Genomic DNA, 114,953 nt, shown 5'->3' with positions numbered 1-114,953 from the left:
CTCCGGGAGCAAGATCGCCGCGCCGTCCGAGTTCTCGACCGAGCTCTGGTTCAAGACCAACACCAACAGCGGCGGCAAGCTGATGGGCTACGGGGCCGCGGCGTCGGGTGACTCGACCAGCTACGACCGTCATCTCTATATGACGAACAACGGGCGTCTCGTCTTCGGCACGTACAACGGCAGCACGCAGACCGTCCAGAACGACGCGGCGCTCAACGACAACGAGTGGCACCACGCCGTCGCGTCGCAGAGCGCTGAGGGGATGAAGCTCTACGTCGACGGCAAGCTCGTGTCGTCGCTCGCGGGGGCCACCACGGCGGAGAACTACACGGGATATTGGCGTATCGGCGGAGACAACCTCGCCGGATGGCCGTCCGAGCCGAGCTCCAAGTACTTCAAGGGATCCCTGGATGAGGTCGCGGTCTACCCGTTTGCCCTCACGGCGACCCAGGTGAAGACGCACTACGGAATCGGCAAGGGCTTCCAGGCCCCGACAGCCGCGTTCACCGCGACGCCGACCGACCTCGCCGTCGCGTTCGACGCGGAGGGTTCGGCGCCCGCGGGCTCGGCGACGATCGCCGGCTATCGGTGGGACTTCGGCGATGACTCGGCGACGGCCACCGGCAAGACGACGAACCACACCTACGAGAAGTCCGGCACTTACACGGTGTCGCTGACCGTCACGGACAGCAACGGACTCGCCACCACGGCGGAGAAGCAGGTCGTGGTGCAGGCACCGAACGTCCTCCCGACGGCGGCCTTCGAGACGACCGCGAACGGCCTGACGGTCTCGGCCGACGCGTCCGCCTCGGCGGACTCGGACGGCTCCCTCGCCTCCTACGCCTGGAACTGGGGGGACGGCACGACGTCGACCGGGCAGGTCGCCACGCACGTGTACGCCACGGCCGGCACCCGCACGGTGACTCTGACGGTGACCGACGACCGTGGCGGGAGCGCGTCGACCACCCGACAGGTGACGACCACGCATGCCGACCCGGTGGCGGCCTTCACGGCGACGGCCTCGGGGCTGAACGTCGACGTCTCCGCCGCGGGTTCGAGCGCGTCCGACGGCGCGACTCTGACCTACTCGTGGAACTGGGGCGACGGATCCCCCGCGGGCTCCGGAGCCTCCGCCGGCCACACCTACGCGAGCGCCGGGGCGCGCGAGATCACCCTGACGGTGACCGACAGCCTCGGGTCGTCGGCGACGGCCACCAAGACGGTGACGCTGACCGCCCAGGTCTTCGCCGCGTCCGACTCGTTCGGTCGCGTCGTGTCCAGCGGCTGGGGCGCCGCCGACAAGGGCGGCACCTGGGCGCCGATGAGCGGCTCCGCCGCTGCGCTCTCCGTCGGCGACGGCGTGGGCAAGGTCAACCTGGCACCCGGTGACACCAGGGAGATGCTGCTGCAGGGCACGTCCCTTCTCGACTCGTCCGCGCGGATCAGCTACACGCTCGCCTCCGGGCCCTCCTCGGGGGCGGCGTACGAGGGTCTCGGTGCACGGCGTTCCGGGTCCTCGGGCTACCGGGCTCTCGCCTGGCACCGCCCTGACGGCACCACGTGGCTCGTCATCCACCGCAACGGCACGGCGATCGCCAGCACCGCCGTCTCCGGTCTCTCCTGGAGCGCGGGCAGCTCGTTCTCGCTCCTGATGGAGACGACCGGGTCGTCCACGACGACCATCCGCGCCAAGCTGTGGGCTGCGGGGTCGGCGGAGCCCGCCAACTGGCAGCTCACCACGACCGACGCGACGCCGGCTCTGCAGGTCGCCGGCGCCCCGACCGTGTTCTCCTACCGGTCGGGCAGTGGCACCGGCACCAACCTCGCCAGCTTCGACGACTTCACGCTGAAGAACCTCGGCACGCCGGCGCCGGAGCCCGAGCCGCAGCCCGAACCGGAGCCCGCGAACGTCGCTCCCACCGCCGCGTTCACCGCGACCGCGACCAACCTCACGGTCGCCGTGGACGGCAGCGCCTCGACCGACTCCGACGGCACGATCGCCTCGTACGCGTGGAACTTCGGCGACGGGACGACCGGGACCGGCGCGACGAGCAGCCGCACCTACACCGCGGCGGGCACTTACACCGTCACCCTCACGGTGAAGGACGACAAGGGGGCCACGCACACCACCAGCAAGCCGGTGACGGTCACTGCGCCTCCCGTCGACCCGGAGCCCGAGCCGGAGCCCGAGCCGCAGCCGGCTCCGGTGGCGGACGACGGCTTCGACCGCACCGCGGGACCCGGCTGGGGCACCGCCACGGTCGGCGGGGCGTGGACGATCGCCGGCGGTTCGCAGGCGGCGGCGACGGTTGCCGACGGTCAGGCGAAGCTGAACCTCATCGCCGGGGACACCCGTCACGCGACGCTCAACACCACGTCGGTCGCCGACACGGTGCTCGAGACGCAGTTCCGAGTCGACCAGGCGCCCGCGGCGGGCGGCGCCTACATCGGCGTGATTGCGCGGCAGTCGGCGGCCGGGAAGTACTTCGTCCGCGCCTGGCTGCGTCCTGACGGCACGGTCTGGCTCGTCGTGCACCGTGAAGGGACCGTCCTGCGCACGCAGGCCGTACCCGGGCTGGTCTGGGCGGCGAACACCTCCTACAGCCTCGAGGTGTCCGTGACCGGGACGACGTCGGCGACGCTGTCCGCCAAGTTCTGGCCGACGGGCACCACGAAGCCGGCTGCCTGGCAGATCACCATGACCGACGCGGCGCCCCTGGGCGCCGGCGCGGTGGGTCTGAGCGGCAATCGCTCCGGCAGTGCGACCGCGCCGCTGGGCGTGTCGTTCGATTCGTTCCGCGTCACCGCACCGCAGTAAGATCCTGACGCATGGCCACTGCTGTCCCGATCGCGCTCCTCGCCTTCGGCGGAATCGCGGCAGTGGCCATCGTCGTGTTCGCCCTCCGGCTGCTTCCGCGCGCCGCCTTCGCGGTGTGGGCTGTCGTGCTGTTCTTCGTACCGCTCTGGGTGGGTGTCAACCTCGGGTTCTACTGGGCGGGGATCACCCTGCTCACCGTCCTGCTGATCATCGTGAACTGGTCGGTCGTGCCGCTGCGCGCCGCCGATGCCTGGGTCGCGGCGTTCGTCCTCGTCGTGGTCGGCCTGTACGGGTTCGGCACTGTCGACCTCGCCTCCCTCGTCGCATCGCTCCTGGAGTGGGTGATCCCGTACATCTGGGGGCGCGTGGTGCTCGCGCGCGTGACGACCGACTGGATCACGTCCACGATCGCGGTCGTGGCCATCGTGGCTGCGGCGCTCGCTGTGGTGGAGTTCCTCACGTCCTTCAACCCCTTCGTCCTCATCCCCGGGTCGGGCGTGGTGTACGAGACGTGGAGTCCGCTGCAGGAGCGCGGTGGGGTGCTGCGTGCGGAAGGCGCCTGGGGGCACTCGATCGCGCTCGGCGCCGCGCTCGCGATGTCCTCCGCGTTCGTCGTGGCGACGCGGTGGCGGCTGTTCCCGAAGATCACCGGCATCGTGCTCATCGCCACCGCCACGGTCTTCACCTTCAGTCGTGCCGGCCTGCTCACGCTGGTGCTCACCCTGGTCCTGTCCACCTTCCTCATCGTCGGCGTCTCGACGCGTTTCCGGGTGACGGTGGCGGTCGCCGGAGTGATCGGCGCCGCGATCGTCATCCCCGTCATCGATTCCGTGTTCGGTGCGGCGGGGGATGAGGCCGGAGGCAGCGCCGACTACCGCACCGACCTCCTGGTCCTCCTGGAGCAGGTGCAGCTGTTCGGCAACCCCGGCGACTGGCATTCCCTCGTCTCCGGCGACTACTACCTGGGGTACTTCGCGCGCTCGGTGGATAACGCCCTCGTGCTCACGCTCCTCCGGTACGGCTACGTGCCGACGCTGCTCATCATGGCGGCCGTCGTCTGCGCGGCGCTTCTGGCCGTGCGGCGGTCGACGCGGAGTCCTGCCGCCCTCGCTGTCGTCGGGCAGCTTCCGAGCCTGGTCGTCGTCGCCCTCATCACGCAGTACAGCATGTTCCTGTGGTTCTGCGTGGGGCTCGCGGTGACCTGGGCGCGGGACGCGGGGACACGATCCACCGCGGCCGATACGGCATTCCTGCGCGATCTGGACACGTCGGCACCGCCGCCGACCCGAACCGCTCCACAGGTGCGGCAGACGTGAGGGAGACGTGCAGATGGCTCCTCTAGAATCGAGACCTCAGGGGGAATGGGGAGTCATGGCCGAGAGCCGGGTCAGCCTGCGTGTCATCGCGGGCTCACTGCGTAAGTTCTGGTGGTTGATCGTGCTGTGCGGCGTCGTGGGCGCCGCAGGGTCATTTGGATACGCGTCGCTGCAGACGCCGTTGTTCCAGGCGACCACCTCGCTCTACTTCGCGCTCAACCAGGGGACGAGTGCCTCGGACCTCAACCAGGGGTCCGTGTACACCCAGAGCCAGATGCTCTCCTTCGCTCAGCTGGCGACGAGCTCGCGGGTGCTCGACCCGGTGATCGAGGAGCTCGGTCTCGACACGACACCTCGCGCGCTCGCCAGAGACATCGAGGTCACCATCCCGCAGAGCACGGTTACCCTGCGTGTCACCGGCATCACCGACGACCCTGAGTCCGCCGCCGAGCTCGCGAACGCAGTCGCCGAGCAGCTCATCACGGTCGTGAAAGACGTCGCCCCGAAGGACCCGCAGGGCGAGTCCACGATCACGGCCGAGGTCATCGACGACGCCGTGGTCCCGGAGTTCCAGTTCACCCCGAGCAAACCGAGGGATGCAGCGCTCGGCGGGTTCCTCGGTGGCGTGCTGGGCCTCGCGGCCGCTGTGCTCATCGGAGTGCTGGACACGCGGGTCCGCAACGAGGAGGCGCTGACGCAGGCCGGGGGAGATCCCGTGCTCGGCGTCGTCTCCAAGTCGCCGTTGCTGGAGGCGCGGGGAATCGCCGTCGCCCAGGAGCCCCTCGGCCACACGTCCGAGGAGTTCCGGCGCATCCGGTCGGCGCTCGCGTATGCGAATGTCTCGTCCCGGGTGAAGGTACTGCTGGTGACCTCCGGCATGCCAGCCGAGGGCAAGTCGACCGTGTCGGTGAACCTCGCGATGACCCTCGCGGCGCTCCGCAACTCCGTACTGCTGATCGACGCGGACATGCGGCGCCCGCGCGCCCATGAGCACGCCGGGATCGACGGTTCGGTCGGACTCACCAGCGTGCTGCTCGACGAGGTCGAGTTCGAGGTGGCGAAGCATCGTGTCGCGGACACCACGCTCGACATCCTCCCTGCCGGCACCATCCCGCCGAACCCTGCCGAGCTGCTCACGTCGGCCCGCATGGCGCAGCTTCTCGACTTCGCGGCCGCGGACTACGACTACGTCGTGATCGACTCGCCCCCGACGCTCAGCGTCGCGGACGCCAATCTCCTGGCCACGCAGACGGACGGCGTGATCCTCGTCGTCGACGCCACGAAGACGAGGCGCGCAGCGTTGGAGAAGAGCATCAAATCGCTGGAATCGGGCGGCGCACGCATCCTCGGCACGGTCCTCAACCGCGCACGTCCCGATCGTCACCGCAGCGAGTACTACAGCGAGTGAGCGACCCGCGGTCCGCTGTGCGCGGTCACGCAGCATATCGGCGGAGGCGTTCGAAACGTTTGCCATCGCCTGGAGAGGCGGTTATTCTTCATGGGTTGCGAGGGGGGCTCGCTCTTTGTCGCCGGTGTTGAAACTGCGGCGAAGCGTGGGTTGATCGTGCAGTCTGCCCCAGAAACGGTGACATCGTGTCCTTTCCGTTCCCTGTTCGTCTCTCGTCTTCCGCAGCGCCCGCCGCGCCGCGGCGTCGCCATCGCATGCTCGCTGGCGTCCTCGGCATCGCCGTCGCGCTCTCCGGAGCGCTGGTCGCCGCACCGGCGTCCGCGGCGGTCGCCGCCTCACCGTCCGTCCGGCCGGCAGCCACGTCTGCGGCGCCTCTGCTGTCGGACGATATGAACCGCACCGTCGCCTCCGGCTGGGGCGCGGCTCCCGTCGGCGCCTGGCGCGTGGTCGAGGGCACGTCGAGCGTCGCGAACGGGCGTGGGATGCTCGCCAGCCGGAAGCCCGGGATCACGGCGCGGGCGACCGTGGCCGGGGTGACCGCGGCGGACGTGTCCAGCCGCTACACGGTGACCGTCCCCGCCCTCCCCGTCGGTGGCCCCCTGTACCTCGCCCAAGCCGTCCGCATCGTGGGCAAGGACTCGTACGGCGTGCGGCTGCGGGTGCACCCCGACGGCTCCGCCTACGTCTCCGTCGTCCGGATGACCGATCTCACGACGGTGCAGAATCTGAGTGAGCGGCGACTCCCGTTCGCAGTGACGAAGGGCATGTCGCTGCGCGTTGCCCTCGATGTGACCGGAACCAGCCCGGTGACGCTGGCGGCCAAGGCCTGGGTGGCAGGGGCAGCCGAGCCCTCCGCGTGGCAGGTGACGCACGCCGATTCCTCGGCGGCCCGGATCACAGCGGCGGGGGGTTACGGCTTCGCGCTGTACACCTCGTCCGGGGCGAAGGCGGCCGCTCCGCTGGCGCTCGACGACCTCCTGGTCACCGCGCCGACTCCCACTCCTGCGCCGACGCCGACTCCTGCGCCGACGCCGACCCCTGCGCCCGCACCGAACCCGGCTCCGCCGGCGAACCCGACGAACCCGGTCACGCCCGCTCCGCCGGCGACTCCGGCCGGCGTCCGCGGAAAGCCAGGTGCTGCTGCCCCCGGCACGCTGTCGTACCCGGCTCCCGCGACCGCGATCTACGCAGCGCCGGGCGGATCCGACGCCGCTGCCGGCACGCAGAAGGCGCCGGTGCGCACGATCGCGGCGGCGCTGCGGCTCGTGCCGAACGGAGGGACCATCGTCCTCCGGGGCGGGACCTACCACGAAGAGGTCATCGTGCCCCCGCAGAAGCGGGTCACGATCCAGCCTGCTCCGAACGAGGCGGTCTGGATGGACGGGGCGAAGGCCGTCACCGGCTGGAAGGCCGCAGGGAACACCTGGACGGTGGACGGCTGGGGGACCGCGCTCGACTCGAGCCCCACGTACACGAAGGGTGCGCCCGACAACGCCCAGGCGGAGTGGCGCTTCGTCGATCCCGCGTATCCCATGGCGGCGCATCCGGATCAGGTGTGGGTCGCGGGCGTGCAGCTGCGGGAGGTCGGTTCCGCCGCACAGGTGGTCGCCGGGACCTTCTTCGTCGACGACAGGGCGAAGCGGCTCGTGATTGGCACGAATCCCACGGGCAAGTCCGTGGAGGCGAGCGTTCTCACTCAGGCACTCTCGATCCGCTCCGCTGGATCCGAGGTGCGTGGCATCGGCGTGCGGCGATACGCCACCAGCGTGCCCCAGATGGGGACGGTCATCGCCGCGGCGAGCGACATCACGCTGGCTGACGTGACCATCCGCGACAACTCGACGACCGGCTTCTACTCCTGGGCGCCCCGGACGACGCTAACGCGGGTCTCGTTGATCGGCAACGGGCTTCTCGGCGGTGGAGCCAGCCAGGCCGACGGCTTGAAGGTGAAGCAGATGCTCTCCGTCGGCAACAACGCCGAGCGCTTCAACCACTCCCCGGTATCCGGGGCGTTCAAGGTCACCCGGACGCGGGGTGTGACCGTTTCCGACAGCGCCTTCACCGGAAACGCCGGGCGTGGTCCCTGGTTCGACGAGTCGGTGATCGACATCGTCTTCACGGGCAACGACGTGATCGGCAACACCGGCCACGGCGTCATGGTCGAACTCTCCGAGCGGGCGGTCGTCGCGGACAACATCATCGCGCGCAATGGCGATTTCGGACTGTTCGTCCTGAACTCCGGAAACGTGAAGATCTGGAACAACACGTTCGTGGGCAACGCGAACCGCAACATCAGCATCGGCCAGGACGATCGCCGGGCCTCCGACCCGAACGCGGCCGGCCACGATCCGCGCACCCGCTACGCGCCCCTGGCGCCGTGGATCGTGCGCAACACCGTCATGTCGAACAACGTCATGGCGGAGAGCGCCGGCAACTGCCTCGTCTGCGTGCAGGACTTCTCGACCACCTTCACCGGTTCGCAGATGATGTCGAGCGTGAACGGCAATCTCTATCACCGCACCGCCGCGGGCACGCCGCGGTGGTTCTCCGCGTGGTCGAAGGGATCGGTCTCGCGGGATCCGGCGGTCGCCGACACCCTGGCCGCGTTCACCGCGGCGACGGGCCAGGACCGCCGCTCGCAGTTCGTGCAGGGAGCGTCCGTCGTGTCCGCGACGTACGCGCTGACTCCCGCGCAGGCTCAGCGGCAGGCCGCGATCGCGGTCCCCGTCCCGGCGGATATCGCGTCGGTATCGCGACTCCCCGGCAACAGCGCGACCCTGGGGGCCCTGCCGCGGTGACGATCTAGGTATGGGTTCTCTTCTCGCTGTCGGCGCCCGCGCGCTGACGATGGTCATCGCGCTGGTCTGCGGCGTTCTCACGACACGGATGATCATCGGGGACGCGGGCGTCGGCAGCTTCGCCCTCTACACGCTGCTCACGACGATCCCGTCGCTGCTGACGTTCACCGACCTGGGCAGCGGCGCCGTGCTCGTGAACGCCGTGGCCACGAGCGACGACGTCCGGACGGACGAGAAGCTGCGCTATCAGTTGACCTCCGTCGGGCGGGTGCTGCTGCTGTTCGCCGCCTCCGCGATGGCGATCAACACCGTGCTCCTCGCCACCGGAGCGTGGGAGCTCATCTTCGGCGACGCCGGGCAGCAGCCGGGGGCGTCGCTGGCGGCGTTCTTCTGCGTCACGATCTTCTGCCTGGGGATCCCGCTCGGCATCTGGGCGCGGATCATGCTCGGGCAGCGCAAGAACCACATCGTGATCCTGCTGCAGGGCCTCATCTCGCCGCTCACCCTCGCCGGCGTCTGGCTGCTCCTCACGTTCGGCGGCGGCGACCTCCACTCCTACGCGGCCATGGCATCCTTCGCCGCGTCGCTCATCGTCTCGATCCTGGGCGTGCTCATCACGGCGCGCACCACCTCGCCGCTGATCCCGGAGGCCGCCCGCATGGTGCTGCGGCCGCGACGCTTCCCCGGCGTCCGGGTCATGGACGTCGGCTGGCCGATGCTGGCGCAGATGGTGACCTATCCCATCGCGGTCGGGTCGCAGCGCTACGTGATCGCGCAGCTCGGCGGCCCGACCGATGTCGCGGAGTACGGGGTGGCCGGCCAGGTGTTCTTCGCGCTCAACGGCCTCGTGATGGCCGGTGGTCTCGCCCTCTGGCCGCACTTCGCCCGCATGCGGCACCAGGGCGACCTGCGCCGCGGACCGTTCCTGCTGTCCGCGCTGTTCGCCACGGCGGTCGCCCTCGCGACGGTCATGGTGTGGCTCGTCGGCCCCTGGCTGTTCGGATTCATCACGCAGGGGGAGCTGGAGGTGCGGCCGACCACGATCTTCGCGTTCGGACTCATGATCATGCTCACGGCGGCCGTGTACCCGCTGGGCATGTTCATCATGGACAAGCCGGGCATCCGCTTCCAGGTGATCCCGACTTTGAGCATGGCCGCCGTCGGGATCATCCTCGCGTTCGTGCTCACGCCGATCCTCGGCATCGTCGGGCCGCTGGTCGGCGTCGCGTTCGCGCTGCTGGTCTGCCAGCTGATCCCGTTCTCGATCTACATCGTGCGCAACCGGGCACGGCTGACCGCCGACGCCCCCGCATCGGTGTGACCCGCGGGCGCTCCTCGCGGGTCAGTCCAGGACGCCGGCGGTGACGCCGGCGCGGTAGACCGCGGGAGCGTGCCGACGCAGGGCCTCGTCCCGGCTCGCGGCGACGCCGGCGACATGGTCGTCCCAGCGTGCGCGGACCTCCGCGAGCGCGGTCGCGATCGCGTCGGCATCGTCCGGAGCGACCAGCTGCGCGGTGGCGTAGCCGCCCGCGGCTTCCCGCAGGCCGCTGCTGTCGCTCGCGATGACGGGACGGAGCCCGAGTACGCCCTCGACGGCCGTGTTCCCGAACGGCTCGTCCACTCGGGACGGTACGACCAGGACGTCGGCCTCGGCGAGGAAGGGCCAGATGTCGGGATGGAACCCGGCGAAGGTGACCGGGACCCCGGTCTCGTCGGCCCGCGCGCGCAGATCGCGCTCGAACCACTCGTAGCCCTCGAAGACCGCGCCGAGCAGCGTGACCTCGATCGGGCTGCCCGCGGCCTGAAGCGCGGCGGCGGCGTCGATGACCAGATCGGGACCCTTCCGCGGCGAGAGCCGGCCCACATAGAGCACGCGGAGGGGGCCGTCGAGGCGGGAGCGCGGCGGAGCAGGGTGCTCCGGTGACGCGACGCCGTTGGCGACCACGCGGGTCCGGTCGGCGAGGGCCGGGAGCGCGCGCCGGATCGTGTCCAGGCTGAACCGGCTGTTCACCAGGGTCCGGGCGGAGGCGAGGTGCGGCGCGTAGAGAAGCCGATTCACCAGCGTGCTGCCGGAGGCCTCGGCCTCATGCACGTGGCTGACCGCGCGCGTGCCCCGGAGCCGGGCGACGAGAGGCCACTGCGGGATGATGATCGTCGACACGTAGACGGCGTCGGGACGGACGCGTCCGATCAGCCGCCACGCCGCGCCGAGGCCGCGGAACATGTCGCGGAAGAGGCGGGGCAGCCCCCGCGGGGTGAGCAGGACCTTGCGCAGCACGAGCATCGGCAGGATGACGACCTCCGCGCCGGCCTCTCGCAGCGGGGCGACGAGGAGACCGGTGCTCGGCAGGGCGACCACGACGCGGGCCCCCGCCTCGACGAGGCCGGTCGCGCTCTCGAGGAGCATGCGGTCGGACCCGAACATCTCCGCGCCGGGATGCACGAGGAGGACGGTCTTGCGGTTCTCTCCCGCGGTCATCGGGCGGCGTCCGCGGGGGCGGGGGCCCAGTCCGTGCTCCGTCGGCGTGCGCGCCGGGCGGAGGAATGGATGCTCGAGCCCTCGGCGAGGCGGCGAGCGAGGTCTTCGTACTCGTCGGCCACGTCGTCCCACCGGAATCGGGTCCGGGCGATCTCCTGCACCGCCGCGGCGCGCGCGTCGCGTGCGGCCGCACCGCCCTCGGCGGCGGTCACATGCGCGGCGACGTCGTCCGCATCGGCGAAGAACCACCCGTTGCCGTCGAGCACCTCGCGGTTGAAGGGCACCTCGTAGCCGATCACGGCCGTGCCCGCTCCCATGGCGCGGAGGAGCGACGGATTGGTGCCGCCGACGGAGTGTCCGTGCAGGTAGGTGGCGGCGTGCGCGTAGAGCGCGTCGAGGAGCTCCTGGTCGTAGACGCCGCCGACGAGGCGGATCCGCTCGTCGCCCTCGGCGGCGTTCCGGATCTCCTGGATGTATCCGGCCGCGTACGGTGCAGACCCGACGACCACGAGCGGCAGGCGCGCGGCGCTGGCCCGGTAGCCGCGGACGATCTCGAGGACGTGGTTCTCCGGCTCGAAGCGCGCGACGACGAGGTGGTAGCCGCCGGGAGTGAGCTCCATCTCGGCCAGACGATGCGTCGGGGGCTCGTCGAGGATCGGTGCACCGTAGCGGATCAGCTCCGTCGGCACGTCGAACTGGTGGCGGTAGTAGTCGGAGATGCCGGGGGCGTCGGCGATGAGCGCGTCGGCGGTGCGGACGCCGAACTGCTCGGCCCAGCGATAGTAGGCCTTGCCGCGCGGACCCCACTTCGAACGGCGCCACTCCAGACCGTCCATGTGCAGGGCGACCGGCGCGCGACGCAGCCGGAGCAGGGGGAGGAACGGCGAGTTCGCGGCGTTGAAGACGAAGGTCGCGTCGGGCCGGCGGTGGACGAGCAGGTGCAGGGCCGAGAGGCCGGTGTGGCTGAGCGTCTCGACCTGCTTCACGGGAACGGCGGGCAGATGCACCACGCGCATGCCGAGGTACCGCTTCTCCCGCTGCTCGGAGCCGCGGGTGTACACGACGACGTCGTGCCCGCGGTCGGCCAGCCGGCGTCCGACCTCCTCGATGGCCGTCTCGAACCCGCCGTACGCGGCAGGCACGCCGCGGGTCCCCACCATCGCGATCGTGAGGGGTGTCGTAGTGCTCATCCGCTCAGTATGCCCCGCTCGGCTGCGCCATGACCTTCGCCGTGCGCCACATGATCTGCAGATCGTTCATGACCGACCAGTTCTCCACGTACCGCAGGTCCAGCCGCACGCTCTCGTCCCACGAGAGGTCGCTGCGTCCGGAGACCTGCCACAGACCCGTGATGCCCGGCTTGATGTAGAGGCGGCGGAACACGGTGCCGTCATAGGCCGTGACCTCGCTGGGCAGCGGCGGACGAGGGCCGACGACGCTCATGTCGCCGACGAGCACGTTCCAGAACTGCGGGAGCTCGTCCAGCGACAGCTTGCGCAGCACCTTCCCGACGCGGGTCACGCGCGGGTCGTCCTTCATCTTGAAGAGCAGGCCGGCGCCCTCGTTCTGCTCCTTGAGCGCCGCGAGCTGCTTCTCGGCGTCGGTGCGCATAGAGCGGAACTTCACCATCTTGAACCGGCGGCCGTCCCGTCCCACGCGCTCCTGGAAGAAGAACACCGGGCCAGGCGAGTCGAGCTTGATGAGCGCGCTGAGCACGGGGGTGAGCAGCGCGATCGGGATGAGCGCGACGGTGGCCACGACGATGTCGAGCGCGCGCTTGAGAAGGTGGACCCCGCCCTCGTAGGTCGGGATCTTCACCTGGATCAGCGGCAGGCCGTCGACCTGGCGCAGCGAGATGCGCGGCCCCGCGACGTCCGTCAGACGGCTGGAGAGCACGAGCTCGGCGGCGGTGCCCTCGAGCTGCCAGCTGAGCTGCTTGACGAAGTCGGGGGACCCCTCGGGGCGGCTCGCCACGATGATGGTGTCCGCCCCGAGCTGTGCCGCCGCCGCGGCGACGGTGTCCAGATCGCCCACGACCGGGTAGATGCTCTCCCCGATCCTGAGCGCGCCAGCATTGCGATCCAGCAGCGTCGTCCCCACGACGTGATAGCCGTTCTCCCCGCCCTTCTGCAGGGAGTCGATCACATACTCGACGTCCTCGGTGGCGCCGACCACCAGTGTCCTCGACGCGAACCGACCGGACAGACGCTGCCGCTGCAGCCAGCGGCGCCAGGTCCAGCGGGCGAAGAGGAGACCGAGCATGCCGACCGGGAGGGCGATGAAGAACAGCGGCTGCAGTCCTTCCCACTCCAGGAGCACGCCCGCGATGGCGGTGATGCCGAAGGCGAGTCCCGCCGCGTGCGCGACGCGACGGTACTCCGTGGCCCCGGACCCGAAGATGGCGGCGGCTCGGCTGTTGAGCGCCGACAGCATCAGGTACCAGGCGAGACCCAGCAATGCGGCGTTGCGCACGGCCTCGATCACCGCGACGCCGGAGACCAGCTGGACCATCGCCGTCAGTGCGACCGCGATCAGGATGACAGCCGCATCCGTGATCCGCAGCCGCATCCGATAGCGACGCTCCCACTGGCGGCGTCGTTCGAGCGTCGCCGACACGCGCGGCGTGCTCGCCGCAGGCGTCACCGACGCGGTCGCTCGCGGTGCCGTGATCGGCGTGAAACCCGTACGAGCGATGCTCAGAGCATCCTCGACGGAAGTCATGCCGAGGCCCCTTGAGCCGTGAATGTACGCAGATAACCCCAGTGCGCCATCGTTTCCCCAGTTTTCCCCAGACCGTGAACCCCACGTTCACGGACACGTCTGCGTCCCGACCCCTCGGGTCCTGCTGATGCTTCGCGATCCCACATCGTGAAGGTCCTCGTCGTCCCAACCGACGAGGCGTGCAGCAGGCACTGCAGACGTCCAACACTGTAGCGGATCCGCTCGTCGGAGGGAAGCCGTTCCGCCGACTCGGTGAAATCCGTTCCGGAATACCGCACAGCGCCGGGCGTGCGGGGCTACTCTTTCGCGGTGACCACGCACCAGACACCGAGCACGCGCTTCCACCTGCGTCCCATGGCACCGCGGGACCCGGGGCAGCCCCACCGCACGGCGAGCCCGTTGGAGCTCTTCTTCGACCTCGTCTTCGTCGTGGCCGTGAGCATCGCCTCGGCCCAGCTGCACCACGCGCTGAGCCACGGGGACTTCCTCCACGGCATCACCTCCTACGCCATGCTCTTCTTCGCGATCTGGTGGGCATGGATGAACTTCACGTGGTTCGCGACGTCGTTCGACACCGACGACTGGCCGTACCGGATCGCCACGTTCGTCCAGATGGCGGGCGTCCTCATCCTCGCCGCCGGAGTCCCGCAGGCGTTCGACGAGGGGAACTTCACGCTCCCCGTCGTCGGCTACGTGGTGATGCGCGTCGCGATGGTGGCCCAATGGCTGCGCGCCTCGCGGACCGAGGAACCGCTCCGGGGCGTCGCGCTCCGCTACGCGCTCGGGATCGCGGTCGTGCAGGTGCTGTGGATCCTGTTCCTGCTCATCCCGTCCGGTCCGGTCCAGCTCGTCGCGTTCGTCGTGTTCGCGCTCATCGAGGTCAGCGTCCCGGTGTTCGCGGAGCGCCGAGGACAGACGCCGTGGCACCCGCACCACATCACCGAGCGCTACGGTCTCTTCACCCTCATCGTGCTGGGCGAGAGCCTCCTCGCCTCCGCGAATGCGATCATCGACGCGCTCGACGAGGTGGAGGCGCTCGGTCCGCTCCTCGCCATCTCGGCGCTGGCCTTCATCGTCACGGCCGCGCTGTGGTGGATCTACTTCTGGCCGCCCCACCACCGGGCCATCACGACCCTGGGGCGTTCCCTGCGCTACGGCTACACGCACTACTTCGTGTTCGCCGCGGCGGCGGCGTTCTCGGCCGGTGTCGAGGTCGAGCTGGATGTGATGACGGGGGAGAGCCACCTCGCCCCGGTGATCGCCACGTTCACCGTCTCGGTGCCGATCGCCGTCTTCCTCCTGGGGATCTGGTGGATCGCGATCCGCGACAACGCCGACCGCGTCGTCAACGCGGTCATCCCCGTCGGCGCGCTGCTCGTCCTGCTCGATCCGTTCGTGCCGGTGCCCGTGGCGCTGACGGCGACGGTCATGGTGGCGATCGTGATCGTGCTGGTGATCCGGCCGCCCGTTGCTCGGGGAACCGTCGTCACGGACGAGTGATCCGCGGCGTCACACGCTGGCGGCGAAGAGGTCCCGGCATTCGCGGCGCAGGCGCGCGATCGCCTCGCCGTCGCCGCGCAGGTGGCGGATGAGGGCGTGCTGGAGCATGCCGTCCGTGAGCGCGTACGCGAAGAGCGGCGTGAAGCGGCACGGGCGTCCGCAGAGCTCGGAGTAGCGCTCGACCACGCGCCAGATGGCATCCTGCAGGTCGGCCTCGACTTCGGCGATCGTGTCGCCGAAGCCCGATTCGAACAGGGACTGGTTGCGGAGGTCGTACCAGAGCCGGTGCAGGCGGGCGTCGTCGTGCACGCTCCTGGCGAGCTCCTCGGCGGCCCCGGCCGCCAGCTCCTCCGCGGTCTCGGCCCTCTCCAGCACGGCGAGGTAGCGGTCGCCGAGCCCGCCCTTGGATATCCGCACGGCCTCCGCGATGAGGTCGTTCTTGTCGGTGAAGTAGTAGTGCAGCGACCCGTGGGAGAGCTCCGAGTGCTGCGCGATCTCGCGGAGTCCCGTCCGCGCGAACCCCCGCTCGGCGATCGCCTCCAAGGCCGCTTCGGCCAGCGCCCGCCGGCGCAGCGCGAACTTGTCCACCCCTGCGCGTTCCGCGCGCTTGTCCGCTGTCGTCATGCTGTCCCCCGGTCTCGTCCCCTTCGGGATCGGTGCGGGCAATGCTATGGCATCTCGCCCGATCTGGACAGGTGTCCGGGAAAAACTTGACAGGTGCCAAGTGGCATGTTCCACTGGATGCGCCACGGCCGCGCATGTCCCCTGCATGACGGCCGTCTTCGTGGCCGCGCGCGCGATTCCCCCATCGCCCCGGCCCTGCGTTGTCCGCCGAGTTCTTCGAGCGCCAGCGCTGCAGAGCGGAGCGATGTCCCCGCATCCTCCGCTCTGCTCCTGACTCCACAGGAGCCCCAGGGATCACGCATAGCTTCTTGATTGTTCACCCGTCGAGCATGGGGGCAACGCCGCCGACGCTCGAGAGGAGCACATCATGAGCCGCATCCCCGAACCGACCCCCACGCCGCAGGGCCCCATGTACGAAGGACGACTGCTGGACCGCGCGGACGAAGAGGTCGTCGACCAGGGCGTCGCCTTCGACCTCCGGACGCTGATGAGCCGTCGCGGGCTGCTGATCGGCGGCGGGCTCGGCCTCGGTGCCGTCGTCCTCGCCGCCTGCGCTCCCGGCGCCACCGGATCGTCGTCGACGACCGCCACCCCCACGCCCAGCGCCACCGGCACGGCGTCGGACACGGTCACGGAGATCCCCGACGAGACCGCCGGCCCCTATCCGGGCGACGGCTCGAACGGTCCGGACGTCCTCGACGAGGCCGGGATCATCCGCCAGGACATCCGCTCGTCCATCGACGGCGGGGCCACGGCCGACGGCGTCCCGCTCTCCTTCGAGCTCCAGATCCTCGACCTCGCGAACGGCGGGGTGCCCTTCGCCGGCGTCGCGGTCTACGCGTGGCACTGCAACGCGCAGGGGGAGTACTCGCTGTACTCGTCCGGGCTCGAGGACGTCTCCTATCTGCGCGGGGTGCAGGTCGCCGACGACGACGGCAAGGTATCCTTCACCTCCGTCTTCCCCGGGTGCTACTCCGGGCGCTGGCCGCACATCCACTTCGAGGTCTATCCGGATGCGACCGCGATCACCGACGCGTCGAACGCGATCGCCACGTCCCAGCTCGCGCTGCCCGAGGATGCTTGCAGTGCGGTCTATGCGGAGACGGCGTACTCCGGATCGGCGGACAATCTCGCCCGGATCTCCCTGACCTCCGACAACGTCTTCGGCGACGACGGCGGGGTGTCGCAGCTCGCCACGACGACGGGGAGCGTCACCGGCGGATACACCGCGACCCTAGTGGTCGGCGTCGACACGACGACCACGCCGAGCGCCGGCGTCGCGCCCACCGGTGGCGGTGGTCGTCCCCCCGGAAGCTGAGGCTCTCGGCGCGTGGTTCGTGGATCTGCTAAGCTGATCGTGCAACGTGTGCGTTTCGCCCCCTCTCGGCCGCCTCGTCGCCACTGATCAGGGCCATCCACGGACCACGCACATCGACGCGCGCGGAATCCGCCCTCGGTCTCTTCACGCGCGGAGCGCCACAGCGCGCCCGCCCCACAGCAATGAGCATGAGCATGAGTACCACCACCGTCCCTTCCTCCATCCCTCTCACCTGGAAACAGGCCGACGTCGACGTGCACGTCGCCACCCGCAACGGTGAGTTCGCCGGGTTCGTCGAGTTCGACGGATCCGCGCACCGGCTGCGCGACGAGCGCGGCACCGACCTCGGGTCGTTCCCGTCGCTCGACGACGCCTTCCGTGCGCTCGCCGCCGCGCAGCAGCCCGCGCGACCGGCGGCATCGCCGGCCCTCCCTCGGACGCGCGGTCGGCGGCCGCGTCGAGCACGGGCCTGAGTCGTATGCCGCCTCGCGTATGCGAGCGCGGTTAGTGTGGCCACAGCGATCGGCAACCGCCCTTGGCTTCTTCAGCTCAAGGGCTCCCGATCGACAGGAGAGCATCATCTCCCGCACATCCTCCCCGTCCGTCACCGCCACCCTCGGCCCGGTGCGTCAGACCTACGCCGGGAACGCCGAGTTCCCGCCTCTCACCCGGGCGTACCGGGACGTGCAGCAGGTCGTGAAGGAGACCGGGCTCCTGCAGCGCACCCCGGTGTTCTACACGCTGGTCGGCGCGGCGCTGGTCGTCGCCTTCGCCGGCTGCGTCGCGGGCTTCCTCCTCCTCGGTGACAGCTGGTTCCAGCTCCTCATCGCCGCCGCCCTCGGGGTCGTCTTCACGCAGGTCGCCTTCCTCGCCCATGAGGCGGCGCACCGGCAGATCCTCTCCACGGGGCCGGCGAACTTCCGCCTGGCCCGCGTGCTCGCCGGCATCATCGGCATGAGCTACCACTGGTGGGACTCCAAGCACACCCGGCACCACGGCAACCCGAACCAGGTCGGCAAGGACCCCGACATCCAGGTCGACACCATCTCCTTCCTGGAGGAGGATGCGGCGCAGTCGCGTGGCATCGTCCGACTCATCACGCGCACGCAGGGGTGGCTCTTCTTCCCCCTCCTGACGCTCGAGGGGCTCAACCTGCACTACCTCGGCCTGAAGCACCTGATGACGCGGAAGAACGTGAAGGGACGCTGGACCGAACTCGGTCTCATCGTCCTCCGGTTCGCCGTCCTCCTCGTGCCGCTGTTCCTCCTGCTCCCCGTCGGCATGGCCTTCGCGTTCCTGGGCGTGCAGCTCGCGGTCTTCGGCGTCTACATGGGCGCGTCCTTCGCCCCCAACCACAAGGGCATGCCGGTCATCGCCCCCGACGCCAAGCTCGACTTCTTCTCGAAGCAGGTGCGCACGTCGCGCAACATCCGCGGCGGATGGTGGGTGACGGGGCTGATGGGCGGCCTCAACCACCAGGTCGAGCACCACCTGTTCCCGAACATGTCGCGGCTGCACCTGTCGAAGGCACGCGGCATCGTGCGCGACTACTGCGCCGCCAACGGCATCCCGTACACGGAGACGAGCCTCGGGCAGTCGTACGCGATCGTCATCGCCTACCTCAACCGCGTGGGCCTGGCGGCGCGCGACCCGTTCGACTGCCCGGCGGCGGCACAGCTCCGCCGCGCCTGAGCACACGGATACGACGAAGGGACGAGCAGACACCTGCTCGCCCCTTCGTCGTCTCTGCGCGGGATCAGCGCTTCGAGTCGTCCGTCTCGATCACGTCGATCGTGATCTTCTCCAGGGGGCGGTCGTCGTCGAACTCGTCGTCGAGGACCTCGTCGCCGCGGAAGGTCTCGACCGATGCCTCGACGACGTCGTCCTCGATGTCGTCGTCGTCCTCGTCGATCGTGGCCTCGGTCACCGCGATCTCGGTGGGAAGGCTGTCGTCGCTGAAGATGCCGTCCGGGCGGATGAGCTCGCGCACCTCGGCCATGAAGCTCGTGAGCTGCTGCTGCTGCCACCGCAGCTGACGGGCGCGGTCCTCGGCGTCGCGGAGGACGGTGGAGGTGTGTCCGGTGACCGCGTCGACGATCTTCTGCGACTTCACGCGGGCACGCTCGAGGATCTCCCTGGCGCGCACCTGGGCGTCGGCCTCGATCGCCTGCGCCTGCGAGCGCATGAGCTTCTCGTAGCCGTCCGCCTTCGCGGAGATGCGCTGCGCGTGCTCCAGCGAGGCCGTGACCTGCTCGTTCGCATCGGTCGTGATGCGCTCGGCGTGGGCGACGGCCTGGTTGTGCAGCACGAGGAACTCCTGCTGCGCGTCGTCCTGACGACGGGTGAGGGTCTCCTCGAACTCCAGCACGCGGGCGTTCATCTCACGGACCTCGCGCTCGGCGTCCGCACGCAGCTGCGTGGTCTCGCGCGTGACCAGCGAGCGGAGCGCGGCGGCGCCCTTCTCTGCCTCGGTGCGGATGGCGGTGGCCTCCTGGGAGGCCTGGCTGACCTTCTCCGCGGCGTGCGCCGCCTCGCGCTCGATGCGCGCCTCGTGGGCCGTGTACTCGGTCTCCATCTTCAGCCGCACCTGGTCGGCGTCGCGCTGCGCCTGCGAGATGATGCGCTCGGCGTCGGCCTCCGCTTCGGCACGCTGCGCGGCCACTTCCTCGCGGGCAGAGGTCATCAGGCGGTCGGCCTGCACGGCGGCGTTCTGGATGAGCACGTTCGCCTGCTCCTCGGCCACGCGCAGGATCGCCTCGAACTGCTGACGCGACGGTGCCTCCTCGCCATCGGCCTGCGGCATGTCGACGAGCTCGGAGGTCAGGGTCGCCACCTGCTGCTCGGCGTCGGAGGCCTTGGCGTTCGCGGCCGCGAGCTCCGCCTCCAGGGCTTCGCGGGCTTCGCGCTCTTCGGCCTTGATGGCCTCGACGGACTCGGCCTCGCGCGCCTTCGCCTCGGCCAGCTCGTCGGCCGCCTGCTGGAGCTGCGTGCGCATCGACGCCAGCGCGGCGTCGACCTCGTTCTTGTCGTAGCCCCGGAAGCCGATCGTGAACGCCGAGGTGGACGAGGAGGACGACTCGCGCGGAGTGGTCTCGATCAGCTGATCGAAGAAGTCCGGCGACCGGTCGTCGTCGCGGGGGGTGCCCGAGGAATCGCTCATGGGTTCAAGCCTTTCTGGCGTGTCCGCGACACGAAGCGGACTTCGTTTCGTGGACGGGATCGCAAGCTCGGGGGAGGAGGCCCCCGGCATGCGCCACGACCGGGTCGTCATCCGTCCCTGCGGGGCGCGGCGCGCGTCTAGCCTAATTGCGTCACCTGGGAATCGTGACCCCTAATTCCAGGCTCTGCGAGCGACGATCAGACCCGGCGGAACCAGCGCGCGTTGCGGTCGTCGAGCTCCGGCCCGCGCTCGAACAGGGAGACGGGTCCGTCGGCCACCTCGATCCCGCGGGTCGCGGCCTCGGCGGACACCAGGGCGCGCAGCTCCCGCCAGAGGGGTGCGGTCTGCGGGAAGCCGAGGTACTCGCGGAAGGTGTCGACGCGCACGAGAGTCCCCGCGCTGCCGGGAACCAATCGCGCGACGGTGTCGTCCGGTTCGACGAAGCGGACGCCCAGCGCGCCGTCCGGGAGTAGCGAGAAGCTCCTGCCTCGCTCCTCGACGATCACGCGCAGCAGCTCCGCCGTGGCCGTCGGGGAGGCGTGGACGAGGAGAGTGGCTCCGAGGTCGGCGAAGATCTCCTCCATCCGCGCGGCGGTGTACCGGGCTCCCGCGCGCTCGCCGGCCGACGATGCGCTGCGCCGCACCCAGCCGCGCAGGAAGGCGGCTCCCACGATGAGACTGAGGATGACCAGGAAGAGGACGAGGATCAGAGCGGTGTCCAGGGCAGCGGCCTTCCGTGCTGAACGTCGGTGCGCGTCAGCGCGGGCCGGTGAGATGGTCCAGCTGAAGGTCGCCGGTGGCGTTGAGTGCCTGCATGATCTCCTGGATGCGTTGCGGGTCCACGGCCGGCGGCTCCGCCTCGTCGAAGCCGAACTGCAGGGGGATCGCGGGATGGATCCAGACGCTCGCTCGCCGGTCGATGCCGCCCTCGGGAGGCTGCCAGGTCATCATGAAGCTCTCCTGACGACGCAGCTTGGTGGCGATGACGATCTTCAGATGCGCGAGCGTCGCGTCCTCGATGAGGATCGGATCTGAGTGCCCGTCGTACCGGAGTCTTCCCATGGTGCTGACGGTACACCCCCGTGGGGTCTCACGATCACCGGCGGGAGACCGGCGGAACGAGGCGAAGGGGGTGGCGTTCGCGGGGCGGAGCGCCTGGCCTTGGTACGGTGACCGCGGAGGACACCACGTCCCCTGGGGCCGCCGAGCAAGAGAGAACTTCGAGATGAAGCGCACGTCCCGCTTGCGTCTTGGTCGCATCGGGATCGTCGCCGTGCTCGCGATCGTGCTGGGATCGCTGACGCCGGCCCTCACCACGACCGGTTCGGCGAGCGCGGCGTCCGACGGCTACATGGTCTACCCGGCTTCGGGCAACATCCAGTCCAAGGTCGGCGACGGATGCCTCGGCAACTATCGTGCGCACGACGGCATCGACATCTCGCGGAACGGCGGGACGCCGATCCTGGCGGCGTATGACGGCGTGATCAAGAGCCGCACGTCGAACGGCGGCTACGGCAACTACGTCGACGTGCAGCACCCGGGCGGCTACGTCACCCGATACGCCCACATGGCGGCGCCCGGCTGGTACGCGCCGGGGACCAAGGTCCTGCGTGGGCAGCAGATCGGCGTCGTCGGGAACACCGGCAACTCCGCCGCCTACCATCTGCACTTCGAGGTGTGGCTGAACGGCAAGGTTTACTCGCAGATCAACGGGGGCTTCACCTGCCTGTCGAACGTCACGCGGGGCGGGACGATCCCACTGTTCTTCCCCGGGCTGGGTACAGGAGACCCCGCGGGACTCGATGCCGCCGACTTCACCGGAGACGGAAACACCGATCTGCTCCTCGTCGCCGGTAACGGCGATCTGCGCCTGCGAGCGGGTGACGGCCGCGGCGGCTTCGGCGCCCCCACCACGCTCTTCGGAGCTGACTGGGGGAACTCGAGGCGCCACATCACCCACACGGACTTCAACGGTGACGGCAACGCGGACATCCTCGTGGCGCGCTCCGACGGGGTTCTGGAGTTCTACGCCGGGAACGGCGTCGGCGGCTTCCGGGCCGCGAACACGCCGGGGTCGGGCTGGTACTCCATGCGACACGTCGCATCCGGCGCGGACTTCACCGGGGACGGTCGGCAGGACCTCATCGGCGTCTCCGAGGGCGGTGTGCTGACGGTGTATCGAGGGAACGGCGCGGGAGGCTTCAGCACGCCCCACATCACCTATGGCGGCGGCTGGGACGCCTTCCACTACCTCATCGCCGGCGACTTCGACGGGGACGGGCGTGGGGACATCCTGGCCGTCACCGGCACCGGAGCACTCCAGCTCTACACCGGGTCGTCCGGGCTGCGAACCTCCCGGCAGGTGGGCTCCGGATGGCAGGAGTTCACCGAGGTCACCGGTGGGGTGGACTACAACGGCGACGGGCGCGCGGACATCATCGGGCGCACGGCCGCCGGACAGCTCTACTTGTACCCCGGGAACGGCAGCGGAGGCTTCGGGGCCAGGATGCTGGTCGCCTCGGACGCGGCGGACTACCTCGCTATCGAGTAGTCCCGTCCTCCGGGCCCACGCCAGACGGCGACGCGTATCGTGGGCGCATGGCCGCTCCGACGCTCGATGACATCGCGGCGGCGCTATACGCCGGACCGCCCGAGGAGTTCACGACCGCCCGGAACGCACGGGCGAAGGACCTCGACGACCGAGCGCTCGCCGCGGAGGTGAAGGCGCTGCGCAAGCCCGCGGTCGCCGCCTGGGTCGTCAACGTCTTCGCGCAGGAGCGTGCCGCCCAGCTCGGGGAGGCCTTGGCGCTCGCGACGGAGCTGCGCGAGGCGCAGGAGGACCTGGATGCCGCTGCACTGGCGAAGCTCGGCCGGGAAAGGCGCGCGCTGACCAGGCGCCTCGCCGAGACCGCTGCCGACCTTGCCGGCTCCCGCGGGGAGCGAGTGACGGCGGCGACGCGGGATGCGGTCGAGCAGACGATCTCCGCGGCATTCTTCGACCCGGATGCGGCTGCCGCTGTCGCCTCGGGGCGTCTCGTGCGGGCATTGGAGCCTTCGGGTAACGCGGACGACATCCGGGAGGCGGTCGCCGGGACTCTGCCGACGCTGCAGCCCCAACCCCCGCGCCCCCCGGACGAACTGCAGGAGCGTCGGAAGCGCCGGGATGCGGAGCGTCAGGTGGCGGCTGCGGAGAAGGATCTCGCGGCGGCGGAGCGGGCCCTCGCGAAGGAGGACGAGGTGGTGCAGGCGCTGAGCGATCGCGCCGAGGAGCTCGCGGACGGCATCGCCGAGTTGGAGGCGCAGCTGGAGAAGCTGCATCGGGAAGCCGACCGCGTCGAGCGAGACCGTCCCGCCGCGGAGGAGCGGCGCACCGCGGCCGTGGAGAAGAAGGACGCCGCCGCTGAGGCCGTGCAGGCGGCGCGCGCAGCTCTCGCCGACCTCTGAGCGGGCCTCAGCTCCGGGCGGAGGCCTTCTCCTCATCGGAGTTCGGTGTCCATCCGAACCAGCCGTCGTCGGACGGGATGACGCTCCAGTCTCCACAGACGAAGACGGTCTTCGCCTCGTAGGCCGACGGGCCGTCATCCAGGGTCCAGGTCGGGGCGGAGGTCCGCTCCGTCTCCACGCACTCGTCCGGCAGCGCCGTCGTGCTCGTCAGCAGGAGCACGGCGTCGTCGGCATCCTCGATGGTCGACGTCCGGAGCGTGAGAGCGGTCACGTCGTCCGGGACCCAGTCCGCGTCGACCGGCGTGTCCGCGCGGAAGGCGTCGGCGTCGTCGAAGGTCGTGGTCGACTGCTTGTGCACGAGACCCTCCACGGCGGCGCATCCGCCGAGCAGTAGGGTGCCGCCGAGGAGCAGGGCGGCAGCGGGGAGGAGGTGTCGTCGTGTCATACCTCCACTCTGTTGGCGCGGCTCGCGGGCGGCGTCCGCCGGGGGAGGTATCCCTCGTCACCCGGAGGAGTGATCTCTGCCGGAGGCGTCTCCGATAGCCTCGGGGGGTGCGGGAGGAAGTCCTCGGTGATCGACATGAGTGACGACGTCGGCCGCGCAGTGATCGCGGATCTGTGCCGGATCCCGAACCCGGAGTCGATCGACAGGACGGCGTACGTCGACCTCGGCGGTGTCTCCCAGTTCGTCTCGATCCGCGGTCGCAGCACACGGAACCCCGTGCTCGTCGTCTGCCACGGCGGTCCTGCCCTCCCGTCGCTGCCCTCGTCGTGGGTCTGGCAACGCGGCGTGGAGGACTACTTCACGGTCGTCAACTACGACCAGCGCGCGAGCGGCAAGTCCGCGGGGTCCGTGACCGAGGACGTGGACCTCAGCGTCGACCGGTACGTCGACGATCTCGTGGAGCTGATCGCGTGGCTCCAGGGGAAGCTCGGCGTGCAGAAGGTCGGGGTGCTCGGGCACAGCTGGGGGACGGTCCTCGGGCTCACCCTCGCCCGACGGCGTCCCGACCTGCTGTGGGCGCACGTCGGCGTCGGCCAGGTCATCTCCGGTCCCGAGAACGAGGAGGAGAGCTTCCGCCACGCGATGCGGAGTGCCGTCGCGGACCGGAACGAGCAGGCGATCTCCGAGCTGCGGGCACTCGGGGAGTACCCCGGTGACGAGCCGCTGACCGTCGAACGCATCGTGACCTGCCGGAGATGGGCGCAGTACTACGGCGGGCTCTCGGCGTATCGCTCCGACTTCGCGTACTTCACCGAGTCGCAGGAGCTGTCCCCGTATTACACGGACGCCGACCTGGGCCTCATCGGTGTCGGACAGCGGGCGACCATGCCCGCGGTGCTGCCCGCCCTGCTCGGCTTCGACGCCCGCGATCAGACGGCGTTCGAGGTGCCGATGCTCCAGTTCCTCGGACGGCACGACTGGACGACCCCCACCGGGCCGGTCGTCCGCTGGCTGGAGACCGTGACGGCACCGTCGACGCATGTCGTGTGGTTCGAGAACTCCGCGCACCTCTGCATGTTCGAGGAACCGGGGAAGTTCCTGGTGAGCCTCGTGACCCACGCGCTGCCGCATGCGGTCGCCGCAGGGCAAAGCAAAACCCCCGCCATGTAGAAGCTAGGCGAGGGTTTCTGGGCTGATTGTAATGATCAGCCTTGTGGCTCCGACCGGCATCGATCCGGTGACCTTTCGATTTTCAGTCGAACGCTCTACCAACTGAGCTACAGAGCCGCGCGGCGATGATGCTGCCGCGTCCTAGACGAAGAGCCCTCTCCGAAGAAAGAGCTCGTCGCACGGAGCGACCCTGACGGGACTTGAACCCGCGACCTCCGCCGTGACAGGGCGGCACGCTAACCAACTGCGCTACAGGGCCATACTGGTGTTTTCAATTGTATCGGATGGAGTGACCCCAACGGGATTCGAACCCGTGCTACCGCCGTGAAAGGGCGGCGTCCTAGGCCGCTAAACGATGGGGCCGAGTCAGTCCCGGGGGACTTCCTTGCCGACGCTCAAGCATAAGGGATCATCCGGGCAAATCGCGAATCGAGCCCGGAACCCGCTTCCCCCGGGCGTGTTCGAGCGGGACCATGGAGGGGTCGGGGATGCCGTTCGCGCCGCTCCAGGAGTCTGGTGCTGGTGTGAAAGTTGTTGTTACTGTGGCATCTGTGAAACCGGCGGAAGGGGCCGTGTGAACGACAAGACCACGCAGGATGCGGCACTCGCGGCATCCGCGGACTGCGGGTGTGCGCCCACCCCGACGGAGCGACGTACCCTCTTCGGTGACGGCATCAGCCGCCGCGGCGCTCTCGGACTCGGCGCGCTCAGCGTCGTCGCCCTGAGCGCGTTCGGCATCACGTCCGGAGTCACGGCCGCCCACGCCGCGTCGTACCCGAGCTGGGACGACGTGCAGAAGGCCAAGCAGAACGAAGCCTCCAAGGCCGCAGAGGTGAAGCGCATCGAGGGGCTGATCGAGTCGCTCACGCAGAAGGTCTCCGAGACGCAGGCCGCCGCCGAGGTCGCCTCGACCGAGTTCTACAACGCGCAGCAGGCCTACTTCGCCGCGATCGCGGAGGCCGACTCGCTGCAGGAGAAGGCGGACGCGCAGGCCGCCGTCGCCGACGAGTCTGCCCGCAAGGCCGGTCAGGTCGCCGCGCAGCTCTACCGCAACGGCGGTGACGACACCTCGCTGGAGTTGTTCTTCGCGGGCTCCGCGGCCAACGCCGACGAGCTCCTCGCCCGCCTCGGCTCGATGGACAAGCTCCTCGAGTACAACCAGACCGTCTACAACGACGCGGTCGCCGCGCGGAACTCCGCGCAGTCCCTCAGCGACCAGGCGGTCGTCGCCCGGGACGAGCGCGACCGGCTCCAGAAGATCGCCGAGGAGAAGATGGTCGCGGCGCAGCAGGCCGCCGACGCCGCCCAGGCCGCTCTCGACGAGCAGTCGGCGAACCTCGCCACGATGCAGGCGCAGCTTGCCGCGCTGAAGGACAACACCGCGACCACCGTCGCCGGCTACCAGAAGGGCGTCGAGGAGCGCGAGAAGGAGCGCAAGCGCCGCGAGGCCGCCGAGGCCGCCGCGAACGCCGGGGGGAACAGTGGCGGAGGCGGCACCCCGGGAAGCGGCGGCTGGGTGCGTCCGCACGGCGGCTACCGCAGCTCCGGCTACGGCCCCCGCTCGCAGCAGTGCAACGCCAACGGCTGCTCGTCGAGCTGGCACTACGGCGTCGACCTCGCGAACGGTTGCGGCGCGGCGATCTACGCGGCGCACTCGGGCACCGTCGACGCGGCCTTCTACAACGGCGGCTACGGCAACTACGTCCGGATCCAGCACGGCGGCGGCATCGCGACCGGCTACGCGCACATCAAGCCCGGCGGCTTCGCGGTCCGGAACGGCCAGTGGGTGCGCGCCGGCCAGGTCATCGCGTATGCGGGCAACACCGGCGGCTCGTTCGGCTGCCACCTGCACTTCGAGGTCTACATCAACGGCCGCTACACGAACCCCATCGACTTCATGGCGAGCAAGGGCATCTCCGTCTGACGGATGGCTGGACAGCAGAAGACCCCCGGACGTCTGGCGTCCGGGGGTCTTCGCTTCGACAGGCTCAGCGACCCAGAGAGGTCTGCGACCCAGAGAGGTCTGCGACCCAGAGAGGTCTGCGACCCAGAGAGGTCTGCGACCCAGAGAGGTCAGCGACCCAGAGAGGTCAGCGACCCAGAGAGGTCAGCGACCCAGAGAGGGTCGGGTCAGTGGCCCTGCTCGCCGAAGCGGACGATGGCCTCGTCGAGGATGCGCTGCGCCTCGGCGGCGTTGCCCCACTCGTCGACCTTGACCCACTTGTTGGGCTCGAGGTCCTTGTAGTGCTCGAAGAAGTGCGCGATCTCCTTCTTCGTGTACTCCGGCACGTCGTCGATGTCCTGGATGTGCGCCCAGCGCGGGTCCTTGGAGAGCACGGCGACGAGCTTGTCGTCTCCGCCGGCCTCGTCGCTCATCTTCAGCACGGCGACGGGGCGGACCTCGACGACGACGCCGGGGTAGATCTGGTGGTCGAGGAGCACCAGCACGTCGAGCGGGTCGCCGTCCTCGCCGAGCGTGTTGTCGAAGTAGCCGTAGTCGGCCGGGTAGCCGAAGGTCGTGTAGAGCACGCGGTCGAGGTGCACTCGCCCGGTCTCGTGGTCGACCTCGTACTTCACGCGGCTGCCGCGCGGGATCTCGATGACGGCGTCGTGTGCGCCCATGCGTGTGCTCCTCAGGAAGATCGGTTGGATGCCGCGGACCAGCCTACTCGGGGGTCGCGGATCCGACCGTGACGGACGACACGGTGCCCTAGCGTGGAGGGATGCCTTCCCTCGACCCCGCCGTCGCCGAGATCCGCCTCACCGTGCGCACCGCGCTCGCCGACCTGCCCGAGGGCTCGACGGTCGTCGTCGCGGTGTCCGGCGGTGCCGACTCGCTCGCACTGGCGGCGGCCACCGCGTTCGAGGCCGCGAAACGCGGGGTGCGTGCGACCGCGGTGACGGTCGACCACGGTCTGCAGGACGGGTCCGCCGACGTCGCGGCGGAGACGGCGCGCATCGCCGGACGGCTCGGGCTCGAGGCGCTCGTCGTCCGCGTCGAGGTTGACGGCGACGGTGGTCCGGAGGCGGCCGCGCGGGACGCGCGCTACCGCGTGCTCCGGGACGCGGCGGGTGACATCGGCGCGCGAGCGGTCCTGCTCGGTCACACGCTCGACGACCAGGCCGAGACGGTCCTGCTCGGGCTCGCGCGCGGCTCCGGGGCGACGAGCCTGCAGGGCATGGCGCCGGATCGGGAGGACGAGGACGGCCTCCGGTGGCTGCGCCCGCTGCTCGGCGTGCGCCGCGAGACCACCCGTGCGTTCTGCGCCGCGGCGGAGCTGCAGCCGTGGGACGACCCCCACAACACCGACGACCGCTACACGCGGGTGCGGGTGCGCCGCCACGTGCTCCCGGTGCTGGAGACACAGCTCGGTCCGGGTATTGCCGAGGCGCTGGCGCGCACCGCCGAGCAGCTCCGGGAGGACGCGGAGGCGTTCGACGAGATGATCCACGAGACGATCGAGGACATCGTCGAGCACGCGGAGGCCGGGATCTCCGTGAGCGTCGCCGCGCTCGCCGCCAACCCGGCCGCGCTGCGCAACCGCATCATCCGTCTCGTGGTCGACAGCGAGTTCGGGGCGAGCCTGAGCCGCGCGCAGACGATCGAGGTCGCCCGCCTCGTGACCGACTGGTCGGGTCAGGGCCCGATCGACCTGCCGGGGTGCGCTGCCGTGCGCCAGGGCGGCCGGATCGTGTTCACCGCCGCGACCCGCTGAATCGCGGGCCGCGGCGGCGTCACGTCCTACTTCTTGCCGCCGAAGAGGCCGCCGAGGATGCCGCCGAGGTCGATACCGCCGCCGGAGCCGCTCTTGCCGCCGCCGAGGAGGCCACCCAGCACGTCACCCAACCCGCCGCCGGAGCCCGAGTCGCCGCCGCCGAGGATGCCGCCGATGACGTCGCCGATCCCGCCGGAGCCCTCCGTGCCCGTATCCGCCTTCGCCGTCTTGTCCTTGGTCGCGTTGGCGATGAGACCCATTACGATCGGCGCGAGGATGGGGAGGAGCTTCCCGAAGTCGATGCCCGGGGTCGCCTTCGACTCCGTCAGCTCCTTCGTGACCTCCTTCTCCTTCCCGCCGAGGATGTGGGAGACGATCTTCTCGCCGTCCTCCTGATCGATGTCGTCGACCGTCGCCGGGCTCGACGCGCCGCGGTGCTTGCCGAGGGCCTTCTCGATGGCCGCCGATCCCTCGGTGCTCTCTGCGTTCTTGGCCAGCCCGCCGAGGAGCACGGCGCCGCCCTGCTCGACCGCGACCTTGGCCTCGTCGCGCGACACTCCGAGCTTCTGCGCGATGTCGTCGAGGGGGACCTGGCTGAGGATGTCGTGAGTCGCCATGGGGATCTCCTTCCGTCGGGGCGTGCGCCCGCGTCACCGTCAGAGTAGTGCGGTGTCGACCTGCGGGGGGAGGGTACGCGCCCGCGACCGGAGCACACTGCCGCGTCGCCTAAAATCGATCCATGCGCGCCGCGGAGATCCAGGACGACCTTGCACAGATCCTCGTCACCGAGGAGGAGATCCACGCCAAGCTCGACGAGCTCGCGGCGCAGGTCGCGAAGGACTACGAGGGCAAGGACCTCATCCTCGTCGGCGTGCTGAAGGGCGCGGTCATGGTCATGGCGGACTTCGCGCGGGCGCTGCCGTTCCACGCGCCGATGGACTGGATGGCGGTGTCCAGCTACGGCGCCAGCACGAAGTCGAGCGGTGTCGTGCAGATCCGGAAGGACCTCGACACCGACCTGCACGGCAAGCACGTGCTCATCGTCGAGGACATCATCGACTCCGGCCTCACCCTGAGCTGGCTCCTGGAGAACTTCGAGTCCCGCGGTGCGGAGTCGATCGAGGTCCTCGCGCTGCTGCGCAAGCCGGAGGCCGCGAAGGTCGAGATCGACTGCAAGTACGTCGGCTTCGACATCCCCGTGGAATTCGTCGTCGGCTACGGGCTCGACTACGCGGAGCGCTACCGCAACCTCCGCGACGTCGCCGTGCTGGCACCGCACGTCTACAGCTGACGCTTCGACAGGCTCAGCGACCCAGGCGGGCTCAGCGACCCAGGCGGGCTCAGCGACCCAGGCGGGCTCAGCGACCCAGGCGGGCTCAGAAGCCGGGCGGGTTCAGCGACCCAGGCGGGTTCAGCGACCCAGGTGGGCTCAGCGACCCAGCGTAGGGGCGTTGCGCCGTGGGTGAACGCACAGCGGCCCCCTAGCACGGAGGCGATACGCTGATCCGACCATGGATGTGAAGAAGCTCACCCGCAATCCGCTGATCTACGTCGCTCTGATCGGCGTGCTGCTCTTCGGCGGATTCCTGCTGATCTCGAACCTCGGTGCGCCGAAGCAGATCACGACGCAGGAGGGGCTCGAGCTGCTCTCCGGCAAGACCGTGACCGAGGTCATCACCACCGACGGCGATCAGCGCGTGGACATGACGCTGTCGAAGCCGTTCGAGGGCTCCGAGAACGTCCAGTTCTACTACGTCGAGGCCCGCGCCGACGAGGTGGTCTCCGCGATCGATGCGGCCGCTCCGAAGGACGGCTTCAACGACGCCGTGCCGCGCGCGACCTGGTTCGACGGCTTCCTCTCCCTGCTGCTTCCCCTCGTGCTGCTCGGCCTGCTGTTCTGGTGGCTCCTGTCGTCCATGCAGGGCGGCGGTGGCAAGGTCATGCAGTTCGGCAAGTCCAAGGCCAAGCTCGTCAACAAGGAGACCCCGACGGTCACCTTCGCCGACGTCGCCGGTGCCGACGAGGCCATCGAGGAGCTCCACGAGATCAAGGAGTTCCTGCAGGACCCGGCGAAGTTCCAGGCCATCGGCGCCCGCATCCCGAAGGGCGTGCTCCTGTACGGCCCTCCCGGAACCGGGAAGACCCTCCTCGCCCGCGCCGTCGCCGGCGAGGCCGGAGCCCCGTTCTACTCGATCTCCGGTTCCGACTTCGTCGAGATGTTCGTCGGCGTCGGCGCCTCCCGCGTGCGCGACCTGTTCAGCCAGGCCAAGGAGAACGCCCCGGCCATCATCTTCATCGACGAGATCGACGCCGTCGGCCGTCACCGCGGCGCCGGCATGGGCGGCGGCAACGACGAGCGCGAGCAGACGCTGAACCAGATGCTCGTCGAGATGGACGGCTTCGACCCGAACGCGAACGTCATCGTGATCGCGGCCACCAACCGTCCCGACATCCTCGACCCCGCACTGCTGCGCCCCGGCCGCTTCGACCGTCAGATCGGTGTCGACGCCCCCGACCTCAAGGGCCGCCAGAAGATCCTCGAGGTGCACAGCAAGGGCAAGCCGCTGTCGAAGAACGTCGACCTCGAGGTCGTCGCTCGCAAGACCCCCGGCTTCACCGGTGCCGACCTGGCGAACGTGCTGAACGAGGCCGCGCTGCTCACGGCCCGCTCGAACGCGCAGCTCATCGACAACCGCGCCCTCGACGAGGCCATCGACCGCGTGATCGCCGGTCCGCAGCGTCGCACTCGCGTGATGAAAGACAAGGAGAAGCTCATCACGGCGTATCACGAGGGCGGACACGCGCTCGCGGCGGCGGCGATGAACTACACCGACCCCGTGACGAAGATCACGATCCTGCCCCGCGGCAAGGCGCTAGGCTACACGATGGTGCTGCCGCTGGACGACAAGTACTCGGTGACCCGCAACGAGCTGCAGGACCAGCTCACCTACGCCATGGGCGGTCGCGTCGCCGAGGAGCTCGTCTTCCACGACCCCACCACCGGCGCCTCCAACGACATCGAGAAGGCGACCTCGATCGCCCGCAAGATGGTCATCGAGTACGGCATGACGACGCAGGTCGGTCCGGTCAAGCTCGGCACCGAGGGCGGCGACATGTTCGTCGCGCGCGACATGGGCCGTGGTCGCGAGTACTCCGAGAAGGTCGCGGAGCGCGTCGACGCCGAGGTGCGGGCGCTCATCGAGCAGGCGCACAACGAGGCGTATGCGGTGCTCAGCGAGAACCGGGACATCCTCGACCGTCTCGCCCTCGCGCTCCTCGAGGAGGAGACCCTCGACCACAACCGCATCGCGGAGATCTTCACCGAGGTGAAGAAGCTCCCCGAGCGTCCGCTGTGGCTGTCGAGCGAGGACCGTCCGGTCTCGGAGCGGCCGCCGATCGAGGTCCCGAAGAAGGACGTCTCGCTCGCCGCCTCCGTCGAGGCGCCGACGGCCCCGCCGCGTCCGCAGCAGGGCTCCGCCGGAGCGGGCAACCCTCGTCCCGCGACGGCGTGACGTGACCGTCGACAAGGGACGCGTCGAGCGGCTCACCAGGGAACTCCTGGAGGCGATCGGCGAGGACCCCGATCGTCCGGGGATCAAGCAGACGCCCTCGCGGATGGCCGAGCTCTACGCGGAGTTCTTCGCCGGTGTGGGCGAGGATCCCGCCGAGCCGCTCGCCCACACGATCAGCGTGACCCGCGGGCCGGCGCCGGACACCCTGCCGTCCGGCGCGGTGCTGCTGCGCGACATCCGCTTCCGCTCGGTGTGCGAGCACCACCTCCTGCCCTTCGCGGGGCATGCGCACATCGCCTACCTTCCGGGCGAGCAGGTCGTCGGCCTCGGTGCGCTCGTGCGCGTCGTGGAGATCCTCGCCGCGCGGCCGCAGGTGCAGGAGCGGCTGGGGGAGCAGATCGCCGACACGATCGCCGAGAACCTCGACGCGCGCGGCGTGCTCGTCGTGCTCGATGCCAGCCACGGCTGCGTGACGATGCGGGGCGGGCGGCAGACCGAGGCCTCGACGCTGACCATCGCGGCGCGCGGGGTCTACACGGATCCCGTGGCACGCGCGGAGCTGGTGACCCTGATCGGCATGACCGTGCCGGGGGCCGGGACGTCGCGCGCATGACCGGCATCTGGGGCATCGTCAACGTCACCCCCGACTCGTTCAGCGACGGCGGGCGGTATCTCGACGCAGACCGCGCGGTCGCCCACGGCCTTCGCCTGCGCGCGGAAGGGGCGTCCGTCCTCGACGTCGGGGGCGAGTCGACCCGGCCGGGCGCGGAACGCGTCGGGGTGGACGAGGAGCAGCGCCGGGTCCTTCCGGTCGTCGAACAGCTCACGGCGGCCGGCGCCGTCGTCAGCATCGACACCCTCAACGCGTCGACCGCCGCGGCCGCCGTGCGCGCGGGAGCGCGCATCGTCAACGACGTCTCCGGCGGACTGGCCGACCCCGACATGCGCGCCGCGGTGGCGGAGTCGGGTGCCGACTTCGCGATCGGGCACTGGCGGGGCTTCTCCGCCGACATGTACGCGAACGCCGATTACCGCCGCGTCGCCCGAGAGGTGGCCGGCGAACTGCGCGAGCGCATCGGGGAGGCGGCCGCCGCCGGGATCGCGCCCTCCCGCCTGATCGTCGACCCCGGTATCGGGTTCGCCAAGGCCGGTGCCCAGAATTGGGACGTGCTGCGGGGCCTCGACGAGATCGTGGGTCTCGGCTTCCGCGTGCTGGTCGGGACGTCGCGCAAGCGCTTCCTCGCCGACGTGCTGCAGGAGGCGGCCCCGGGCGGTGACGGCGTGTCCGAGGAGCGCCGGGACCTGGCCACCGCGGTGACGAGTGCGCTCGCGATGCGCGCCGGCGCCTGGGCGGTGCGCGTGCACGACGTCGCGGCCACCCGCGACGCCCTCGCGATCACCCGCGCCTGGGAAGGCTGAGTGCGAGGTCGGAGCGTCGCCGTACCCTAGAGGCATGGACTTCCTCGACGAGATCGTGCTGACAGGGCTGACCGTGTTCGGCCACCACGGCGTCTACCCGCACGAGCGGGAGAACGGACAGGAGTTCACGGTCGACCTCCGGCTGCGGCTCTCCCTCGAACAGGCCGCCGCGTCCGACGATGTGGCCGACACCGTGCATTACGGCGAGCTCGCGGAGCGGGTGGCCGCCGTCGTCGCGGGGGAGCCGGTGAACCTCATCGAGACCCTGGCCGAGCGGATCGCGGACGTCGCCCTCGGTGACCGCCGCGTGCAGCAGGTGACCGTCACGGTGCACAAGCCGCAGGCGCCGATCGCCCTGACCTTCGGCGACGTGGCTGTGACGGTGCATCGGACGCGGGCTCCGGAGTCGCTGGAGGACATCACCACATGAGCCGCAACCTCACCCGCCCGCCGGAGGTGCCGGGCCCCCGAGCTCCGCGCCCCGAGACGGTGGCGGTCGTCGCGCTCGGCGCCAATCTCGGAGACCGCGAGGAGACGATCCGCGCCGCGGCCGCGCGCATCGCTCGGCTGCCGCTCGTCTCGGACGTGCGCCTGTCGCGCCTGTTCGAGACGGTGGCGCTGCGCGTGGACGGCCCCGATCCGGACGCCCCCGGGTACGTGAACGCGGTGGCCCTGGTGACCACCCGGCTCGCTCCCGAGATCCTCCTCGGCATGCTGCACGCCATCGAGGACGAGAACGGCCGCGTGCGCGGCGAGCGGTGGGGCGACCGCACCCTCGACCTCGACCTCATCGCCTATGGCGACGTCGTCTCGGACGACCCCCGCATCCAGCTGCCGCATCCGCGGGCGGCGGAGCGGCTGTTCGTCCTGGAGCCGTGGCTCGACGTCGACCCCGACGCCGAGCTCGTGGGGCGCGGCCGGGTCGCCGATCTGGCGGCGGACCTTCGCGCGCGAGGCGAGGGATGAAGCGCACCTCCGCCGGACTTCTCGCCGTCCTCGCGCTCGTCGGCGCCGGGGCCGGCTTCATCCTCGACCAGATGCTCACGGCGACGGGGCGGGCCACGTTCACGCCGTCCCTCTTCCTCCCGGTGCTGCTCGTCCTCATCGCGGGCGCATCGCTCGGGGTGGCCTGGCCGGTGCGGCGCAGCGTCCGCTCCGGGGTGCGCATCGACCCGTTCCGTGCCCTCCGGGCCGCGACCCTCGCGCGGGCGTCGAGTCTGCTGGGGGCGATCCTGGCGGGCTTCGGGGCGGGCCTGCTGGCCTTCCTCCTCACGCGCCCCATCGATCCCCCGATAGGGTCGACTGTGGCCATGGTGGCGCTGATCGCGAGTGCGGTCGTGCTCGTCATCGCCGCTCTCGTCGCCGAACAGTTCTGTACCCTGCCGAAGGATCCTGATGACTCAGAACCCAGAGACCGCGCCCCTGAACCCGGCGGAGGGCACTGACCTCGGCGCCCTCGACCAGGGCACCTACACGGGCCTGCGCGCGGCGCGCAACGAGGCCCGCCTCGAGCTCGACGGCACCTGGCACCAGATCTCGCCGCGCTACGTGGTGTCGCAGATCGTGCAGAACGTCATCTTCCTGGCGATCGTCGTGGCGGCGGCCGTCGTGCTGAACATCGTGCTCGAACAGGATTGGGTGTGGATCCCGGCCGGGGTCATCATCCTCATCACCCTCGTGACGCTGGTGATCCTCCCGCGTCAGGCGCGGGCGATCGGCTACATGCTGCGGGCGGACGACATCGTGTTCCGCAAGGGCATCCTCTGGCAGCGCATGATCGCGGTGCCCTACGGTCGCATGCAGCTCGTCGACATCACCCAGGGGCCGCTCGACCGGGCGTTCGGCATCTCCCAGCTCAAGATGGTCACCGCGGCGGCCACCACCGGCGTGCAGATCCCCGGCCTCACCCAGGCGGCGGCCGAGGCGCTGCGCGACACGCTCATCCAGGTCGCCGAGACCCGCCGGACCGGACTGTGAGCGAGTCGCAGCTCCCCACCGCCGCGCCGGGGCAGACCTCCGCGGGCGCACCGTCGACGCACCTCGCGGACGGCGAATGGCACCGGATGCATCCGCTGACGCCGCTCTTCAAGGGCGGCCTGGCGCTCATCATCGTCGGCGGCATCGTGATCGCGAACATGCGCGACCGCGTCATCGCCTGGCTCGTCGGGCAGTTCGCGCCGGAGGAGGCGCACTACGACGACTACACCGGCGGCGATCCGGTCGACTGGGTGCTCGCCAACAACTTCGCCCTGATCGCGCTGCTGGGTGTCCTGGCGCTCGTCGTGGTGCTCGTGGCCATCTTCTGGTTCGTCTGGCGCTTCCAGCAGTTCCGGATCACCGGGGAGCACGTCGAGGTGCGCAAGGGCATCATCTTCCGGTCGCACCGTCGCGCCCCGCTCGACCGTGTGCAGGGCGTGAACCTCACGCGGCCGTTCCCCGCACGCATCATCGGCCTCGCGAAGCTCGAGGTCGTCGGCGCGGGCACCGACGCGAACGTCGCGCTGGAATACCTGGCGACGCCGCGCGCCGAAGGCGTGCGCGCCGAGATCCTGCGCCTGGCCTCCGGTGCGCGAGCCGCTCGGCACGCGGCGTTGGATCCGCAGAGCGGCGCGACGTCCGGCGGCACCGCTCCGGTTACCGCGCGTGCACAGCTCGTCGGCTCGATGAACGAGGGCGTCAACGGCCTGCTCGCCGGCGTGGACCTGCAGGACGTCGTCCCCGAGAGCGTCGTCAAGATCCCGGCCGGCCGGCTGATCGGCTCGCAGCTCATCTCCGGGTTGCTGTGGCTGGTCTTCTTCGGCGTGATCTTCGCGATCGCGATCGGGAGCACCCTCATCGGCATCCTCGTCGACGGCGATCCCGACGGCGGGGTGGTGCTGCTGGGCATCGGGCTCGGCATGGGCGTCCCCATGGTCATCGCCGTGGTCGGTATCACGTGGGCGCAGATCTCCAAGTCGCTGCGCTACTCCATCGCGCCCACCCCCGACGGCGTGCGCATCACCTACGGCCTACTCACCACGGTCACCGAGACCCTTCCGCCGGGCCGCATCTTCGCGGTCGAGGTGTCGCAGTCCCTGCTGTGGCGGCCGTTCGGCTGGTGGACCATCAAGATCAACCGCATGAGCGGCAAGAGCGCCGCGCAGCAGTCGTCGAGCAGCGGTCAGCAGTTCAACGTCGTGCTCCCGGTCGGCAAGCGCGCGGACGTGGAGCGCGTGTTGTCGCTCGTGCTGCCCGACGTGCCGGCCGAGAGCATCCCCGCGCTGTGGGACCAGGGTGTCGTCGGTCCGACCGACACCGACCCCTATCGGACGATGCCGCGCCGGGCCTGGTGGCGGCGACCGTTCTCCTGGAAGCGTCACGGATACACGGTGACCTCGGACGGCCTGCTCCTGCGCCGCGGAATCGTGTGGCGCAAGCTCGCGGTCTTCCCGCTCGCGCGTCTCCAGGGCGTGTCGCTGAGCCAGGGGCCCATCGACCGGGCCCAGGGGGTCTCCGGTGCACAGGTGCACACCGTGCCCGGGCCGATCACCGGCCTCCTCTCCGGGCTCGAGCGCGCGGACGCCCTCGCACTGCTCAACGAGGTCAGCGTCGCCGCGGCCGAGGCGGCGTCCCGAGACCACACGCACCGCTGGAGCGAGCACGCCGCGGGAGATCCGGTGGCGCCGCCCGCTCCGCCGGTGTTCGGTGGTCCTGCGACGCCGGCGTCTCCCGCGTTCGGAGGGGCGGCATCCGCTGCGCCCGCTGCGCCCGCTCCGTTCGCGCCGCCGGCTCCGTTCGCGCCGCCTGCTCCGCCGACCGGTGTTCCGGGGTCGGCGACTCCGCCGGTCCCGCCCGTCCGGACTCCTCCGGTGACGCCGCCGCCTGCTCCGCCGGTCACGGCGCCTCCGGTCGCGCCGCCGCCTGCTCCGCCGGTCGCGCCGCCACCGCCGCAGACGGCTGCCCCCTCGACCTCTCCCTCGCCGACCGGCCCGACCCCGCCACCCACCCCGCCGGCGCGACCGGACACGTCGCGCGAGGAGTGAGCGTGGTGCGCGACGGGCGCCTGGGCGTCGGCATCGTCGGGGCCGGGCGCGTCGGTCCGGTGATCGGCGCGGCACTGGCCGGAGCCGGGCACGCGATCGTCGGGATCACGAGCGGATCGGACGACGAGCGTGCGTCCGCGGTGCTCCCGGGCGTCCCGGTGCTGGACACGCAGGAGGTCGTGCGGCGCGCCGAACTGGTGATCCTCGCGGTCCCCTCCGCCGAGCTTCCGTCCCTCGTCTCGGGCATCGCGGAGGTCGGCGGGTGGCAGATCGGCCAGCTCGTCCTGCACACCGATCCGGCGCAGGGCATCGAGGTCCTGCGCCCGGCGGCGGAGCGCGGTGCCATCCCGTTGGCGGTGCACCCGGCGATCACGTTCACGGGGACCTCGATCGACCTCCGACAGCTGCAGGCGGGCTTCGCGGCGGTCACCGCTCCCGCCGCCGTGCTCCCGATCGCCCAGGCGCTGGCCGTGGAGATGGGGTGCGAACCGGTGGTCATCGCGGAAGCCGACCGTGCCGTCTACGCCGACGCGATCGCCACGGCCACGGAGTTCTCCCGCTCGATCATCGGACAATCGACCTCGCGGCTCCGTGACATCGGGGTCGAGAACCCGGGTGGCTTCCTGTCGGCTCTGGTGCAGTCGACGGTCGAGCGGGCGCTGCGCGACGCCTCGGACCCGCCCCCGCTGGTCTGATCGCCTTCCCGGCGCGGTGTCTCGGGCTCAGCGTCCGCCGGAGAAGCCGCCTCCGCCTCCGCCCCCGGAGAACCCGCCGCCGAACGAGCCGCCGGTAGCGGACGAGGTGCCGGTGGACGGGGCCGAGTAGGTCGCGGCCGCGGTCGAGGAGCTCATGAACGCCACGAGCGACGTGCGGAGAGCGAAGGACGTGGGGTCGCCGATCCAGGTCGGGCCGTGCGCCTCCCGGCTGTACGCACTCTCCAGCACCCGGCCCCACTCGTCCTCCATGCCGAACAGCATCGCGTAGGGGAGGAGGCGCTCGTAGACATGGATGACGTCCGCCCCCTCCTCGGTGCGCCGTTCCGCGCCGGTGTAGGACTGCAGCATCCGCAACCGATCCTCCTCCGCGACCCGGATGAACTCGCGCACCCCCTGCAGATGCTCGTACGCCTGCGCACCTTCCGGCGTCAGCACCGTGTGCCGCGAGAAGGTGAAGAAACTCGAGGCCGCGACGAGCAGCGTCCCGACGGAGATGGCGAGAAGCGCGGGGCCGGCGGACAGGCGTCCGGATGCCACGGCCACGATGGCGACGACGAGACCGGCCACGGCGAGGGCGATGGCCACGGACTGCAGGATGACGGCAGCGCGGCTGCGCGCCGTGGTCGTCAGACCGCGGCGGGAGGCCTCCTCCTGGCCCTTCGTCGTCAGCGCGGTCATCCGCGTCGCGAAGGCCTCGCTCTCGGTCGGCAGGTCCACGACGCCGTCCGCATCCGCGTGGAGGAAGAGCGCGTCGAGCGCAGCCTGATCGAGGGGGCTCGGCGCCCTGCCGTGGGGCTGTCGTCGCAGCCGGGGCGCTTCGGCTGACGTGCCTTCCTCGATGCGCAGGGCGCCGCGGACGGCGAGGTGCACGATCTCGGCGGGCACCACGTTCTCGGCACCAGGGAGGAGCGCGGCCGCGAGGAGGGGAGGCTGGTCGTCGGGGACCTCGTACTGCGCCACGATGATCCCGCTGGCGCGGCGCCGACGTCGTCCCGAGCCCACCGTGGCCGCCCACCCGGCCGCGGACAGGCCGACGGCGCCGACCGCGGCGAGCACGGGCCCGAGGTCGGCGACGGGATCGGGCTGGCGGGCGGCCGGCTGGGTCACGGTCCCCGGTGCGAAGCCGACGGCCACCGTCACCCCGTCCCCGGCGGGAAGCGACCGGGTCTCGACATGGAACGTCGCGCCCTCCCCGCCCGCGATCGGCCCCGCGAGCTCGCAGGGAGCCGTGGATCCGGCAGGGCCGATGTAGCATCTCGTCGCGCCGGTGAGGTGGGTGGCCAGTGCCGCGTCGAAGCGGATGTCGGCCCGGAACGCCTCGATCGGCTGCGTGCTGTCGAGGGGGAGGAGATCCCAGTAGAACTCGTCCGCGGTGCGGGAACCCGACGCGTCCGGAGCGCTGCCGACGATGATGTCGCGCATCTCGTATTCGATGACATAGGTGGTCAGGCCGTGGACGAAGTCGTCGTCGCCGGTGAGGACGAAGAGCGTCCCGTCGTCCTCGTCGGTCTCGTACGGGACCGCGGCTCCGTCCTCGTCGGTGACCGCGAGCACCCGGGTGTCGAGGGCGGCGTCCTTGTACGTCGTCGCCAGCCCCCGCACGATGCCGCGGTTCTGGTCGGCGTCGGGGAATCGCGCGACGACGGTCTCCGTCACCTGCATGCGCGCCCGCCCGTCCTCGTCGAGCCCGACGTCGTACACCGCGTCCCAGGAGGCGTAGGAGAAGTCGTCCACGTCGGCGGCGGAGACGACGGTGGTGGCGGTCGCCGGGGCCGCCGCGACGGCGATCTCCGGCGCGAGGAGGGGGACGGTGGCGAGAGCGACGACGGCGCTCGCGCGGAGGATCCGAGTGGGGGCCATGCCTCGAGGCTACCCAGCACGCCGCGCGGCGAGGACGTCCCGCGCCATCTCGGTAAACTGGGGAGGACTTCCAAGGAGCCCCGCACATGACTGACGCGCCCGCCGCGCCCGAAACGGCCTCGGCCGCCCCTTCCGCCGAAGAGGACATCCACGAGCAGAAGGCCGTCCGCCTCGCCAAGCGCGAGCGTCTGATCGAGAAGCGCACGGACGCCGGCGGCGGTGCGTTCCCGGTCGCGGTGCCCGTGACGCACAGCATTCCCGCGCTGCGCGCGGAGTACGGAGACCTCGAGCCCGGCGCCGAGACCGGCGTCGTCGTCGGTGTCGCCGGCCGCGTGGTGTTCAGCCGCAACACCGGCAAGCTCTGCTTCGCGACGCTCCAGGCCGGCGACGGCTCCCGGATCCAGGCGATGGTCTCCCTCGCCAACGTCGGCGAGGAGTCGCTCGCGGACTGGAAGGAGTACGTCGACCTCGGCGACCATGTCTTCGTGCACGGTGAGGTCATCTCCAGCCGTCGAGGCGAGCTGTCGATCATGGCGGACGACTGGGCCATCGCGTCGAAGGCGATCCTCCCGCTGCCCAACGCCTACGCCGAGCTGAGCGAAGAAGGACGCGTCCGCAGTCGCTACCTCGACCTCATCGTCCGGGAGCAGGCGCGGACGACCGTGCGTGCGCGTGCGGCGGTGAACGCGAGCCTGCGGGCGACGTTCGCCTCCCACGGCTACCTCGAGGTGGAGACGCCCATGCTGCAGGTGCAGCACGGCGGCGCGTCCGCTCGCCCGTTCGTCACCCACTCCAATGCGTTCGACACGGAGCTCTACCTCCGCATCGCCCCGGAGCTGTACCTCAAGCGCGCGGTCGTCGGCGGCATCGAGCGGGTCTTCGAGATCAACCGGAACTTCCGCAACGAGGGCGCCGACTCCACGCACAGCCCGGAGTTCGCGATGCTCGAGGCCTACCAGGCCTACGGCGACTACAACCAGATGGCGGCACTGACGCAGGAACTCGTGCAGCAGGCGGCGATCGCGGTGGCCGGGTCGACCACGGTGACGTGGGCGGACGGCACCGAATACGACCTGGGTGGCGAGTGGGACCGCATCTCGATGTACGAGTCGCTGTCGGCCGCGTCCGGGCGGACCGTCACGCCGACGGACGCCGTCGCGGACCTGATCGCCTTCGCCGAGGCGAACGGCGTCGACGTGCCGCCTCAGGCCACGCACGGCAAGCTCGTCGAGGAGCTCTGGGAGCACTTCGTGAAGGGCGACCTCGTCCGGCCGACGTTCGTCATGGACTTCCCCGTCGACACCTCCCCGCTCGTGCGAGAGCACCGCTCCGTCGAGGGCGTCGTGGAGAAGTGGGACCTCTACATCCGTGGATTCGAGCTGGCGACCGGGTACTCCGAGCTCGTGGACCCGGTCATCCAGCGTGAGCGGTTCGAGGAGCAGGCGAAGCTCGCCGCCCGCGGCGACGTCGAGGCCATGCCGATCGACCAGGAGTTCCTCCGGGCTCTGGAGCACGGCATGCCGCCGTCCGGAGGGATGGGCATGGGCATCGACCGTCTCCTGATGGCGATCACCGGCCTGGGGATCCGCGAGACCATCCTCTTCCCGCTCGTCAAGTAGCAGCGGGGCGCTCATTCTCCTCGCCGCCCACGGAAGGCCCACTCCGGCAGGACCGCACCGCCGATCATGGCGTCGAGCAGTAGCGCGAGACTGTACGTCGGGTCGATCTCCCGCGCCATCTCGAGGTAGCGGCCCGCGTGCGTGGCGCGACCGAGCGCCCAGGACAACCAGGCCGCGACGGTGAGCGGGCCGGGGCGTGCCTCCCGCGGGGCTCGTGCCGTGGCCTCGCGTACGGCACGAAGCGCGGTGCGGAGTCGCTCGCCGTCCGGCGCCGTGCCGCGGCCGAGGAACACACGCCCGATGTCGTCGGGCACGGGTGCCCCGGCGGCGGTGAAGGCGAGCTGCGCCTCCATGGTGCGGATGCCCTGACGGTGATCGGTCGCCCACTGCGCGATCGCCGTGTCGCGGACCGGTGGTCGCCCCAGGCACCACACGAGCGCGGCGGCGGTGAGGGGCGGGAGCGGATCCGAGGCCTCGAGAACCGATTCGAGGAACGCGGGGATGTCGTCGAGCAGAGCGGCGGCGGCGATCACCTGCGGCTCGCCGGCGCGCGTCGTGCGCTCCGGACCGAGCGCACGGTCGAGGCCGTGCAGGATGCGGGCGACCTGGCGGGCCTCCGCCGCAGGGGCGGATGGCAACGCCGCTCCGGAGAACTGGTCTCCCGAGACATCGCCGAGCGCGGCGGCCCCGGGCGGCGGAACGATGTCGGTCAGCGGATGCAGCACCGGATCGGTGTCCTCGTACCGGCTCCAGCCCTCCGGCGTCACGCACAGGGCCTCGACCACTCGGAGCCCCGCGCCCTCGGCGCAACCCAGAAGCGTGTCGACCGCCACCGCGTGCGGAAGCACGAGGCCGTCCGGCGTCTGCTCCGCCGGGGTGTCGGTGTAGACGACGACGGCCAGGGCGTCGGTCCCCGGCACCCGGACGACCAGGTCGACCGCCGCCGTGGCGTAGTGGAGGACGGGGATGACGTGATCGGGGAGGTCGAGGCGCATCGCCCCGTCGCTGCGGGAGCCCCGGAACGGGAGGAGGACGATGCTCTCGCGTGGCGTGAAGCCGGCGAGGGCGGGCACGATGGCCAGGAACTGGGCGGAGTCGGAGGCGCGGAGCACGGTTGTCATGAGGAGAGGGTGACGTTTCTGCGCACGTGACGGGGCACCGGAGGGGCGCTGTGGATGAGAATCCTGGGAAGCGCCACCTGTGCACGAGTAGTCGCTCGCGTACGATGGACGCATGGACAACTTCTGGCTCGCCGCGGCATGGTCGCTCCTGCCGACGGTCGGCGTCAGCATCGTCTTCTTCGTCGTGCTTCGCGGCATCCTCCGGTTCGATCGCACGGAGCGCAAGGTGCACGCGCAGATCGAGGCCGAGGAACGCGCCGCGCGCGGGCTGCCGCCGCGCCCCTGAGTCCGACCCATCCGCTACTGTGAAGCGAGCGCGCCCGGTCCGGCGCGCCCCGGGGTGACCATCCTCGGTGTGGGTGAGGGGGCGAGATGACCGCGGAGTCCTGGGGATGGTGGGTCGCCGCCTTCGTCCTGGTGCTCGACATCATCATCCGCGTCACCGCGATCATCGTCATCCCGCGCAACCGCCGTCCCACCGCGGCGATGGCCTGGCTCCTCGCCGTGTTCTTCATCCCGGTGGTCGGCGTCTTCCTGTTCCTGCTGATCGGGAACCCCCGCCTGCCGCGCGCACGCCGGCGCAAGCAGGAGCAGATCAACCAGTACATCGCGGAGACCAGCGAGCACCTCCACTTCGGGACGCTCCGGCCGAACGCCCCCGCCTGGTTCGGGCCGATCGTGCAGATGAACCAGCGTCTCGGCGCCCTGCCGCTCTCCGGCGACAACGGCGCCCACCTCATCTCCGACTACCAGGAGTCGCTCGACGAGATGGCGGAGGCCATCCGCACGGCGCAGGAGTACGTGCACGTCGAGTTCTACATCCTGCAGTCCGACGACTCGACGGACAACTTCTTCCGCGCCCTCGAAGAGGTGGCTGCGCGGGGTGTGGCCGTGCGCGTGCTCCTCGACCACTGGGCGAACCGGGGCAAGCCGCGCTACCGCCAGACCATCGCCCGCCTGAACGACATGGGTGCGGAGTGGCACCTGATGCTTCCCGTGCAGCCGCTCAAGGGCAAGATGCAGCGCCCGGATCTTCGCAATCACCGCAAGCTCCTCGTCGTGGACGGCAACATCGCCTTCCTGGGGTCGCAGAACATCACGGACTCCACCTACAACCTGCCGAAGAACATCCGGCGGGGCCTGCACTGGGTCGACCTGATGGTCCGCCTGGACGGGCCGGTGGTGCTGAGCGTCAACGCGATCTTCCTCAGCGACTGGTACAGCGAGACGGACGTCGTGCTCGAGGAGATCGACATCTCGCACGCCAACATCGGCTCCGGCGACCTGGACTGTCAGGTGGTGCCGTCCGGCCCGGGCTTCGAGGTGGAGAACAACCTGCGGCTCTTCCTCGCCCTCCTGTACGCGGCGAAGAAGCAGATCATGATCGTCAGTCCCTACTTCGTCCCGGACGAGGCCCTGCTGCTCGCGGTCACCGCGGCCGTCGACCGCGGTGTCGAGGTGCAGCTGTTCGTCTCGGAGGAGGGCGACCAGGCGATGGTCTACCACGCCCAGCGCAGCTACTACGAGGCGCTGCTCCGGGCGGGCGTGCGGATCTGGATGTACCGGAAGCCCTACATCCTCCACACCAAGAGCCTGACGATCGACGACGAGGTGGCCGTCATCGGCTCCAGCAACATGGACATGCGCTCCTTCGGTCTGAACCTCGAGGTCTCGATGCTCGTGCGCGGCGAGGAGTTCGTCGCCGAGATGCGCGAGGTCGAGGACAAGTACCGGTCGCTGAGCCGGGAGCTGACGCTCGAGGAGTGGCTGCAGCAGCCGCTGCGCTCCACCGTGCTCGACAATCTCGCGCGGCTCACCTCCGCTCTGCAGTGATCGCGCGATCCGTCAACCCCGGTTTCGAGGAGCGGAACCCGCCGCTACCCTGAGGGCATGACTCCCCGCAGGCTCGTGCTCGCCGTGTCCTCCGCGCTCGCCGCGGCCCTCGTCCTCGCCGGCTGCACGGTCGGTCCCGGCGGAGCCGCACCGCATTCGACGTCCGACCCCTCCAGCGGCCCGGGAAGCGCCGGGAGCGCGGACGACCAGGACGACATGGACGGAGCGCTCCTCGACGACGGGCGGATGTTCGCTGTCGTCAGCTGGGGGTCGTCGACCTGCCTCCCCCAGGTGGACGAGGTGTCCGCCGAAGGGCAGCGGGTCTCCGTCACGCTCGTCGAGCCGGAAGGTGACGGCGCCACGGAGCAGGCCTGCACGGCGGACCTCGCGCCCCGGGCCAGCCTCGGAGCGCTGCCGGACGGCGTCGACCCGACCAAGGACGTGACGCTGGTGGTGACGTACGGCGACCTGATCGACGAGATCGACGTCGACGGCGACCCCGCCGCCACGGCCACTCCCGGTTCGTCGACCGAGTACCAGCCGTCCGCGGCCTGGTTCGACGACGGCGGTCTGGTGCTGCTGACCTGGGGCTCCTCCAGCTGCGCTCCGGTCGTCGACTCCGTCGAAGCGGACGGCTCGACGGGCACCGTGACCTTCGTCACGGACGAGGATCAGGTGTGCACCATGGACATGGCGCCGCGGGCCACGGTGGTCGAGTTCGCCGAGGACGAGGTCGACGACGACGCCCCGTTCGAGCTGACGCTCGTCGGCGGCGGTCTCGACGGCACGGTCGAGGTCCGCTGAGCCCGACGCCCTCGTCAGAGGATGTGCACCGGGTGACCGGTGGGCAGCGCGAGTAGAAGCGCGCCGGGGTCGGCTCGACACGTGAGGTGCACGGCCTCGCCGAACTCGTCGCCGTCGAGCTCGACGGGTGTGGGGGCGGAGGCGGCGGCCTCGGCGCGGGCACCGCGGAAGTAGTGCACCGAGGCATCCGTGCCGCGGCGCTCGAGCACGAACCGACCGGCTCGTGAGCGGCGCAGCACGGAGTTGTCCCACCAGATCTTGCGCCAGACCCCGAGCCAGCCGAGCACGCCGGTCGGCTGGATGACCGCCACGTCGAGGGTCGCATCGGTGATGGAGGCGTCCGGGATGAGGGAGATGCCGGCCGGAAGCGTGCCGCAGTTCGCGAACAGGATGCTGTGCACCTTGGTGGAATGCAGGCGCCCCGTGCCGATCTGGTACACCGCCCGGAAGGGCTTGGCGCGGGGGAGGGATCGGGCGGCGCCGTCGACGTAGGCGATCCAGCCGACGGACTTCTTCAGGTCGGCACGGGTGTTCGCGATCATGTCGGCGTCGAGGCCGATGCCGGCGAGCACGACGAAGGCATGCTCCTCCTCGGAGCCGTCCTCCCTGGTCATCCGCGCCCAGCCGATGTCGATCGGATGACGGAAGTCGCCGAGGGCGGCGCGGATCATCTCCGCCGGGTCGGCCAGCGGCAGCCCGAGATTCCGGGCGAGGAGGTTCCCGGTGCCGCTCGGCAGGATGGCGAGGGGGACCCCCGTGCCGGCGATGGCCTCCGCGACGGCGCGCACCGTCCCGTCTCCGCCGGCCACGAGCACCACATCCACGCCGCGCGCCAGTGCCTCGGCCGTCGCCCCCTGGCCCGCATCCTCCACGGTCGTCGGATAGAAGGCGGGGTGATCCCATCCCGCCTCTCGGGACAGATCGCGGACCTGCGCGCGCAGGCGCTTCCCGTCGACCTTCACGGGGTTGTACACGAGCGCCGCCTGCTTCAGAACGCGGGGACTCGTGGTCATGGCGCTACTCTAGACCGGCATCCGCCGAGGGGCGGGACGCCGGTGGAGGGAAAACCAGGACGCCCGGTCCCGCGCCGCGCACCTCGTAGACTTGCGGGATGATCGACCTCGCACTCCTCCGCGAAAATCCGGAGATCGTCCGCCGTTCGCAGGCTGCCCGTGGCACCGACCAGAGCACCGTCGACGTCGCACTCGAGGCCGACCGATCGCGCCGCGCGGCACTGGCCGCGTTCGAGGAGCTGCGCGCGGAGCAGAACGCCTTCGGCAAGCAGGTCGCGAAGGCGCCCAAGGAGGAGAAGGCCGCGCTGGTCGCGCAGGCCAAGGACCTCGCCGACCGGGTCAAGCAGGCCCAGCACGCGGCCAACGAGGCCGCCGACGCCGCGGCCGCGGCCCTCGCCCGGATCGAGAACGTCGTCATCGACGGTGTTCCCGCCGGCGGTGAGGAGGACTTCGTCGAGCTGCGGCGCGTCGGGGAGGTGCCGGCGTTCGACTTCGAGCCGCGGGATCACCTCGAGCTCGGGGAGATGCTCGGCGCGATCGACATGGAGCGCGGTGCCAAGGTCTCCGGTGCGCGGTTCTACTTCCTCCGCGGAATCGGTGCCCGCCTCGAGATCGCGCTCATGAACCTCGCCCTCGACAAGGCGCTGCAGAACGGCTTCGTCCCGCTGATCACGCCCACGCTCGTGCGTCCGGAGATCATGCAGGGCACCGGCTTCCTCGGCGAGCACGCCGATGAGGTCTACCACCTCGACAAGGACGACGACCTCTACCTCGTCGGCACCAGCGAGGTCGCGCTCGCCGGGTACCACAAGGACGAGATCGTCGACCTCGCGCGTGGGGCCCTCCGTTACGCCGGATGGTCGACCTGCTACCGCCGGGAGGCCGGCTCGCACGGCAAGGACACCCGCGGAATCATCCGCGTGCACCAGTTCAACAAGCTGGAGATGTTCGTCTACACCACGGCCGAGGACGCCGAGGCGGAGCACCTGCGGCTCGTCGCGCTGCAGGAGGAGATGCTGACCTCGCTCGGCCTCGCCTACCGGGTGATCGACGTCGCCGCAGGAGACCTCGGGTCGAGCGCGGCGCGGAAGTACGACATCGAGGCCTGGGTGCCCACTCAGGGCGCCTTCCGCGAGCTGACCTCCACGTCGAACTGCACGACCTTCCAGGCGCGGCGTCTCGACGTCCGGTACCGCCCGGCCGCGGAGGACGGCGGCACGGCGCCGAAGACCCAGCACGTCGCGACGCTCAACGGCACGCTCGCGACCACGCGCTGGATCGTCGCCCTGCTCGAGACGCACCAGCAGGCGGACGGCTCGGTGCGGGTCCCCGAGGTCCTGCGCCCCTACCTCGGCGGACTCGAGGTGATCCGCCCGCTCGCCGACGAGCAGGCCGCCCGATGACAGCCCCCTGGCTGGTCGGCCTCGACGTCGACGGGACGATCCTCCTGCAGGACGAGACGATGAGCCCCGGCGTGCCCGAGGCCGTCGCCCGGGTGCGGGACGCGGGTCATGTGGTGACCATCGCGACGGGACGCAGCTGGATGGCGACCCGCCGCTACGTGGAGGAGCTCGGGCTGACCGCGGACTACGTGGTGTGCTCCAACGGTGCGGTGACCATGCGCCGTGACGGCGACGAGTGGGAGCGCTGGCACGTCGAGACCTTCGACCCGACGCCGGTGCTCGCCCTGCTCCAGGAGCGCCTTCCGGACGCGCGCTACATGGTCGAGCTCGGGTCGGGGCAGCGGCTGTTCACCGAGCAGCTCGATGACTGGACGCTCGACGGCGGCCGCCAGGTCGACTTCGAGGAGCTCGGGGCCCTCCCCGTCTCCCGCATCGTGGTCGTCTCGCCCGGACACGACGAGGACGACTTCCACCGACTCGTCGCCGACGCCGGGCTCAACGAGGTCTCGTATGCGATCGGCTGGACGGCGTGGCTGGACATCGCCCCGCAGGGCGTCGACAAGGGGACGGCGCTGGAGCGCGTGCGCGACGAGCTCGGCCTCGACGCGGCCCGGGTCCTCGTCGCCGGGGACGGACGCAACGACATCGGCATGTTCGGCTGGGCGCGCACCGGCGGCGGCCGCGCCGTGGCCATGGGGCAGGCGCCCGCCGAGGTGAAGGACGCCGCGGGTGAGGTGACCGCCGACGTCGAGCAGGGAGGGCTGGCGGCGGCGCTGAACACGCTTCCAGCACCCGCCCAGGTCGACGCAGGAGAATAGAACTCGGCTAGACTCGCGCCTGGTCGGCAGATGTTTCTGTCGGGAGGGTTGTCCGAGCGGCCGATGGAGCTGGTCTTGAAAACCAGTGGGCAGAGATGTCTCGTGGGTTCGAATCCCACACCCTCCGCTTCCTGAGCGCGGTACCCCCGCCGTCGCTGAATTCGAAAGGGCCCGAGTGAGCGAGAACACCCGCCGCCGCCGCACCGTCGCGCGACATGGTCAGCTGCGCTCGCCCGGCGCCGCCAGTCAGCTGCTCAAGCTCCTCGCGATCAGCATGGCGGTGGTGCTCGTCAGCGGCATCGGGGTCGCGGCCTACATCTGGTTCGACTTCTCGAGCACGGTCTCGGCGAACGCCGTCGACCTCGACGGCCAGGAAGACCTCCCGCCGGACATCAGCGCGTACAAGGGCGGGTTCAACCTCGTCCTCACCGGCGTCGACACGTGCGAGGACGACTACAAGCAGTACTTCGGCGACCGGTGCACGGGCGGCGACGCCGAGGGCACCCTCAACGACGTGAACCTGCTCGTGCACGTCTCGGAGGAGCCGCGGCGGATCACGGTCGTCAGCTTCCCTCGCGACCTGATGATCCCGATCCCGTCCTGTGAGGACGAGGACGGCAACGCCACCGCCGCGATGAGCAAGCAGCCCCTGAACGTCGCGTACACCGACGGCGGGCTGAACTGCGTCGTCCGCACGATCTCCGCCCTCACGGACCAGGAGGTGCAGTTCGCCGCCTCCGTGACGTTCGGCGGCGTCATCGAGATCACCAACGCGATCGGCGGCGTCGACGTCTGCCTCGCCAACCCGATCCGCGACCGCTACACCGGTCTCGACATGGCCGCCGGCACCCACACCGTCCAGGGCCTCGAAGCCCTGCAGTTCCTCCGCACCCGGCACGGTGTCGGCGACGGCAGCGACCTCGGCCGCATCGGCAACCAGCAGCAGTACATGTCCAGCCTCGCGCGCAAGCTCATCAGCGGTGAGGTGCTGGGCAACGTGCCGGTCATGCTGAAGCTCGCCAACACCGGCATCCAGAACCTGGAGACGAGCACGTCGCTCGCCGATCCCATGATGATCGTGCAGATCGCGCTCGCCGTGAAGTCGGTGCCCTTCGAGGACATCGTGTTCGTGCAGTACCCGACGCTGACCGACTGGAACGACCCGAACAAGGTCGTGCCGAACGAGGAGGCCGCCGTCGCGCTCTGGGACGCGATCGAGGCCAACGCCCAGCTGCAGATCACTCACGAGAACACCAGCAACGACGGCGTCGTCGTGCAGGACCCGACGACTCCGACCGAGCCGACCGAGCCCGCCGAACCGACGCAGGAGGCGACGCCGACGCCGACGACCGCCCCGGACGTCGTGGCGCTGCCGGATTCGATCAAGGGCAACTCCGCCGCCCAGCAGACCTGCTCGAACGGCAACGTGCGCTGATCGCCCCTCAGGCGCCCCGCGGGCGGTAGACCGTCGGCGGGTGCGTCGTCGCCACGAGAGCGCGGAGCTCCGAGAGCGCGGCCGGCGCCGCTCCCCGGGCCCGCGCCTGGACGAGGACGTTGCCGAGAGCGGTCGCCTCGACAGGACCGGCGAGGACGGGAAGCCCGGTGCGGTCCGCGGTCGCCTGACACAGCAGCCGGTTGAGAGACCCGCCGCCGACGAGGTGGACGACGTCGAGGGGCTGGCCGGAGAGCCGCGCCGCCGTCCCGACGGCGTCGGCGAACGCGGCCGCGATGCTCTCCACGACGAGCCGGACGAAGGCCGGGCGCGAGGCGGGGGCGGCGACGCCGCTCGCGCGCAGGAGATCGGCGATACGCGCCGGCATGTCGCCGGGGGCCGAGAGCGCGGGGTCGTTCGCATCGAACACCGCCGACGGAGGCTCCGCGGCGGCGGCCTCGGCGAGCAGTCCCGACAGATCGATGGACGCTCCGTCTTCGGCCTCCCAGGCCCGCACGGTCTCGCTGAGGAGCCACAGTCCGGTCACGTTGTGGAGGACGCGGAAGCGGTCGTCCACGCCGCGTTCGTTGGTGAAGTTGGCGTCCCGCGCCGCCGCCGTGAGGATCGGCTCGACCCGCTCGACCCCGACCAGTCCCCAGGTGCCGCAGGAGATGTACGCGGCACGGGGTGACGTCATCGGGACGGCGACCACCGCCGAGGCGGTGTCGTGCGAGCCCACGGCGATCACCGGCAGATCCGCGCCGATGCGCTCCGCGACCCCGGGGCGCAGCCGACCGATGACCGTGCCGGGATCGACGAGGTCCGGCAGGAGGGAGGCGTCGATGCCGAGGCGGGTCGCGAGCGCCCGGTCCCAGGTGCCGGCACTCACATCCAGCAGCCCCGTGGTCGAGGCGTTGGTCCGTTCGGCGACGCGGGCGCCGGTGAGGAGGAAGGCGAGGAGGTCCGGGATGAGGAGCGCGGTATCGGCGTCGTGCCGGAGCTCGTCCGCCCGGAGCTGGTAGAGCGTGTTGAACGGGAGGAACTGCAGGCCGTTGCGTGCGTGGAGGTCGTCGAACGGGACGAGGGAGTGCACCTCGTCCACCCCGCGGGCGGTGCGGTCGTCGCGGTAGTGGAACGGCTCCGCGAGCAGCTCGCCGGCGCGGAGGAGGCCGTAGTCGACCGCCCACGAGTCGATCCCGATCGACTCGATGCCCGGTTCCCGGCGGACCGCTTCGGCCAGGCCGTCGAGGACATGGGCGACGAGCGCGTCGAAGTCCCAGTGCAGACCGTCGCCGCGGGCGACCGGGCCGTTCGGGAAGCGGGAGACCGGCTCGAGCTCCAGGACGCCCGGCCCCACGCGGCCGATCATCACGCGGCCGCTCGTGGCGCCGAGATCCACCGCCGCGACCGCACGGACGTGCCGTGCGGTTGCGGGCGAGCGGTCGTCGGTCATCGCAGGAACGCCGCGGCGACGCCGGAATCGACGGGGATGTGCAGCCCGGTGGTCCGACTCAGCTCCGGTCCGGTCAGCACGAAGACGGCATCCGCGACGTTCTCCGGCACGACCTCGCGCTTGAGGATGGTGCGGTTGGCGTAGAACTGGCCGAGGTCCTCTTCCTTGACGCCGTACGTGGCCGCCCGGTTCGCTCCCCACCCGGAGGCGAAGATGCCGGAACCGCGGACCACACCGTCGGGGTTGATGCCGTTGACCCGGATGCCGTGCTCGCCGAGTTCCACCGCGAGCAGCCGCACCTGGTGCGCCTGGTCGGCCTTCGTCGCCGAGTAGGCGATGTTGTTCGGACCCGCGAAGACGGAGTTCTTGGAGGAGATGTAGATGATGTCGCCGCCGAGCCCCTGATCGATGAGCACCCGGGCTGCCGCCTTCGAGACGAGGAACGAGCCCTTCGCCATCACATCGTGCTGGAGATCCCAGTCCTTCTCGGTCGTCTCCAGCAGCGGCTTCGACAGCGAGAGGCCCGCGTTGTTCACGACGAGGTCGAGGCCGCCGAACGCGAGCACCGCCTCGTCGATCGCCGCCTGCACCGCGTCGGCGTCGGCGACATCGGCGGCCACGCCGATGGCGACGTCCTCGTTCCCGAGCTCGGCGGCCGCGGCTCTGGCCTTGTCGAGGTCGAGGTCGGCGACGACGACGCAGGCGCCCTCCGCGGCGAGGCGGGTCGCGATGGCCTTGCCGATCCCGCTCGCGGCACCGGTGACGAGGGCGATGCGGCCCTGGTGGGACTTCGGCTTCGGCATCCGCTGCAGCTTCGCCTCCTCCAGCGCCCAATACTCGATGCGGAACTTCTCCGCGTCGGAGATGGGGGCGTAGGTCGACAGGGCCTCGGCACCGCGCATGACGTTGATCGCGTTGACGTAGAACTCGCCGGCGACCCGTGCGGTCTGCTTGTTCGCCCCGTACGAGAACATCCCGACGCCGGGCACGAGGACGATGAGCGGATCCGCGCCTCGGATCGCGGGGGATTCGGCGGTCGCGTGGGCGTCGTAATAGGCCTGGTAGTCGGCGCGGTAGGCGGCGTGGAGCTCCCGCAGGCGTTCCGTCTGCTCCTCCAGGGTCGCGGTGGCGGGCAGGTCGAGGAGGAGCGGCTTGACCTTGGTGCGCAGGAAGTGGTCGGGGCAGCTCGTGCCGAGGGCGGCGAGGGCCGGAGCCTTCTCGGAGGCCAGGAAGTCGAGGACCACGTCGCTGTCCGTGAAGTGGCCGACCATCGGCTTGTCCGTCGACGCGAGACCGCGGACGGTGCCGGCGAGGGCGGCCGCCCGTGCGCGGCGCTCCGGCTCCGGCAGGGCCTCGAAGCCCGATCGCGTGCCGCCGAACGGCGCGGGGGAGCCGTGCTCCGCGATGTAGGTGGCGGCGGTGTCGATCATCCACAAGGAGTTCGCCTCCGCCTCCTCCGAGGTGTCTCCCCACGCGGTGATGCCGTGGCCGCCGAGGATCGTGCCGATGGCCTGCGGGTTCTCCGCCTTGATCTGCGCGATGTCCAGTCCGAGCTGGAAGCCGGGGCGGCGCCACGGCACCCAGACCACGCGGTCGCCGAAGATCGTCGTCGTGAGTTCCTCGCCGTCGGCCGCGGTGGCGATCGCGATGCCCGAGTCGGGGTGGAGGTGATCCACGTGCGGGGCGTCGACCAGGCCGTGCATCGCGGTGTCGATCGAGGGGGCGGCGCCGCCCTTGCCGTGCAGGCAGTAGTCGAAGGCGGCGACCATCTCGTCCTCCCGCTCGACCCCCGGATAGACGTCGACGAGCGCGCGCACGCGGTCGAGGCGGAGGACCGCGAGACCGGCCTCGGTCAGGGTGCCGAGGTCACCACCGGAGCCCTTCACCCAGAGGAGTTCGACCGGCTGCCCCGTCACCGGGTCGATCTCGGTGCCCTTGGCGGAGGTGTTGCCGCCCGCGTAGTTCGTGTTCTTCGGGTCGGCGCCCAGGCGGTTGCCCCGCGCGATCAGGTCGGCGGCGGTGGGGTTGGTCATGTGAGTCCTCGGTTCGTGAGTGAAGATGCCGGTCGACGCCGGAGAGTCAGGGGAGCTGCAGGATCCGAGTCGCGAACCGATCGATCGTCGCGGCGAAGGCGGATTCCTCGGGGCGGTTGAGGTGCCCGTGGGTGGTGCCCGGCTCGACGACGACGTCGACCTCCACGCCGGCGGTGGCGAGGGAGCCGGCGAACGCCTCGCCGGACATACGGAGTTCGTCGGTCTCGTCGTTGACCATGATGGTGGGCGGGAAAGAGGCGAGCGCCGTCGGCTCTGCGGTGCCGGGGACGGCATAGACGTCCGCCGTGTCGGGGTCGCTCCCGAGATAGTTCTCGTACATGCCCCGCACGAAGTCCGGGGTGAACACGTCAGCGGAGGGATCTCCGTCGAGCAGGGCACGCAGCTCCGGGTCGGGAGCGGCCTGCACCGCCTGCAGGGTCGGGTAGGCGAGGACCGCGAGTGCGGGCACCACGCCGCCCTCGTGCGCGAGGCGGAGCGCCGCGCCGGTGGCGAGGTTGCCGCCTGCGCTGGCTCCGCCGATCGCCCAACCTCGCGAAGCGACGTCCGACGTGGCGGCCCAGCGGAACGCGGAGACCATCTCGTCGTGCGGGACGGGGTAGTGCACACCCCCGCGCTTCTCCGCGCCGAGGCGTGCGCTCCACTCGGCTGTCATCGGGGCGAGGGCGTAGTCCACGCTCACCACGGCGATCCCGTGGTCGACGAACGCCCGCGCGACGGCGTCGGCCTCCGCCATGTCGATGTCGCCGCCGGCGAATCCGCCGCCGTGAGCCCACACCAGGCCGTGGCCGCTCGGCGACTTCGGGGAGTAGACGCGCACACGCAGCGGCCCGTGCGGCCCGTCCAAGACGTGATCGTGGATGTCGCGCGCGCTCATACGCTCAGGCTCCCCAGCCCGCCTGCACGCCGCCCACGCGCTCCTCCGCGATCCGCTGCCCGTACCCGGAGGCCGCGTACGCCGCCATCGGGTCGGCGGGCAGCCCGCGCTCCTCTCGCCACGCGGCCAGGGCCGGGCGGACGTCGGTGGAGAAGGCGTCCATGAAGACGGCGTTCGCGGTGAGCACGTCGCCGCTGCGCTGGGCAGTCGTCAGCGCATCCCGGTCGACGAGCAGCGCCCGCGCGGTCATCTCCTGCACGTTCAGGACGGAGCGGATCTGTCCGGGGATCTTGTCCTCGATGTTGTGGCACTGGTCCAGCATGAAGGCCACGTCGGGGTTGTTCAGCCCGCCGCCCCGGATCACCTCGAACAGGATCCGGAACAGCTGGAACGGGTCGGCGGCACCCACGATGAGGTCGTCGTCCGCATAGAAGCGGGAGTTGAAGTCGAACGAGCCGAGCTTGCCGAGGCGCAGCAGCTGCATCACGATGAACTCGATGTTGGTGCCCGGCGCGTGGTGACCGGTGTCGAGGCAGACCATCGCCTTGTCGCCGAGGGCGGTCACCTGCACGTAGGACGTCCCCCAGTCCGGGACGTCGGTGTGGTAGAACGCCGGCTCGAAGAACTTGTACTCGAGCACGAGGCGCTGGTGGTCGCCGAGACGCGCGTAGATCTGCTGCAACGAGTCGTGCAGGCGATCCTGCCGTCCGCGCAGGTCGGCCTGACCGGGGTAGTTCGACCCCTCCGCCAGCCAGATCTTCAGGTCGCGGCTGCCGGTGGCGTCCATGACGTCGATGCAGGCCAGGTGGTGGTCGATGGCCTTGCGGCGCACGGCCGCATCCTCGTGGGTGAGGGCGCCGAACTTGTAGTCGTCGTCCTGGAAGGTGTTGGAGTTGACGGTGCCGAGGGCGACGCCGTGGTCCTCGGCATGACGGCGCAGGTCGTCGAAGGAGTCAACCAGATCCCACGGGATGTGCAGCGCCACGGTGGGGGCGAGCCCGGTGTGGGCGTGGACCTGCGCGGCGTCGGCGATCTTCTCGTACGGGTCGCGGGGCGTGCCGGGAGTGCTGAACACCTTGAACCGGGTCCCGGAGTTGCCGAACGCCCAGCTGGGCAGCTCGATGCTCTGCTTCTCGAGCGCGGCGAGGATGTCGGGGGTGAGGATGCTCACGATGCACGGCCTTCGTTGTCGGTGGCGGGTGTGACGCTCTCGCCGGCGGCGGCGAGCTGGTCTTCGAGGTGGAACACCTCGGTGAGAGGGGTGGCGGCCTGATCGGGACGGCCGTCGAGGTCGAGGAAGAAGGGGGCCATCTCGGCCTCCCAGCGTGCGGCGACGGGGGAGGCGGCGAGGTACGCCTGCGCGGCCGCATCGTCATCGGTCTCGTAGTAGCCGAAGAGCACCCCACCGCTTCCGAGGAAGAGGCTGTAGTCGCGCCGTCCGGCGGCCGCGATCTCGCGGAGCATCTCCGGGCGCACCGGCGTGTGACGGGCGAGGTACTCGGGCAGCAGCTCGGGCTTCACCTGGAGCTGGAAGGCGACGCGGGTCATGCGATTCCTCTCGGGGGTCCGGCCGGCGCCCGCGGGGAGCGCCGGCCGGAGGCGACTCAGAAGTCGAAGTCGCCGATGTTGTCGGCGTCGAACACGAACGGGTCGCCCAGCAGGACGACGCCGTCGGTGCCGACGGTGTACTCGCCGAGGTCGCCGGCCTCGAAGGTGTCGCCCTCTTCGCCGGTGATGTCGCCGGCGATCAGGGCCTGGGCGGCGTACGCGGCCAGGTAGCCGAGGTCGGCCGGGTTCCACAGCGCGAAGGCGGTGACGGTGCCGTCCTCCACGTACTCGCGCATCTGGTTGGGCGTGCCGAGTCCGGTCAGCGCGACCTGGCCCTTGAAGTCGGACGTCGACAGGTAGCGCGCCGCGGCGGCGATGCCGACCGTGGTGGGCGAGACGATGCCCTTGAGGTCCGGGTGGGTCTGCAGCAGCGCGGCCGTCTTGTCGAACGACGTCTGGTCGTCGTCGTCGCCGTAGACCGTCTCGACGATCGTGATGTCGGGGTACTCGCTGGCGACGTACTCCTCCATCAGCTCGATCCAGGCGTTCTGGTTCGTGGCGTTGGCCGATGCGGAGAGGATGGCGATCTCCCCGGCGCCGCCGATCTGCTCGGCGATGAGGTCGATCTGCACCTTCGCGATGCCCTCGGAGTCGGCCTGGTTGATGAACAGGTCGCGGCAGTCGGTGTTGGTGTCGGAGTCGAAGGTGACGACCTTGACCCCGGCGTCCCTGGCCTCGTTCAACGCGTCGCAGATGGCCTGCGGGTCGTTGGCCGAGACGACGAGGGCGCCGACACCCTGCTGCGTGGCCGTGTTGATGTAGCTGACCTGGGCGTCGGGCGTGGCCTCGGCAGGGCCGACCTCGGAGAACGTGCCGCCGAACTCCTCGACGGCCTTCTTGCCGCCCTCGCTTGATGTGTCGAAGTACGGGTTGCCGAGGTTCTTGGGCAGGAAGGTGATCGAGGCGTCCGCCCCGTCGCCGCCGCCGTCTCCGCCGCCGTCGGTGGAGCCGGCGCAGCCGGTCAGTGCGACCGCCGCCGCCACCGCGAGGGCGGCGAAAGCGGTGACACGCTTGCGTGCAAACGTCATTGTTCGTTCCTTTCGTCGGGAGATGCCGCGGATGCGGCGTCCATCGGTGCCTTCGTCGCTGTGGCGGCACCGGCGGGGGGTCTGCCCGGTCGGCGGCGTGCCTTCTGCAGCCAGGCCAGGAAGCTTGCGGCCACCACCGAGATCACGAGGAGCGTGCCGGTGATGATGTTGATGACGTCGGAGGTGACGTTCACCAGGCGGAGTGCACTCGCGAGCGCCCCGATGAGGAAGGCGGCGGCGATGACGCCGTAGATCTTGCCGCGACCGCCGAACACCGACACCCCGCCGAGCACGACGGCCGCGATGACCTGGAGCTCGAGGCCGGTGGCGTTGTCGCCGCGGGCGCTGCCGTAGCGGAGCGTGTAGAAGATGCCGGCGAACGCGGCGACCGCTCCGGACAGCACGAACAGGATGAGCTTCGTGCGCTCGACGTGCACACCGGAGAAGTGCGCCGCGTCCTTCGACAGCCCGATCGCGTACACCCCGCGGCCGAAGGGTGTGAAGTGCAGCAGGACCGCGAAGACCGCGACGAGCAGGAGGAACGGGATCGTGATGACGGGGATCGGGGTGCCCGCGATCTTCGCCTTGGCGAGAGCCGTCCAGAACTCCGGGAAGTCGGTGACCGCGGCCGTGCCGAGCAGCCCGACGGCGAGGCCGCGGAAGAGGGCGAGCGTGCCGATCGTGACGGCGAGCGAGGGCAAGCCGACGACCGTCACCAGGAAGCCGTTGAACGCGCCGCCGACCACGCCCACGACGAGGGCGGCGAGGGCCGCGAGCTCGAACGGGATCCCTGACTGCACCAGAGCGCCGGTGACGACGCTGGACAGTCCGACCATGCTGCCCACCGAGAGGTCGATCTCGCCGGTGATCATGATGAGGGTCATCGGCAGGGCGATCAGGAGGATCGGCGCGATGTCGAGCAGCAGGTAGGTCAGCGTGATGGGCTGTCCGAACCCGCGGATGCTGGAGGCCGAGACGACCGCGACGAGCAGGAGCAGACCGACGATCGCGGCCTCGCGCGTGAGCAGGAGCCGGCGCCACAGGGGCTTGTCGTAGTCGCGGATGACGCGGGTGGTCGCGGTGGCGGTCGCGGTGGTCATGATTCGTCCCTCGCCTCGATGAGCCGCCGTCTCTGCCGCACCGCGAGCACGCGGTCGAGCACGATGGCGCCGATGATGAGCAGGCCGACGACGGCACGCTGCCAGAAGTCGGGGATGCCGAGGATCGGCAGAGCGCGGTTGATGGTCAGCAGCAGGACGGCGCCGATCGCGGCGCCCCACACCGAGCCGATGCCGCCGGTGATCGCGACGCCGCCGATGACGGCCGCGCCCACCGCGTCCAGCTCCCATCCCGCTCCCGCCTGGGAGTTGATGGTGCCGTACCGGGCCGCGTAGAAGACGCCGGCGAGTCCGGCGAGAGCTCCCGACAGGACGAACGCGGTGAGCACGCGGCGGGTGACGCGCAGGCCGTAGAGCTCGGCCGCCGCGGGGTCGGAGCCGATCGCGTAGAACTCCCGGCCGCCGCGGGTGTTCTTCATGTACCAGGCGGCGACGGCGAGCACGACGACCGCGACGATCGCGAGGATCGGGATGCCGAGGACCTGCCCCGTGCCGAGGGCGAGGAAGTCGCGCGGCATGTCGGAGGCGTTCACGCGGTCGCTGCCGGTCCACAGCACGTTGATGCCGCGATAGGCATAGAGGGTGCCGAGGGTGATCACCATCGCCGGCACCTTGGCGTACGCGACGAGGGCGCCGTTGATGAGACCGAGGAGGGCGCCGAGCACCACGGCGGCGACCACGACCAGGACGATCGGGATGCCGGGGATGTCGATGAAGAGCCGGCCGGTCAGGTACGCGGTCAGGCCCATCACGGAACCCACGGACAGGTCGACGTTGCGCGTGATGAGGACGATGGCCTGTCCCACGGCGACGAGCACGAGGATCGACGGCGTCAGCAGCAGGTCGCGCCAGCCATCGGCGCTGAACAGGAACTTGGGGTTGTTGAGGGTCGCGGCGGTCACCACGAGCACGAGGGCCAGGAGGATGCCGAACTCGCGGGCCCTGCCGAGACCGGAGATGCGCTTGGTGAGCGCGGAGACGGGGATGGCGGTGGTCACGAGCTGAGCTCCGATGCGTGCGTCGCGGCGAACATGACGTTCTCGGAGGTGGCCTCCGAGCGGGGGATCTCGGCCGTGATGCGACCCTCGCGCATCACGAGCACCCGGTCGGCCATGCCCAGCACCTCGGGTAGCTCGGACGAGATCATGAGGATGCCCATGCCCTGACCGGCGAGCTGGGACAGCAGGCGGTGAACCTCGGACTTGGTGCCGACGTCGATGCCGCGGGTGGGCTCGTCGATGAGCAGCACCTGCGGCTGCGTGGCGAGCCACTTCGCGAGGACGACCTTCTGCTGGTTGCCGCCGGAGAGCGTCGCGGCGACGGTGTCCAGGGCGTGGGTCTTCACCTCGAGCCGCGACGCCCACTCCCGGGCGGCGCGGTTCTCCATCGCTGTGGTGAGCAGGCCGAGGCGGGCGAGACGCCGACGGATCGCGAGGGTGATGTTCCCGCCGACGCCGGCTTCGATGACGAGGCCCTGCTTCCGGCGGTCCTCGGGGACGAGGGCGAGACCGGCGCGCATCGCGTCGACCGGACGGCGCGGGCGGATCCGGCGGCCCTCCATGCGCACGCTGCCCTCGCGGTACCCGTCCACGCCGAAGACCGCGCGCGCGACCTCGCTGCGCCCGGCGCCGACGAGGCCGGCGAGCCCGACGATCTCGCCCGCACGGACGGAGAACGAGATGCCGTGGAAGAGGCCGGGACTCGTGAGCCCCTCGACCTCGAGCAGCGGCTCGCCGATCGTCGCCTCCTGCTTCGGGAACAGCTCGGACACCTCGCGGCCGACCATCTGGTGCACGAGCTCGTCGACCGTGGTGTCGGCGATGGCGGAGGTGGCGATGTACGCGCCGTCCCGCATGACCGTGACGGTGTCGCAGAGCGCGAACACCTCGTCGAACCGGTGCGAGATGAAGATGAGGCCGCGGCCCTCGTCGCGCAGGCTGCGGGCGATCGCGAACAGGCGCTCCACCTCCACGCCGGAGAGCGCCGCGGTGGGCTCGTCCATGATGAGCAGCGTGGCGTCGAGGGAGACCGCCTTGGCGATCTCGATGACCTGCTGGTCGGCGATCGACAGCCCTTCGGCGGGGCGGTCGGGATCGATGGTGACGCCGAGGCGGGTGAAGAGCCGCTCGACCTCGTGGCGCATGGCCTTGCGGTCGATCCGCCCGAACCGCCCGGTCGGCTGGCGCCCCATGAAGATGTTCTCGGTGACGGAGAGATCGGGGAAGAGTGTCGGCTCCTGGTAGATGACCGCGACGCCGGCCGCCTTCGACTGCGCGGTCGAGGTGAAGTCCACGTCCTCGCCGCGAAGCCGGAAGACCCCGCCGTCGCGCTGGTAGAGGCCGGCGACGATCTTCACGAGCGTGGACTTGCCGGCCCCGTTCTCGCCGACGAGCGCGTGGATGGAGCCGGGGCGGACGGCGATGGTGCCGGAGCGCAGGGCGATCACCGACCCGAACGCCTTCTGGACGTCGGCGAGCTCGAGCACGGGCGCCGTCGTGGGTGAGGACATCATTTCTCTCTCCATTGAGGGAATGAATCGTTTCAAACCCTGATGGAGATGAGACTAGGGGCTGTGTTGACGCGTGTCAATACGGCATGAGAGTCTGAGGCGATCCCCGCGGATGAGTCGTTTCAGCGGCGGGAACCGGAGGGAGGGCGCGATGGCCGTCAGTGTGCGGGAGGTCGCCGAGGACGCGGGTGTCTCCGTCGGGACCGTCTCGAACGTGCTCAACCGGCCGGAGAAGGTGGCCGTGGAGACCGTCGCGCGTGTGCAGGCGTCCATCGACCGCCTCGGGTTCGTGCGCAACGACGCGGCACGGCAGCTCCGTGCGGGGCGCAGTCGGACGATCGGCCTCGTCGTGCTCGACATCCGCAACCCGTTCTTCGCCGAGGTGATCCGCGGAGCCGAGGAGCGCGCCGACCAGCACGGACTCTCCGTTCTCGTCGCCAACAGCGACGAGAAGCAGGAGCGGGAGGCGATGCATCTCGATCTCTTCGAGGAGCAGCGGGTGACCGGCGTGCTCGTCACTCCTGTGGCGGAGTCCCTGCCGCGGCTGGTGCGGATGCATGAGCGCGGGACGCACGCCGTGCTCGTCGACCGGGAATCGCAGGACGAGCGGTTCGCCTCCGTCGCCGTCGACGATGTCGAGGGCGGACGCATCGCGACCGAGCACCTGCTGGCGGTCGGTCGTCGCCGGATCGCCTTCGTCGGCGGCCCGGTCGCGCTGCGCCAGGTCTCCGACCGCCTGAGCGGCGCGCAGGCCGCGGCGGCCGCGGCGGGGATCGGGCTGGAGTTCATCCCGACCTCCGCGCTCACCGTCGAGGAGGGACGCCGGGCCGGTGCGCAGATCCTCGACCGCGCCCCCGGGGACCGGCCTGACGCGGTCTTCGCGGCGAACGACCTCCTGGCCCTGGGCCTCCTGCAGAGCCTGGTGATGACCGGCGACGCCCGGGTCCCCGAGGACATCGCACTCGTGGGCTACGACGACATCGACTTCGCCGCGGCCGCCGTGATCCCGCTCAGCTCGGTGCGGCAGCCGGCCGCCCTCATCGGCTCGACCGCGGTCAACCTGCTGCTGCGGGGGCAGGACGAGGTGGCACCGGCGCCGGAGCACGTGCTGTTCCGGCCGGAGCTCGTCGCCCGTCGCTCGACGACCGGGGAGTGACCGTCAGGCCGGGGTCGATGTGGTGCGTTGGGCGCTCGCACCCCGCATGATGCGGGCGACGGCGGTGATGAGGAAGAGCTGCCCGGTGATCCCCTCGGCGACGGCCACCGCCTGCACGCCCGGTCCGACGGGGACGAGGTTCCCGTAGCCCGTCGTGGTCAGTGCCGTGAACGAGAAGAAGAGCTGATTGCCGAGCGAGTCGTTCGCCGCATCGCCGAACAGCGGGGTCGGCAACAGCAGCGACAGCAGGTTGTAGACGAAGGCGAAGAACATGCCGACGAGGATGTACGCGGTCACCGCGGCCAGGAGGGCCTCGACGTCGAGGCCTCGGCGGGTGACCTGGTGCGCGATGATGGCCCACGGCGCCACGAGCAGCGCGATCATGGAGGCGGCGGAGAGCGCCACGGCGAGCGCCGGACTGTCCGTGGCGAAGAACGCCGCGAGGAGGGCGGCCAGGCCGGCGGCCGAGAGCACGACCCACGACACCCGCTGCACCAGGGCGTGCGCCCTGGTCACGCGGAACACGATCGCGACCGTGACCAGCATCGCCAGGAACGCCCAGGGGCTGGGGACCGTGCCGGGCTGGGCCGCGCACAGCCCGTACGACACGATGAGGAGGGCGAGCACCGCGGCATAGCCCAGGGCGCCGCGCCTCGGGTCGGCCGGGGCGGCGAACCCCGCGCGGACGTGCGCTCCCGATGGCTCGGACATGGCGTCTCCTCTCGTCCGCGGGGGAGGACCCCGCCTCGTGCGGCCAGTATCGCAGGGCATGCTGCCGGCTCCAGGGAGCATCCGAGATCGGCGGTTCGTGACCACGCGCCGGACCCGTTATGATGGTGGGGTGCATCCGTGCTCTCGAGCCGGATGCCTGGAGACGTCGCATAGTCCGGCCTAGTGCACCACCCTGCTAAGGTGGAGTCCCCTTACGGGGACCAGGGGTTCAAATCCCCTCGTCTCCGCACAGAGAAGCCCCGACGAGTCCGCTCGCCGGGGCTTTCGTGTTCTCGCGTGCGGGCGGGCCCTCCTCACGCCGGCGTCCCCGGCATCCAGGTCGGGTCGGGGGAGAGTGCGGCGGAGATCTTCCGGCTCGCCGTGCCGAGCTGCCGGGCCTGCGCCGGGGTCAGGGTGTCGAAGACGACGCGGCGGATGAGGGCCTGGTGCGCGGGAGTTGACTCCTTGACCTTCCGGTGGCCGGCGTCGGTGAGGATGCCGAGGGTGAAGCGCCCGTCCTCCGCATCGACCTCGCGCCGGACCCAGCCTTTCGCCTCCAGGCGGGTGACCGCGCGGGAGAGTCGGGACAGCGTGCTGTTCGCGTAGCCGGCGAGGACACTGAGGCGGAGCGTGCGCTCGGGTGCCGCATCGAGGGCGTAGAGGATGCCGTGCTCGAAGTGGGTCAGTCCGCTGTCGCGCTGCAGCTGCGCGTCGAGGGCCGCGGGGAGCCGTTCGAGGAGCGTCGCGAGTGCCGACCAGACGTCCATCTCTTCGGTGCTCAAGGGGGCGGGGGAGGATGACGACATTCCTTCACCGTAGCGGTCGAGCCGTGCTCTTCGCTTGCTTGGGAAAGTGAGTCGTGGCTAGGATTACTTGCTCAGGCAAGTGATGCGGCGCGTCCGCGGAAGTGAGAGGGAGACGGATGGAACTGGGACTGCGCGGCAAGAGGGCGTTCATCAGCGGATCGAGCCAGGGGATCGGATATGCGGTCGCGTCCGCTCTCGCCGCCGAGGGGGTCGATGTCGTGATCAACGGTCGTGACGAGGGACGGGTCGACGCGGCGGTCGGCGTGCTGGCCCTCGCGCACCCGGAGGTGACCGTGTCCGGGATCGCCGCGGACTTCACCGACCCGTCGCAGGTGGCGCGGCTGACGGAGCGGCTCGGTGACGTCGACATCCTCGTCAACAACGTCGGTCTCTTCGGTCTCGCCGACTTCGCGGACATCGCCGATGCGGACTGGGCGCGCTACTTCGAGGTGAACGTGATGAGCGGCGTGCGCCTCTCCCGCTCCCTTCTGCCGGGGATGCGGGAACGGGGCTGGGGGCGCATCGTCTTCGTCAGCAGCGAGTCCGGCGTCAACGTCCCGGCCGACATGGTGCACTACGGCGTGACGAAGGCGGCGATGATCGCGCTCGGGAACGGGTTGGCCAAGCTCACCCGCGGCACCGGCGTGACGGTGAACACCGTCCTGGGCGGCCCGACCTACTCGGAGGGGGTCGCGGCGAGCGTCACCGCGGTCGCCGAGGCCCGGTCCGTCTCCGTGGAGGTGATGAAGGAGGCGATCATCGGACAGAACACGACCAGCCTGCTGGGCCGCTTCCTCGATCCGGCCGAGGTCGCCGACCTCGTCGTCTACCTCTCCAGCGTCCGCGCATCGGCGACGAACGGCGCCGCGCTGCGGGCGGACGGTGGGGTGCTGACCGCGATGCTCTGACCTGAGCGCGTCACTCGCCGGGGCGCACACGTTCGGGTATCCTCGCGGGCATGCCTGAACCGACCCAGACCCCGCAGCGCGAGGCCTTCGGCTCGCGGAACGTGTTCATCCTCTCGGCGATCGGCTCCGCCGTGGGTCTCGGGAACATCTGGCGCTTCCCCTACGTCGCCTACGAAGGCGGCGGCGGTGCGTTCCTCATTCCGTACCTGTGCGCGCTGCTGACCGCCGGCATCCCGCTGCTCTTCCTCGATTACGCGATCGGCCACCGGTTCCGGGGCTCCGCGCCCCTCGCATTCCGACGCCTGCACCGGGCCGCCGAACCGCTGGGCTGGTGGCAGGTGCTGATCTGCGTCGTCATCGCGGTGTACTACGCCGTGATCGTCGCGTGGGCGGGCATGTACACCTGGTTCTCCGCGCAGCTCACCTGGGGTGCGGGCAACGAGAACGACTTCTTCTTCGTCGACTTCCTGAAGTCCGCCGACGTCGGGGAGGTCGGCCTCTCCGGCGAGTTCGTGCCGCAGGTGGGCCTGCCGCTGATCGCGGTGTGGCTGATCGTCATCATCATCATGGCGCTCGGCGTCAAGCGCGGCATCGGTCGCGCCAACATGATCCTGATGCCGCTGCTCACCCTCATGTTCGCGGTGCTCGTCGTTCAGGCCCTCTTCCTCCCTGGCGCGCTGGACGGTCTGAACGCGTTCTTCACGCCGAACTGGGAGGCGCTCGCCGATCCGGCCGTGTGGGCCTCCGCCTACGGGCACATCTTCTTCTCGCTGTCCGTCGCGTTCGGGATCATGGTGACGTACGCGTCCTACCTCAAGCGCAAGACCGACCTCACCGGCTCCGGTCTCGTGGTCGCGTTCGCCAACTCCGGTTTCGAGATCCTCGCCGGCATCGGCGTCTTCGCCGCCCTCGGGTTCATGGCCCAGGCGCAGGGCACGGATGTCTCCGGCGTCGCGACCTCGGGCATCGGTCTCGCGTTCGTCGCCTTCCCCACGATCGTGTCGCAGGCGACCGGCGGCTCGATCATCGGCGTGCTGTTCTTCGGTGCCCTCGTCTTCGCGGGGGTGACCTCGCTCATCTCGATCCTCGAGGTGATCGTGGCCGCCCTGCAGGACAAGCTCGGGTGGGGACGGGTGCGCACCACCCTCATCGTCTCCATCCCGCTCGCCGTCATCTCCATGGCCCTGTTCTCCACCACCACCGCGCTGTCGGTGCTCGACACCACCGACGCCTTCGTCAACGCCTTCGGCATCATGGCGGTCGCCCTCGTCGCGGTGATCGTGGTGGCGTGGGTGCTGCACAGGCTGCCGCAGCTGCAGGAGCACCTCAACCGGCGATCCAGCTTCCGGGTCGGGCTGCTCTGGCGCCTGCTCGTGGGTGTGCTGGCCCCGCTCGTGCTCGGTTACCTGCTCATCACCGAACTCCTGACGAAGATCGCCGAGCCGTACAGCGGCTACCCCGGCTGGTTCCTCGGCGTGTTCGGCTGGGGCATGGTCATCGCGCTGGTGGTCGGCGGAGTGCTGCTGTCGCTGGTGCCGTGGAGCAGGCGCTCGCGCGCCAAGGACGACGTCGGGTACGACGACTTCCTCGACCAGGAGGAGTACGCCGCCGACCCGGAGACGACGAGCATCGCCGTCCCGGCGGCGCAGACGAAGGGAGCGGGAGCATGACCACCACCGCGATCGTCATGATGATCATCGCCATGGTCACGGTGTGGGGCGGCCTCATCGCCGCCGTCGTGAACCTCGCCCGCCATCCCGAGGTGGAGGACGCCGAGCCGGCGGTCCCGGTCGAGCTCTGATCCCCGGCCCGATCGCATCGGACCACGACGATCGGGTGCAGGCGGGGACTGCGGCGAAACGATGGTGGGGAAAGGAGGGCCCCCGTGATCGGCACGCTCAACGCCCTGGTCGACCTCGTCGACGCGGACCACGGTCAGGAGATCGACGTCGCCGCGTTCGCCCATGCGCACGGCACCACCGAGTACCACCTGCGACGGATATTCTCGGCGCTGGCCGGGATGCCGTTGACCGAGTATGTGCGGCGTCGTCGGATGACGCTCGCCGGCGCGGAGCTCGCCGCCGGCGCGCCGAGTCTGCTCGATGTCGCCGTTCGGCACGGCTACAGCTCGACCGAGGCGTTCGCCCGGGCGTTCCGCGCCGTGCACGGCATCGGGCCGGCGGACGCGCGTCGGCACGGGGGTCCTCTCCGCACACAACCCACGCTCCGGTTCCGCCTGAGCGTCGAAGGGAGCACCCCGATGGATGTCACCATCACCCACCGCCCCGCGTTCGTCCTCGTCGGCCATGCCGCGGAGGTCCCGCTGATCCACGTCGGCGTCAATCCGCACATCCAGGCGCACATCGCCGGCATCCCGCCGGAGGAGCACGCCCGACTCAAAGCCCTCGGGAACGAGGAGCCCGCGGGCATCCTCGCCGTGACCGCCGACATCGATCCGGATGCCCCGGAGGGGACGCCGCTGACGTACCTGCACGGGGTGGCCGTGCGCGCCGACACCGCGGTTCCCGACGACCTCGACGCCCTGCGCGTGGCGGAGGGCACCTGGGCCGTGTTCGGCGCGAGCGGACCCTTCCCCGAGACCCTGCAGAATCTGTGGGCGGCGACGGCGACCGAGTGGTTCCCGTCGAACCCATGGCGGCTGCGGCCCGGGCCCTCGATCGTCCGCTACCGGGAGTTCACCGGCGACACGGCCTCCTGCGAGCTCTGGCTCCCCGTCGAGCAGAGCTGACCGCCCATCGGGTCGGGCCTCTGGGGCTCGACCCGATGTCGGTGCCCGGTGGCACACTGACCGCACGACGTACCGAGAGGCGGGCCATGACGGCGATCGATCCCAAGAAGACGCTCGACGCGTATCAGGCGAAGCGGGGTGCCTTCCGTGTCCTCGAGGTGCCACCGCTGACCTATCTGATGATCAACGGCGCCGGAGATCCGAACACCGCTCCGGCCTTCTTCGATGCGGTCGCGGCGCTCTACCCGCTGGCGTACACCCTCAAGTTCGCCAGTCGCGCCGAGCTCGGCATCGATCAGGTCGTGATGCCCCTGGAAGGCCTGTGGCATGCGCCCGACATGGCGTCGTTCACCACCCGGCGCGACAAGTCGACCTGGCTCTGGACGCTCATGATCATGGTGGGCGATCACGTCACTCCCGCCCTGTTCGACCGCGCGGTCGAGACGGTCGCGGCGAAGAGCGCGAAGAAGGGGGAAGAGCTTCCGGCGCTGGCTGCCGTCCGGCGGGAGGTCCTCGACGAGGGCCTCTGCGTGCAGACATTGCACATCGGGCCGTTCGACGATGAAGGACCCGTGCTCGAGGAGCTGCACGAGCGCTTCGTCCCGGAGAACGGGTTGCAGATGCGCGGACGGCACCACGAGATCTACCTCAGCGACCGTCGTCGGACGGCTCCGGAGAGGCTGCGCACCATCCTGCGGCAGCCCGTCGAACGGATCACCTGAGCGCTGTCGCACCGGGGGTCCGGAAAGCAACCCCCTGATCGGGACGCGCCGCGGCGGATACTCTTCGAGCATGAGCACCGTCAAGCATGCGGCGCGCGTGGCGAAGGACTCCACCGCGTTCCGGCGGACCGCCCGCGCGGGATTCGTGGTCCTCGGCATCATCCACATCATCATCGGCGCGATCGCCATCACGATCGCGGCCGGCGGGTCGGGGGACGCCGACCAGGACGGCGCGATGGAGCAGGTGCGCAACAACCCCATCGGCGGACTGCTGCTGCTCGCGATCGCCGTGGGCCTCTTCGCGCTCGCCGTGTGGCAGGTGGCGAGCGGGTTCCTGGCCGCCGACCCCGCCGAGACGAAGAAGTGGGGCAAGCGCCTCAAGCTCTTCGGGATCTCGGGCACCTACCTGGTGATCGCCGGTCTCGCACTCGTCTACGCGGTGGGCGGCCGCGCGGAGTCCTCCGACGCGTCGAAGACCCTGAGCCAGGTGGTCCTCGCCGCACCGGGCGGGGTGGCCCTGCTCGTGGTGATCGGCCTCAGCGTCATCGGTGTCGGCATCGGCTTCATCATCGGCGGGATCATGCGCTCCTTCCGCAAGCTCATCGACGTGCCGACCGGAGCCGCCCGCGCCGGCGTGATGGCGCTCGGCGTCGTGGGCTACATCGGCAAGGGCATCGCGGTGGGGGTCACCGGCGTGCTGTTCGTGGTGGCGGCCGTGACGCAGGACCCGGAACGCGCCGCGGGTCTCGACGCCGCTCTGCACAGCCTCCTCAGTCTGCCGTTCGGCCGGCTCATCCTCGGTGCTGTCGGCGTCGGCTTCGCGCTGTACGGGGCCTTCTGCATCGCCCGCGCCCGCCTTGCCCGCATGTCCTAGCGCTTCCGCCGGGCACGACTTCGGAGATCGTCGCCGACACGTCGCTCGACGGTCCGGCAGCCCGGCGTGTCTCGCCCCGTCTCCGAAGCCGTGCCCGTCCGGAGCCGGGCCCCGGTCAGCCGGAAGATGGGAGACTGGAACGATGAGCGCTTCTCCCGGAGTCGACGTGATCACCCCGCTGACCGAGACCGAGGTGCAGCGGATCCGCGAGGACTTCCCGATCCTGCACACCCGCGTCCACGGTCACCCGCTGGCGTACCTCGATTCGGGGGCGACCTCGCAGCGTCCGGAGTCCGTGCTCGACGCCGAACGCCGCTTCGCCACCACCATGAACGCGGCCGTCCACCGCGGCGCCCACACGCTGGCCGCCGAGGCGACCGAGCTCTTCGAAGACGCTCGCAGCACCCTCGCCCGGTTCGTCGGCGCCGATGACGACGAGATCGTCTGGACCTCGAACGCCACCGAAGCGGTCAACCTCGTCGCCTACTCCCTCTCCAACGCCTCCCTCGGCCGGGGTGGCGCCGCGGCCGAGCCTCTCCGGCTCCGCGAAGGGGACGAGATCGTCACCACCGAGATGGAGCACCACGCCAACCTCATCCCCTGGCAGGAGCTCGCCGCGCGCACCGGGGCCACGCTCCGGGTCATCCCGCTCGACGACGACGGGGCCCTCCGTCTGGATGCGGCCGCGGAGATCATCTCGGAGCGCACGAAGCTCGTGGCCTTCACCCACGTGTCGAACGTTCTGGGCGTGATCAACCCCGTCGAGACCCTCGTCGCGCTGGCCAGGGAGGTCGGCGCCCTCACCCTGCTCGACGCCTGCCAGTCGGCTCCGCACCTCCCGCTGGACCTGCACGCGCTCGGCGTCGACTTCGCGGTCCTATCCGGCCACAAGATGCTCGGCCCCACCGGCATCGGCGCGCTCTACGGCCGTCGCGAGGTCCTCACCGCGATGCCCCCGTTCCTCACGGGCGGCTCCATGATCACGACGGTGACCACGACCGCGGCCGAATACCTGCCGCCACCGCAGCGCTTCGAAGCGGGCACGCAGCGGGTGTCCCAGGCGATCGCGCTCGCCGCTGCCGTCGACTACCTCTCCGCGGTCGGCATGGAACGCATCGCCGCCCACGAGGCCGCGTGCGGGCAGCGTCTCGTCGAAGGACTCGGCGCGATCGACGGCGTGCGCGTCCTGGGCGCGGGCATCGAGCTGCCGCGGGTCGGTCTCGCGAGCTTCGACGTGGCCGGGATCCACTCGCACGACGTCGGGCAGTTCCTCGACGACCAGGGCATCGCGGTGCGCGTCGGTCACCACTGCGCGCAGCCCCTGCACCGTCGGCTGGGCGTGACCTCATCGACGAGGGCGAGCACCTACCTGTACACCACCGCGTCCGAGGTGGACGCCGTCATCGAGGCGGTCGCCGGGGCGATCACGTTCTTCGGGAGGGGCGCATGAGCGACCTGCAGAGCCTGTACCAGGAGCTGATCCTCGACCACTCGCGCACGCCGCACGGCTTCGGGCTCCGCGAGGAGATCCCGGCCCAGTCGCATCAGCTCAATCCGACCTGCGGCGACGAGATCACGCTGCAGGTGCATCGCAGCGCCGACGGCGGCGTGGAGGCGATCGCGTGGGAGGGACACGGGTGCGCCATCTCCCAGGCCTCCGCGTCCCTGCTCGCCGAGCTCGCCGAGGGCCTCACCGTGGACGAGCTCGAGGTGCGGATCGCTGCCTTCCGCGAGGCGATGCGCTCCCGCGGAACGATCGAGCCGGATGAGGAACTGCTCGGCGATGCCGCGGCGCTCGGGGGAGTCTCGCGGTACGTGGCGCGCGTGAAGTGCGCCATGCTCGCCTGGGTGGCGGCGGAGGACGCGCTCACGCGCCTCTGACCGCGTTCGCCTCCCTCCTCGACGGGAATAGCATCCGCCGGCAGGCGTTGGCCCGAGCATGACAACTCTCGGAATCATCGGAGCAGGCAACATCGGCAGCCAGGTCGCGCGTGTGGCGGTGGCCAACGGCTATGACGTCGTGATCGCGAACTCGAGAGGGCCGGAGACCTTGGCCGATCTCGTCGCAGAGCTCGGGCCGCGCGCGAAGGCGGCGACGGCGGAGGAGGCGGCCGCCGCGGCCGACGTGGCCGTGGTGACGGTGCCGCTGCACGCGATCGATCAGCTTCCCGCCGCGCAGCTCGCCGGGAAGATCGTGCTGGACACGAACAACTACTACTTCGAGCGCGACGGGCACATCGAGGCCCTCGACAAGGGCGAGACCACCACGTCCGAGCTCGTGCAGGCGCAGCTCCCGGACTCGAAGATCGCCAAGGCGTTCAACCACATCTACGCCGCCGAGATCACCACCGACGGGACGCCGGCCGGTACGCCGAACCGTCGCGCGCTGGCCACGGCCGGGGACGACGCAGAGGCCGTGGCCTTCGTCACCCGCTTCTACGACGAGGCCGGTTTCGACACGGTCAACGTCGGCCCGCTCAGCGAGTCGTGGCGAGTCGAGCGTGACCGTCCGGCGTACGTCATCCGGCAGAACGCGGAAGAGCTGGCGGCGAACGTCGCGCGGGCGAACCGTCTGCCCTGACGCGGCGCGCGCCCCGGTCTGGGATACCAAACTTGGCCAATCCCGGGCCGGGGTGCGACAATGCCCGGATGGCGGGGGCTGTGGGGGTAAGCGGGGAACTCGAGTCGGTCAGGGTCACGAGGATCCTCCGGGATGACATCGTGCTGGGTCGGCGCGCGCCCGGTTCCCGGCTCGTGGAGCGGGATATCGCCGCCGAGCTGAATGTGTCCCGACTCCCGGTGCGGGAAGCCATCCGCACGCTGGTCGCGGAGGGCGTGGTCGTCGCACGGCCCCGGACGTGGGCCGTGGTGCGGGAGTTCACCCATGACGACATCCGCAACTTCGCGGAGGTGCGCGAGGCGATCGAGACCCTCATCTTCGTGTTCGCGGCCGAGCGCCACGACGCGAAAGGGCTCGCCCGGCTGCGCGAAGCGTACGAGCGCGAAGTCGCCGCGGCCCGGGCCGGCGACGCGGAGACGGCCCGGACGGCGGCCGCGGCGTTCCATGAGATCGCCGTCGACCTGGCGGGCAACGAGATGCTCGGCGAGCTCATCGCCGTGTTCCTGACGCGCCTGCGCTGGCTGTTCGGACAGCACGACGATCTGGAGGCGATGGCGGAGGAGCACCGCGTCATCCTCGAGGCCGTCCGCGCGCGCGATGTCGAGGCGCTGCGACGGATCGTGCCCGCGCACCTGGCGAGCGGGCACTCCGCGGCCGAACGGCGGCTGGCGCAGACGGCGACCACCTGAGCCGTCCGTCGGGAGAACGACCCCCGGACGCGCCGCGAGCGGTTGTATCCTTGTCCGGTCGGAGTCGGTCCGGTCTGTTCGCGCTGTCCTGGGGAGCGAGATGCGAAGTCTTGCTGTCGTCGTCGGGGGGATCCTCCTGCTCGGAGGTGCTGCGCTCCTGGTGGTGGCCGATCAGGAGCGCGCCGCCGGTGTCGCCGCCGTGAAGGCGGAGATCGCGCGGATCGAGCAGGTGCTCGCGGAGTCGCAGGCCGAGAACCTCGAACTGGCGGAGCGTCTCACCGCTCTGCGATCGCGCATCGCGGACCAGGACGCCGAGCTGAACGACACGACGGGCTTCCTGCCGTGAGGCGCCGGGTGCTCGCAGTGACGGTGTCGGCGGCCGTGCTCGTCGCGGCGGCCGCCGTCGCGCGATCCGACGCACTGGACCAGGAGCGCGCCGAGGCGGTGGCCGAGCTCTCCGTGCTGGCCGACCAGTCCTACGACGCCGCACAGCGCACCGACCACCTGTCCGGCGCCGTGGCGCAGGCCGAGCAGGACGCGGAGGATCGGGCTGCCGTCCTGGCGGTACGGCCGGCATTCCTGGAGGAGCTCTCGACGCTGGCCGCCGTCCTCCAGGGTGCGGACGGCAAGGTCGACACGGCGGCACACCTCGCGTCCGCCCGGTCCGCCCAGGAGACCGTGCGCGCCGAGCGCCATGACCCGGACACCGTGGTCGCGGCGACCGCGACGGTGGAGGCGCTCACGCAGAAGGTCGGCACCGAGGTCGCCGGATGGCAGGCGTCGCAGAGTGCCGGCCCCGGCGGGCCCGCATGGACGTCGAGCGGGCCGGACGGCTACGCGCGGGTGCGCGCCGCCCTCGACAGGGTCGGCGGCGGGGGCGTGGGGCTGTACGAGTCGTCGTCGTGCGCGGGCGGCACGGCACCGGCCTGTGCCAACAGCAACGGCTACATCAAGTACCGCGCCGACATCACCGGGTGGAGTGACGGACGCCTGAACTGGGCGATGGCGCATGAGCTGGCCCACATCTATCAGTTCCGCGTCTGGGGCTCCCTCACCTCCTCGGGCGCGTACAGGGCGATGTTCGGTGGCGACCCGGAGTTCCTCGCCAACTGCATGGCCGTGGTCCGCGGCTTCCCGGGGGCGGTGGGCTGCTCCGGCGAGCAGCAGGCCTGGGCCTCGGGGATCTGGGTCGGCGTCGTCGGCTGAGCCGCAGTACGACGCGATGTCGGAGGCCTCCGGCATCCTGATCGGAGCCGTTCCGGCCGAGACTGCGCGGCATCGATACCGGTACGCTCGAGAGAAGGAGGTGCGGGTGGGACGGACTGCGGATGCCATCGCCGAAGGCGTCGCGATCGCGACGGCCGCTGCGCGCCTCGCCGTGAAGAATCACATCCTCATCGGCACCATCGCGGAGGACGGCGTCTTCGACCTCGACAAGTACGTCGAGGATGCGAGGGCTGCCCTCGGGGCGATGGCCGAGGAGTCGGAGGAGGCCGCCGCCACGGTCACCGCCCTGCGCAAGCGCGCCCGCGGCCGGCATTCCGATCCGGTCGGCACGCACGACTACCGTGACCGCGATGTGCGCAATCTCCGGCGGCGGGCCAAGCAATCGCTCGGCGTCGCGCAGCGTCTGCGCGAGATGATGGACGACCGTGCCCGGTTGGAGAGCATCGTCGAGGAGGCGCGCGCGGCGGCGTGGGCCGACGTGCGGCACAACCTCGACCGCCGGCTGCGCGTCGAGGGCATGCGACCGGATCAGGACCCGGACTACGCGCGCATGCGGGAGGCGCGCATGCAGGCGCTGCGCCTTGTCGATCTCCAGGCGCTCTCGTCGCAGCAGCGGGCCAAGGAGAAACGGCGGAAGAAGCAGGAGAAGGCGGCCGCGAAGGGGGAGTGAGGCCTCGTTTCGCTTTCCGGTCTCGTCTGTTGTAGGCTGGTCGTCGGCCCGCTGAGCGGTAAAGCACCGCGGGTCCTGCGCCTCTAGCTCAATGGATAGAGCATCTGACTACGGATCAGAAGGTTGGGGGTTCGAGTCCCTCGAGGCGCACACTGTGTTGAGACAGTACGAGAACCCCCGTCGCGGAAGCGGCGGGGGTTCTCGCTGTTCCGGGGCGAGTGCTCCGGTCAGAGCAGGCTGGTGATCGCCGGGTCGCGCTCGGCGAGGTCGGCCGCCGTGGCCATGATGGCGGTGCGCATCGCGGCCACCGCGACCGCGGGGGTGACGTCGGAGCGATGGGCGAGACTGATCGTCCGCGACATCGCCGGGTGGGCGAGGCGCGCCGACCGCAGCGCCGGGCGTTCGTAGAGCACCATCGCCGGGACCACCGCGACCCCGACGCCTCGTTCGACGAAGCGGAGCACCGCATCCATCTCCGCACCCTCCAGTGCGAGGGTCGGGGTGAGGTCGGCGGCGCGGAAAGCGGCGTCCATCGCGGCCCGCAGCTCATAACTCTCGTCGAACTGGATGAGCGGGAGGGTGGCGAGGTGCGCGAGGCTCACGGACGGGCCGTGGGTGACCGGAGGTGCGGCCGCCGATGAGATCACCACGAGCTCCTCGGCGAGGAGCGGAACGTGCGTGAGGCTGACCCCCGCGGGCACCGGTCCCTCGGACTGGGTGACGAGGGCGATGTCGACCGCCCCGACCGCGAGCTGCTCGACGAGCAGCCTTGAGCCGCCCTCGGTGAGGTGCAGATCGATGCCGGGGTGGGTGGCATGGAACGAGCTGAGGGCCTCCGCCACGAGGCTGATGCAGAGCGTGGGCGGGGCGCCCAGGCGCACGCGGCCGCGGCGGAGTCCGGCGAGTTCGGCCACCTCGTCGCGGATGGCGTCGGCCTCGGCGAGCATGCGCTGGGCATGGGGGAGGACCGTCTCGCCGGCGGCCGTCAAGGCGATGTGACCGCGCGCGCGATGGAACAGCTCGGCGCCGAGTTCCCTCTCGAGGGTCGAGATCTGACGGCTCAGCGAGGGCTGCGCGAGGTGGAGGTGCTCGGACGCGCGGGTGAAATGGCCGAGGCGGGCCACTTCGACGAACCCGCGGAGCTGCTCGAGGTTCATATCCATAGCGTACCCGCATGGTTTCCAGACGAACTATGCATTGGAGTTATTAGGATCACCTAACTAGCGTCGAGAGCATGAATGCACCCGAACGACAGATCTCCACCACGGTCCTCGTGATCGGCACCGGAGGCTCCGGGCTCCGCGCCGCGATCGAGGTCGCCGAGCACGGCGTCGACGTGCTCGCCGTCGGCAAGCGCCCCCGGCAGGACGCCCACACGTCGCTCGCGGCCGGCGGCATCAACGCGGCCCTCGGCACGATGGACGCCGAGGACAGCTGGCAGCAGCACGCGGCGGACACGATCAAGGAGAGCTACCTCCTCGCCAACCCCCACACCGTCCAGATCGTCACCCAGGGTGCCGAACGCGGCATCCGCGACCTCGAGCGCTGGGGCATGGACTTCGCCCGCGAAGGGGACGGCCGCATCTCGCAGCGCTTCTTCGGCGCGCACACGTACCGCCGCACGGCCTTCGCCGGCGACTACACGGGCCTCGAGATCCAGCGGACGCTGGTCGCCCGCGCGGAGCAGCTCGACGTCCCCATCCTCGACAACGTCTACATCACACGTCTGCTCGTGCGCGACAACGTCGTCTTCGGCGCCTATGGCTTCGACCAGGCGGACGGCACGCGCTACCTCATCCATGCGGACGCCGTGATCCTCGCCGCCGGCGGACACAACCGCATCTGGCGCCGCACGTCGTCGCGCCGCGACGAGAACACCGGAGACTCCTTCCGGCTCGCCGTCGAGGCGGGGGCGCGACTTCGCGATCCGGAGCTGGTGCAGTTCCATCCGTCCGGCATCATCGAGCCCGAGAACGCCGCCGGCACGCTCATCTCCGAGGCCGCGCGCGGGGAGGGCGGCATCCTCCGCAACGCCCTCGGCGAGCGGTTCATGGCGAAGTACGACCCCGAGCGGATGGAGCTGTCGACGCGGGACCGGGTCGCGCTCGCCGCCTACACCGAGATCCAGGAAGGGCGCGGCACCGCGAACGGCGGCGTCTGGCTCGATGTGTCGCACCTGCCCCGCGAGACCATCATGACCCGGCTTTCGCGCGTCTATCAGACGATGATGGAGCTGCAGATGCTCGACATCACGGCGGAGCCGATCGAGATCGCGCCGACCGCGCACTACTCGATGGGCGGAGTGTGGGTGCGGCCGGACGACCACCAGACCGACGTCGACGGGCTGTACGCGATCGGGGAGGCGTCGAGCGGACTCCACGGCGCGAACCGTCTCGGGGGCAACTCCCTCATCGAGCTGCTCGTCTACGGCCGGATCGTCGGTCAGGCCGCGATGGCCCACGCCGCGGGGCTCGACGCCCAGCGCCGGTCGGCCGATGCGGTCGCCGCCGCCCGTGCCGAGATCGACGACCTCCTCGCCGCGGAGGGGCGCGAGAACGTGCGGGCTCTGCAGCGCGCGATCCGCAACCTCATGACGGAGTACGCCGGTGTGGTGCGGTCGGAGGACGGGCTGAACGCCGGCCTCGCCGACCTCGACATGATCGAGGGGCGGATGGAGGACATCGGCATCCACCCGGACATCGCCGGGTTCCAGGACCTCGCGCACGCGTTCGACCTCAAGGCCTCCGCGCTCGCCGCCCGAGCCACGCTGGAGGCGGCGCGGGAGCGGCGGGAGACCCGCGGATGCCACAACCGCAGCGACTTCCCGGACACCGATCCCACGCTGCAGGTGAACCTCGTCTGGTCGCCGACCGCCGGCGTGACCCGCGAGGAGATCCCCGCGATTCCCGACGAGATCGCCGAGCTCATGCGCGACGTCGACACGACCGGCAAGCTCGTCGAGTAGTTCCCCGAGACCCCGGTTTCGCGTCGAGACCCCGCCCTGCACGCATCAGCAGGGCGGGGTCTCGACGATAGTGCGGGGTCTCGGGGCGGGAGTCAGTCGACGCCGAGGCCGACGGCCTCGTGGTCAGGCTCCGGGTCGTCGCGCTTCGGGGCCTTCGGCTCCTCGCCCGGGGCCTTCTCGGTGCTGGGCTCCTCCAGCTCCTCGGTGCTCGGGACCTCGGCCGGGTCCGCGTCCTCGGGGGAGTCCGCCTGCTCCGGCGTCGTCGCCTCGCCCTCCGTGGTGTCGGAGGCCGGGGTCGGGGTGGGGGTCTGCGCCTCGGGCGAGAGCTCGTCGTTCGCGGTCGGTTCGGGAGTGCTGTCGGTCATGATCGTCCCTTTCTGCGATGTCGTGCCCTCAGCCTGCCTCCGATTCTCCGGGAGATGAAGGGCCTTGACGCGGACCCGCCGGCCGCGCGGTTAATCGCGGTGAACCGGAATCCCGAACTCGGCGTAGCCTGGAGGGGTGACTGCGTACGTCTCGGCCTTCGACCTCTTCTCCATCGGCGTCGGCCCGTCCAGCTCGCACACCGTCGGACCCATGCGCGCGGCGCTCGACTTCGCGCGGCAGCTGACCGCCTCCGGGGAACTGGACCGTGTCGGCCGCGTCGAGTGCACGCTGTTCGGCTCGCTCGGCGCCACCGGGATCGGCCACGGCACCCCGGATGCGGTGGTCGCGGGGCTTCGCGGTCTCGCTCCGGAGACGTGCGATCCGGCGGCCGTCCGTGCGGCGTGGTCCGCGTATCCGGAGGGGGAGCCGCTGCGGATCGACGGCGCCCATGCGGTGCCGTTCCGGAAGGACGACATCGTGTTCGCGCCCCGGACCCGACTCCCCGGCCACCCGAACGCCATGACGCTCATCGCCCGTGATGCCGACGGGACCACCCTGTTCGAGCAGACGTACTACTCGATCGGCGGCGGGTTCATCCGGCGCGAGGGGGAAGAGGCGCACCTCTCGACCGGTGCCTTCCCGCATCCCTATGCCGATGCCGCCTCGCTGCTCGCCCTCTGCGATGAGCACGGCCTGTCCATCGCGGAGGTCGCTCGCCGCAATGAGACGGCACTGCGCAGCGAGGAGGAGGTCGCCGCCGGCCTCGATGCGATCTGGGACGCGATGGCGGGCTGCGTGGACGCCGGCCTGCACGCCGAGGGCGTCCTTCCCGGCATGCTGCAGGTGAAGCGCCGTGCGGGCACGATCCGTGCGCAGCTCGAGGCGGTCGAAGCCGACGGGCACCGGGAGCTCCCCGGCGAGTGGCTCGGGGCGTTCGCGCTCGCGGTGAACGAGGAGAACGCGGCGGGTGGCCGCGTCGTGACGGCACCCACCAACGGCGCGGCGGGCATCCTCCCGGCGGTGGCGATGTACTGGTGGCGCTTCCTCGCCGACTCGGGCCTCGGTGCCGGGAACGCGGTCACGCCGTACGGCGAGCTCGTGGGCAGCGCGCTGCTCGGGTTCGACGGGGCTCCGCCGTCGCCTCCCGCACTCGACGGCGAGGACGCGGAGATCGCGGAGGCCAACCGCCGCCGGGGTATCCGCAGGTTCCTGCTGACGGCCACCGCCCTCGGGTCGCTGTTCAAGGCCAACGCCTCGATCTCCGGCGCCGAGGGCGGGTGTCAAGCCGAGGTCGGCTCCGCGTGCGCGATGGCCGCGGGCGGGCTCACCGCGGTGATGGGCGGCACGAACCGGCAGATCGAGAACGCCGCGGAGATCGCGATGGAGCACCACCTCGGCCTCACGTGCGACCCGATCGGGGGACTCGTGCAGATCCCGTGCATCGAGCGCAACGCGATCGCCGCCTCGACCGCCGTCACCGCCGCCCGCCTCGCGCTCCGCGGCGACGGAAGCCACTACGTCTCGCTGGATGCCGTCGTCGAGACGATGCGCCAGACGGGCCTCGACATGTCGACGAAGTACAAGGAGACCAGCGAGGGTGGTCTGGCGGTGAACGTCATCGAGTGCTGACCTCGCCAACCCACCCCCTTTCGCGCGCCCCGGCCCGTTGCGTGCGCACGGAGGGGGGTGGCAGGCACACAGAGGGGTGGGTCGACGGAGGAGGGAGAGGCACATGCGGCAGCAGCCGGTCGTCGCGGTGCGGCCGAACGAGGAGGCGCCGATCCCGGACGGGACGTGGCCGACGAACATCCCCGCGGTGGCCCAGGTGCTGCGCGAGGGACTGGATCTCGGGCCGGGAGTGACCTTCCTCGTCGGTGAGAACGGCAGCGGGAAGTCCACCCTCGTCGAGGGCATCGCGATCGCGTACGGTCTCTCCCCGGAAGGCGGGTCCCGCCAGGCGCAGCACCGGACGCGGCCGAGCGAGTCGCCGCTGTCGGACTGGCTGCGCCTCCAACGAGGCGTCGGGGCGCACCGCTGGGGGTTCTTCCTCCGGGCGGAGACGATGCACTCGTTCTACACGTATCTCGAGGAGAACCCCTCCCTGCGCGGCGATGTGCCCTTCCATGAGATGAGCCACGGGGAGTCGTTCCTCGCCCTGCTCGACAGCCGCTTCGATGATCCGGGGTTCTACTGCCTGGACGAGCCGGAGGCCGCGCTGTCGTTCCACTCGACTCTCACGCTGATCGCCGTGCTACAGCGCATCGCCGACGAGGGCGGCCAGGTGCTGTGCGCCACGCACTCGCCGGTGCTCGCGGCGCTTCCGGGTGCGGCCATCCTGGAGGTCGGGGAGTGGGGACTCCGCCCGACCGCCTGGGAGGACCTCGAGATCGTGAACCACTGGCGCTCGTTCCTCGGGCAGCCGCAGCGGTATCTCCGGCATCTGCTCGGTGAGTGAGGATCCGCGGAGCCGTAGGCTGGCGGGCATGACCGAGCAGAAGGCGCCGAGACGACGCGGGCGCCCGCGCGGCGGCACCGACTCCCGCGAGCGCATCGTGTCCGCGGCCGTCGACGAGTTCGGTGCGCAGGGGTACGACGGCGCGACGGTGCGGTCGATCGCCGCCCGCGCCGGGGTCGACTCCGCGCTCGTCCACCACTACTTCGGCACCAAGGCCGACCTGTTCTCCGAGGCCGCCGGAATACCGCTGCGCCCCGACCTCGACGTCCCCGAGATCCTCGCGGGGCCGAAGGACGAAGCGGGGGCCCGGCTCGTCCGCTATGTGCTCGACGCGTTCGAGAAGCCCGACGTGCGCCGCCGCGGCGTGCTCCTCCTGCGCACGGCGATCGGGAGCAGACTGACGACGCCCCTGCTCGCCGGATTCCTCTCCCGCGAACTGCTCTCCCGTGTGGCGCGCCGCCTCGACGTGGAGGACGCCGACTTCCGTGCCGCCCTCGTCGCGTCGCAGATCGCCGGCATGCTCATCGGCCGCTACGTCCTGCAGCTTCCCGCGCTCGCCGGCGCCTCCGTCGACGAGCTCGTCGGCCGCGTCGGCCCCACCGTCCAGCGCTACCTCTTCGACTGATCCGCCCCGCGGCGGGCACAGCTTCGGAGATCTCGCCCGCCGCCGCCGGACCGCACGGCCGGCGGCGGCGTGTCGATCCGGCGCTCCGAAGCTGTGCCCACTGAGAGGCGTTGACGCCCGACGAGGCGAGGCGCATAATTCATCGCATGGTGAATAATGCGGCCGTCGAGATCACGCAGCTCCGCGTGCGGCGTGGGGCCGTGTCCGTGTTCGACGCCATCGACCTCGCCGTTCCCCGCGGCCAGATCACAGGTCTCCTCGGCCCCTCCGGGTGCGGCAAGACCACGCTCATGCGGTCGATCGTCGGTGTGCAGCGGATCGCCTCCGGTGACGTGACCGTTCTCGGCGAGCCGGGCGGGTCCCGCCGGCTCCGGCACCGTGTCGCGTACGGCACGCAGGGCGCCTCGGTCTACGGCGATCTCAGCGTGCGGCAGAATCTCGCCTACTTCGCCGCGCTCCTGAAGGCGCCGAAGGGGGACGTCGACCGGGTCATCCAGGAGGTCGGTCTCGACGCGCAGACGGGGCAGCTCGTCGATGCGCTGAGCGGCGGCCAGGCGACGCGGGTGTCGCTCGCGACGGCCCTGATCGGCTCCCCGGAGCTCATCGTGCTGGACGAGCCGACGGTCGGTCTCGACCCCGTGTTGCGGGCGGAGCTCTGGACCCTGTTCCGCCGCCTGGCCGATCGGGGCGTCACGCTCATCGTGTCCAGTCACGTGATGGACGAGGCGGTGCGCTGCGACCGGCTGCTGCTGATGCGGGAGGGGAGGATCATCGCCGACACGACGCCGTCCGCACTGCTCGCCGACACCGGAACGACCGACGCCGAAGCCGCGTTCCTGGCGCTGATCGAACGCGACAGGGCCGCCGGCACCGCGACCACCAGGCGCGCACGCCGAGAAGCGCACGAGCGCCAGGAGGAGGACGGGACATGAACGGCCGACGGCTGTTCGCGACCGCCGGCCGTGTGCTCACGCAGCTCCGACACGACCCGCGGTCCATCGCCCTGATGCTCATCGCCCCGAGCCTGCTCGTCGGTCTCTTCGCCTGGCTGTTCAGCGAGCAGGACGGTGTGTTCGATCAGTTCGGCGGTGCCATCCTGGCGTTGTTCCCGTTCATCGTGATGTTCCTCATCACGTCGATCACCACCCTGCGGGAGCGTCGTTCCGGCACGCTTGAACGGCTGATGACCACGCCGCTCGAGAAGGCCGACTTCATCCTCGGCTACGCGCTCGCGTTCGGGTTGATGGCTCTGCTGCAGGCGGTGATCACGGTCTCGTTCGCGGTCGGGGTGTGCGGGCTCGACGTGGACGGGCCGCTGTGGCAGCTGGGTCTCGTCGCGGTGGTCGATGCCCTGCTCGGCACGGCGCTGGGGCTCCTGGCGAGCGCGTTCGCCCAGACCGAGTTCCAGGCGGTGCAGTTCATGCCGTTGCTGGTGTTCCCGCAGATCATCCTCGGCGGTCTGTTCATGCCGCGCGACCAGATGCCCGACGCGCTGTACGCCATCTCCGAGTGGCTGCCGCTGAGCTACGCGATCGACACGATCAACGCGGTCGCGGCGGGGGACGAGGGTGGGGACGTGTTCGGTCCGCTGCTCATCGTCGTGGCCTTCGCGGTCGGCGCTCTGGTGCTCGCCGCCCTCACGCTGCGGCGGCGCACACGCTGAGCCGGAGTCCTGGCCTGGGTCAGCGCGCGGCGCGGTTCTTGGTGTGCTTCGTCGGCACGGCGGCCCACGGGTCCTCGGGCCACGGGTGCCGGGGGTAGCGGCCGCGCATCTCGGCGCGTACCTGGGCGTAGGGGCCCGACCAGAACGAGGCGAGGTCGTCGGTGACCGCGAGCGGCCGCCCCGCCGGGGACAGCAGATGGAAGAGCACGGGGACGCGGCCGTCCACGAGCCGGGGAGTCTCCGCCCAGCCGAAGCACTCCTGCAGCTTCACCGCCACGACGGGCCGTGCGGTCGCGTCGCCGTCGGGCTCCGGGTAGGTGATGCGTACACGGGAGCCGCTGGGCACCTCGAGCCGCTCCGGGACGAGCGCATCGAGGTGCACGGCCTCGGGCCAGGGCAGCAGACGGCGAAGGGCGGATGACAGATCCAGCCGACTCGCGGGCGTGCCGGAGGCGAGAGCGTCGAGCTCCGGTGCCAGCCACACGTCGAGCGATGCGAGCAGACCCGCGTCCGACACATCGGGCCAGGGGTCTCCGAGCTCACGTCGCAGTAGCGCGAGTCGGCGGCGCAGGGCCTCCGCCCCGTCGGACCACGTGAACATGCCGAGGCCATCGCGTCGGAGTGCTCGGCCCACGGCATCCCGGCCTTCCGAGGCCGACGGGCGCACCGGCACCGATGAGCGCACGATCGCACTGATCCGGCGTTCGCGGCGGGCCTGTACGCGGCCTCCGACGAACTCGGCCTCGACGCGGTCGCTCATCAAGGGGCCTGCCGCGCGCTCCACCTGCTCCTCGGTGAGGGCCGCTGCGGCGCGGATGACCGCACCGGAGCCGGCTGCCGTCCGGGACGAGGCTCGGGCGACGTCGGCCACGGCGAGCCATTCCGACGCGGCCAGGGCGCCGCTGACACCGGCCCGGGTGCCGGACGCCAGCAGGAACGTCGCTCCCGATCCCGAGTGCTCGGCGCGGTGGGCGACGCGCTCGGGGAAGGCCAGCGCAATCACGAGACCGACGCCGTCGAGACCGGCGCGGGTGTCCGGTGCCGGAGCGACCAGGCGTTCCAGACGGCGAGCGTCCTCGCGCCACCGCCGGGCCTCGGCCGTGCTCCCTCCGCGCAACGCGACGAGAGCGCGGGCGACATCGGCGTCCGAGATGCGCTGGTCCCCGCCGAGAAGCGCCACGACCTCGGCGGCGAGCCGGCTCCCCACCGCGGGGCTGCCGTCCCGCAGCGCTCTGGCCAACCGTGGATCGGTGGGGATTCGTGCCAGCGCACGGCCCTCTGCCGTGGCGCGCCCGTCGTCGTCGATCGCTCCGAGACCGCGGAGCACCGTGACGGCATCGGCCAGGCTGTCGGCTCGCAGCGGTTCGATCATGCGCAGGCCGGCGCCGCCCGGGGCGCCCCAGCAGGCGAGCAGGAGGGCGGCGTCGGTGAGGTCTGCCGTGGCGATCTCCGGCGACGGCCGCGCAGGAGCGGCAGCATAGGTGCGCTCGTCCACACAGCGGATGACGGTGCCGGGGCCCTGTCGAGTGGCGCGTCCGGCTCGCTGCACGCACGAGGAACGGGAGGCGGCGGTGGTGACCAGACCGGTCATCCCGCGGGCGGCGTCGCGCTGCGGCTGCCGGGCCAGGCAGCTGTCCACGACCAGCCGCACACCCGGCACCGTGAGAGACGACTCGGCGAGGGAGGTGGCGACGATGATGCGGGGCCGGGCTTCCGACGCACGACCGCGGATCACGGCATCCTGCTCCGCCAGCGGGATCTGGCCGTGCAACTCCCGGACGTCGAAGGCGCTGTTCCGGTCGCGGACTCGTCGCGCGATCTCCGCCACTTCGCGCGCGCCGGGGGCGAACACGAGCACATCCGCTTCGGGGCCATTCCGGACGAGCTCGGCGGCGGCGGTGGCGGTGACACTCGCGACGTGATCGAGGAAGCCCCGGGTGACTCCGCGTTCGTCGAGGCGGGGCGCAGAACTCGGTGCCCAGCGCTCGGTGAGGGGGAAAGCCGGGACGTCGTGGTCGACGATCGACGCGGGAGACTCCTCGGTCCCGATGACCGCGGCGATCCGGTCCGCGTCGAGGGTCGCGGACATCGCGATGACGACGAGGTCATCTCGCAGCTCGCGCACCTCGGAGAGCAGGCCGAGGAGGAGGTCGGTCTCGAGGGCACGCTCATGCACCTCGTCGATGATGACCGCGCTCACGCCGTCGAGTCCGGGGTCGTCGAGCATCCGTCGCAGGAGCACGCCAGCGGTGACGAACTCGACCCTCGTGTCCGGCCCGACAGTGCGCTCGCCACGGACGGTGAAGCCCACCCGGGAGCCGAGGGGTGTGCCGTCGAGCTGTGCGAGTCGGCGAGCGGCCGCGCGCGCGGCGATCCGGCGCGGCTGGGTGACGATCACGCGTCCGGTGCGGCGTGAGGCGAGGAGCGGCGGGACGAGCGTGGTCTTGCCCGTACCTGGCGGCGCGGTCACGACCACGGATCCGCTCGTGTCGAGGGCGGTGGAGAGGTCGTCGAGGGCGCCCGCGAAAGACAGACCGGCGCCGATGGCGGTGAGGTCGAAGGCGGCGCGGGTCACCCGTCCAGTCTGCCGGGTCATGAGACAGCGGATGCCGCGACCCGATCGGCCGCGGCATCCGCTGTCGTACGCTTCTTACTCCGCGGCGGGAGCGGGCGGCGCGGGCGGCGGTGGAGTGGTCGGCGCGGGCGTACGCGGCGCCGGGGCGGGCGCGGACGCTTCGGCGACTCCCGCTCCGAAACCGCGGCCGACGGCCTGTCCCTGGATGATGCCGGCGAGGTCGAGGCCGGTCGCGGAGTGCACGCTGTCGAAGACCGAACGCAGGGCCTTCGCGCTGTCGGCACCGACGACGTTGGACGCGCCGTCCTCGCCGGATCCGCCGACGATCGAGACGCTGCCGATCGCGGCGTAGCCCTTCGCGAACTCGGACATGATCGAGGGCAGCACCTCCAGAACGCGCTGCGAGAGGAACGCGTCCTGGTTGGAGGCGATGGCTTTGGCCTCAGCCTCGACGGCCGCGGCACGGGCCTCACCCTCGGCGCGGATCGCCTCGGCCTCGGCGTTGGCGCGCAGGCGACGGGCTTCGGCTTCCGCCTCCGCCTGGGCGCGCAGCGCGTCGGCGTCACCGGTGGCCTTCGCGATCGCGGCCGCCGCCTCACCGTCGGCGCGCGCCTTGTCGGCCTGCGCCTGCTGCTCGGCGATGCGGGTGCGCGCCTCGGCCTGCTTGACCTGCTCGATCGCCGCCGCCTCGGCCGCGCGCTCACGCGTGTAGAGCTCGGCCTGCGCGCGGGTCTCCGCCTCGTACCGCTGCGCGTCCGCGACGCGCTTGACGTCGGCGTCGAGCTGCGCCTGCTTGTTCTCGGCCTGCTGCTGGAGCACGGCCTGCTCGGCCTGGGCGCGGGCGAGCTGCTCGGCCTGCTCCGCCTCGGCGCGGGCGCGGCCGATTCCGGCGTTGGCGTTGGCCGTGTTCGTGTCGAGCGCGGTCTGCTCTACGAGGTTCGCCTCCTGGTTCGCGATGTTCTTCTGGTTGATCGCGCGGTCGGCGTTGGTCTGCGAGATCTCCGCGGCCTGGCGCTTCGCCTGGATCTCCGGGGCACCGAGGGACTGGATGTAGCCGACCTTGTCAGTGATGCCCTTGATCTGGAAGGAGTCGAGGATGAGGCCCTGCTCGGCGAGCTCCTGGGAGACGTCGGCGGCAATCTGGTCGGAGAACTTCTTGCGCTCCCGCATGAGCTCCACGACGGAGAGCGTCGCGACGATGCCGCGCAGGGCGCCCTCGAGCTGCTCGGTGGTGAACTGCTCGATGGCCTTGTCCTGGGAGGCGAAGCGCTCGGCGGCCCGGCGCACAAGCAGCGGGTCGGAGCCGATCTTCACGATCGCGACGCCGTCGACGTTGAGCGTCACGTTGTCGAGCGACTGCGCCTCGGCGTTGAGCGACACCTGCCGCGACCGGAGGGAGATGATCTCGTGGCGCTGGGTGATCGGGTTGACAAGCGACTTCCCGTTCACGATGACCGTGACGGGCGACTCCGACATCTCGGAGCTGCTCGTGCCGTCGGTGCCGATCACGGCACGCTGCACCTTCTGCTTGCGTCCGGAGATGACGAGCGCTTCGTCGGCGCGAGCCACCTTGATCCAGCTGCGTGCGAACAGCAGCAGGATCAGCAGGACGACGATCGCGGCGACAACCGCGATCCCGATGACGATGAGGATGCCGACGATTCCGGCGATCTCCATGGATGACCTCCCTGGTTCCCCCCGAGGGGGCGGTCCGATATGCCCACGGTCGATGTGGGCGTGCGCAACCCACCCTGCCAGAAAAGCGACGCCCGCCACCGTCGCGGCCGTCATGATGCCGTCGTCGGTGGACACGCCCCCGACCGCGGCGCCTGTGGAGATGGGGAGCGGTCAGCGGGTGCGGAGCTTCTCCGCGAGGTCGCGGAGCAGACGCAGCTCCTCGTCGTCGAGGCGTGACATCCGGTCGGCGATCGACCGGCCGTGCACCGTGGCGAGCGCACGGAACGCCCGGGCACCCTCGTCCGTCGCGCGGATCAGGGCGCCGCGGCCGTCGTCCGGGTCGGCGCATTTCGCGACCAGCCCCCGGGTCACCATCCGGTCGACGAGGCGGGAGACGCTCGGCTGGCTGATGAGCATGTTGGCGGTGATGTCGCGCAGCCGCGCTGTCATCTCCGGCGAGCGCGTCACCGTGAGCAGTACGTCGTACTCGGCCTGGGTGATATCGCCGGTGTCGAAGTCCGCCGCCATCTCGGTGAACAGTTCGTGCTGCGCGCGGAAGAGGCTTTCCCAGGCCTCCAGCGCGAGCTTCCGATCGGTCATCCTCACAGAGTACCGGGCGCAGTAAAGGGCCGGTCGGAGAGGCTCCCGACCGGCCCTTGTCCCTTGCACCAAGAGTGTCCTGCAATCACATGCGGTGGATGCCACAGCAAACATTCACCGTGTGATCACTGTATAACGGCGAGGTAACGAATGCAACGGTTTGATCACGATGATTCGGGCGGATACTGGAAGGGTTGTCCCATCTCTCGGGAGTTGTCAATATCTCACGTACCTGTCAGTAACGCTCCTCGTAGGTGTCAGTCTTCTCACCTATCTGTCACAACTCCTCGGCGTGTCGCCCGTGCCCGCGAGCGGCGTCCGCGTAGCTTGATCGGCGAAGCAGGCACATCTCCCAATTCACCTCGATGAGTCATCGTCAGCGAGGGGCGCGTTCGGCTTCACGTCGTCTTAGGCCGCCGGACGAACACAACTGTTGTTCGTCGATGGGCTTGGATGATGTTCTCGAATTTTGTGTGGCCAGCGCCGGCCGAGGCGCCCGCGGTCGTTCCTCGTCGGATCGAGTATCAGCTCGACGGCGTACGAGTCGAGGTAGATGTTGCCGATGTTGGGAGCGTGCCGTTCGAAGACTGCGAACCGGTGCGCGACTTCCCAACCTGGCCGGGCAAGCAGCACTACTCCGGTCTCCTCTACATGCAGGGCGTGCAGGCGCACGTCGGGTTCGAGTCGCTTGCGGAACGGTCGTTCCTGATCGAACTGGATCGTCTTGAGGGCGTCCGCTCCGTCACCAGCCAACCGATGTGGATTCGCTGGCTCGGCACCGTTCCCGGCAATCATGCCCCGGACTTCTTCGTACGGTTCGCCGACGGGTCGAGGATGCTCGTCGATGTGCGGCCGCTGCAGCGGATTGATGCCGCAGCGCGAGCAGTATTCGACCGAACCGCCGTGCTGTGCGCTGACTTCGGATGGCGCTACGTCGTGTACTCGGAAGACTCCCCGATACGCGACGCCAACGCCCGCTTCTTGATGCGGTTCCGTGAGCCAAGGTGGTCGGTCGACGACCTGGCGCAGGCGCTGTCCGGGTTTGCCGGAACGATCAGCGAGGCAGCGGAACGACTGGGCGGGGGCCAGGAAGGACTGGGGCGCTGTTACGCGCTGATTTGGAGTCGTCGCCTCGATGTAGATCTGGAACAACCGTTGTCTTTGAGGACCCTCGTGACGTGGAGGAACGACGCATGAACGCTACAGCAGGATCGCGCATCGTGTGGCGCGGACAGACCTATGACGTGATCGTGGTGCGTCCGTCCGCAGTCACCTTGCGAGACCAGGATGGTGGCGAGTTCGACGTCAGCCATGACGAACTCAACCGTGCCGCCGAGCCTCCCGCGACTGATCTCCTCCTCGGAGCGGCGGAGACGCTCGTCGAAGGAGCACAGTCAACGAGCGAGCTTCTGGTGTGGAGAGAGGCCCTTGCTCGAATCGCGGCTGCCTCCGAGACACACGGTCAGCAACGTGAAGCAGTCGAGAAGGAAGTAACTCGGCTCGCGCACGAGCTTGGTCGCACCGTGACGGCACGGACCGTCTTCCGCAAGCTGAAGTCTTACAACGAGGGCGGGATCGCTGCAGTCGCGGATCGACGTTCTCGTGAAGGGCGCGTAAGACGATCATCCAGTATTGACCCGCGCGTCATCGAGGCCCTCAACATTGTTCTCGCCCGTCGCGCGCGAGAATCCACGACCAGCAAGGCGGTCATCCTCGCGCAGGTTGAAGCCCTAGTCCGAAGGAACCATGGGGACGATGTCGCGATGCCGAGCCGTGCGACCTTCTATCGGGTCCTTGCTGCAGAGGACCGCGGACGATTCTCGTTCGGTTCTGCGAAGACTCGAGAATCTCTGTCATTGCGTCCGGACCGTGCTTTCGGTGGCCGACCCGGCCTACGCCCTGGTGAGCACGTGCAGATAGACACCACTCGACTGGACGTGATGGTGCGTATCGACGCTGCAACCGTGGGTCGGCCCGAGCTGACGATCATGGTCGACGTCGCGACCCGCTCCATTCTGTCGGCAGTGTTGCGTCCGGTTTCCACAAAGAGCATGGACTTGGTCATCGTGCTTGCGCGCGCCTTGGTTCCCTACGGACGGCGTCCAGAGGGAGCCCGTGAAACGAGAAGACTGCTCTCGACTGCGTGGGCGGAAGAGGCGTTGATCGATCAGGAGAGGTATGAACGTCTTCGGCTCGCGCAGCCGTTCATCTTCCCGGAGACGATCACCACCGACAACGGTCGACCGTTTCTTTCTCAACACTTTCGCGCGGTCTGCGCGGCGTTAGGGATCTCGCTCACGAAGGCTGCCCCTCACACGCCGACAGACAAGGCCCATGTCGAGCGGACCTTCGCATCGATCTCGTCGCTGTTGTTGCAGCACGTCAAGGGATACGTCGGACGAAGCGTCGAACACCGTGGGAAGAACGTCGAAGCCCAGTCGGCAGAGCTGCTCACCATCGCTCAGATGCAAGAGCTGCTGGAGGACTGGGTGGCGGTCGAGTGGCAGAACCGAAACCACGACGGACTTCGCGACCCCTTGGAACCAACGATCTCGCTGACCCCGAACGAGATGTGTCGAGCGTTTCGAGAGGTCGTCCCGGAGCTCCACGTGCCCCTCGCCAAAGATGACTTCATCGCGCTGCTGCCGATCGTGCACCGCAGGATCAATCGATATGGAGTCACCATCGAGCACCGCATCTATGACTCCGAACGCCTTGCCCATTACAGGCGACGAGAGTCGCAGTCGAAACGGCAGAAGGGGAAGTGGCCGATCCGTGTCGATCCCTACAACCTGCATGTCGTGTGGCTCGAGGACAACGGCGAGTTCATCCCGCTGCGATGGTCGAACGGCCTGCACGAACTCCCGATGATGGGGGACGTGTGGAGGTCTGCGCGCGCTGCGCACCGTTCCGTCGACCGCGACGGGCAGCAGGATCTCGATCTCGTGCACGCCATGCGCGATTATGCCGGACGAGGCAACAACAAGCCGATGGTCACGCGATCCGCTCGTGAGAAGGCGGTGGCGGCAGACCCGATGAATCTGCTCAGCGCGGAAGCATCAGCCGCCACCACCCCACAAAGCGACGGCGCAAAGACCGACGTGCCAGTACCGCAGGAAGAGGAATGGCCGAACCGCGGTGGCTTTTCCTTCATCTCGGAACCGACGACAGACGAAGGCGAGTAGGGGCCAATGGAGATTGCGACGCGTGAGGGATGGCGTGATTTCGTCGAGCTGAAGATCGAGAAACCGGCAGAGATCCCGTTCGCCGTCCTCGGGAGGCTCACGCCCGAGGATCGCCAGATCTACAACTGGGCGCGTGCTCGCTACTCACAGGCCGGAGCCTTTGTGAAGACACCGCAGTTCGTAGAGTTCCAACGCGCCGCACGCGACCGGGTGTATCTGAACGCCCATCGCCAGGTTGGGAAGCTCGGGCTGATCCTCTCGGGAGAACCAGGCCAAGGAAAGACGACGACGTTGCTGCAGATCGGCAAGGAGCACGAACTTCGCCGCAGACAGACCGCTCAGCCCACAGCAGCAGAAGGGTGGACTCCTGTGGCCTACGTCGCCGTACCTGCCCAGTGCTCGGCGAAAGCTCTCCTCCTGGAGTTCGCCAGATTCCTGGGCCTTCCCACGCTGAGCCGAGCGACCTACGGAACCCTCCTCGACACTGTCGCGAACGCCCTGCGCCGTTGCCGAACCGAACTCGTACTGATTGATGACGTGCATCATCTCGATCTGCGATTTCGGCAAAACATCGAAGCATCTGACATGCTGAAGCAACTCTCCGAGCGATGCGGCGGCACATTCGTCTACGCGGGAATCGCTGTGGAAGAGACAGGGCTGCTCGACGGTACTCGCGAGGGCCAGATCCGCAAACGGTTCGAACTGCACCCGGCATCCCCGTTCCGCATCACTACGAAACGAGGACAGGCTGACTGGGGTGACCTTCTGTTGGCCATCGAGGACTCGCTCGGCCTACTGCAGCAGCCTGCGGGGAAGATTCTCGCAAGCGCGAAGACCCTGCATGCGCTCACCGGAGGGGAGATCGGCCCGCTCAAGGATCTCCTCCAGCTCGCCGCGCTACACGCCATGCAAGACGGCTCGGAAACCCTAGAAGCGGCGCTCTTCGAACGCGACCTGAAACGCCGGCAAGCGGAGCGGCTCTGATGAGGGCGCTGCCGGTGCCAGTCCGGTTCTACCCCGACGAAACCGTCTCGAGCTTCTTCAGTCGGCTGTGCGCGGCCAATCAGATCTCCGAGTATGAAGCGTGGCGTGCACTGAGAGCGGAGGACCCTGAACTCGGCATCGCAGTGACACCGCCGATAGCGCGAGTCGCGATCGAGGAGCTCGGCGGACTGCGTCGTGATGCGATGCCCAGAATCAGACGCAGCTACTCGACGTGCAAGCACGACCCCACGATGTGGGTGCGCGCCTGTGCCTTCTGCAATGGCCAAGGGTTCGGACCGACGACCCTCTGCAGGCGATGCTCGCGAGGAGATCTGGTATTCGTGGAAAGGTTCAGCGGGCCGATCTGTGTCAGGCATGCCCGATGGCACAGCAACGGACTCGACGTCGACGTCCGCGACCACGTCCCGTCACTAATCGCGCAGAAGCGACTCAACGGAAGCCTGCATCAACAGTCGATTGGATATCGCACGCCCATTGCAACCATCGCGCGAGACATCATCCACGAGTGGTGGCACCCCGCTCGCCTCTCGACAGAACAGATCGGTCTCGAGGAAGAAGTCACCGGCCTGCCGCGCCTGGTCGAAACGATGGCGGCTCTGACGTCTCCGGCGCTTCAGACGCTCCTGACCTACGAGCACGCGTCTTACAAGGCGATTGCTTCAGTGCTGATGAGACTTGGTGCGGTCGCGCGTGCTGGTGAGAATGTAACCCGTTTCGCGGAAACGATTGGCGTCGACGAACCTAACTCCGCTCTCCACATCGGAGGTGAGAAGTGGTCACTCACGTCGTCGCGATCTGGGCCGGCGCTCGAGGCGCCGGAGCGACTTTGGCGCCGCATCCTGACCGTGCGAGCAGCGCTATTGAAGCACCGGAACGTGCGTAGGACATTGTGATCAGCGCGGTGGTCGGGTTTCACGGGCGCGGAGCGAGCTCGTGACCGGGTGAAGCGAACCGTTTCGCGGCGTACGATCGCAGTATCGGCTCGCGTCTCAGACAGGAGAACCGGATGTCGAACCTCGAGCGACCGCTGACTCTGGATGCTGCTGCCGCAGAGCTGCTCGAATCGATCGACGCGAGCGAGTGCGACCCGGAGATCATGGAAACGCTTCAACGCGAGGCGGCCCGCCTTTCTCGGCGCATGCGTCCGCCGAGCCCCGGCATATCGATGGAACAGCGTGCGTATCTCGTCGATTCCGGCGCTTTCACGGCGGAGCAGTTCGCTCAGACCGAGCAACGGGTGGCTCGCGGCGAGCTGCGCGAGGATGAGAACCGCACACGTCTCGGAACCGTCGCGCGTTCGTACGGTGAGCGAGCGGCCGCGGCGCGGCTAGGGCTGGAAGTCGACGATCTCCGAATGGGCCAACGAGCGGGCGCACTGTATTCGTTCGACGCATCCGGTGTGACGGCTTACCCGAAATGGCAATTCACAGACCAAACCGATGACGGGCTTCTGCCGCACCTCGCGCTCGTCGTGACGTGGCTCCTCGAAGACTGGCACCCCGCGAGTGTCGAGGGATTCATGACCACGCCGAAGGACAGCCTGATCTATCGCAGCGAGCTGCAGACGCCCATTCAGTGGCTACTACGGGGTGCCGACCCGCGTCCCATTGAGCAGATCCTCGAAGGTGCGCGGTGGCGATGACGACAGCCTGAGTGCTCGCGACGCTGTCTTCGATCCTCGGTGTTCTGCCGCTTGGCTTGATGGCGGCTAGATGACGAGATCGGGCACGACGGACGACTTCTCCTTGGACGCGAGCGCTCATCGATGGCTCCTGGCCGGGCTGGATCTGAAGCCGCGAAGCGCGACCCGGCCATGCGGGAAAATGGTCTCGTGTCCATGCGCATTCACGCGATCCAGTGGCGAGACGACGGGCTAATCGCTGTCAAGTTTGCGGACGGTCGTGTCGTTGCCGAGGCGGATCCCACCGATCTCGCAGTTATGCTTGAGCTGTTCTCGGTGGTCGAGTATCGCCCCTGGCATCGTCGTCTGATCTTCAAGTTTCGCGATGGCTACGGCTTCGAGTGTGAGCTCGGAACTGCGAGGGACCCTTCGCCGACTCGTGGTCGCCCAGTCGTGTACCTGGACCAGAACCAGTGGAGCACTCTGAGTAAGTCGCTCTTCGCACCTCAGCGTGTTTCGGACTCCGAGCGTCTCGCGGCAGTGCGACTGCTCAGGATGGCCGAAGCGGGCGAGGTCATCCTGCCGTTGTCGTCCGCTCATCTGTCGGAAACCGGTGCCTGGTCAAATGATGTCGGGCGTGCGGAATTGTCACGGACGATACTCGCTGGGAGTCGTGGCTGGCAGATGCGAGATGCGCTGGAAGTGCGAGCGGGCGAATTCCGACAACGCCTCGCTGCACTCGCGGGAATCGACATCGCGCCACCGGCCCCCGTGATCACGCTCGAGCCGTACGCCGCGCTGGACCCGAGTATCCGAGCAGATGACGAGCGGGTATCCTTGCCCGACGATCTCCCCGAGGCGTGGAAGTTCGGCTACCTGTCGACCCTGTCGAACACCGTCTACGTAGGGTGCCTTCTGGACCGTGAGCCGACGCCGCGCGGCTCCCTCGCCGGATGGTTGGCACGTGTGCAGCGGTTCTCCTCTTGGCTGGACGGAGAACGACAACGCAGCAAGAGTGATCGCCGCAAGGCCGCGCAGCTATTCGCCGCCGCAGACGCGACTAAGGAGATAGCAAATGCTGCCGCCGAGATCGGCGCGACTCCTGCTCAAGCGACGGAGTGGTTCGCAGGTGCTTGGGACCAGGGGTGTCTCGGCGCCCCCGCGATCACTCTGTTCCGCTCGGTGATGGCCGACAAGATGGTCGCTGGCGCCCGCTGGGAGGAGAACGACCTCACCGATCTCATGTACCTCTGCACAGCCGCGGGCTACGCCGATCACGTGGTTGGTGAACGGCGGACTATCGGATTGCTTCGTCAATCGGTGCGGCGCTTTGATACTGCGGTGCAGTTGCACACGAGGCTCGGCACTCTGGTGCAGAGCCTTGATCAAGTCTGAGGTGCCGCGCGATCAGTTCTGAGGATGAGCGCTCTGAGATCGATGGGCGGCATGATCCCTTGGGCTGCCGTTTGGGACTCGAGTTCAATCAACTCGGGGTCGCCTGGCAGCAGCTCCACCGCTTTTGACAAGTGAACTAGAGCTCGCTCCTGATTGCCGCCAATCGAAGCGCGCTGCGCTAAATCGAGGTGCAGGACGGCGTCGAAGATAACCGGCAACTCGAGCAGGCGCTTTCCCTGTTGCTTGAGGTCAGCCTCGCGCTGCTCGGCGAGGCTCTCGAGGTCGGCGCCGCTCCACTCGATCGAGCCTCCGAGCGCCCACAAGGCGTACGCATACATGGTCGCCGCCTCCAACAACTTGGCATGGGACTCGACGGTCTCATTGAACTCAGTGATGCGCAGTTCGTCAGCGACCCATCCGTTCCAAAGGACGATGCTCGCGACAAGCGCTAGACGATCTGCCGGTTTCGACCCGTTCCTGAGTAGTGCTCCGAGCCGGCGTATAGGGGTTCGCATGTCGATGACGCCCTCGGATTCTCCCGCACCCGTGCTCCGCAGTGATTCCACCAGCACCGAGAAGACTCGTGGTGCCTCGGACGTACCGAAGTTATCGAACCCGGTGATCCAATACTCCGGTGCCATGCGGACACGCACGATACCCGGAATGGCGCTGCGGTAGGAGGAATTGAACTCAGGATCTACTCCTCTCGGTGCCCGCTCGACATACTGACGTACGACGTGCTGACAGATCCGGTGGAGGCCCTCGAGGCTCAACACCGTCTTGCCGTCGTGCCAGATCGTTTCTCCGTGGCCGGGGAGCTCTCGAAGCTCGGGGGCAAGATCGCGCAGTTCATGCATGGTCTTGGAGCGCACCACATACGCGAAATCTAGTGCTTTAGGAAGGTCGACCGCACGGATTGGGTCGCGTGCATCCGAGGCTTCGCTTCGGAAGAAGGAGGGAGCGAGATGGTCGAGTACGAATCCTTGAAATCTGCGCCTGAGGGCGAGCCGGTCAATGGCGAGCACGGCCTCCTGTACTTTCGTGCGATTCGTAGTGTCGAGTTCCTCACATGCCGCGTCGACAATCTTGCGCTTCTTCGGCTCGTAGTCACTCCAGGGGGCTTCCGGCGCCGGCCAGTCTTTCGCGAGCGACTCGAGCGCTGCAACGAAGAGCGTGTAGGACAGAGCGACGTCGCTGCTCGATAACGTCACTGCATCGACGATTCGCCGAACGGCGCGCATCGCTGACTCGAAGTAAGGGCGTTGTAAAGCTATCAGTTGGTCGCAGAAACTTCGGAGCCCGTCTATTTCAGAGTCGCTAATGAATCGGGCGGGCTCCAGGACGTGAGCGAGCAGCTTCTCGCGCCGCCGTAATCCCGACCCTCCACCCGCGATAACTCGGCCGGTCAGATCCTGGTCCTGCAAAACAACGACGTCGAGACCGAAGGCAACGACTGCCGCGGCGTCCGCGACGAGCTCGTCTCCTCCAGTAGCAATGTGGATCGAGTCGCTACCGTCGGCGTTGGTTCGCTCTAGGCGATCGATGACCTCGATCTGAAGGCCCCGGACATCCCCGTGTCCCGTGGAGAATCGCAACGTCCCGATCGGCAACTCCACGTCATCCGCGCGCACCCGGATGCCATTCGAGTAAAGAACCCGCCGGTGAACGGTCTCGTGGGGGTTGTCGCTCTCGAAATACATCCCGCTCGATATCTGGAGCACTAGAAAGGCCTTCCGTTCTCTTCCTTTGCTGCGGATGTCTGTGTTCCTCCTGATGAGTGTATTCGCCCCATAGGCTGCGCTCGCCGGCTACTCAATAGGCTGCGCTCGCCGGCTACTCAAGTCGAACCCCTGGCTATAGGTCGGTTCGCGAATCGCAAAAGCGAAGCTCGATAACATCCGGCACTTCCACGAGCGCGGGATGCTCGGCCAGAATGAGGGTCCCGGTGTCCTCGAGCAGAACGGCTGGTACACATGACCGGTGCAGAAGAGAAACGCGACGCGGTTGCGCTCGCTGATCTGAGTGACCTACTCGTCGCGGCCTGGCTCGAAGTCGCACGCCAGGCGGGGGCGGGTCCACGCCCGGGCTCGGCGGCTGCTCTCGACGCGGCCGAAGCCAAGCGCGAGCTTCCCGCAGGCGTGCCGAATGCCGAGCACGCGGCGGGGTACATGGCGGGGCGCATGGTCGACGCGATTGCGCTGCTGCTTCAGTCCCTCGGTACGCAGTTGCGTGCGGAGCCGATGGTGCCGTTGGCGGTCTGGCCGTTGGTGCGCGCCGAGCTCGAGTACGCGGGCAGGGTAGCGTGGCTGCTCGAGCCACTGACTGGCAGCGCTCCCGCCGCTCGCCGAGTGGCCCGCGCGATGCTCGAGCATGCGTCAGCGCTACAGCGGGAGAAATACACCGCAAGTAAGCACTCCGGTCCGTTGGCGAAGACGTACAAGCGGAACCGCGATGAGTTGCTTCGCCGGATCGGAGTGCTGTTCTCAGAGGTGCACACGCCTCTCGAAACCCCGGATCAAATCGGGGATTGGAGGATTGGCGGGGAGACGATGATTGGGCTGGGCAAGGCGAGCGATCTGTTCCTTTCGCAGAACTTCACCAAGGGCAGTGGGGTCTATGACATCTTGTCGGATCGGTCGCACCCATCGGTGATGTCGCTGGCATCACAGTCGGTGGCAGAGGAATCCGAGGGTGTGACGTCGTGGACCTATCCGGCAGACCCGGAGGTCCTCGACTTCCAGGTCCGCCTCGGATGCCTGATCCTTTACAAGTCCGCCCACACGATCTCTGCCTACTACGGCCTCAATTCCGCCCCGCTCGAGCGTTGGGCGGATGAGACGCCGGCGCACTGGCTCGATGAAGGTCCCCGGGCCACGTCGTGAAACGCGCCAGCCCCGCCTGTGCCGGAGAGGAAGCATCGTCGCTCTCGCCGTATGGATCTCTGACAGGATCTCGGCTCCACGAGTGCGACGTCCGTCCATCACGGTCCTCAGCCCTGTGCGGGCGATAGGCATAGTCCATTCAGATTGTGTTCTCGGCGTGTGGTGCCGAAGATTCGAGTATTGACCTGTCCGGCCTGTCTGGCCTTCCCGAATCCACCCGCGACGGCGTCCGCAACTCCGACGCTGGCACGGCTAGCATCGGCTCATGTATGAACCCGAGGGCTTCACCGGCCTGACCGAGACCATCTGCCTTTCCCACATCACCGACCTCGTTCTTCTCGATCTAGTGATCGGTGAAGCTGACAGCCGCATTTGCTCTTATTGCGACCACCGCAGCACGGATGGGCGAATAACAGCTGTGTCGATGGACGTTGTAGGGCGCCTGGTTTACGACGCAGCGACATGGCTCTACCACGACCACGGCGGTCTGGTACCGGACGAATGGGACGAGTGGAATGCTGGTCATGAGACCGACTACGTCGTCGGCGACTGTACTTCCGGCGCCTTCGACGCCTCGGTCATAGACGAAGTGAACGCGCACATCGCCGACGCTATCGCCACACCGAACTACTGGATGGAATCGGGGCTACGGGACGAGTTCCAGTTCTCCTGGGACGGGTTTGCGCAGATCGTGAAGTATCAATCCCGATTCGTGTACGTTGGCGCCCGTGAGCGTGAAGGGCGTCGCAACGAGCCGCCAGCTCGCGTCTCGCGGTTCCTGGACGGACTTCTGGCCTACGTCCAGGACGACATGCTGACGATGGTCGAGCCGGGGGAGAAGCTATACCGTGCGCGAATGGCCGAGGACGGCTTCACATTCCGCCATGAGGCGCGAGCCGACCCCGCGAAGCATCTCGGCCCAGCACCCGCCGGCAAGGCATCTGCGGGACGGCTGAACCCTGAGGGAGTGGGCCTGTTCTACGGAGCTACGACGCGCCAGATCGCAGTGAAAGAAACCGCACTGCACAGCCTGTTTGACGACGCAATTGTCGGAGGGTTTGTCGTCCAGCGGCCGCTGACGGTCTTGGACTTCACAAAGCAGCCAGCGCCACCGAGCATCTTCGCGGTGGACAAGCGGCGTCAATTCTTGTTCGCGCGGTTCGCCGACGACTTCGAGGAGCGCCTGACTCAGTCGGTGCGGTTGACCGGCGTGGAGCGCGTCGAGTACGTGGTAACTCAAATCATCGGTGAGTACTTCCGATGGGCCCCAGAGAAGAAGCTGGACGGAATCGCCTGGAAGAGCCACCTCCTGAGCGGGGATGAAAACGGCAAGAACGTGCTCGTTTGGGCGAGCGCCGATGACGTCCGCTCCGACCCGCCGCCTGCGGACGACCCAGCTGACTCGGAGCTGTGGCGCCGTTCTTTCGGCCCGCCGACCCCGACTTTGACGTTGTCGGACCGGGACGTTACGGTGCATCGCGCGAAGCGGTTCGTCACGGTAAGCCACGCGATTCTGCCGGGTGACGATGACCCGGACCCGATGTTCATGGACTTGAAGTGATTTGCGTGAGTCGAAGTCGCGCGCTGCTCCGCCAATTGGGGCGGAGTAACCTACCAGGACAGCGTCGTCGATGGGTGCAGACGATGCTTCTATCGCGCTGGGAGCGATACACGCGACGCTGGCCGGACGGGCACACATCAGTCAGGCGGGATGGCGGCATCCGCCGAGCCGACTTCTCGACAGCTCAGTCGTGGCCGTTCTGCAAGACGATGAGATCCGCGATCGCCATCTTCTGGCGGCGACGAACCCTGCGTCAGTCGTTAGATTCATGAGGAGAGGAGGCAGGGGATGCTCAACGTTTGGAGTCGGTCAGGGGCGATAGCGGGGCGAGGTTTTCACTATCAGGACGCGGTCGGTGCGTGGCTTAGCGGCCGGCTGATCGCAGGCGAGTTGGATGCGCGTCGCATCGTCCCGGAGGGATTCGAAGATCTACATATCGAGGGGCCCGAGCTAACGTTCGTGCAGGTGAAGAGTCGCCAGGAGAAGCGAGGCGCATTCCCAGTCAGCGAGACTCTCGGATTTCTTGAGGAGATGTGGGCCAAGCACCTGACCCGCGAGGCAGTAGGCATTGCCTCGGGTCGTTTGATGCTCGTCCAAGAGCGGAGCATCTCCGGAGAGGTCTTCGACGGACATGCCGCGGTCCTGGCTGACCTGCCGCTGACTCACCCGCTTGTGGAAGGCGTGGTCGAGAGACTTGGCTTGGAGCATGCTCGAACGCTCCTGCAACTGACGACCTTGATCACTTTGGATTGGCAGGATGCGCAGTCCGCCGCGGTGGATGCGATTACATCCGCCTCCGGGGCGGTGCGCGGTGCGGCAGAGCTCATTGAGCGCCTGCTGCGGATCGACATTGCAACCGCGGCGGATCGAAACGCGGCAGCTCCTGACCCGGACGACGCGGCGTTCGTGAACGTGAGCTCGATCTCGAAGCGAATCGAAGAAGTGCTAACCCTCCTTGACCGAGATGCCCTGGAGCGGGCACTCCTGGATGGCATCTGTGTTCCCGTTCAGTTCTCGAGCGACGTGGCGGCGAATGACTACTACTTGGGCACCGCAGCCCGACCTTCGCATATCGCATCTGGTTTGCCAGCGCCGATGCCTGATATCGCCGCGCAGGCCATCGAGAGCCTGAACTCGGGTGCTTCCGTCCTTTTGGCCGGTCCTTCCGGAGTTGGAAAATCAACTGCGCTTTGGTCGACGGTCTACACGCGCCGCGACGTCACCTGGTATCGAGTGACTCGTCTCTCGGACGATGCCATCCAGGGAATCAGAGATCTCCTCACTGCACGGATGCCGAGCCGCCGAAATCAGATCGGTCTGGTCGTGGACGGCGTCGGGACCGGCGAGCTTGTCGGTTGGGACGCGATCAATCAGGCCGTTCGTGATTTCGAAGGCGTCATGCTGCTCGGGACGGTTCGCAATGAGGACCTCGTCAGCGTTCAAGATCGGGCCGGGAGCGCGATCGTGGAGGTTACCCTTACGGAGGATATCGCCGAATCGCTGCACGAGAATCTTCGGCAACGCGGGTTGACCTCAAACGCGCATTGGCGTGAGGCGTACGTCGAAGCGGACGGACTGACGATGGAGTTCACCTACATGCTCACGCGTGGCCGTCGGCTTCGAGACGTCCTGCGGGACCAAGTGCTCTCGCGCGTCCGGGCCCAGCAAGAGACTGAGCTCCAGATCCTCGGCCTGATCGCAACCGCAGGAAGGTGGGCGCTCTCTGTGCCTATCTCGGAACTGTCGGAGTTTGAGAACGGCTCTGGCAGCCTGCGACGTGCCCTGACACGGCTCAACGAGGAACACCTCGTTCAAGTCGTGAGTGAGTCGGTGCAAGGGCTACATCCGCTGAGATCACGGTTCCTCTCTGAGATCGTCCATGAGCTGCCGCCACCGACGGCCAGCATGACGACAGTGAAGCTCGTGTCCATGCTTCCTGCTCCTGCCTTACCGGCGCTGCTAGCAGGAATCTCGCAAGACCTCCCGGCCGCCTTGCCAGCGGCCGTAGAGGCGCTTATCCTCAGGATGCAGTCGGGCACCAACGCCGATGTGCTCGAAGGGCTCCGCGCCGTGAAGTTCGTCGATCTGAGCGCACGATCAGGGCGGTGGGTCGAAGTACTCGATCGACACGATGTGCAACCGCCGTCAAAACTCCTCGCGATCCAGCTGGCGCTGATCGATTCGGACCTAGCGGGTTTGCCGTTCCCTGAAAACGTCTCAGCGGCGATTGCGGAGCTGCGTGCTGCAGTGCGCGAGCCTTTCGATTCTTTAGATAGGGCTGTGCAACAAGTGGGTGTGCAACGACTCGGTGAAGTGATACTCGACTCGCCAGATTTGGCCAGTGTGAACCAGGCGCTCGGATATTCTCAAAGCCTTGCGCCGGCGATCGCCAGCGACCTCGTCCAGGCACTTAGGCGGATGCGCGACGAAGGCCGCCCCGTCCGATCGCTCGACGTCGAACCAGATCTGGACGACTTGGCTGACCTCTTGCTAACAGCGGCTACGTTTGCTTCGGAAGTTGCGGAACTACTGCTCGCGGCCGCGGGCGGTGCTGACCGCGCGCAACAGCGCATCCTCGAGCGTTTCCCCTGGGCGACGACGGCAGGAATCGTTGACGGACCTGAAGGCGCAGTTTTCCGTGGCCAGATCCTCCACATTTCCGATCAAGTGCAGGGTGACACTGACCGAAACGCCAAGGAATTTGCTCGTTTAGGGATCGCCCTCAACCCGAGCGTCGTACATGCAGACATCACCACGATCTGGTCGGACGGAGCGCCTTATGAGGTTGGAGGTAACTTGATGGGAGTGTCGACGCTTCGTCGGCAGTATCTTCACTCTCGGTCGTCTGTGAGCGGCCATCGGCAGACCGCTGGGTTCGCCGCAGCTCGCTTGCACGATCTAACAGCGACTGATCGTATGGAGATCGCGCTAGCAGGAATCACCATCGCCGAATCGCTCCTCCCAAGCATTATCCGTGTGTGGCTCCGTGGCGAGAATCGTCCTTCTGCCATGTCTGCGATTCACGCCTCACGCGTTGAACTTGACGCGCTCTCACGTCGACTGGTCCCGGTGTTTCGCGAGCCTCTTGCGGCTGAAATCTCCGTTATCGCGGATAGTCTCCAGACTCTGCTTTCCGCGATCGCGGTGGACCTCCCAAGTCGGCTGACCGACGCTTCAGGCTACTTAGCGCTCGCTTCGCATATCAGTGAAACCCTCGTGGATGCAGTGGGCAAGGCGCGGCAAGAGCAGTGGGAGATGATCGGCGTTCATCCCGGCGGGCTGCTTGACGTCGTTGAGCGAGAGCTCCAACAACTCGCGACCGTGCTCCAGGAGGTCGGGTCAGCTGGCACTATGCCGCAGGACATTCGACGAGCCGCACGGTCCGGCGACTCGCAGCGGGCCTTGTCTCGCGCGGCAGACCTGTCAACCAGGAACGCGTTGCGGCGTGCCGAGCGCGGACAACAGGAGAGACTCGCGGTCATCCGAGATTTCGGTCGGGAGGCTGCTTCTTACTCAAGGATGGTCCAGGGCATTCATGATGGCTGGCCGCCACAGCAATATGCCATTGCGGTAAAGGCCGAGAACGTTGTCGATTGGCTCCTCGTGGTGGAGAGAACGCTCGCGGCTCTGACTCCCGCGGAGATGAGTAACGCGTACCGCCCCGCATTGATCATCTTCCCGGAGATAGCTGGACGCCGAGTCGACTCGTTCGGCTGGCAAATCATTCGGTCTGCGTTTCCGATCGTCGAACCACTCACTGGTTGGGGTGCGACGTTTCCAGAGGCATGGGAGACTCCTCGGTTCGAGGCGCTCGGTGCGGGCCAGCATGCGCTCGCTGTGTTGTCCGGGCTGGCACTGCTAGAGCGCTCTCGGTCGACCGCTCCGCTAGCCGAAACGCGTTTGGCGGCTGAACAAGAGTTCCTGGTTGCCCGCGCGGCGCTCGGCGCTTACCCGGATCGGATCACTCAAGACATTGCTGCCTTTCTCGACTCCTTGGCCGCACAAGTCGCCCGGGAAGCAGACGAGAATATGGGTGAGACGTTCTCGGCACAGTTTGTAGCGCTTGTCCGGGGACAGCAAACCTCATTTACGAGACAGCTTAGTAAGTACGCAAGCCTCGCGATGCAGGCCGACATAGATCCGGAGGTGGCCGAGGCCCTCGCTGAATGATGCCTCCTGAAGCGGCGCTGACGCCCGACGTCCGTGAGCGCAGGCAGATTGGAGGCTTGGGGCGACCATTAATGACAAGCGCTCGGCTCGAAGTTAACGTCGGCAGGGGTTGCTCGCAGGATTCTTTGAGCCCGGCTCGGATGACGAGACGCCGGTGCGGCAGCCGAGCAACGAAAATCGTGCGATCGCACGGCACCGCGCACCCCGATTCTGACTCGGTTGGGTGCCGTCGGAGCATCGGCGTGGAGGTCGACGTTGGCGCGCACAGTTGCTGACATGCCGCGAGCGACGCGAGCCTCGGAAGCGCTACGGTGGCGCTGTATCAAGATGCTTCGAGGGCAAAGTCGCCAGAGGAAGAAGGCAGTGGTGAACCAGGAACGTCCGAATGAACTAGTCGCCAAGCAGATTGTCGAACAGAGGCTCGGGGTGGAGCTCGAGCACGCGGACACCCATGGTGGGGTGGACTATAAGTCTGCCGATGGGAAGATTGCGTTGGAGGTCACCGCGGTGACCGAAGGTGGGAACAAGGGTGCTCGCGATGCTCTGAAGAAGTCCGCGAAGAAGGGCGTGCCAGGCGTGGATCTCGCGACATGCTGGCTTGTGTTCGCGCCTGAGGGGCAGGCGAACATGAAGACTTTCATGCAACGGGTGAAGCCGGCGCTGGCTCAGCTAGAGAGGGTGGGTGAGTCGTATTTCCGTCGAGAGCGCGCGGCGATCCACACCATTGAGGGCGGCCCTCTGGCCGAGATCTATCGCACCCTACTGAACGCGGGCGTGGAGATGGCGAGCTCCGCGCCGCACGAGGTGAAGTCGGACGATCCCAGTCACGTGCATCAGGTGTTGGTATCCACGGGCAGCGGCGGGTCGGTCAGCGGCAGCGACGAATCGCTGGCGCGGCTGCTAGATGCGCTCAGCGACAAGACCGACAACCCTCAGAAACTGGCGGCCACGGGCGCCGTGCAGCGGCATCTCTTCGTGTGGGTAAACGACGACACCTGGCACAACATCGCTCGGCCCTTGAGTAGGACATCGCCGTCCTGGGCCGACGAGGGGTGGGGCGTCCCCTCAGTTGCTCCGACGCTGGATCCTGCAATCACACACTTTTGGGTCATGCATGAGCGGTCGCGTCTCGGATGGTTCTGGGATGGAAAGACATGGAGCGCGTTGTCGCCTGAGTAAAGCCACGTCGTCGTGTTTGACACTGAGCGAACAGCGTGATGCCAGCGGTTGTCGCGTTCGACGTGAGCCTTCGCCCAAGTCGATGACGAGCTCGCTGGCTTCACGGCGGCCGATCGATGTCGAAGGGGTGTACCCAGAGGTTAAGACGGTTCGCAAAGCGGGGACGCATCGACTCGTGCACCTAACGCGCCGTGTACCGACAGAAGCAACCGAGCCCTCTCACAGCAATATCGCCGCGACAGCGTTAGGCCACGCTACTCGGCAGTTTCTGCGTGTGGCGCGAGCCGCGTACCCTGCCGTTATTAGATCTGCCGTGAGCCGCCTTGTGTTCGGGTCTAGGCAGTCGGTACGCCAAAATACGCGAGATTTTATGCAGCGGTTTGACTTACTCGCTCACGTGGCCGCCATTCGCCGGTAGACCACGCATTAGTGTGAGCGAAGACGACTCGATCGAAGGGGAGCGATGACCTCCGAAACTACCGACACCGCAGACGCGCCCATCTGGTTGCACCCTCACGGGGAGCGGCCGGACGACAGCACAGTGGACAGCATCACGGAGGCATTTGCGGCTGATGACCCTCGGTTCGCGGTGCAGGCCGACAAGCTCGACGAGCTCCTGAAGCTGGGGTATCAGCCTATCCCGCGTTTTCTGTTCTCTCTTGAGAATGTCGAGCCCGAGGTGATCGGCCCGATGAATTCCTCTAACAAACTCGGTATTCGTTTACACAACGCCGTCGTCAAGTCGGGGGATCTTGGTGACGATGTCCTGGAGGCCCTTGTCCTACGACGTGACGCGATCGGCCAGGTTCTTAAGTGGTCTGACCCTGCTGCGTTTCCCGCAATCCTAGAGTATCTACGGGAGCTGGCGCGGGCACGGGGTAGTTCGATTAGCGACTTTACGCTGCGCGGCTCACCCGCGCCGTCACTGTACAAGAGACTCGACACGCATGGCGACGCCGAAGCGGCATCAACATTAGACGCCGAGGTTGAGCCAGAAGATGCGGCGGACGACTTTCCGATCGCACGAGAAGTGTTGGCGAAGCTCCGGGACAGCCTCAATGTGGTTGTCGAGGGTGTTGCCGGATCAGGAAAGTCGCATCTGATTCATCAGCTTCGGACGGCGTACCAACACGTCGAGCTGGTCGTGTTCCATCCGTCTACAAGCTACGAAGAGTTCGTCTCGGGACTGCGCCCCAGGGCGGACGGCGGCTTCGAGGGCCGAGCCGGGGTGTTCGTAGAGATGTGTATCCGCGCGGCGCGCCACCCCGATGAGCTATTCCTATTGTTCGTCGACGAGATCAATCGCGCGAACACGTCACGTGTTTTCGGCGATCTGCTTCTCCCTCTCGAAAAGTCGAAGCGTGTAGATTTCGCCGAGACTGCTCTTGACGAGGCGCTATTGAAGTACCGGCCATTGGGTGATGACATCTCAGTGCGACTGCAGACTCCTATAGACGTGCTTCCCGACGTGGGGCCGGCTCCCGAAGAAGAGGAAGTCCATGACGTTGCACTACCGCTGCTCGACAAACTGGGGATTTCGACGCCGTCCGCAAAACCACTCGGCCTTAGCTATCTAGTGGTTCCGCAAAACCTGCATGTGCTTGGAACAATGAACTCGACGGACCGCTCCGTTGGCTCGATCGATCTGGCGCTACGTCGGCGATTCACTTGGATGGACATGCAGCCGCTAACGAGCGATGACCTTATTTCGAACACGCTCGTGGGCGCGCGAGTATCAGAGGACCCGGAGTGGCGAACGGTGATCGAGTGGTATGGTCAGGTCAACGCGCTTCTGCTTGCGCAACTCGGACCGGATGCTCGACTGGGGCACTCGTACTTTTTTGCTGACGAAAGCGCGAGTGGCACCGCCGCGCTTCTGCTCGCACAGCTCGCGGAGATCATTCACGTCTTCAACGCATCGGAGACGCTGCTGGAGTTGATACCTGAGTTGTTACTGCCATCTGAGAGCACCAGCTGGACGATCGCTTACGTCGGTTTGGGGCTTGGGCGCCGGCCCATCGTGCGATCCACGCCGGCCGTCGCTCTATGACCGACTCGACCCCGCTGGCTGATGTGCACAACCTAAGCTGGTTCCGCGTTAGTGAGCGGGGAAACGGTGTGGGCCTCACCGTGCTTAACGACGGCGCGTCTCGATCGTCGCTGGTGATACATGTGCTGCCCAAGCTATGGCGTGGGTCGAGCACCCCGCGAAGCGTTAAGGCACCTGTCGCCGGAGGCTCGGTCGATATCTACGAAGGTGACTATGTCGGCTTCCCTCCGGTGTGGGCGGCGCGGATAGAAACAACGACCTTGCCGATCGCCGAGGCTGAGGCCGAGGTCTTGGTGCCGGCCAGTCACTCGAGCGATGGCGACCGCGAACCCGGGGCGGGCGATCAACTCTGGACACCCGTTGCGCGACCGCGTCGACCCGAAACGTCGGTAGAGCGCCCGGAGCTTCGTACGGCGATGTGGGATCTCCTGCTTGGTAGCCGTCAGAAGATCGCACCGGTGCGTGGCAGCATCGCTGACTTCACTGCTGCGGCCGGCGTCTTCGCTTCTATGCCTGAACTGCGCCCGCTCTTGCAATCTGTCTTCGTGGATCGCGCGGTGGCGGCAATCCCGCTTCGCAAACCGGTGTACCGCGAAGTAGTCGAATCGCTCGGTGTGGTGCGTGGACGTATTCTCGTCGCTCCCCTCGTGCGACGGCAGGCGACTCAAGCGCTCCCCATCGACTGCGAGTTTGACACGCTGACGGGTGATGACGACGTCTGGCGTGCCATTAAGGCGGCGCTTATCGCGTCCACGGAAGCCATAGCGCGCACCGACCTGATCCGTGAAGCGGTGGCGCGACTGGAGGATGTTGGCAGCGTGCAAGCCGCCTCTGTCCTATCACGCGCGAGACGCGCTTGGTCTAGCCGCGATCCAAAACTGAAGGAGTTGCATGACCTGGCCGTTGCAGTCTTGCGGAGTGATTCTCGGCACAGCGGCGAGAGTCTGACAGCGAGCGGCGTCGCCATCAACGTGAAATTTGTGACGAGCGACCTGTGGGAGCACCTGCTGGTCGAAGCTTTCCGAGGTGCAGGCGCCGACGTCTCCAAACCGCGGCTGCCCCTCTTCTATCGCCAAGAGCCGCTGGGGTGGAAGGCACTTACGGGGAAGGCACCGGACTTAGTGGTATCACCGCCTGGCGGCCGGAAGATCATCGTCGATGCGAAGTACATGGCCAGTAGCTCGTTGTACTCGGCGCCCATGTCCGCGCAATATCAGATCGCGACCTATGCTCTGCGATCTGGTGCGCCGGCATTCCTTGCCTTCTCCGCGCCCCCGGGCGAGACTGCGTCGGACGATGCCACTGCGGAGATGGCGCTGGTGCCTGCGCTCTGGGACGAGTGGGAGCAGCGATACCTTCCAGACGCAACAACCACGCAAACCGTGATTGTGGGGTCGCTCCGGTTTCTGTTTCCCGCTCCGGGCGACGCGTCGCACGGAGTTCGCCTTATCGCTCAGGCGCAACAGCTGCTCGCGTTAGTCGAAGCGACGATGGACCGTTCGGAAGACGACGTTCCTATCTGATCGAGGAAGATGCTTTGCCACTAGCGATTGCGGCCGTCTGAAATTCACCGTAAAAGTATCGCTGTGTCAGCGCACCAGGGGGCGACCGCCCTGCCCCCATGTGCCGGGATTACGCCGCTGGTGCAGAGTCTCCTCACCGAGGTTGGAGGAGGTATGCCCCGGTTCGCCCTCCCCGTAGATCTCCATGCCCCGCCTTCCGACCTGCTGCTCCGATCTGGTTACTGACAGCTTTCGTGAGACGAATGGCGGTGACTACAAAGTACGGAAGTGGCGGAGTTCCGCGAGACCTGCGTCTCACGCGCTGTCAACTTTCATGAGATCGGACAAAGGGACTGAGTTCAGGTCGCTGCTTTCGCCGCTCGCATACGCCGAGGGCCCGATGATCCGAATCGCAACGACCCACTCGCCCATGAGCTGATCGGCATCGGGGCGCTCAGATCGCCCAAGCGGACAGCAACTGCGAGGTGTCCGGCGTGTCGGAGGCGTGTGGTTCGATGAGGCATGGCATCGAAGTCGAAGCGTTTGAAGGCGCGTACGAAGAGGCGGCGGCATTTGCCTCACGGGGACGCTGCAGCGCCGTCGGATCCTTATGTGGATTTTGTGATGCAGTCCTCGGATACGGTGCAGTCACTGTTTGCTGAACTCAGTGCTGAGGGCGACTTCGCGGCGAACGTGAGTACCAGGTTCGCTGACCGTGTAATTGAGCTTGCGGCAATGGGTTCGCGTTTCACGCCGGCGAGGTTGGCAGAAACCGCCAGGCTGGCGTACTTCCCCTTATCTAAGGCGGGGCAGGTTGTGGCGAGCCCGGACGGCGGCGCGTGGCAGGTCGAGTTGCTCGTGCTGTTGGCGATCGCGGGTCGCAGTACGGATGAGGTGGATGTTCCACCGGCTGAGCCGAATGAGATGAGCGGGGTGGTGCAGGACGCCCGGCCGATTCTCGAAGAGATCACGAACCTGGGCTGGTTCCGGACGCTGGTCGCAGCTGGCCCGGACGCACCACTGGGGTGGCTATCGCTCAGTGTGCAGGGGTCAGAGGTCGCGATGCGCAACTCCTCGTACGCAGACGTGTTGCAGGCGACGGCGGTCGAGCTGCTCGATAGCAACCGGGGGGTTCGCGATGCGTTGGAGGCGGGTTTGGGATTTAGCGCTGCTGAGGCGCTGAGTGTTCTGAATGCCTGTCATTCGATCCAGGCACGCAAACTTAACAAGCGGGGGCAGCAGTTCGCGAGTTCGCTGTCAGAGCCTGCGGGCGCGCCCGGCGATGATGTCGTATCGATGGCCAAGGGGGCCATGAATGTGCTGATGTCAATGTTCGAACCGTCTGCGGACGACTGCACGGTCGGTATCGATGAGCTTGTCGCGGAGACTGGCCTCCCACTGGAGCGTGTCGAACGAGTGGTCGCCTTCTTCACTCTTGATGCGTCCGGGATGACAGCGTTGGAGGCCGCAGAGAAGTTCGTTCAGGGAGACAACCCGTGGCGACGTCACCCGTTGCTTTCGGGCTATGCGGGTCGGGTGATGCTGCTGCACGACGGACACACAGCACCGGCGTTGAGGGAGAGGCTTGAGGAGTTCCTGAAAACGCAGAAGGTGGAATGGGACGCGTACGCGAAGCACCGCGGAGAGGTCCTGGAGGAGCGAGTCATTCGCGCGGTGAAGATGATTCTTCCGACGGCGACGTACCGGAACGGGTTCGAGTTCTACGTCCCCGCAACGGAGGCAGAGAAGGCGACTGGCTCTGCTGATGCGTATACCAAACGGGTGGAGTGTGATCATCTGGTTCTTGTGGATGACGTGGCCTTCGTCATCGAGGACAAGGCGGTTGCGTTCAGTGCCCTGTCGCGGGGAGGAAAGACAACGCGCCAGCTCGGTGATTTGCGGCGCATCATTACGAACGCAGCGAATCAGGCGGGGCGCGTGCGATCAGGGATCGTCGAAGACGGCGGGCTACGCGTCGAGGGTGAGGGATGGGTGGACCTCGCCCACATCCGCGAGATCCATACGATTGCTGTAAGCCTTGACGACATCCCCGCCGTGTTCACGGCGACCGCGGATCTTCTCGAGGCCGGGCTAATCGATCTGGAGAACGTCCCATGGACGGTTTCGCTGCACGATCTCGAGCTGATCGCGGAGCTGGTGGACCGGCCTGCAGAGTTCCTCCTTTATCTGCGGCGCAGGCGCGACCCGATGACGACGATGATGTTCATGGCGCCTGATGAACTCGACCTGTTCCTCTACTTCTACGAAGCTGGATTGTGGGTGGCGCCCGACCCGGCCCTTGTAAAGGAAGCCTTCCCATTCATGCCCAGCCCCACCACGGGTGAGCTGCGTCGCTTCCGGCAGCAGGTACCGGCGTTCATCACGAGCCGGACGGATGCGGTCGATCAGTGGCATCTCACCCGCGATGCCAGCCCGCGTGCACCGAAGCCGTCGATGCCGACGACGAGCATCGTTGACCTTATCGACGAGCTGCACGACCGACAGAGCTTCGGCTGGCTAAGTGTCGGGGCGACACTGCTTTCCGGAAACGAGGCGGCGCAAGAGAAGTTCGCGCGGCATGCAAAGGACCTGCTCAATAACCCTGACCCGGAAGGTCGCGGACGTAGCCTGACCGTTCCGGTCACCGGAAGTGTCAACGTCGAGGAAGGCTGGGTGCTGGTATGGGCGGTCAAGCCTCCTGGAATCTCCTCCGCGACGTGGGAGGCACACATCCGCAACTACATGAAGGCTAAAGGGCACCAGCTCAATATCCCGCGGGTGGCCGCATTCGCGTATGACGAGCTGAGCCGCGAGTTGATAGCCCTCTACTACGAAGGGGAGACCAGCACGCTGGATCCCTCGGCGACAGCGTCGCTGCAGCGGTTGCGGCCCGCGTCCGCTCTGCAATCGCTGCTTCCACCTGCGGCGAAGCGACGCCGTGGCTCTAACAACCCGGGGTAGCCCGCGCGGCATCGGCTATCCGGGGGGAACACGCGCATCCACTGGGGCGGTGGTCAAGCCCAGGAGCGCCAAAGCTCCCCAATCGCGCTAGGTGGCGTCAGGGCACCCAACACATCGTCCGGCAGACCCCTAGCGGGACCTTTCCCACTGCGGCGTCTCTGCTTTCCAATGACTGGCTGGCTGGCTGGCACAATGACAGCGTGACGAGAAACTCAGGCTTCTATCTCGGTGTCGGCACGATCATGACCGAGTCGGTGACAAGCAAGATCAACACCTCCGGCGGCGAGTACGTCCTGAAATCTCTGAACTCCAAGCCAGGAAACTGGGTAAGAATCGCCGAGATTGTCAAGCGAAGCGATCTCACCGGCGTCATCATGAAGCTGACGGGGAAGGACTTCCAGCGCATCGCGAGCGCCGCCTACGCGCAGGCCACAGACGTTCTGTTCCGCGAGCTCGCGACCAAGCCGCACCTGCTGCTCGTCCACGAGGAGGTCGTGACCCCGCGCGATCCGGAACTCGAACCGGCGACTCCCGAAGGTGCGAGCGCTGACGAGGACGACGACGTAGACGAAGAGGACTGGTTGATGGACCTCGACGGGGATGAGTGGAACGACGACATCGCCCGCGAGTACTTCGGGACCCTGCCGAAGGAGGTCCGTGAAGCCGCCCAGCGGCGGTTCGAGCCGCACGGCCTGACTCTCACCACCTACAAACGCAACGCTGAGGCGTCCATCTTCGCGACTGCGTTCGTCGAGGACACCCTGAACAATCTCCTGTTCCGGATCTACGTCCCGGCCGGTCGGCTGTACGAGGACGAGCTCGCCAAGGTGCTGGAGCTCTTCCATGACTGGCTGGGTTCGGTGAAGGAGCAGACTGTCAGGCAGTCCGGCTATCGCACCCCGAGCGGCCGTGTCATCGAGTTCTTCGGTGAGCCGGGCATGAACGCTGACGTGGTAAGTGACGAGCTCCAGGAGTTCGCTCAGTTTCTGAATATCATCGAAGACTCCGCGACCGCCGAGCAGATGCTTCTCCATCTGGGCGTCACGCCCGATCGAGCGGGCGGTCTGGTGTCGAAGTACGCCAAGGCCGCACGCAGGGTTCTCGTCGACACGAAGCACACCAGGGAACGCATGATCCTCGAGATCCAGCAGCAGCTCGAATCGGAACTCATCGACGAGCTGCCTGACCTCACTACGGCAGAGCTCGGAGACCTGGTGAGCCAACTGGTCCCCGTCTCGCCGTTCGCAGCGAGCCCGGAGACGAGGAGCTTGGCGGCTGGTCAAGATGTACCGTCCCCTACGGTCAACGTTCAGGTCATCCAACGAGTCGAAGGCATCGTCGCCCAGAACGTGAACGGCCCGGTCACGGTGGGTACGCCGGCGGCGGAGCTGATCCAGCTCGTCCGCCAGTTCGGCGACGACTCCGCTGGGGTCTTGGAGACCTGCGCGCGGGAGCTCGCTGATCCCGGCGCACCTCAGCCTGCGCGGCTTCGTGCTCGTCAGGCCTTGAAGAATTTCCTCCTGCGCAACGCTGCTCGGATCGAAAAGTCCGTCTACGACAATGCTTTGAAGTGGGTCGTGGACAGCGTCAGTGACTGGCTGGGGTAGAGAACCCGCGACCGATCACGACCGCAAGCGAAGCAGTCTGTTCGCCTTGGCCATCGCGACCTGGCGCGCCCACTGCTGCCCACGTCACCGGTGCGATTGCATGGACCTGTGAACCAGGAGAGACCGAACGAGCGCCGCGCGAAGAAGGCCGTCGAGAAAATGCTGGGCGTCACGCTCGACCACGCCGATAAGAACGGTGGCGCCGACTATCTGTTCCCTCGCGACACCATCGCCCTTGAAGTGACGCAGGTCACTGATGAGGACGTGTGACTACTTCGCTCCGAAGATGACATCTGAACGGGAGGCGGCGTATGGAAGGGTGCGCGGTCAAGTCATTTCCGCGTGGGCCTCGCATCGGAACGTCTACCTTCGTCTGGAGCTCAGAGGTCAACGTATGGCCCTCGACCTCGAGCGTGAGTGTCTCGTTCCGTTGGGTCGGCCAGATCCGGAGCGTGATCTTGTCGCCGGCTGGCCATGAGTTCACTCTTGATGGCACGCCGTCGTAGGTCGTCACGCGGGACAAGTCGCTGCCTTCGAACTCCGGCGTCACTCGTCCCGTGTTGGATCGGAATCCCACGTGAGACAGTTGCGGCCCGGCATGGGCGATCTCGACGAGTATTTCGCCGTTGTCCGCGACTGTCGCACTGAGGTCCGCTAAAACTATGGTGTCCGCCGCGAGTGGCTCGGTTGAAAGCGCATGGGGCAGCTGGGCTTTCGCGCCGCCCTGATACCCGAAGACCCGCTGGGGGCGATCGGTGAGATTGTCCCGCCACGAGCCGCCGTACTCGCTGACCAACTGGCCAAAGAATGACCCAGATCCCGCATAGGACCAGGTCGGCTCGATGACCCCGACAATCCGCTGCTCCGACCGGAGCATCCAGTTGCGGATGGCGTGGTTGACGTGCGTGTCCGCGAAGCGGTAGCCCACGATCACGAGGTGGTCGGCGCGCTCTATCGCTTCTTCCGCGGCGTGAAGCAGTTCAAGGGTCGGACCGTCGGTCGCAAGTTTCTCCCGATCACCGACAACAATCCAGGGTTGTTCCTCGCAGGTGCCGGGGTGGGAATCCTGCTGCCGCTGCTCACCGTCGTCGTGCTCGCCGTGGCCCTAGGTGCCAACCGCCGCCGGGGGAGCGCTGTGCCCGCCTCCGGGGGAGCCGCGACGGGTGCGCCGGCGCCGGTGCTCGCTTCCCGCGCTACTGCCGAGGTCCGGGGTCGTTCTTCCGCGTCCAGCGCTGTGCGATGACCCGGGCTCCCCTCATCTGCATCTGCGCGAACTGCTCGCTCACTCCGAACGCGAATGCCACCTGCTGGTTGCTCCACCCCGCGAACGCGGCCTTGCGTGCGGCGATGTCGGGGACGAGGAGTTCCCCGGCCATGAACGTGGCCTGCTTCTCTTTCATCGTGTCGAAGACCCGTTCATGGTTCGCCCCGATGAGGGACGCGTCGAAGGCGTGCTCCAGAAGATGATGTCCGAGCTCGTGCGCGATGCTCGCCCGCCGGCGGACCTCCGCGTGGCCGTCGTTGTCGAGGATGATGCGGCTCGTGCCCAACGGCACCAGTGCCGCCGACCACCGTCCCGTCGTATCGGCGAGGAAGTGGCTCAGCGCCGCCTCGCTGAGCGCCCACGCGTGCAGCTCCGACAGCGGATAGACGGAGATGCCGTGTTCGTCGGCGAGGAGATAGGGGTCGAAGCGTTCCGTCGGCGTGAGGCCGAGGTTCTTCCGCTCCTCGGCGGCGACCTCTCGCATCGATTTCTGGGTCCACCGCTCCACTACTCGCCCCGTGACGCGCTTTCAGCCTGGAAGCGTCGCGCCGCGGCGCCGATGACTTCCTCGAGGTACTCCACATCCTTGCCGGTGAGGTCTTTGCGGGCGCGCAGGAGCGGCGCGAGCGTGGCGACGAGATCCGGCTCATCGACGTCTGACCGGACGGCACCGCCGATGTAGAAATCCTCGGCCGGCATGCGCAGCCAGGTGGTCATCGCCGCGAAGGCCGTGACATCCGGTTTCAAGTTATTCGCCATCCGGGAGATCGTCGACGCGCTCACGCCGATCTCTTTCGCGAGCTGCCGCCAGGAAAGACCCCTGCTCTCCCGTGTCCTATCCAACGCCGCATGCAGCGACCTCACGTCAACGCGTAGCTCTTCGGTCATCCCTGCTCCGCCTCTTTCGCACTGCTCGACATGTCGATCATGTGTGCTATTCTACTACTGCTCGAAACTTCGAGCACCGCACTAAATCCGGCGCGTCTGGTGCGGCGACTATCAGCGTCGGAGGAGAAGTCATGGACACGATCTCGGAAGAGGGCGTTCAGCGCGGCAAGCCAGCGGTCACGATTTTCGTGAACACCCGCGAGTTCGCGTGGAGTGAGAAGGAGATCTCGTACGAGCAGGTGTACGCGCTCGCGTTCCCGAACGACCCGCTCAACGACGGCGACGTCGTGCGTATCGAGTACTCGCGGGGACACAACGGTGGTGGGGCGGGCGCGCTGCAGCCGGGCAAGACCGTCCGTGTGAAGAAGGGCATGGTGTTCGATGTCTACGTCACCGTTCGCAGCTGATCCCTCGATCCGCCGGCTGCTCGAGGAGGACTATTGCCTCACCGTGGACAGCAACCATCTCCTCGTCGAGCACATCCCGTACGTC

The 114,953-nt window shown here is 68.6% G+C and carries 100 protein-coding genes and 6 tRNA genes (2 of these 106 cut by a window edge); 71 read left to right on the top strand and 35 right to left on the bottom strand.

Annotated features, from left to right (window positions below):
• The 5 genes from B7W94_RS18430 to B7W94_RS02350 form a co-directional block, all read left to right on the top strand.
• On the top strand, positions 1-2,818 hold the 3' portion of the coding sequence (locus B7W94_RS18430) for a PKD domain-containing protein (RefSeq protein WP_301178374.1). Its footprint begins 1,904 nt before the window's first position; the window shows 2,818 of its 4,722 coding nt (coding positions 1,905-4,722); its start codon lies off the left edge, out of view; the stop codon is at positions 2,816-2,818.
• 11 nt (positions 2,819-2,829) lie between these two features.
• Positions 2,830-4,134: a hypothetical protein gene (locus tag B7W94_RS02365; RefSeq protein WP_085604075.1), complete on the top strand. Its 1,305-nt coding sequence runs from the start codon at positions 2,830-2,832 to the stop codon at positions 4,132-4,134.
• A gap of 55 nt (positions 4,135-4,189) precedes the next feature.
• The gene (locus B7W94_RS02360; RefSeq protein WP_085604072.1) at positions 4,190-5,542 is read left to right on the top strand and encodes a polysaccharide biosynthesis tyrosine autokinase; all 1,353 of its coding nucleotides are present in this window, start codon (positions 4,190-4,192) and stop codon (positions 5,540-5,542) included.
• A gap of 254 nt (positions 5,543-5,796) precedes the next feature.
• Positions 5,797-8,340, top strand: coding sequence for a right-handed parallel beta-helix repeat-containing protein (locus tag B7W94_RS02355; RefSeq protein WP_253247356.1), 2,544 nt, complete (start codon positions 5,797-5,799; stop codon positions 8,338-8,340).
• Between the two features lie 10 nt (positions 8,341-8,350).
• Positions 8,351-9,661 carry a hypothetical protein gene (locus B7W94_RS02350; protein ID WP_085604069.1) on the top strand — a complete coding sequence of 437 codons (1,311 nt, stop codon included), beginning with the start codon at positions 8,351-8,353 and terminating at the stop codon, positions 9,659-9,661.
• Positions 9,662-9,682: 21 nt separating this feature from the next.
• Here B7W94_RS02350 and B7W94_RS02345 read toward each other — a convergent pair whose 3' ends face one another.
• The 3 genes from B7W94_RS02345 to B7W94_RS02335 are packed head-to-tail and all read right to left on the bottom strand — an operon-like array spanning position 9,683 to position 13,540.
• The gene (locus B7W94_RS02345) at positions 9,683-10,819 is read right to left on the bottom strand and encodes a glycosyltransferase (RefSeq protein WP_085604066.1); all 1,137 of its coding nucleotides are present in this window, start codon (positions 10,817-10,819) and stop codon (positions 9,683-9,685) included.
• On the bottom strand, positions 10,816-12,009 hold the full coding sequence (locus tag B7W94_RS02340; RefSeq protein WP_085604063.1) for a glycosyltransferase: 1,194 nt from the start codon (positions 12,007-12,009) through the stop codon (positions 10,816-10,818). Before B7W94_RS02340 ends, B7W94_RS02345 begins: the two co-directional genes overlap by 4 nt.
• A gap of 4 nt (positions 12,010-12,013) precedes the next feature.
• Positions 12,014-13,540, bottom strand: coding sequence for a sugar transferase (locus B7W94_RS02335; protein WP_025104608.1), 1,527 nt, complete (start codon positions 13,538-13,540; stop codon positions 12,014-12,016).
• A 354-nt stretch (positions 13,541-13,894) separates the two neighbouring features.
• On the opposite strand from B7W94_RS02335, the gene B7W94_RS02330 reads away from it, so the two are divergent.
• Entirely contained in the window at positions 13,895-15,040 is a 1,146-nt protein-coding gene (locus B7W94_RS02330) for a low temperature requirement protein A (protein ID WP_085604061.1), read from the top strand.
• A gap of 9 nt (positions 15,041-15,049) precedes the next feature.
• Here the strand turns inward: B7W94_RS02330 and B7W94_RS02325 are convergent, their stop codons facing one another.
• Positions 15,050-15,664 carry a TetR/AcrR family transcriptional regulator gene (locus B7W94_RS02325; RefSeq protein ID WP_172400043.1) on the bottom strand — a complete coding sequence of 205 codons (615 nt, stop codon included), beginning with the start codon at positions 15,662-15,664 and terminating at the stop codon, positions 15,050-15,052.
• Between the two features lie 367 nt (positions 15,665-16,031).
• On the opposite strand from B7W94_RS02325, the gene B7W94_RS02320 reads away from it, so the two are divergent.
• From B7W94_RS02320 to B7W94_RS02310, 3 genes are all read left to right on the top strand, one after another.
• Positions 16,032-16,982: an intradiol ring-cleavage dioxygenase gene (locus B7W94_RS02320; protein ID WP_085604055.1), complete on the top strand. Its 951-nt coding sequence runs from the start codon at positions 16,032-16,034 to the stop codon at positions 16,980-16,982.
• A gap of 194 nt (positions 16,983-17,176) precedes the next feature.
• Positions 17,177-17,455, top strand: a complete 279-nt coding sequence (locus B7W94_RS02315; RefSeq protein ID WP_126893555.1) for a hypothetical protein — start codon at positions 17,177-17,179, stop codon at positions 17,453-17,455.
• 151 nt (positions 17,456-17,606) lie between these two features.
• Positions 17,607-18,674, top strand: coding sequence for a fatty acid desaturase family protein (locus B7W94_RS02310; RefSeq protein ID WP_374209033.1), 1,068 nt, complete (start codon positions 17,607-17,609; stop codon positions 18,672-18,674).
• Positions 18,675-18,738: 64 nt separating this feature from the next.
• On the opposite strand, the gene B7W94_RS02305 is transcribed toward B7W94_RS02310, so the two are convergent.
• From B7W94_RS02305 to B7W94_RS02295, 3 genes are all read right to left on the bottom strand, one after another.
• Positions 18,739-20,142, bottom strand: a complete 1,404-nt coding sequence (locus B7W94_RS02305; RefSeq protein ID WP_025104602.1) for a hypothetical protein — start codon at positions 20,140-20,142, stop codon at positions 18,739-18,741.
• Between the two features lie 197 nt (positions 20,143-20,339).
• On the bottom strand, positions 20,340-20,813 hold the full coding sequence (locus tag B7W94_RS02300) for a hypothetical protein (protein WP_085604049.1): 474 nt from the start codon (positions 20,811-20,813) through the stop codon (positions 20,340-20,342).
• A gap of 85 nt (positions 20,814-20,898) precedes the next feature.
• Positions 20,899-21,204, bottom strand: a complete 306-nt coding sequence (locus tag B7W94_RS02295) for a DUF7882 family protein (protein WP_085604046.1) — start codon at positions 21,202-21,204, stop codon at positions 20,899-20,901.
• Positions 21,205-21,367: 163 nt separating this feature from the next.
• Between B7W94_RS02295 and B7W94_RS02290 the strand changes: the two genes are divergently transcribed.
• The gene (locus tag B7W94_RS02290) at positions 21,368-22,693 is read left to right on the top strand and encodes a VCBS repeat domain-containing M23 family metallopeptidase (protein ID WP_085604043.1); all 1,326 of its coding nucleotides are present in this window, start codon (positions 21,368-21,370) and stop codon (positions 22,691-22,693) included.
• Between the two features lie 47 nt (positions 22,694-22,740).
• On the top strand, positions 22,741-23,586 hold the full coding sequence (locus B7W94_RS02285) for a hypothetical protein (protein ID WP_085604040.1): 846 nt from the start codon (positions 22,741-22,743) through the stop codon (positions 23,584-23,586).
• Positions 23,587-23,593: 7 nt separating this feature from the next.
• On the opposite strand, the gene B7W94_RS02280 is transcribed toward B7W94_RS02285, so the two are convergent.
• Positions 23,594-24,031 (bottom strand): hypothetical protein, encoded by a 438-nt coding sequence (locus tag B7W94_RS02280; protein ID WP_085604038.1) that lies wholly within the window; start codon positions 24,029-24,031, stop codon positions 23,594-23,596.
• A 135-nt stretch (positions 24,032-24,166) separates the two neighbouring features.
• On the opposite strand from B7W94_RS02280, the gene B7W94_RS02275 reads away from it, so the two are divergent.
• The gene (locus B7W94_RS02275) at positions 24,167-25,201 is read left to right on the top strand and encodes an alpha/beta hydrolase (protein WP_253247361.1); all 1,035 of its coding nucleotides are present in this window, start codon (positions 24,167-24,169) and stop codon (positions 25,199-25,201) included.
• A gap of 44 nt (positions 25,202-25,245) precedes the next feature.
• Here the strand turns inward: B7W94_RS02275 and B7W94_RS02270 are convergent.
• The 3 genes from B7W94_RS02270 to B7W94_RS02260 all read right to left on the bottom strand — a co-directional run bounded on the left by B7W94_RS02270 (position 25,246) and on the right by B7W94_RS02260 (position 25,564).
• A tRNA-Phe gene (locus tag B7W94_RS02270) sits at positions 25,246-25,318 on the bottom strand.
• Between the two features lie 68 nt (positions 25,319-25,386).
• Positions 25,387-25,460: transfer RNA gene (locus B7W94_RS02265), tRNA-Asp, on the bottom strand.
• 31 nt (positions 25,461-25,491) lie between these two features.
• Positions 25,492-25,564 (bottom strand) — tRNA-Glu (locus B7W94_RS02260).
• A 211-nt stretch (positions 25,565-25,775) separates the two neighbouring features.
• Between B7W94_RS02260 and B7W94_RS02255 the strand changes: the two genes are divergently transcribed.
• On the top strand, positions 25,776-27,125 hold the full coding sequence (locus B7W94_RS02255) for a M23 family metallopeptidase (protein ID WP_085604031.1): 1,350 nt from the start codon (positions 25,776-25,778) through the stop codon (positions 27,123-27,125).
• 206 nt (positions 27,126-27,331) lie between these two features.
• Here B7W94_RS02255 and ppa read toward each other — a convergent pair whose 3' ends face one another.
• Positions 27,332-27,823, bottom strand: coding sequence for an inorganic diphosphatase (gene ppa, locus B7W94_RS02250; protein WP_025104593.1), 492 nt, complete (start codon positions 27,821-27,823; stop codon positions 27,332-27,334).
• Between the two features lie 101 nt (positions 27,824-27,924).
• Here ppa and tilS point away from each other — a divergent pair, with 101 nt between their 5' ends.
• Complete coding sequence (gene tilS / locus B7W94_RS02245) at positions 27,925-28,917, top strand: tRNA lysidine(34) synthetase TilS (RefSeq protein ID WP_085604028.1); 993 nt, start codon at positions 27,925-27,927, stop codon at positions 28,915-28,917.
• A 26-nt stretch (positions 28,918-28,943) separates the two neighbouring features.
• Here tilS and B7W94_RS02240 read toward each other — a convergent pair whose 3' ends face one another.
• On the bottom strand, positions 28,944-29,534 hold the full coding sequence (locus B7W94_RS02240; protein WP_085604025.1) for a DUF937 domain-containing protein: 591 nt from the start codon (positions 29,532-29,534) through the stop codon (positions 28,944-28,946).
• Positions 29,535-29,656: 122 nt separating this feature from the next.
• Between B7W94_RS02240 and hpt the strand changes: the two genes are divergently transcribed.
• The 10 genes from hpt to B7W94_RS02190 all read left to right on the top strand — a co-directional run bounded on the left by hpt (position 29,657) and on the right by B7W94_RS02190 (position 38,565).
• A complete protein-coding gene (hpt, locus tag B7W94_RS02235) occupies positions 29,657-30,208 on the top strand; it encodes a hypoxanthine phosphoribosyltransferase (protein WP_017204674.1) in 552 nt (183 codons plus the stop codon).
• A 220-nt stretch (positions 30,209-30,428) separates the two neighbouring features.
• Positions 30,429-32,429 carry an ATP-dependent zinc metalloprotease FtsH gene (gene ftsH, locus B7W94_RS02230; protein WP_085604023.1) on the top strand — a complete coding sequence of 667 codons (2,001 nt, stop codon included), beginning with the start codon at positions 30,429-30,431 and terminating at the stop codon, positions 32,427-32,429.
• Position 32,430: 1 nt separating this feature from the next.
• Positions 32,431-33,042, top strand: a complete 612-nt coding sequence (folE, locus tag B7W94_RS02225) for a GTP cyclohydrolase I (protein WP_025104588.1) — start codon at positions 32,431-32,433, stop codon at positions 33,040-33,042.
• Positions 33,039-33,848 (top strand): dihydropteroate synthase, encoded by an 810-nt coding sequence (folP, locus tag B7W94_RS02220; RefSeq protein WP_025104587.1) that lies wholly within the window; start codon positions 33,039-33,041, stop codon positions 33,846-33,848. Before folE ends, folP begins: the two co-directional genes overlap by 4 nt.
• A 34-nt stretch (positions 33,849-33,882) precedes the next feature.
• A complete protein-coding gene (gene folB / locus B7W94_RS02215; protein ID WP_085604020.1) occupies positions 33,883-34,278 on the top strand; it encodes a dihydroneopterin aldolase in 396 nt (131 codons plus the stop codon).
• On the top strand, positions 34,275-34,814 hold the full coding sequence (gene folK, locus B7W94_RS02210; RefSeq protein ID WP_085604017.1) for a 2-amino-4-hydroxy-6-hydroxymethyldihydropteridine diphosphokinase: 540 nt from the start codon (positions 34,275-34,277) through the stop codon (positions 34,812-34,814). Before folB ends, folK begins: the two co-directional genes overlap by 4 nt.
• Positions 34,811-35,293 (top strand): DUF3180 domain-containing protein, encoded by a 483-nt coding sequence (locus B7W94_RS02205; protein WP_025104584.1) that lies wholly within the window; start codon positions 34,811-34,813, stop codon positions 35,291-35,293. The genes folK and B7W94_RS02205 overlap by 4 nt, the downstream gene beginning before the upstream one ends.
• The gene (locus tag B7W94_RS02200; protein WP_085604014.1) at positions 35,244-35,825 is read left to right on the top strand and encodes a PH domain-containing protein; all 582 of its coding nucleotides are present in this window, start codon (positions 35,244-35,246) and stop codon (positions 35,823-35,825) included. Before B7W94_RS02205 ends, B7W94_RS02200 begins: the two co-directional genes overlap by 50 nt.
• Complete coding sequence (locus B7W94_RS02195; RefSeq protein WP_085604012.1) at positions 35,822-37,870, top strand: PH domain-containing protein; 2,049 nt, start codon at positions 35,822-35,824, stop codon at positions 37,868-37,870. Before B7W94_RS02200 ends, B7W94_RS02195 begins: the two co-directional genes overlap by 4 nt.
• A 2-nt stretch (positions 37,871-37,872) precedes the next feature.
• Positions 37,873-38,565, top strand: a complete 693-nt coding sequence (locus B7W94_RS02190) for a DUF2520 domain-containing protein (protein WP_085604009.1) — start codon at positions 37,873-37,875, stop codon at positions 38,563-38,565.
• A 27-nt stretch (positions 38,566-38,592) separates the two neighbouring features.
• On the opposite strand, the gene B7W94_RS02185 is transcribed toward B7W94_RS02190, so the two are convergent.
• On the bottom strand, positions 38,593-40,446 hold the full coding sequence (locus B7W94_RS02185) for a DUF2207 domain-containing protein (RefSeq protein WP_085604006.1): 1,854 nt from the start codon (positions 40,444-40,446) through the stop codon (positions 38,593-38,595).
• Between the two features lie 86 nt (positions 40,447-40,532).
• Here B7W94_RS02185 and lysS point away from each other — a divergent pair, with 86 nt between their 5' ends.
• Positions 40,533-42,065 (top strand): lysine--tRNA ligase, encoded by a 1,533-nt coding sequence (gene lysS / locus B7W94_RS02180; RefSeq protein WP_085604003.1) that lies wholly within the window; start codon positions 40,533-40,535, stop codon positions 42,063-42,065.
• Between the two features lie 11 nt (positions 42,066-42,076).
• On the opposite strand, the gene B7W94_RS02175 is transcribed toward lysS, so the two are convergent.
• Positions 42,077-43,186: a DUF4192 domain-containing protein gene (locus B7W94_RS02175; protein ID WP_085604001.1), complete on the bottom strand. Its 1,110-nt coding sequence runs from the start codon at positions 43,184-43,186 to the stop codon at positions 42,077-42,079.
• A 112-nt stretch (positions 43,187-43,298) separates the two neighbouring features.
• Here B7W94_RS02175 and B7W94_RS18030 point away from each other — a divergent pair, with 112 nt between their 5' ends.
• The 3 genes from B7W94_RS18030 to B7W94_RS02165 all read left to right on the top strand — a co-directional run bounded on the left by B7W94_RS18030 (position 43,299) and on the right by B7W94_RS02165 (position 45,823).
• Positions 43,299-43,472, top strand: coding sequence for a hypothetical protein (locus B7W94_RS18030; protein WP_164498164.1), 174 nt, complete (start codon positions 43,299-43,301; stop codon positions 43,470-43,472).
• Positions 43,473-43,558: 86 nt separating this feature from the next.
• Entirely contained in the window at positions 43,559-45,019 is a 1,461-nt protein-coding gene (gene cls, locus B7W94_RS02170) for a cardiolipin synthase (RefSeq protein WP_025104577.1), read from the top strand.
• A gap of 57 nt (positions 45,020-45,076) precedes the next feature.
• Complete coding sequence (locus B7W94_RS02165) at positions 45,077-45,823, top strand: hypothetical protein (protein ID WP_085603998.1); 747 nt, start codon at positions 45,077-45,079, stop codon at positions 45,821-45,823.
• A gap of 14 nt (positions 45,824-45,837) precedes the next feature.
• Here B7W94_RS02165 and B7W94_RS02160 read toward each other — a convergent pair whose 3' ends face one another.
• Complete coding sequence (locus B7W94_RS02160) at positions 45,838-46,836, bottom strand: diacylglycerol/lipid kinase family protein (RefSeq protein ID WP_025104575.1); 999 nt, start codon at positions 46,834-46,836, stop codon at positions 45,838-45,840.
• Positions 46,837-46,934: 98 nt separating this feature from the next.
• Between B7W94_RS02160 and serS the strand changes: the two genes are divergently transcribed.
• The 4 genes from serS to B7W94_RS02140 all read left to right on the top strand — a co-directional run bounded on the left by serS (position 46,935) and on the right by B7W94_RS02140 (position 50,492).
• Entirely contained in the window at positions 46,935-48,239 is a 1,305-nt protein-coding gene (serS, locus tag B7W94_RS02155) for a serine--tRNA ligase (RefSeq protein ID WP_085603995.1), read from the top strand.
• Entirely contained in the window at positions 48,236-49,057 is an 822-nt protein-coding gene (locus B7W94_RS02150; RefSeq protein ID WP_025104573.1) for an HAD family hydrolase, read from the top strand. The genes serS and B7W94_RS02150 overlap by 4 nt, the downstream gene beginning before the upstream one ends.
• A gap of 42 nt (positions 49,058-49,099) precedes the next feature.
• Positions 49,100-49,184, top strand: a tRNA-Ser gene (locus B7W94_RS02145).
• A gap of 48 nt (positions 49,185-49,232) precedes the next feature.
• The gene (locus tag B7W94_RS02140) at positions 49,233-50,492 is read left to right on the top strand and encodes an LCP family protein (protein WP_085603992.1); all 1,260 of its coding nucleotides are present in this window, start codon (positions 49,233-49,235) and stop codon (positions 50,490-50,492) included.
• A 7-nt stretch (positions 50,493-50,499) separates the two neighbouring features.
• Here the strand turns inward: B7W94_RS02140 and B7W94_RS02135 are convergent, their stop codons facing one another.
• The 9 genes from B7W94_RS02135 to B7W94_RS02095 are packed head-to-tail and all read right to left on the bottom strand — an operon-like array spanning position 50,500 to position 61,136.
• Complete coding sequence (locus B7W94_RS02135; RefSeq protein ID WP_085603989.1) at positions 50,500-51,942, bottom strand: rhamnulokinase; 1,443 nt, start codon at positions 51,940-51,942, stop codon at positions 50,500-50,502.
• Positions 51,939-53,975: a bifunctional rhamnulose-1-phosphate aldolase/short-chain dehydrogenase gene (locus B7W94_RS02130; protein WP_085603987.1), complete on the bottom strand. Its 2,037-nt coding sequence runs from the start codon at positions 53,973-53,975 to the stop codon at positions 51,939-51,941. Before B7W94_RS02130 ends, B7W94_RS02135 begins: the two co-directional genes overlap by 4 nt.
• Positions 53,976-54,021: 46 nt before the next feature.
• Positions 54,022-54,870, bottom strand: coding sequence for an alpha/beta hydrolase fold domain-containing protein (locus tag B7W94_RS02125; protein ID WP_085603984.1), 849 nt, complete (start codon positions 54,868-54,870; stop codon positions 54,022-54,024).
• A gap of 4 nt (positions 54,871-54,874) precedes the next feature.
• Entirely contained in the window at positions 54,875-56,041 is a 1,167-nt protein-coding gene (gene rhaI, locus B7W94_RS02120) for an L-rhamnose isomerase (RefSeq protein WP_085603981.1), read from the bottom strand.
• Positions 56,038-56,418 (bottom strand): L-rhamnose mutarotase, encoded by a 381-nt coding sequence (locus tag B7W94_RS02115; protein WP_085603978.1) that lies wholly within the window; start codon positions 56,416-56,418, stop codon positions 56,038-56,040. Before B7W94_RS02115 ends, rhaI begins: the two co-directional genes overlap by 4 nt.
• 56 nt (positions 56,419-56,474) lie before the next feature.
• Positions 56,475-57,506 (bottom strand): rhamnose ABC transporter substrate-binding protein, encoded by a 1,032-nt coding sequence (rhaS, locus tag B7W94_RS02110; protein ID WP_085603975.1) that lies wholly within the window; start codon positions 57,504-57,506, stop codon positions 56,475-56,477.
• Complete coding sequence (locus B7W94_RS02105; protein WP_085603972.1) at positions 57,503-58,606, bottom strand: ABC transporter permease; 1,104 nt, start codon at positions 58,604-58,606, stop codon at positions 57,503-57,505. Before B7W94_RS02105 ends, rhaS begins: the two co-directional genes overlap by 4 nt.
• Positions 58,603-59,622, bottom strand: coding sequence for an ABC transporter permease (locus B7W94_RS02100; RefSeq protein WP_025104564.1), 1,020 nt, complete (start codon positions 59,620-59,622; stop codon positions 58,603-58,605). The genes B7W94_RS02105 and B7W94_RS02100 overlap by 4 nt, the downstream gene beginning before the upstream one ends.
• Positions 59,619-61,136, bottom strand: a complete 1,518-nt coding sequence (locus tag B7W94_RS02095; protein ID WP_085603969.1) for a sugar ABC transporter ATP-binding protein — start codon at positions 61,134-61,136, stop codon at positions 59,619-59,621. The genes B7W94_RS02100 and B7W94_RS02095 overlap by 4 nt, the downstream gene beginning before the upstream one ends.
• A gap of 148 nt (positions 61,137-61,284) precedes the next feature.
• Between B7W94_RS02095 and B7W94_RS02090 the strand changes: the two genes are divergently transcribed.
• Complete coding sequence (locus B7W94_RS02090) at positions 61,285-62,289, top strand: LacI family DNA-binding transcriptional regulator (RefSeq protein ID WP_085603966.1); 1,005 nt, start codon at positions 61,285-61,287, stop codon at positions 62,287-62,289.
• A 3-nt stretch (positions 62,290-62,292) separates the two neighbouring features.
• On the opposite strand, the gene B7W94_RS02085 is transcribed toward B7W94_RS02090, so the two are convergent.
• Positions 62,293-63,000, bottom strand: a complete 708-nt coding sequence (locus tag B7W94_RS02085; RefSeq protein WP_082802896.1) for a potassium channel family protein — start codon at positions 62,998-63,000, stop codon at positions 62,293-62,295.
• A gap of 159 nt (positions 63,001-63,159) precedes the next feature.
• Here B7W94_RS02085 and B7W94_RS02080 point away from each other — a divergent pair.
• Positions 63,160-63,248 (top strand) — tRNA-Ser (locus B7W94_RS02080).
• 66 nt (positions 63,249-63,314) lie between these two features.
• On the opposite strand, the gene B7W94_RS02075 is transcribed toward B7W94_RS02080, so the two are convergent.
• Positions 63,315-63,806 carry a MarR family winged helix-turn-helix transcriptional regulator gene (locus B7W94_RS02075; protein WP_085603963.1) on the bottom strand — a complete coding sequence of 164 codons (492 nt, stop codon included), beginning with the start codon at positions 63,804-63,806 and terminating at the stop codon, positions 63,315-63,317.
• Between the two features lie 116 nt (positions 63,807-63,922).
• Between B7W94_RS02075 and B7W94_RS02070 the strand changes: the two genes are divergently transcribed.
• From B7W94_RS02070 to B7W94_RS02005, 14 genes are all read left to right on the top strand, one after another.
• Positions 63,923-64,714, top strand: coding sequence for an SDR family NAD(P)-dependent oxidoreductase (locus B7W94_RS02070; RefSeq protein WP_085603960.1), 792 nt, complete (start codon positions 63,923-63,925; stop codon positions 64,712-64,714).
• A gap of 50 nt (positions 64,715-64,764) precedes the next feature.
• Positions 64,765-66,384, top strand: coding sequence for a sodium-dependent transporter (locus B7W94_RS02065; protein ID WP_085603957.1), 1,620 nt, complete (start codon positions 64,765-64,767; stop codon positions 66,382-66,384).
• On the top strand, positions 66,381-66,515 hold the full coding sequence (locus B7W94_RS02060; protein WP_085603954.1) for a methionine/alanine import family NSS transporter small subunit: 135 nt from the start codon (positions 66,381-66,383) through the stop codon (positions 66,513-66,515). The genes B7W94_RS02065 and B7W94_RS02060 overlap by 4 nt, the downstream gene beginning before the upstream one ends.
• An 84-nt stretch (positions 66,516-66,599) precedes the next feature.
• Positions 66,600-67,463 carry an AraC family transcriptional regulator gene (locus B7W94_RS02055; RefSeq protein WP_085603951.1) on the top strand — a complete coding sequence of 288 codons (864 nt, stop codon included), beginning with the start codon at positions 66,600-66,602 and terminating at the stop codon, positions 67,461-67,463.
• An 86-nt stretch (positions 67,464-67,549) separates the two neighbouring features.
• Positions 67,550-68,185 carry a GyrI-like domain-containing protein gene (locus tag B7W94_RS02050; protein WP_085603948.1) on the top strand — a complete coding sequence of 212 codons (636 nt, stop codon included), beginning with the start codon at positions 67,550-67,552 and terminating at the stop codon, positions 68,183-68,185.
• 70 nt (positions 68,186-68,255) lie between these two features.
• On the top strand, positions 68,256-69,059 hold the full coding sequence (locus tag B7W94_RS02045; RefSeq protein WP_025104555.1) for a DUF1206 domain-containing protein: 804 nt from the start codon (positions 68,256-68,258) through the stop codon (positions 69,057-69,059).
• Positions 69,060-69,201: 142 nt separating this feature from the next.
• The gene (locus B7W94_RS02040; protein WP_085603945.1) at positions 69,202-70,509 is read left to right on the top strand and encodes a cysteine desulfurase; all 1,308 of its coding nucleotides are present in this window, start codon (positions 69,202-69,204) and stop codon (positions 70,507-70,509) included.
• Entirely contained in the window at positions 70,506-70,940 is a 435-nt protein-coding gene (sufU, locus tag B7W94_RS02035; RefSeq protein ID WP_025104553.1) for a Fe-S cluster assembly sulfur transfer protein SufU, read from the top strand. The genes B7W94_RS02040 and sufU overlap by 4 nt, the downstream gene beginning before the upstream one ends.
• 58 nt (positions 70,941-70,998) lie before the next feature.
• The gene (locus B7W94_RS02030; protein WP_025104552.1) at positions 70,999-71,640 is read left to right on the top strand and encodes an NADPH-dependent F420 reductase; all 642 of its coding nucleotides are present in this window, start codon (positions 70,999-71,001) and stop codon (positions 71,638-71,640) included.
• Positions 71,641-71,708: 68 nt separating this feature from the next.
• On the top strand, positions 71,709-72,368 hold the full coding sequence (locus B7W94_RS02025; RefSeq protein ID WP_025104551.1) for a GntR family transcriptional regulator: 660 nt from the start codon (positions 71,709-71,711) through the stop codon (positions 72,366-72,368).
• Between the two features lie 100 nt (positions 72,369-72,468).
• Positions 72,469-72,714: a hypothetical protein gene (locus B7W94_RS02020; protein ID WP_085603942.1), complete on the top strand. Its 246-nt coding sequence runs from the start codon at positions 72,469-72,471 to the stop codon at positions 72,712-72,714.
• 8 nt (positions 72,715-72,722) lie between these two features.
• A complete protein-coding gene (locus B7W94_RS02015; protein WP_253247355.1) occupies positions 72,723-73,574 on the top strand; it encodes a hypothetical protein in 852 nt (283 codons plus the stop codon).
• A 106-nt stretch (positions 73,575-73,680) separates the two neighbouring features.
• The gene (locus B7W94_RS02010; RefSeq protein WP_025104548.1) at positions 73,681-74,265 is read left to right on the top strand and encodes a hypothetical protein; all 585 of its coding nucleotides are present in this window, start codon (positions 73,681-73,683) and stop codon (positions 74,263-74,265) included.
• Positions 74,266-74,342: 77 nt separating this feature from the next.
• Positions 74,343-74,415 (top strand) — tRNA-Arg (locus tag B7W94_RS02005).
• 77 nt (positions 74,416-74,492) lie between these two features.
• On the opposite strand, the gene B7W94_RS02000 is transcribed toward B7W94_RS02005, so the two are convergent.
• Entirely contained in the window at positions 74,493-75,428 is a 936-nt protein-coding gene (locus tag B7W94_RS02000; protein ID WP_029989652.1) for a LysR family transcriptional regulator, read from the bottom strand.
• A gap of 71 nt (positions 75,429-75,499) precedes the next feature.
• Between B7W94_RS02000 and B7W94_RS01995 the strand changes: the two genes are divergently transcribed.
• Positions 75,500-77,230, top strand: coding sequence for an L-aspartate oxidase (locus B7W94_RS01995; protein WP_085603936.1), 1,731 nt, complete (start codon positions 75,500-75,502; stop codon positions 77,228-77,230).
• Between the two features lie 92 nt (positions 77,231-77,322).
• On the opposite strand, the gene B7W94_RS01990 is transcribed toward B7W94_RS01995, so the two are convergent.
• On the bottom strand, positions 77,323-77,595 hold the full coding sequence (locus tag B7W94_RS01990; protein ID WP_025104545.1) for a hypothetical protein: 273 nt from the start codon (positions 77,593-77,595) through the stop codon (positions 77,323-77,325).
• 136 nt (positions 77,596-77,731) lie between these two features.
• Between B7W94_RS01990 and B7W94_RS01985 the strand changes: the two genes are divergently transcribed.
• The 5 genes from B7W94_RS01985 to B7W94_RS01965 all read left to right on the top strand — a co-directional run bounded on the left by B7W94_RS01985 (position 77,732) and on the right by B7W94_RS01965 (position 82,339).
• A complete protein-coding gene (locus B7W94_RS01985; RefSeq protein ID WP_062766212.1) occupies positions 77,732-79,225 on the top strand; it encodes an L-serine ammonia-lyase, iron-sulfur-dependent, subunit alpha in 1,494 nt (497 codons plus the stop codon).
• Between the two features lie 103 nt (positions 79,226-79,328).
• A complete protein-coding gene (locus tag B7W94_RS01980) occupies positions 79,329-80,051 on the top strand; it encodes an AAA family ATPase (protein WP_025104543.1) in 723 nt (240 codons plus the stop codon).
• Between the two features lie 28 nt (positions 80,052-80,079).
• Positions 80,080-80,676, top strand: a complete 597-nt coding sequence (locus B7W94_RS01975; RefSeq protein WP_025104542.1) for a TetR/AcrR family transcriptional regulator — start codon at positions 80,080-80,082, stop codon at positions 80,674-80,676.
• Between the two features lie 146 nt (positions 80,677-80,822).
• On the top strand, positions 80,823-81,608 hold the full coding sequence (locus tag B7W94_RS01970; RefSeq protein ID WP_115642566.1) for an ABC transporter ATP-binding protein: 786 nt from the start codon (positions 80,823-80,825) through the stop codon (positions 81,606-81,608).
• Complete coding sequence (locus tag B7W94_RS01965) at positions 81,605-82,339, top strand: ABC transporter permease (RefSeq protein WP_025104540.1); 735 nt, start codon at positions 81,605-81,607, stop codon at positions 82,337-82,339. Before B7W94_RS01970 ends, B7W94_RS01965 begins: the two co-directional genes overlap by 4 nt.
• A gap of 19 nt (positions 82,340-82,358) precedes the next feature.
• Here B7W94_RS01965 and hrpB read toward each other — a convergent pair whose 3' ends face one another.
• From hrpB to B7W94_RS01950, 3 genes are all read right to left on the bottom strand, one after another.
• Positions 82,359-84,914, bottom strand: a complete 2,556-nt coding sequence (gene hrpB / locus B7W94_RS01960) for an ATP-dependent helicase HrpB (protein WP_025104539.1) — start codon at positions 84,912-84,914, stop codon at positions 82,359-82,361.
• A 75-nt stretch (positions 84,915-84,989) separates the two neighbouring features.
• Positions 84,990-86,591 carry an SPFH domain-containing protein gene (locus tag B7W94_RS01955; protein WP_025104538.1) on the bottom strand — a complete coding sequence of 534 codons (1,602 nt, stop codon included), beginning with the start codon at positions 86,589-86,591 and terminating at the stop codon, positions 84,990-84,992.
• A 171-nt stretch (positions 86,592-86,762) separates the two neighbouring features.
• Positions 86,763-87,191: a MarR family winged helix-turn-helix transcriptional regulator gene (locus B7W94_RS01950; RefSeq protein WP_025104537.1), complete on the bottom strand. Its 429-nt coding sequence runs from the start codon at positions 87,189-87,191 to the stop codon at positions 86,763-86,765.
• Positions 87,192-87,644: 453 nt separating this feature from the next.
• Here B7W94_RS01950 and B7W94_RS01945 point away from each other — a divergent pair, with 453 nt between their 5' ends.
• From B7W94_RS01945 to B7W94_RS01925, 6 genes are all read left to right on the top strand, one after another.
• On the top strand, positions 87,645-88,388 hold the full coding sequence (locus tag B7W94_RS01945; protein ID WP_025104536.1) for a TnsA-like heteromeric transposase endonuclease subunit: 744 nt from the start codon (positions 87,645-87,647) through the stop codon (positions 88,386-88,388).
• The gene (locus B7W94_RS01940) at positions 88,385-90,376 is read left to right on the top strand and encodes a Mu transposase C-terminal domain-containing protein (protein ID WP_085603933.1); all 1,992 of its coding nucleotides are present in this window, start codon (positions 88,385-88,387) and stop codon (positions 90,374-90,376) included. Before B7W94_RS01945 ends, B7W94_RS01940 begins: the two co-directional genes overlap by 4 nt.
• A 6-nt stretch (positions 90,377-90,382) precedes the next feature.
• Complete coding sequence (locus tag B7W94_RS01935) at positions 90,383-91,360, top strand: ATP-binding protein (RefSeq protein WP_025104534.1); 978 nt, start codon at positions 90,383-90,385, stop codon at positions 91,358-91,360.
• Positions 91,360-92,274: a hypothetical protein gene (locus B7W94_RS17825; RefSeq protein ID WP_139833223.1), complete on the top strand. Its 915-nt coding sequence runs from the start codon at positions 91,360-91,362 to the stop codon at positions 92,272-92,274. Before B7W94_RS01935 ends, B7W94_RS17825 begins: the two co-directional genes overlap by 1 nt.
• A gap of 113 nt (positions 92,275-92,387) precedes the next feature.
• Positions 92,388-93,023, top strand: coding sequence for a hypothetical protein (locus B7W94_RS01930; RefSeq protein ID WP_025104533.1), 636 nt, complete (start codon positions 92,388-92,390; stop codon positions 93,021-93,023).
• A 189-nt stretch (positions 93,024-93,212) separates the two neighbouring features.
• Positions 93,213-94,397 carry a hypothetical protein gene (locus tag B7W94_RS01925; protein ID WP_085603930.1) on the top strand — a complete coding sequence of 395 codons (1,185 nt, stop codon included), beginning with the start codon at positions 93,213-93,215 and terminating at the stop codon, positions 94,395-94,397.
• Here B7W94_RS01925 and B7W94_RS01920 read toward each other — a convergent pair.
• Positions 94,388-96,097: a hypothetical protein gene (locus tag B7W94_RS01920; RefSeq protein ID WP_172400042.1), complete on the bottom strand. Its 1,710-nt coding sequence runs from the start codon at positions 96,095-96,097 to the stop codon at positions 94,388-94,390. The genes B7W94_RS01925 and B7W94_RS01920 overlap by 10 nt on opposite strands.
• Before the next feature lie 273 nt (positions 96,098-96,370).
• Here B7W94_RS01920 and B7W94_RS01915 point away from each other — a divergent pair, with 273 nt between their 5' ends.
• The 9 genes from B7W94_RS01915 to B7W94_RS18025 all read left to right on the top strand — a co-directional run bounded on the left by B7W94_RS01915 (position 96,371) and on the right by B7W94_RS18025 (position 112,579).
• Positions 96,371-97,279 (top strand): hypothetical protein, encoded by a 909-nt coding sequence (locus B7W94_RS01915; RefSeq protein WP_025104530.1) that lies wholly within the window; start codon positions 96,371-96,373, stop codon positions 97,277-97,279.
• A gap of 265 nt (positions 97,280-97,544) precedes the next feature.
• Complete coding sequence (locus tag B7W94_RS01910; protein ID WP_025104529.1) at positions 97,545-98,840, top strand: RES domain-containing protein; 1,296 nt, start codon at positions 97,545-97,547, stop codon at positions 98,838-98,840.
• A gap of 288 nt (positions 98,841-99,128) precedes the next feature.
• Positions 99,129-103,010 carry a hypothetical protein gene (locus tag B7W94_RS01905; RefSeq protein WP_085603927.1) on the top strand — a complete coding sequence of 1,294 codons (3,882 nt, stop codon included), beginning with the start codon at positions 99,129-99,131 and terminating at the stop codon, positions 103,008-103,010.
• Between the two features lie 366 nt (positions 103,011-103,376).
• Positions 103,377-104,189 (top strand): hypothetical protein, encoded by an 813-nt coding sequence (locus B7W94_RS01900; RefSeq protein ID WP_139833222.1) that lies wholly within the window; start codon positions 103,377-103,379, stop codon positions 104,187-104,189.
• 463 nt (positions 104,190-104,652) lie between these two features.
• Complete coding sequence (locus B7W94_RS01895; RefSeq protein WP_085603924.1) at positions 104,653-106,239, top strand: McrB family protein; 1,587 nt, start codon at positions 104,653-104,655, stop codon at positions 106,237-106,239.
• Positions 106,236-107,762, top strand: a complete 1,527-nt coding sequence (locus B7W94_RS01890; RefSeq protein WP_081811603.1) for a 5-methylcytosine restriction system specificity protein McrC — start codon at positions 106,236-106,238, stop codon at positions 107,760-107,762. Before B7W94_RS01895 ends, B7W94_RS01890 begins: the two co-directional genes overlap by 4 nt.
• A gap of 591 nt (positions 107,763-108,353) precedes the next feature.
• Positions 108,354-110,702, top strand: a complete 2,349-nt coding sequence (locus B7W94_RS01885) for a preprotein translocase subunit SecA (RefSeq protein ID WP_172400041.1) — start codon at positions 108,354-108,356, stop codon at positions 110,700-110,702.
• A gap of 200 nt (positions 110,703-110,902) precedes the next feature.
• Complete coding sequence (locus B7W94_RS01880) at positions 110,903-112,309, top strand: hypothetical protein (protein WP_139833221.1); 1,407 nt, start codon at positions 110,903-110,905, stop codon at positions 112,307-112,309.
• A gap of 108 nt (positions 112,310-112,417) precedes the next feature.
• Positions 112,418-112,579, top strand: coding sequence for a hypothetical protein (locus tag B7W94_RS18025; protein ID WP_157544435.1), 162 nt, complete (start codon positions 112,418-112,420; stop codon positions 112,577-112,579).
• A 923-nt stretch (positions 112,580-113,502) separates the two neighbouring features.
• On the opposite strand, the gene B7W94_RS01870 is transcribed toward B7W94_RS18025, so the two are convergent.
• Positions 113,503-114,057 carry an ImmA/IrrE family metallo-endopeptidase gene (locus tag B7W94_RS01870; RefSeq protein ID WP_036292947.1) on the bottom strand — a complete coding sequence of 185 codons (555 nt, stop codon included), beginning with the start codon at positions 114,055-114,057 and terminating at the stop codon, positions 113,503-113,505.
• Positions 114,058-114,080: 23 nt separating this feature from the next.
• Positions 114,081-114,461, bottom strand: coding sequence for a helix-turn-helix domain-containing protein (locus B7W94_RS01865; RefSeq protein WP_025104520.1), 381 nt, complete (start codon positions 114,459-114,461; stop codon positions 114,081-114,083).
• A gap of 131 nt (positions 114,462-114,592) precedes the next feature.
• Between B7W94_RS01865 and B7W94_RS01860 the strand changes: the two genes are divergently transcribed.
• Together B7W94_RS01860 and B7W94_RS01855 are read left to right on the top strand one after the other, a co-directional pair.
• On the top strand, positions 114,593-114,868 hold the full coding sequence (locus B7W94_RS01860) for a multiubiquitin domain-containing protein (protein ID WP_025104519.1): 276 nt from the start codon (positions 114,593-114,595) through the stop codon (positions 114,866-114,868).
• A protein-coding gene (locus B7W94_RS01855) for a ThiF family adenylyltransferase (RefSeq protein ID WP_025104518.1) crosses the window boundary here: on the top strand, positions 114,843-114,953 show its 5' portion. It continues 1,122 nt past the right edge of the window; 111 of the gene's 1,233 nt are visible here — the first part of the coding sequence; it begins with the start codon at positions 114,843-114,845; its stop codon lies off the right edge, out of view. Before B7W94_RS01860 ends, B7W94_RS01855 begins: the two co-directional genes overlap by 26 nt.

Origin of the sequence: Microbacterium sp. LEMMJ01, from assembly GCF_002114135.1 — a bacterium.
Classification (GTDB): domain Bacteria; phylum Actinomycetota; class Actinomycetes; order Actinomycetales; family Microbacteriaceae; genus Microbacterium.
Note: the sequence above shows the minus strand (reverse complement) of the source record. Positions and strands in the feature narration are given on the sequence as shown.

Coding starts and splice junctions, on each gene's coding strand:
- B7W94_RS02365 (WP_085604075.1), top strand. CDS start 2,830: ATGGCCACTGCTGTCCCGATCGCGCTCCTCGCCTTCGGCGGAATCGCG.
- B7W94_RS02360 (WP_085604072.1), top strand. CDS start 4,190: ATGGCCGAGAGCCGGGTCAGCCTGCGTGTCATCGCGGGCTCACTGCGT.
- B7W94_RS02355 (WP_253247356.1), top strand. CDS start 5,797: ATGCTCGCTGGCGTCCTCGGCATCGCCGTCGCGCTCTCCGGAGCGCTG.
- B7W94_RS02350 (WP_085604069.1), top strand. CDS start 8,351: ATGGGTTCTCTTCTCGCTGTCGGCGCCCGCGCGCTGACGATGGTCATC.
- B7W94_RS02345 (WP_085604066.1), bottom strand. CDS start 10,819: ATGACCGCGGGAGAGAACCGCAAGACCGTCCTCCTCGTGCATCCCGGC.
- B7W94_RS02340 (WP_085604063.1), bottom strand. CDS start 12,009: ATGAGCACTACGACACCCCTCACGATCGCGATGGTGGGGACCCGCGGC.
- B7W94_RS02335 (WP_025104608.1), bottom strand. CDS start 13,540: ATGACTTCCGTCGAGGATGCTCTGAGCATCGCTCGTACGGGTTTCACG.
- B7W94_RS02330 (WP_085604061.1), top strand. CDS start 13,895: ATGGCACCGCGGGACCCGGGGCAGCCCCACCGCACGGCGAGCCCGTTG.
- B7W94_RS02325 (WP_172400043.1), bottom strand. CDS start 15,664: ATGACGACAGCGGACAAGCGCGCGGAACGCGCAGGGGTGGACAAGTTC.
- B7W94_RS02320 (WP_085604055.1), top strand. CDS start 16,032: ATGAGCCGCATCCCCGAACCGACCCCCACGCCGCAGGGCCCCATGTAC.
- B7W94_RS02315 (WP_126893555.1), top strand. CDS start 17,177: ATGAGTACCACCACCGTCCCTTCCTCCATCCCTCTCACCTGGAAACAG.
- B7W94_RS02305 (WP_025104602.1), bottom strand. CDS start 20,142: ATGAGCGATTCCTCGGGCACCCCCCGCGACGACGACCGGTCGCCGGAC.
- B7W94_RS02295 (WP_085604046.1), bottom strand. CDS start 21,204: ATGGGAAGACTCCGGTACGACGGGCACTCAGATCCGATCCTCATCGAG.
- B7W94_RS02290 (WP_085604043.1), top strand. CDS start 21,368: ATGAAGCGCACGTCCCGCTTGCGTCTTGGTCGCATCGGGATCGTCGCC.
- B7W94_RS02285 (WP_085604040.1), top strand. CDS start 22,741: ATGGCCGCTCCGACGCTCGATGACATCGCGGCGGCGCTATACGCCGGA.
- B7W94_RS02280 (WP_085604038.1), bottom strand. CDS start 24,031: ATGACACGACGACACCTCCTCCCCGCTGCCGCCCTGCTCCTCGGCGGC.
- B7W94_RS02275 (WP_253247361.1), top strand. CDS start 24,167: ATGAGTGACGACGTCGGCCGCGCAGTGATCGCGGATCTGTGCCGGATC.
- ppa (WP_025104593.1), bottom strand. CDS start 27,823: ATGGGCGCACACGACGCCGTCATCGAGATCCCGCGCGGCAGCCGCGTG.
- tilS (WP_085604028.1), top strand. CDS start 27,925: ATGCCTTCCCTCGACCCCGCCGTCGCCGAGATCCGCCTCACCGTGCGC.
- B7W94_RS02240 (WP_085604025.1), bottom strand. CDS start 29,534: ATGGCGACTCACGACATCCTCAGCCAGGTCCCCCTCGACGACATCGCG.
- hpt (WP_017204674.1), top strand. CDS start 29,657: ATGCGCGCCGCGGAGATCCAGGACGACCTTGCACAGATCCTCGTCACC.
- ftsH (WP_085604023.1), top strand. CDS start 30,429: ATGGATGTGAAGAAGCTCACCCGCAATCCGCTGATCTACGTCGCTCTG.
- folP (WP_025104587.1), top strand. CDS start 33,039: ATGACCGGCATCTGGGGCATCGTCAACGTCACCCCCGACTCGTTCAGC.
- folB (WP_085604020.1), top strand. CDS start 33,883: ATGGACTTCCTCGACGAGATCGTGCTGACAGGGCTGACCGTGTTCGGC.
- folK (WP_085604017.1), top strand. CDS start 34,275: ATGAGCCGCAACCTCACCCGCCCGCCGGAGGTGCCGGGCCCCCGAGCT.
- B7W94_RS02205 (WP_025104584.1), top strand. CDS start 34,811: ATGAAGCGCACCTCCGCCGGACTTCTCGCCGTCCTCGCGCTCGTCGGC.
- B7W94_RS02200 (WP_085604014.1), top strand. CDS start 35,244: ATGACTCAGAACCCAGAGACCGCGCCCCTGAACCCGGCGGAGGGCACT.
- B7W94_RS02185 (WP_085604006.1), bottom strand. CDS start 40,446: ATGGCCCCCACTCGGATCCTCCGCGCGAGCGCCGTCGTCGCTCTCGCC.
- lysS (WP_085604003.1), top strand. CDS start 40,533: ATGACTGACGCGCCCGCCGCGCCCGAAACGGCCTCGGCCGCCCCTTCC.
- B7W94_RS02175 (WP_085604001.1), bottom strand. CDS start 43,186: ATGACAACCGTGCTCCGCGCCTCCGACTCCGCCCAGTTCCTGGCCATC.
- B7W94_RS18030 (WP_164498164.1), top strand. CDS start 43,299: ATGGACAACTTCTGGCTCGCCGCGGCATGGTCGCTCCTGCCGACGGTC.
- cls (WP_025104577.1), top strand. CDS start 43,559: ATGACCGCGGAGTCCTGGGGATGGTGGGTCGCCGCCTTCGTCCTGGTG.
- B7W94_RS02165 (WP_085603998.1), top strand. CDS start 45,077: ATGACTCCCCGCAGGCTCGTGCTCGCCGTGTCCTCCGCGCTCGCCGCG.
- B7W94_RS02160 (WP_025104575.1), bottom strand. CDS start 46,836: ATGACCACGAGTCCCCGCGTTCTGAAGCAGGCGGCGCTCGTGTACAAC.
- serS (WP_085603995.1), top strand. CDS start 46,935: ATGATCGACCTCGCACTCCTCCGCGAAAATCCGGAGATCGTCCGCCGT.
- B7W94_RS02150 (WP_025104573.1), top strand. CDS start 48,236: ATGACAGCCCCCTGGCTGGTCGGCCTCGACGTCGACGGGACGATCCTC.
- B7W94_RS02135 (WP_085603989.1), bottom strand. CDS start 51,942: ATGACCGACGACCGCTCGCCCGCAACCGCACGGCACGTCCGTGCGGTC.
- B7W94_RS02130 (WP_085603987.1), bottom strand. CDS start 53,975: ATGACCAACCCCACCGCCGCCGACCTGATCGCGCGGGGCAACCGCCTG.
- B7W94_RS02125 (WP_085603984.1), bottom strand. CDS start 54,870: ATGAGCGCGCGCGACATCCACGATCACGTCTTGGACGGGCCGCACGGG.
- B7W94_RS02115 (WP_085603978.1), bottom strand. CDS start 56,418: ATGACCCGCGTCGCCTTCCAGCTCCAGGTGAAGCCCGAGCTGCTGCCC.
- rhaS (WP_085603975.1), bottom strand. CDS start 57,506: ATGACGTTTGCACGCAAGCGTGTCACCGCTTTCGCCGCCCTCGCGGTG.
- B7W94_RS02105 (WP_085603972.1), bottom strand. CDS start 58,606: ATGACCACCGCGACCGCCACCGCGACCACCCGCGTCATCCGCGACTAC.
- B7W94_RS02095 (WP_085603969.1), bottom strand. CDS start 61,136: ATGATGTCCTCACCCACGACGGCGCCCGTGCTCGAGCTCGCCGACGTC.
- B7W94_RS02090 (WP_085603966.1), top strand. CDS start 61,285: ATGGCCGTCAGTGTGCGGGAGGTCGCCGAGGACGCGGGTGTCTCCGTC.
- B7W94_RS02085 (WP_082802896.1), bottom strand. CDS start 63,000: ATGTCCGAGCCATCGGGAGCGCACGTCCGCGCGGGGTTCGCCGCCCCG.
- B7W94_RS02075 (WP_085603963.1), bottom strand. CDS start 63,806: ATGTCGTCATCCTCCCCCGCCCCCTTGAGCACCGAAGAGATGGACGTC.
- B7W94_RS02070 (WP_085603960.1), top strand. CDS start 63,923: ATGGAACTGGGACTGCGCGGCAAGAGGGCGTTCATCAGCGGATCGAGC.
- B7W94_RS02065 (WP_085603957.1), top strand. CDS start 64,765: ATGCCTGAACCGACCCAGACCCCGCAGCGCGAGGCCTTCGGCTCGCGG.
- B7W94_RS02060 (WP_085603954.1), top strand. CDS start 66,381: ATGACCACCACCGCGATCGTCATGATGATCATCGCCATGGTCACGGTG.
- B7W94_RS02050 (WP_085603948.1), top strand. CDS start 67,550: ATGACGGCGATCGATCCCAAGAAGACGCTCGACGCGTATCAGGCGAAG.
- B7W94_RS02045 (WP_025104555.1), top strand. CDS start 68,256: ATGAGCACCGTCAAGCATGCGGCGCGCGTGGCGAAGGACTCCACCGCG.
- B7W94_RS02040 (WP_085603945.1), top strand. CDS start 69,202: ATGAGCGCTTCTCCCGGAGTCGACGTGATCACCCCGCTGACCGAGACC.
- sufU (WP_025104553.1), top strand. CDS start 70,506: ATGAGCGACCTGCAGAGCCTGTACCAGGAGCTGATCCTCGACCACTCG.
- B7W94_RS02030 (WP_025104552.1), top strand. CDS start 70,999: ATGACAACTCTCGGAATCATCGGAGCAGGCAACATCGGCAGCCAGGTC.
- B7W94_RS02025 (WP_025104551.1), top strand. CDS start 71,709: ATGGCGGGGGCTGTGGGGGTAAGCGGGGAACTCGAGTCGGTCAGGGTC.
- B7W94_RS02020 (WP_085603942.1), top strand. CDS start 72,469: ATGCGAAGTCTTGCTGTCGTCGTCGGGGGGATCCTCCTGCTCGGAGGT.
- B7W94_RS02000 (WP_029989652.1), bottom strand. CDS start 75,428: ATGGATATGAACCTCGAGCAGCTCCGCGGGTTCGTCGAAGTGGCCCGC.
- B7W94_RS01995 (WP_085603936.1), top strand. CDS start 75,500: ATGAATGCACCCGAACGACAGATCTCCACCACGGTCCTCGTGATCGGC.
- B7W94_RS01990 (WP_025104545.1), bottom strand. CDS start 77,595: ATGACCGACAGCACTCCCGAACCGACCGCGAACGACGAGCTCTCGCCC.
- B7W94_RS01980 (WP_025104543.1), top strand. CDS start 79,329: ATGCGGCAGCAGCCGGTCGTCGCGGTGCGGCCGAACGAGGAGGCGCCG.
- B7W94_RS01975 (WP_025104542.1), top strand. CDS start 80,080: ATGACCGAGCAGAAGGCGCCGAGACGACGCGGGCGCCCGCGCGGCGGC.
- B7W94_RS01970 (WP_115642566.1), top strand. CDS start 80,823: ATGGTGAATAATGCGGCCGTCGAGATCACGCAGCTCCGCGTGCGGCGT.
- B7W94_RS01965 (WP_025104540.1), top strand. CDS start 81,605: ATGAACGGCCGACGGCTGTTCGCGACCGCCGGCCGTGTGCTCACGCAG.
- B7W94_RS01955 (WP_025104538.1), bottom strand. CDS start 86,591: ATGGAGATCGCCGGAATCGTCGGCATCCTCATCGTCATCGGGATCGCG.
- B7W94_RS01950 (WP_025104537.1), bottom strand. CDS start 87,191: ATGACCGATCGGAAGCTCGCGCTGGAGGCCTGGGAAAGCCTCTTCCGC.
- B7W94_RS01945 (WP_025104536.1), top strand. CDS start 87,645: ATGATGTTCTCGAATTTTGTGTGGCCAGCGCCGGCCGAGGCGCCCGCG.
- B7W94_RS01940 (WP_085603933.1), top strand. CDS start 88,385: ATGAACGCTACAGCAGGATCGCGCATCGTGTGGCGCGGACAGACCTAT.
- B7W94_RS01935 (WP_025104534.1), top strand. CDS start 90,383: ATGGAGATTGCGACGCGTGAGGGATGGCGTGATTTCGTCGAGCTGAAG.
- B7W94_RS17825 (WP_139833223.1), top strand. CDS start 91,360: ATGAGGGCGCTGCCGGTGCCAGTCCGGTTCTACCCCGACGAAACCGTC.
- B7W94_RS01930 (WP_025104533.1), top strand. CDS start 92,388: ATGTCGAACCTCGAGCGACCGCTGACTCTGGATGCTGCTGCCGCAGAG.
- B7W94_RS01920 (WP_172400042.1), bottom strand. CDS start 96,097: ATGTATTTCGAGAGCGACAACCCCCACGAGACCGTTCACCGGCGGGTT.
- B7W94_RS01915 (WP_025104530.1), top strand. CDS start 96,371: ATGACCGGTGCAGAAGAGAAACGCGACGCGGTTGCGCTCGCTGATCTG.
- B7W94_RS01910 (WP_025104529.1), top strand. CDS start 97,545: ATGTATGAACCCGAGGGCTTCACCGGCCTGACCGAGACCATCTGCCTT.
- B7W94_RS01905 (WP_085603927.1), top strand. CDS start 99,129: ATGCTCAACGTTTGGAGTCGGTCAGGGGCGATAGCGGGGCGAGGTTTT.
- B7W94_RS01895 (WP_085603924.1), top strand. CDS start 104,653: ATGACCTCCGAAACTACCGACACCGCAGACGCGCCCATCTGGTTGCAC.
- B7W94_RS01890 (WP_081811603.1), top strand. CDS start 106,236: ATGACCGACTCGACCCCGCTGGCTGATGTGCACAACCTAAGCTGGTTC.
- B7W94_RS01870 (WP_036292947.1), bottom strand. CDS start 114,057: ATGCGAGAGGTCGCCGCCGAGGAGCGGAAGAACCTCGGCCTCACGCCG.
- B7W94_RS01865 (WP_025104520.1), bottom strand. CDS start 114,461: ATGACCGAAGAGCTACGCGTTGACGTGAGGTCGCTGCATGCGGCGTTG.
- B7W94_RS01860 (WP_025104519.1), top strand. CDS start 114,593: ATGGACACGATCTCGGAAGAGGGCGTTCAGCGCGGCAAGCCAGCGGTC.